This window comes from Methanosarcina siciliae T4/M, from assembly GCF_000970085.1.
Lineage (GTDB): Archaea > Halobacteriota > Methanosarcinia > Methanosarcinales > Methanosarcinaceae > Methanosarcina > Methanosarcina siciliae.
The window spans coordinates 1,498,292-1,613,634 of record NZ_CP009506.1 but is presented as its reverse complement, the minus strand read 5'-3'; the positions used below and the strand labels follow the sequence as shown (position 1 = coordinate 1,613,634).

The window sequence follows — 115,343 nt, the reverse complement described above, 5'->3', positions numbered from 1 at the left end:
GAGCTTCAGAACTTATATGCTGATGTAAGTGAGGCTTCAGCGGCTGCAGAACTGGAGGACATTTTATTTGATTACCTGCAGACCCGGACCGTTGATTCCCTTGAAACGGAAATTGAGATGCTGAACGCCAGGCTTACGGGGGATGAAAACGCAACTGATGAAAAGCTCGAATCCAGGATTGAGGAACTCACTGCCCTGATCGCAGATGTCGAAGGGGCTGAATCCCTTGATGAGCTCAGAGAAATTATGTCCTCTGAAATGAAGGATGGGAAGGGTCCGATGCAGCAGGGTGGCCCAATGCAGAGAGAAGGCAAAATGCAGGGTGGTCGCGGAAACATGCCCATGCGCCCTGAAAACCTGCCGGAGAACGGCAAGGATGACAGCACCGAGGACTGATCCTCTGAGATGATCATTAAAAATCCCTCCTTTAAAGATCCAGTTAAGAAACCAAAACCGAAAACCTAAGTAAGGAGATCCGCAAAAATCCATAACTGGGGAATAGAAGTCAAAAAATCGGAAAGGTTTCCTGAAGGAAGCCCATTATAACTGCACTATGTAATCTGTCAGAACCCTAGATAAAGGGAATGGATTGGGGGATAGAGCACACACTCTTTTCCCGTTCTTTTTCTGGCACAGGTTACCTGGATGGATTTTTATTACTAATATGTTCTCCGATTAAATGTTTAAAATTATATATTTCAGAATACGATCCGAATGCAAGATTCTTTATCTGAATGAAGATTCATTAGAGGTTATATACATGAAACTTTTTGATTTGACTAAATTCTTTACCCTGAAAAAAATTTCCATATTTTCCGTTTTGCTGATAATGTTCAGCGTAGTTCCCAGTTGCGCACTTGCTGAGGAGGAAACAACAGAGCCCTCCCTCCCGGAAGAAGATTTTGATACTATGCAGAGCCGGATGACCGAATCTGTTGACAGGATGATAGAAACTCTTGAAAACTCCACCGAAGAAATTGACGATGAGACCCTTGCATCCGCCGAAGAGTTGATAAGCGGGTTGACTTCAATCAAAGAAGAAATTTCCGAAGCCGAATCTGAATCAGACCTCCAGAAGATCCGAGAAGAGCTTGATGCCCTGCTTGAAGAGGCCCCTGAAGAATTGAAGAGCATTTCCGGTTTTGGAATGATGGGCCCTGGCCCAGAACAGGCTCAGAACGGAAGTCAGAACGGAAGTCAGGTACCTTCACAGGGCGCTGGGAACATGTCCGAAGAGCGCCCTGAGAGGCCAGAGGGGGCTAACGCAATGGGCGAAAATGCGAGTACGGAAAAACAGGGAATGTCCGGACAGGCTCCCGATGAACAGGAAGAAACAAATAATGCAGAAAATGCTGAGACCGAAAGCTCCACTGAAACCGGTTTCTTTGCAAGTCTTCTTAACAGTCTGAAATCCCTTTTCAGCTAAACCCTTTCAACTGCGTCGGAAATTAACCTGAAGTTTAGATTCTTTTAAGGCTTCAGGAGCAAAAATGGAAAGGTCTATCCAATAGAAGGATCTGTCCTTTCCTTTTTCTAACCGTTTTTACTGCCTGTTTTGAACTGTAAAATAATTATTTAATCATTCAGGAAATTGTTTTTATACATCCCTTTACACACTTGAGACTATCAAGAAGAAATTACCCTGAAAGAGGAAAACAGAAAATGAACAAATATCTTGTATCTCGAAATGTAGTCGCGCTACTGCTGGCCACCAGTATTATCACTCTCACTACGCTCGCTGGCTGCGGATGCTTATCCGACTCTGACAGTTCAGGGGAGTCTGAGTCGGACAGAACATCGGCTTCAATAACAACTAAGGCATATGCACAGAGTGGCGGGACTTCAGCCCAGGCAACCCAGGTAATTACTGCATCTAATCCCGATGAAAGCAGCATAAAAGTTACTGATGGCGGAACTTTTACTCTATCCGATTCAACAATAAGAAAGACTGGAAACACTTCTTCAATTGAAAACAGTGACTTTTACGGCCTCAATGCTGCAGTACTGGCAGATTCATGCAGTAAGGTAAAACTCACCAACTGTACGGTGAGCACGAGCGCAAATGGTTCCAATGCTGTCTTTGCGACGGGTACGGGGTCTTCAATTATCCTGTCTGATGTAGAGATCAAGACCACAGGTGATGGCTCAAGAGGCGTGGATGCAACCTTTACCGGAAACATAACCTGTACCGATGTGGATATCAGCACCGAAGGGCAGCACTGCGCAGCCATTGCAACGGACAGGGGCAGCGGAACTGTGACCGTTAAGGGAGGGACCATGAACACGGTAGGAGAAGGGTCTCCAGGAATTTATTCAACAGGTGTTATTAAGGTTTCCAAAGCCGTAATTACTTCGATCAGGTCCGAAGCTGCCGTAATAGAAGGAAGAAACTCCATTACCATTACGAATGTTACCCTCTCGGGCGCAAAAAAATGCGGAGTAATGCTGTATCAGAACTTCTCCGGGGATGCCGAAGTGGGCACCAGCATCTTTAAGATGAATGGCGGGTCCCTTATGGCTGGAGTCGGTCCCCTGTTCTATATTACGAACACAGACTCCGTAATTGAGTTAAAAGGTGCGGATTTAACTGCAACATCAGGCACGCTTCTTACAGCCAGTGCCGACAAGTGGGGAAATACGGGTTCAAACGGTGGTGTAGTGACCCTTAAGGCTGAAGAGGAAGTTCTTAACGGGGACATTACATGTGATAACCTCAGCTCGGTCACAGTCATACTGGAGAATGGAACCAGCCTTACAGGAGCTATAAATGCAAACAATACAGCCGGCTCAATTGTCCTCACCCTGGACTCGACAAGTAGCTGGGATGTGACCGGGACTTCCTACCTTACGAGCCTGATTGATAAGGGTCCCACCCTGGCCAATATTAAAGACAACGGCTACACCATTTATTATGACGCGGATGAAAGTACAAATAGCTGGCTTAAGGGCAGAACATATACCCTGACCGGTGGGGGCAAAATTACCCCCTTCACATGTTCGGTGTAAACCCGGGAAGAGTAATTGTTCTGGTACCTTATTCTGAAACCTCGAAACCTGAAGTTCCGAGGTTTTTTACCTTTTCCAGGGTATTGCCTGATTTCTCAACTCTCTCGAGAGCCTTTAATGCAGCTCTTCTTACAAAAGCGCCATGATTCTCAAGAGCTCTTGCAAGACCCGAAACTGCTTCGGGTGTACCTATTTTTTCGAGTGTAGAGATTACGGCTTTATGCGTCTTAGCCTCAGGGTCATCAAGGATTTTTAGTAGTTCAGGAACCGCATCCTTTGCCTTCAGGTCTCCAAGCGAGATCACGGCAGCTTCCTGGACGGCATTTTTCGAATCATGAAGTGCTTTCAAAAGCCCTGGCACAGCTTCTGTTTTTCCTGTCTTTCCAAGCACAAGGGCTGCAGTCTCCCGGACCGAGCTATCAAGGTCTTCAAGGGCTTTGACCAAACCTTCAACGGCTTCAACCGTCCCGATTTTTCCAAGGGCATTCACTATTATTTTCTTTACAGGACTGTCATGGATATCCATGACTTTAATAAGCCCCAGGGCAGCTTCAGGGGAAGCGATGTCTGCAAGTGCGTCAGCAGCCCGACTTCTCAAATACCAGTCCGCGTCATCAAGCTCCCTCAAAAGGGGGGGAATGGCTTCAGAGGTACCTGCTTTCCAGAGAGCTTCTATTGCAGTTTTCCTGACATTTCTGTCAGTTGCATCCAGGGCCTTTACCATAACGGGGACCGAGTCTGATGCAGCTATTATTTTGCGGAGGGCTTCGGATGCTGCTTCATGTACCGGTTGTCTTGAGTCTTTCAGCGACTCCATCAGATCCGCAAGGACATCCGGGTTACCCCTTTTTCCAAGGGTTTTCACAGCTCGCTGCCTTACCCTGTTGTCCGGATCTTCAAGAGCTTTTATAAGCCCGCAGCCCGCTTCATAAGTATTTATTTTCCCAAGGGCGATTATTGAATTTTTTTTCAGGGGGGTATCCGAACTCCCAAGAGCTTCCGTAAGCCCTGAAATAGATTCCAGAGACCCGATTCTCATCAGAGCTTTTACCGATTCTTTCTGTACGAACTTATCCGGATCACTGAACCCTTTAACAATTCCGGAAACTGCCTCCGGTGTGCCTATCTTTCCCAGAGCAATTATTGCAGTTTTCTTGACAGTATTTTCAGGTTCAGCAAGCATTTTAATCAGACCCGGGACTGCAGCAGGGTCGTTAAGTCTCCCCAGCGCATCAGACGCCGCAATTTTTACCTTCGGGCTGGAATCTTCAAGCGCCTTAATCAAAATGGGAACAGCCTCAGGGTCTCCGGTACTCCCCAGCTCTTTTGCAGCGGCTGCCCTGTTCCCCGCGAAAACAGAACGTTCGACCTTCTTTCTTAAACTCTTTTTTTTCTCATCCATTTTATTCTACCCCCATAAATATAAAGAGTGATAAATATCAAGAAGTTCTGTATCAAAAAGTTTCAGGTTATTTTTGGAAGATGCATGTTGATCTGCATATTAATCGGTGTATTAATCGGTATAATATAAATTTTTAAAAACAATTATCTATAGAAGGTTATTATTATCATTTTTTTATTTCGATTGTGTATATAGCGATATAGTTAGTTGAAACCCCATCTTCCGAACAGTTAATCCAATAACTGAAACTCTGCAAATTCCCCTTTTAACACCTTATATATCTCATCTCCTGATATAAAATATTTCTTAATGTATTCCCTCAGATATATATGAAATTTTAACATGTATGGGATGAACGATTTAAATATACAGGCTTTCAAGGCAGGCTTAAGGGCTACTCGGGAAAAATAAGTATAAAGGGTTGTAAGAAAAGAATCAAAGGAATGAAGAAAAGAATCCGGAAAATTATACTTCAGGTTCCTTATTATTCCGGTTATCCCGTCTCCATATGCCATAAAAAGCACCGGGATTACCCCAAGCAAGAAAGTTCTGTCAATACACCAGGTAAAAATCAAATTGCGGGCGGCCACCTCACCCTGAAGAGGCTGTCCGACAATTAATGTTAGTAATGAAATAAAATCATCTGTTGATGTATTGGAATTTTTTTATGAGAATCGAAGGAATAAAAAACGGACTCAACTACCGGAGAGCATTTTTTCAGGAAAAAGAAAATGGAATATTGAAAACAGAGAAATTACAAAGTGACTTAAAAGAAATCTCCGGGACCGGGTTTTATAAGCCCCGGACCTTCTCACGAATGTAAAACAAAAAGGAGAAAGATATCAAAGATTATTTTTTCTTCCTTTCCTTTGCAAGTTTCTTCTTTGCATCCTTGCTGCCCGCAGAAGCCAGTTTTTCCAGCTCCTGCATCTTTTCTCTCTTAGCGCTTTTTTTCTTCTCCAAATCTTTTTTAGACATTGCCATATTGCATACCTTCATAGAATTTAATGAAGTCAAGAATATCCGTTCAGATACCACTTCAATACAGTACCTCAACAGATATCATATTAATCCCCTATTTTCATTTTTAGAACTATTTATCAGTTTCCCATAAGAAAAATTCTCCGACCCCCGTATAATTATATAAAAGGCTTAAAAACCGGTTTTTCAGAAATTTCAGTTAGGGAATCTAATTTATAGAATATCAGTAAAGAATTGAAAAAAGCAGAAAAGAGGATTATAGAGAGCAAATTCTCCCTAATCACTCTGGTAGGGTTTATTGTCCTTCCTTTAGGATTACTGGCCTTCCTTTTCCTTTTTATATTTGCACATTGCCCTGACGAGGCCCTTGAACGGGGGAGACGGCCTGCCCGGTCTTGACCTGAACTCGGGGTGGAACTGAGAGGCAAAGAAGAAACGTTTGCCGGGAATTTCGGCGATTTCCATTCTGTTTTTGTTTTTGCCGGAAAAGATTATGCCAAAGGATTCAAGCCTGTCCACGAAATCGGGGTTCACCTCATACCTGTGGCGATGGCGCTCGACAATGTAATTAGTTTCGTAGAGTTTTGTAGCAAGGGAACCTTCTTTGAGGATAGCGTCATAGTCCCCAAGGCGCATGGTGCCGCCCATATCCGCAACTCCGGTCTGCTCCGGGAGGATGTCAATTACCGGGTAAGGAGTGTCTTCATCAAACTCCGTACTGTTTGCGTTTTCAAGATTTACGACGTTTCTGGCAAATTCGATCACAGCAAGCTGCATGCCCAGGCAGATTCCGAGGAATGGGATATCATTTTCCCTGGCGAATTTGATTGCAAGCATCTTGCCTTCAGTTCCGCGTTCTCCAAAACCTCCGGGAATCAGGATGCCGTCAAACTGTCCTAGCTTCTCAATCTCTGCAGGGTCTTCTTCCAGGGTCTCAGCCTCAACCATGTTGACTTCAACCTTACAACCATTATCAATTCCTCCATGCTTGACAGCTTCAAGGATACTGAGGTAAGAGTCTTCAAGGTTTGTGTATTTGCCCACGATTGCCAGCTTGACCTCTTCAGTTGTGGACTTCATCCTTGCAACCATTTCCCTCCATCCATTGTCCTCTACACTGGACTCCAGCTTCAGGTGCTTCATGAGCTGGGTGGTCAGGCCCTGCTCTTCAATCTCAAGAGGCACTTCATAAATATCAGCGGCATCATGAGCGCTGATAACCAGTTCCTGAGGCACATCACAGAACAAGGCGATTTTTTCCTTGGCACTTTCCTGAAGGGGAGTCCCTGATCTCGTAACTATCACTTCAGGGCTCAGACCAAGAGCCCGGAGTTCCTTCACCGAATGCTGAGAAGGTTTGGTTTTTTGCTCGCCCTGGAGGTCTTCCATAACAAGGGTGACGTGAATAAAGACAATATTTTCGGAAGGTTCTTCCCTGTGCATCTGACGGACAGCTTCAAGGAAAGGCATACTCTCAATGTCTCCAACAGTCCCTCCGATCTCGATAAGACAGATATCAGCCCCACTCCTGGCTGCAACCTTTCTTATCCTATTCTTGATCTCGTTGGTTATATGGGGGATAATCTGAACAGTCTTTCCGAGGTAGTCCCCTCTTCTCTCCTTGGCGATCACTTCCTGGTAAACCTTACCTGTGGTAAGGTTGTGGTCTCGGGTAAGTTCCGTGTCAAGGAACCTCTCGTAGTTTCCGAGATCCAGGTCAACTTCGCCACCGTCCCTGAGCACAAAAACTTCCCCGTGCTGGTAGGGGCTCATGGTGCCTGCATCAATATTGATGTAAGGGTCAATCTTGATAGCCGTAACTTTATAACCTTTATTTTTCAGATTTCTGCCGATGGACGCGATGGTAATGCCTTTCCCAAGCCCGCTCATCACCCCACCGGTAACTACGATATATTTCATGGGTAAGCTTCCTCAATAATTTTTCTAATAAAGGGTTTTAGACCAAAAGATTCCTGTGAATTTTAGACTAAAAAACAATCAGATAATATATCAAATGCTTTACTTCAATGCTTGTGTACGAACACAATACCAATATCTTCATGATATAAAAAATACTCTCTAATTCCCTAAAAGAACAAACTCAAATAGTAAACGGAAACCGAGTCCTGCTTACAACGACGCCTTAGAAAAAACTAAAAAAGAACCGGAAAAACTCAGACCTGAAAAATTTAATTAGGAAAAGATACGGGAAAGAAATTAAGCAGGAAAGAAATTAAGATAAGCGAGCTTATCGAAAAATCCTGCTAACCGGGAATATTACTTTTCTGAAAATCTTATTCTGGCTAAATAGATTTCATCCGGACTGCAAAATAGGATACAAGCCAGGTCTTTCGGCGTTACTCAACCTTCTTCCATGATGTTTAGCAGGATGTAAGTGGTACAGGTCACAAACAGGATTGAGAATAAAAGGGCCTGAATAAAACTGACATTGAACTGGAGTCCGGCTGGCAGGATGAAGTACAGGAAGAATAAGCACATGAGCAGCAAAAAACCTCCGAAAGCCAGGACCAGTGGAAATCTTTCGTTCTTCCCCGTACCTATTCGGGTCCTTTTTCCCGGAGAAGAAATCCCTCCTTTAAAGCCCCCCAGAATCCCGCCAGAACCGCCTCCTGTCCTCGGACGTGAGGTTTTCTTTACAGGCTCTGACACTGAAGGCCTTGAAGATATAAATTCTTCAGTATCTTCTTCCCATTTCCCAGGCTCGTCCTTTGAGAGATCCTGCGGCTTTGCCTCGACCTTTCCGAGCTGGACAGGAAAACCTTTCTTTTTTGAACCGTACCCTGCGGTGATGAAGATCTGACCTTTTGTAAGTACCCTGCCTTCCTGCGGGATTCTTGCAACTGCGGATACGTATTCCTTCTGGAGCACATAGGGGTTGTCCCGCAAAAAAGTGATCTGACCTTTCAGTTCTTCACTAACGGAAAGGTGAATATGGGTTGGAGATCCGTGATTTGTAATCAGGATTTCGAAAGTCTCCTCTTCACCGGGATAGAGAGGGATCTCAATGCTTTCTTTTTCAAACTCTATAGAGTTTATTTCCTGCCGGTTAATGATAACATTCTGGAATATCTGCTCCAAGTTCAACCCTCACATCAGTTCCTGAGGTCCGGAGGAAGCAAATTAGGAATCCCCTCATCTACAGGATAATGCTCTTTACATACCGGGCAGTAGAGGGTTCCGGATATGACCTCTTCTTCATTTTCTTCAACAACGTTCAAAATCAGATCGCCCTTACATATAGGGCAAGCCAGAATATCCATAAGATCTTTTTTCACAAAAATTCACCATCAAAGTCACTTTTGCGATAGGGGAGACAGAATTATATTATTTCCGGGTATTTCAAGGCACCTTGATATAAGTCTCACTTCATATTATTTTATTTCCTACTTCTTAGTTCTTCATCCTAAGATATAAAAACCTGATAATGCTATTTACCATTAATTCTCCTATATTCGCCAGGGTTGGTTACTTATACTTTTTGCAGATCTCGTATCCTTTTACAGATTCAATATTCTTTACGAATCTCGTATCCTTTTGGATACCTCTTCTTCCTTACGCCTCTTCTTCCTATCCTTTATATTCAGCGTACTGAGGCCCTTATCTTCTGGCATAAATATACCTGACGATTCAGGTGCTGATTTATTTATGCATTTCACCGGGCTTTTCTCATCTGTATACTTTGATCTACGTTATTCAGGGTATTTAATATATTCAGTTAATCTTTCTTCTACTCAACTAATCTTCTTCAATTCATCTTCCTATTTTAATGTGATCTATAGTGTACTTACATATAACCTATTATTTTACGAACTACTTCAGTACTTCGCTAATTTTCATTTCCTCGTAAAAACGGTTTTCCGATACCCTTATATATGATTAAAATGCCCCTCCTATGTCTCTTTTATCATATAAGCCCGGAAATAATCCTAAACTTGAATTAAAGGCAAAAGAATGTATTGATGCCGTATTAAGGTCTCTCACTGATCATGTGACCATCAAGATCAATGGTTCTCTTACAAGTGAAGACGTTTTTCGTACCGTTGTGAGTATGTCAGTCAACAGGAATTCTGTTCATTCTGTTGCAACACAGTATCAGAATGTTGCTTGCGAAACATCTCTACGATGCCATCTTAAAAAACTAAACATGGAAGAACTGATCAAATCGAATGAAAAGATTCTCCTTCAAGAACTCATAAAAACCCTGAAAACAGGCAAAAGTTATGAATTCGCTGTTGATTATACCAATGATCCTTATTACGGAAAAAAAGATCCATCTAATGAAAAATATGTAATATGTGGGCAGGCTAAAAAGTCAACAAACTCCTTTTACTCATATGTCTCTCTTTATATCATTAACAAGAATGAGAGGTTTACCATATCTGTTCTTCCTGTCGAAAAGGATAAAACAAAAGTTGAATACCTCTCCCATTTTATCAGCCTCATCAAAAAACTGAACTTTAACATTAAAATTCTCTGCCTGGATAGAGAGTTTTATTCTATTGACGTGTTTAAATTTTTGCAAAGTAACCAGGTTCCACATATAGTTCCAGTTGTCAAGAAAGGAAAACGGATGAAACAGATCCTGAAAGGGAATAAAGGCACGTAGCGAACAATATGTCATGAAAAACTCTAAGAAAAAGATTCTTCTAGACATTATTATTGATGTCAAGTATCTGAAAGGGAAAAGAGATAAAAAAGGATGTGAAAACCTTGGTTTTGTCGTTTTTGGAATCAAATGGTCTCCAAGAAAGGTCAGTACGGTTTACAGAAGAAGATTTGCTATTGAATCTTCATACAGGATGAGGAATGTGGTCAAACCAAAGACCTCATCTAAAAACGCAATTATCAGGTACTTTTATGCACTGATATCTTTCCTGTTAAAAAACATATGGTTATACCTTCAGAAAAAACATTTTACGATTGTTAAAAGAGGTCCTCAGGTAATAGATGAAGATAAGTTCAGATTTGAAATGTTTATACTACTCATTGAAGAATGGCTGAGACGAAAGTTGAAGGTTAGATTAGTAGTGGAGTGCCTGAGGTAAACGAATGGAGAGAAGACATGGAGAAGAGATTTTTAGCGAAGTACTGTACTTATGATTTGAGTTTTTAATGCTTCAAGCTGAGAAAACAAATAAAAATAGATATTAACAAGTTGCTTTTTTTTAAAAAGGTATATAAAATAATAACATATGATAATCCTGAATATTTTTTCCTAACTGAAGAAATTGAACTTCGGAAACCGGATAAGATTAGCTCAATATATTTCAGGATCACAAGTTTCAGAAAACCCCCTATTCAGGAAGCTGAGACTGAATTTCGGGAAGTAAATAAAAACTGAGCCTATCCCAAAAGTAATATTATGTTGAAATTATAAATTTACTTTTATGTCATTTCGTGAAATCGATGATGTTCTATGGAACTCCATAGAACCTTATCTTCCTCCACAGAAACCACTTACAGGAAGGCCGCGTGCAAATATGAGGAAGTTAATGAATGGTATTTTTTACGTTGTTATGACCGGTTGTACGTGGAAAGACGTTCCCAAGAGATATGGATCAAAGTCAACAGTTCATAGATTTCATCTATATCTGTGTGAACATGGTATCTATCAGAAGATTTTCAATGAACTTTTGAACAAAGGTTACGATTTGGATAAAATAGATCTTTCTCAATGCTTTACTGATACAAAGGATGTTCCGGCTAAAAAAGGGGGAATATCGGCTACGATGGTCACAAAAAAATAAAAGGAATAAAAATAAGCGTTTTAGTAGATTTACAAGGTCTACCTCTTTCGATTATTATTGTTCCTGCAAATAAGAATGATTCTACACTTTATATACCGACACTTAAAAATTTCAATATAAAGAGACCTATAGGAAGGCCTGTTAACAGGCCTTCCAAAGTAACAGCTGATGCAATGTATGATACAGCTAAAATTAGAAAATATAACAGGAGAAGAGGAATAAAGTCCAATATACCAGTAAATAAAAGAAATCGGAAGAAAAAGAAGATAGGAAGACCAATAAAGGTAGATCAGGAAGAATAAAAAAAGAAAAGCATAGTAGAAAGGTTCTTTAGCTGGATAGAGTCATGCAAGAAAGTATTTCCAAGATATGAAATTAAAGAGACATCATATTTAGGAGTTGTAATGGTAGCAGCAATAATTAGATTAAATGAGCTTTTGGGATAGGCTCACTCAGTAAAATTACGGCTCTGCTGACTAAAGGCCTGGACGACGTTGTTGGAGCAAGCTTTGCCGTTGAGCCTGATCCTTTCAAAGCTGCAGATCTGATGCTTGAGCATATTGAAGGAAAAAGAAAGGTACTGGGCTTGAAATAAAGAGGAGGTTAGTATGAAAGACCTGATAATCCGGCCCGAGCGCTGCATGAGCTGCCATTCCTGCGAAATTGCCTGTGTTGTTTCACATTCAAAGAGCAAAAACATCTTTTCGGCAATAAGAGAAGACCCTGCCCCGGGAAAACGCATCTCTGTGGAGTTACTTCCTGCCCTTGGAGCCTCCATGCCGGTCACCTGCCGCCACTGCAAGGACGCATCCTGTGTTTCGGTTTGCCCCACAAAAGCCCTTACCCAGGACACAGATACGGAAGCGGTAATCCTCAATCTTGAGCGCTGCGTGGACTGCTGGACATGTTCGACCGTCTGCACCCGTTTTTTATCTCTGTACCAGTTAATTCTTGCTACAGGATGCAGGAACTCTTCCATGCTCTGCAATTACAAAATAATCGATAGCCGGACAGAAAACGGAACCGTAATAAAATGCGATTTCTGCGATGGCAGAGAACTCCCTGCCTGTGTGGAAGCCTGTCCCACCCATGCCCTTGCATTTGCGGAAGTGGAAAGGCGTTAAAGAATAAATTCAGTAACGGAACCTGCCAGGGTTGTAATTTCGAGGTTAAATATCTGGGGTGTTCCTTCCACAGCTAATTGTTGATATTGCTTCGGAATCCTGAACCTTGGAATCCTTTTTTCAATTTAAAAGCAAACAGGGGCACTGCCTCCGTCGGCGGCTTTCCGCGCATTCAAACTTCCTGAGTTCAGTGAAGTATTAATTGGCCCTTTTGGATTCTTCCGAACTGATACTATATAAAGGATTATTGCCCTATTAACATAAAGAACTTGAAAAGAAAAAGGGGAGTAAGGCATGAATAGCAATATCTACAGGAAGATACTGATTGCAACCGATGGTTCGGAACCCGTCAAAAAAGCGGTTGATACGGCGATTGAGATCGCAAGACTGGGCGAGGCAAAGCTCTATGCTGTATACGTGATCGCACCCGGAGGGCTTTCCCTGACCCATCCGAGAGATGTGGGATGGGATAAAGCAATGAAAGAGCACCTCTCTACCGAAGGAAAGGAAGCAACAGCTTATGTCGAGACCAGAGGAAAAGCCGCGAATGTTGAAGTCGAACCCGTAATCCTTGAAGGGAATCCGGCGCATGAAATTGTCGAGTTTGCAGAAAAAAATGATATAGACCTTATCGTGATGGGGACACATGGCAGGACAGGAGTCAAGAGGTTTTTACTGGGAAGCGTGGCTCAGAATGTGGTAAGGCATTCCAGAAAGGCCGTACTTGTCGTAAGAGAGACTGAAACTGAATAATACAGAATGCAATACCAGATGTAAAATACCGGCCATAAATACAGAAATCAACGGTAAAACGCTACGTACAAACTCAAAATGTTAAAACATTAACCTCAAAAACAGGAAATTTTCAGGGCAGGAGTCCCGAATTTTTTCGGGATATATTGATTTACCTGCCCGCCCCAAATAAGCTTCAATGATAGAACTTTTTCTCAGTGTACTGGATTTTGCTCTCCCGATACTTGTAATGATTTTTGTGGGGCTTGTAGGTACCAGCGTACTTGTGGAACTCGGCCTTATGCAGAAAATCTCAAAACTTGTGAGCCCTATTTTTGCCTATACGAACCTGCCAGAAACCTGTGCTTCAGCCTTCGTTGTGGCAATCGGGTCTGCTGTTGCTGCAAACAGCATGCTTTTTCAGGCAAAAAAGGAAAACTGCCTTAACGACAGAGAGGTCGTGCTCTGTTCAATGATGAACGCAACCCCTGCCTACTTTCGTGAACTTTTCACCTACCAGATCCCTATAGTACTACCTGCACTCGGGCTCATTGTCGGGGGATTTTACTCTCTTGTATTTGTGGTCACCGCAGTGTTCAAGATCCTGGTAATTGCGGTTGCAAGCAAGCTTTTTCTTGAGGGTGATTCCTGCAAAGCCCCCGAAACCCGGAACACGGAAAAAGTGCCTCTGAAGACAGCGTTAAAACGAGCGTTTAAGAAAGAGTTCAGGGTCTTTCTGAAGATTGCAGGAGTTTACCTTCTGGCAACCACTATCATCTTTGTCCTTCAGGAGCACGGAGCTTTCGAGATATTCAGTGTGCTTCCCCTTGCCGAGTTATTTAAAATCCCCCCTGAGACAATAGTCCCCCTGACGAGTTACGTTGCAAGCCCCATACTAGGGATTTCACTTCTAGGACCCATGATCCATTCTGGAGAAATTACAAATGTGCAGGCAATGATCGTGCTTATGCTAGGTAGCATGTTCATGCTCCCCATCTTTGCTGTCCGCAGCCAGCTCCCGAGAAAAGTAGCTATTTTCGGGACACGCCTTGGGACCCAGATTGTTGCGTATTCTATGGCAATAAGCATGTTTGTAAGGCTCGTAGTTTTGTTATTATTGCTTGGCATGGCTTCCTGATGCCTCGAAGATCTAAGAAAAAAGCATTTCGGGAAGGAATTATTTTACTCGCTTAAAACTTTAGTCGCTTAAAACTCAAATGCCTATTAGATTTTTTTCGGCATGCCTTTTTGAGTTTTACTGACATGCCTTTTGATTTTATTTACTTTTTGGATTTGTACCTGCAATTTTTGGAATTCCTTATATCTTCAAGCCCGGAATGAAATCCGAGATAAAAGATAGGGGAAATTTGAAATCTGCAGCTTTTCAAAACAACAAAAATTTTCCCACATAGTAAAGATTCCCGACAACGGAAAAGTATTTCCTGAAAAGATTTTATTTCATAGGCTACTGTTTAAAAAAACAAGAAGAAAACATCAAAGGAAAGACAAATGGATAAAATTAAACTAAAGTTTACTTGTATAAACTTACAAAAAATGTAAAGAGCAAATTAGTGAACGGGGATTTTTGGAGGAGGTAAAAATATGTTGGATTTGATTATAATCAATATTATTTGATTTTGAGCGTTACCCGTTCACCAAACTCTTCTGACGAAGATCCAGTATATAAACGTTGTGGCATGTAGAAAAGGCAACACCCTTTTGTGCAAGAAAAGAGGGAAAAACACTGAGTTAAGAGAATTTTTATCCTGAAATGGCAGGTTAATAAAAATAGTTAGCGCATAAAACGGAGGAAAGGTGTTTCCGCCTAAAAAATAAAAAACCAGGAATAGGAACAAAAAAGGTAAAAATACCTGCCAAAGATATTTAAATTGGCTGTATTTTAGTTCCGGTGCCGGAAGATATTATAAATTGCTTAGGAATATATGAAAAACGGCATATAATAATTAGCAGGATATGTGTGGAGCAGGTGTGAACTTACATTATGTGTGCACTTACATGCATTATATGGAGATTATGCAGGATAGGCTTCAGAAAACAGAGCTTATCCCGCAATGAGAGGAAAATAACTTTACAGGGAAATAAAAAAGAGGGGGTAAGGTATGAGAGAAGGAACTTATAAGAAAATAATGGTTGCAACCGATGGTTCGGTCCTCGTCAAAAAAGCTGTTGATATGGCGATTGGAATTTCAATGCTTAGCAGAGCTAAACTTTACGCTGTATATGTGTTAGTCCCGATGACCCATCCTGTAAGGGGTTTTGGATGGGAACAGGCTGCAATAGACCATTTCAGAAAGGAAGGAGAGACAGCTACACTTTCTGTGAAGAAAGCTGCTAAAGCTTCCGGAGTGGAAGTGGAACCCGTACTGCTTGAAGGACACCCCGCAGATAAAATAATAGAATTTGCGGAACAGAACGACATTGAAATGATCGTAGTTGGGACCCTTGGGAAAACCGGAATTGACAGGTTCTTGCTCGGGAGCGTAGCTGAAAACGTTGTGAGGCATTCAAAAATACCTGTACTCGTGGTCAGAGGTGAGGTCCCGGAGGAATAAAAACCAAAATCGATAGACAAGAAAAGCAGAATATCCAGACCATAGGTTTATGATTTACATTTATTAAAAAAAGAATTTGACCTCAGGAGTTTACCCGGGGTTAAGTTCCCGGCACCTGAGGACCCTGAAGTCAAAAAAAGCCAGAGTGCAGCGATTCAGGGGATTTCCAGTCCTATTACACTCATATTTTACCCTATTACACTCATGCCGGAAACCCGGATTGAAGGTGTGATTATGCCTCCGACTTTCCTTATATCAAAGCCTGCGCCTGTGATGTTCTTCAGGAGTTCGAAGGCGTTGCCCGAAATCATGAGGGATTTTATGGGTTTGTCCAGGGCTCCGTCCTTGATTGTGAAAGCGTTTCGGGCTTCCACGGAAAAGTCCCCGGAGATTGAGTTTGCGGTATGGGCCCCGATGATCGTGGTTACGAAAATCCCGGAGGCAGTATTTGCAATAATGTCTTCCTGAGGGTAGTCGATAACGAAATTCCTGAGCCCTACTGAGGGGGGGCTTGTATAGGAGGACCTTGAGCCGTTGCCTGTGCTCTTCACACCGGCTTTTCCTGCGGTATAGCTGTCATAGAGATAGGTTTCAAGCACACCGTTTTTAATGACAGTGGTATGCTGCGAAGGAACGCCTTCATCGTCCGAAGCCGCGGTCTCTATGCCTGCTTCAACCAGCCCGTCATCGTAAAGGCACAGTTCCGGAACAGCCACTTCTTCTCCGAGTTTATCGATCAGTCCCGACCTTCCTTTCTGCACGTTGTCCGCATCAAGCGAAGGGGCAAGGGCATCATCGAGGATGTCCGAAAAGGCAAACGGATGAAAGATAACATCGGTTTTCTGCGGCTCGATTTTTATTCCTTCCCTGGACTTCAGTGCAAGGTCGGAAGCATTTTTTCCGAGAGCAAAAAAGTCAATATCAAGGGAGCGGGAAACAGCGAAGTCATAGGCTGTTGAGGTGTCCCCGTTTATGGTAATCACATCTACAAAACCGGATACTGCCGTTGATTTTTCTTCAACTTCTATTCCGTTTGTGTTCAGGATCAAACGCCTGCTCCTTGAGCGGGTAAAGCCTCCGGAAGTAGGAAGCGTACCGGGTATCGCTTTTGTCCCGTCAACGAGTTCTACGGCATAGCCAATACACTCTTCAAGTTCAAGAGCCTCGACCTTTTTGTCGAAGATGCCTGAGACTTCAGGGTACTTCCCGTTGGAAGGGAGCGATACCCAGTCCGGATCATTTTCCCGGACCCGAGCTTCTGCAACCGCAATCTTTACGGCGTTCTCGAGTTCCCTTGCAGAGTTGGTGCTGGCAAAACCCACCGCACCGTTTACAATGGCACGGATTCCCAGTCCTTCCGAAAAACGGTCTTTAGCGTTCTCAAGGGAATCCTTTTTGAAATTGACACCAGTGGAGTGGTTTGAGAAATAATAAATTTCAGCTTCTTCAGCCCCCGCTTCTTCTGCCAGTTTCAGGGCTTTTTTTGCAAGCTCGTACACTTTCAGGCACCTCCTACAAGGGCTTTTGAGATTGCAATATGAGGAGAACCGTCCGATACGGGGACAAGCTGCCCGGCTTTTCCGCATCTTCCGGCGGTCATTTTCAGGTCATTGCCCACAAGGGTTACATGGTTGAGGATCTCAAGGGTCTTGCCGGAGAGAGAAACATCCCTTACAAGCCCGGTAAGCTCTCCATTCCTTATAAGGTACCCTTTTTCGGCATTGAACTGAAAGATACCTTCTCCGGTATTTACCTGCCCGCCCCTTGACCCTACAAGGTACATACCGTCCCTGACTTCTTCCAGCATCTCTTCAAATATGGAATCCCCGTTGTCGATGAAGGTATTGCTCATCCTGACAACAGGCATGGAATAACCCTGTGCCCTGCAGTTTCCGGGAGTACCGCCGAGTTTGGCTGCAGTTTCGCGGGAGTGGAGATAGGAGTTAAAAACTCCGTCCCTGATGATCTCGGTCCTTTTCGATTCGGAACCTTCGGCATCAAAGGGATAATACCCGAACTCATGCAGAGTAGGGTCATCAATGATCGTGACAAGTGGGGATGCTATCTGTTCTCCTATTCTGTTTTCAAGAATAGAGTCCCCTTCAAGCACCAGGTCTGCTTCCGAAGCATGTCCTACGGCTTCATGAGCAAAGACTCCTGCCAGCTCCTGGTCAAGCACCACAGGCATTTCTCCGCCTTTAGGGGTCTTAGCCTTCAGGAGCTCAACTGCGGTCTTTCCTGCTTTTCCTGCAAGTTCGAGAACATTTTCTTTCTCAAAAAGCTCATAACCGTATCCGAAACGGCTCTCCCTACCTGCCTGGTAGACGCCGTTTTCCGAAGCAACCGCAGAAACTGCAAAACCGACATTCAAAAGTTCATATTCGCATTCCAGCCCTTCGGAACTCCGGTACTGGACTTTGAATTCTGATTCGAGATACATTACCTTGGTACTGTGAACGCCTGCAATCTTTGCATGTTCCTCAATACTCTTTAAAAGGTTTACTTTTTCTTCAATTGCAATATCTCTCGGGTCAATCCTTATTTCAGGAAGATCTTTTACACCGGGAGGATTTATGGCTGCAAGTTCGACTTCTTCTTTAGGGGTGCTCGCATTCATAGAAAAAGCAAGTTTTGAGGCAACATCGACCCCGTGTTTGAGGTCTATATCCCCTTCAACAGCCGTATAACCCCAGGAACCCCCGCAAAGGGCTCTTACTCCGGCCCCCTTTGTGAAGTTTCTGGATATTTCTTCGATCTTTCCGTTATCCAGAATGATAGAAGTGGAACTGCCCTCTATCACCCTGCAGTCATAAAATTTAATGTCCTGCATAATACTATTCATGCTCAGTTCCTGCACCCGAAAAGGTTCATAGCCTGTACGGAAGCGGGTGTAACTTCCGGGATATCGAAACTTAGTTTTGTAATATTTTTGAGTTTTTCGATAATTGTGTTCTTCCTGGGACCCACAAGGCTGTGTTCCATTACTTCCGCAATTGAGGAAACAGGAATGATCTGGATCTTTTCCCTGTATGCCTTTTCAACAAGAACGTCTGCCTCGTTGGCTTTTGGTATAATGACTTTTTTCAATCCGGCCTGGGCTGCAGCTTCTATCTTGTAGGTGACCCCGCCAACCGGCAGGACATCTCCCCTGACGGAAAGCGAGCCCGTCATTGCAACAGTCTGGTCCACAGGGATCCTTTCAATAGCAGAGATTACGGCAGTTGCTATTGAAACCGATGCACTGTCCCCTTCCACACCTTCATATGTCCCCACGAACTGGATGTGGACATCGTGACGGGAAATGTCAGTACCTGTCATGTTCTTTATCACTGCGGATACGTTCTGCACGGCTTCCTTTGCAATGGCCTTGAGTTTCCCGGTTGCAATGATCCGGCCTTCGGCTCCTGAGAGTGCAGGCGTAACTTCGGAGACAATGGGGAGTACGATTCCCGAATCTCCACCCATGACTGCAAGTCCGTTGACTCTGCCTACAGCCGAACCTTTCCTCAGGAAGGACTCGTATTCCTTACGCTGTTCGAGGTAGCTGTCTGCAAGCTGCTGTTCGATAGACCTTGCGATCCTCTTTGCTGAAAGCACATGCTCGGCAGTTGTGATCGGAGCCCCTTCGGAGTGAGCGATATCTCCTGCCACACGCACAAGCCCGCCAAGATCACGGAGCTTCAGGGTAAGGTGACCTTTCCTGCCCGCACGCCTTCTGGCCTCCCTGATTACTTCTTCTACTGCCCCTTCGTCAAAGTGAGGAATATGCCCGTCCCTGACGACTTCCTGGGCAACGAAGCGGACCAGTTTCTTCCGGTTTTCGGGAGAGTCTGCCATGGAATCTCGCATGTAGACTTCGTAACCGTAGCCTTTTATCCTCGACCTGAGTGCAGGGTGCATTTTCTGCACGGCATCCAGGTTCCCTGCTGAGACCATGATAAAATCACAGGGCACAGGCTCGGTCTTAACAAGAGCCCCCGAGCTTCTCTCGGACTGGCCGGTAATCGGGTATTCTTTTTCCTGAAGTGCAGTCAGGAGGCTCTGCTGTGACTCAAGTCTCAGAGTATTGATTTCGTCAATGAAAAGCACACCCTTGTGGGCTTTGTGGATATCCCCGGCTTCTACCCTATCGTGGGCAGGAGTCTCAAGTCCTCCGGACTGGAAGGGGTCGTGCCTGACATCTCCAAGCAGAGCGCCTGCATGGGCTCCGGTTGCATCGACGTACGGGGCGTGCTCCTTATCATAATTTGAAACCGCCAACTTCGGAATCATCATTTCCTCTTTGGGCAGGAACTGGCGGGTTAACATGAGAATCATAATGCCTGCAATGATACCCCAGAGCAGTTGGGCGACGAAGTAAGAATAGATGATAATACCTACAACAAAGAGCATCATAAGCATGTTCCGGGCCTGGGCTTTCTTTCTTGCCTCCATCTTGTGAGCCATGACAATTTCTCGGCCCTTCCCGGCGGGAACCTCTCTTATCTTGGGATTGTTAAGGTCTTCCAGGTTAGGATATACAAGGATATCCTTGAGCTCTTCTTTAGGAAGAAGTTCTGCCATTGCCTTTGCAAGCAGGGACTTTCCCGTACCCGGAGTCCCTATCATCATGATGTGCCGCCTCTGACTGGCGGCCTTCCTTACCACTTCCACGGCATGTTCCTGCCCCAGAACCTGGTCAATAAGGAGTTTTGGGACCTCGATGTTCGAAGTGTTTTCAAACTGGAAGCCGATGTCCATATCTTCATCTATTTCTTCACTTAACTCAGACTCGGCCATGACCTGAGTAGACTCATGAGTAGGCTCATCCTGTATCTGATGAGCAGGCTCATCCTGTATCTGATGGGCAGGCTCATCCTGTATCTGATGGGCAGGCTCATCCTGTATCTGATGAGCAGGCTCATCCTGTATCTGATGGGCAGGCTCATCCTGTATCTGATGAGCAGGCTCATCCTGTATCTGGTCGGCCGCAGACGTGTCTAACTTCGGAGCAGACTTCTCCACTACTTCATTGGCTTGCCTGTCCATATTCTCTGAAGACCCGTCTATGTTCTGATTATTGTTATACACCATGGTTAGCTCACATATTCGAACGTTATTTGATAGACGTTATCTGATCGAGATTATATACTTGACGCTTTTGAAAAAACAATAAACTTAATGGTAGAATAATGGACAAAGACGGCTGCTACAATAACAGACTCCTGATGTTACTGCAACCCCATCCATCCTTCAGCTAATTATATAAACTTACGGTATATAAAATTAACCTACCACTATATATACAATATATAGAAACCTTTTATTATATACTATTTGCTGGGGACATTAGAGTAGAAAACTTGATCAGAAAATCAATTGCAAAATTAACCTGTAAGAGGTTTTTAGATATTTTTTACATACCTATGCCGCATCTACTATATATAATTAAACATCATCTTCACAGAAATTTGTGCAGAGGAAATCAGCCTGTGCCTGTAAATCGATATCGACAGCTATTTAAAAAAACAAAGGGGATTTTTCTCATATGGCCAGAAGCAAGGTAAAAAATCTTCTCCTCCTGAAGCAGATCCACAGTGCTGTGACCCAGATCAAGAAAGGAAAACTGGATAAAGCCCTCGATACCCTGGACAAAGCCGAAAAATCTGCAAAACAGGCGAAATCCACGGACGCCCTTTACTATATTCTCTTTACCCGCGGAGGGATCCTTTACTCAGCAAAAGAGTATGACCGGGCTCTTGAAACCTATGAAAAAGCCCTCAAAGTAGGTTCCGAACTATTGGAAAACGACCCGGAAAACACCGATTACCAGCATTACATGGGCACAACCCTGAGTAATATGGGAAATCTCCTCCGGAAAAAAGGCGAAGTTGACAGGGCTGTCGAATCCTATTCCTCTGCCCGTAAAATCTATTCGGACCTCATCACAAAGGACCCCGAAAATGCCGTTTACCGCTCATACGCCGGAGAAAACCTGAACAACTACGGATACCTCCTCCTGGAAGTCGGTTCCCCGGATTCAGCCTGTGAAATTCAGACAGAAGCCGTAGAAATCTATGAAAAACTCTTTGAGGAAAAGCCCGACAACCTCGGCTACCAGGCCGAACTCTCAGTTGCGCTCAGCCAGTTAGGAAGTTGCCTCAAGCAGCAAGCCCCAGAAGATACCGAAAGCGCAAAAAAGACCCTGGAAAGAGCCCTGGAAATGCAGGAAAAACTGCTCACCCAGCAGCCTGAAAATGAAAAGCTTAGAGAAGCAACCACTCTGACAAAAGAGAGGCTGGAAGGGCTTTGAGAATGCAATTACAGGTTTTCTTACAGGTTTTTTCCGGAAAACAGCAGCATATGGACATAGAGCAGAACCATCAGTCCTACCACAAGCCCCCAGACAAACTGAAAAGTAAGATATGAATAAACGCCAAGCACAAGCACAAATAAAGCGAGGAAGATATTTGCCAGCCTGACCCTCCGCTTCATCCCGGCGTCGTGCGGAATCCCGGCTTCGTCTTCGTTCAGATCGCATTCTCTGAAATAACGCTTTTCCTGCTGCATGTAGTAGTAAAGCCTCAGGATGAGGAGATCTATAACTACGCCCCAGAGAAGCTGCCCTATATAAAGAGTGTAGAAAAAGACAGCTGCAACGAGGATAGCTACAAGTATCACGTACAGTTTTTCATATTTGCTTTTTCCAGCAGCTTTACCGTCATCCCTGTCTGAACTGTTATCCCTTTTTTCTTTCTCTGCTTCCCTGTCCATGCTGTCCCCTCTATCCGTACATTCCTTTTCTAATGTCGATAGCAGCAAGATACCCAGAAAACGTGGATTAAAGAAAGGTATAGAATTTCGAACATCTATAATTAAGCTTTTAATAATATATAAAGGAGTTGGGGAAAAGCAGGCATATGGAGGAAAAACAAAGCTGCAGCATAACCTATAAAACATTACAAGCATTTTTGTTAAAATATGTCCGAAACACCCGAGAAATTGAGAGAGGAAGCAGTAAAATATTTTAACGAAACCCTGGACCTGATGCAAAAAGGGGAAAACACTGAAGCCCTCGAATCCCTCCAGAAAGCCGAAATCTCCGCCCAGAAAGCAGAAGACGGACCCATTTTGTTCCACATCCTGAAAGTAAGAGGGCAGCTGCTCCAGTCCCTGGACATGCTTGAAGAAGCCCTCGAAACCTACGCCTTTTCCTTAATTATGAGCGAAAAACTCCTCTCCGAAGATCCGGGAAACAAACTTTACACCGACACCCTCCACCTGAACCTCAACAACCTCGGAAACCTCGGCAATACTTTCCAGAGAATGGGCAACTTTTCTTCCTCAAGACAGGCATATGAAATCGGCATCGAAATCTGCCAGAACCTCCTCGCTTCCTACCCGGAAAACGAATTTTACCGGATGTACGCCGGAAACACCCTCAACAACCTCGGAGAACTGCTTTTCACAATGGGCGAGCCCGATGAAGCAAAAGAAAAATTCGAAGAAGCCCTCAAAACCTATTCCCTCCTCCTCAAAAACTCCCCGGACAACCCCGAATACCTCTCAGACACAGCAATGACCCTCAACAACCTCGGAACCCTCTATTCCGAAAAAGGGCAAAAAGCAGAGGCAAAAGAAAACTTTGAAAAAGCGCTTGATATCCTGAAAAAACTGAGTGAAAAAGAACCGGGGAATGAAAAGCTAAGGGAAGAAGTCAGACTCACGCGGGAAAAGTTTGAAGCGGTTTGAAATTTTCCTTCTCGCAGCCTGAACAGCCTGATTTTCACGAATTTGTACACGCGCCTTCGGAATCCTTTCCTTTTATTCAAAGAAAAAAGGAGAATAATTTCTTATTCTCGAATTTTTTGTAGCAATAGATGCATAAAAAACGCAAAATTTAAGCTACCCTGAATTCATTCTTTTAACATGTCCGGGAGTTTGAGAGATTTAGCGATAGGCCACCTCAATAAGACCATATCCTTGATGCAGAAAGGACAAAACAAAGAAGCTTTAGAAGAACTTGAAAAAGCCGAAGAAGCCGCAAAGCAAGCGAAAGCAAACGACATTCTCATCCATACCATAAATATAAGGGGACAGTTGCTGCTATCCCTCGGCGCTCTCGATGAAGTCCTGAGAATCTGCGGATTTGCTTCAAACTTTTTTGCAGACATCCTTTTAAAAGACCCTGAAGACGAATTTTTCCAGCAAAGCCTTCAGATGAACCTGAACAATATCTTCACTGTCGGCTACTTTTACCAGAACGCAGGAAGATTTCCTCAAGCAAAAAATGCCTACGAAACCGGACTTGGTATCTCTCTAAAACTTCTGCAATCATCCCCTCAAGATGAATTTTTACAAAACTATACCGGAACGATGCTCAACAATTTAGGAACCTTGCTTTCTGATATGGGGCGCATTGAAGACGCGAAAAACAGGTACGAAAAAGCACTAGAGATTTACACGGAACCCATGCAATACCTGACTATAGGCAGGAAGGCAGAGTCGATAATCAGGCTTATTGAGTTAAATACAGAACAGGCGGAAAAGGAAACTAATCCCTACAATCAGATGAAGTGCCTGAGAGAAGCATTTCAAATATGCAAAGAACAGCAGGAGTTTTTTATCAAATATGAGCGAAAGCACGAAAGAAAACTGGTTACAGAAGCCGGGCTGAGTGCATATATCGATTTTTTGATGAAAAATGTGAGGCTTGAAAATAATTCAGAGAAGAGAGCGAAGGAATATGAAAAAGCCCTTCAGGCGATTGAGAAGCTGAAGGAAATGGAAGAGGATGAAACAATTTTAAAATTGTGTTCTTCTACCGCCTGCTACCTCAGAGGAAGAAAACTTGTGAATGAAGCTCTTGCTTCCAGACAGCCTGAACTGGAACTTCTCAGGCAGGCTGTGGAGCAGTTCCAGAACGCAAAAGAAACCTATGAAAAGGCAAATGTGTGCTTCTGCGTATATATCGGGCTGCTTAAGATCCTGGAAGATGTAAATGAACTTGAAGAAGTAAATGTTCCAAAACTGAAAGAACTGGTTAAGAAGGTTCTTGAAACTCTTCCTGAAGATGTTAACCCCAGCATAAGGGTTTCTTTTGAGAATATCCCTCAGATATTTGAAGAAAAAGACAAATTGACACGCAAAGAGCTCCTGAAAAAACTTGATGAAAGAGTCAGTGCAATAGAATACAAGGCACTGGAGAACTTCTTCGGGCATATTCATGAGAAGATAAAAGATTATTTTGAAGAACCTTTCAGCCTAAACTTAATTTATGAAAACTGGAAGCTGGAGGTAATATTTGATGACCCCGAGAAAGTGAAAGGGAAATTGACGATTAAAACCGTTAACAGGATTTTATTCAACAGGGCTCTCAGCAAAGAAGAAATCGAAAAACACCTGCTTGAAATTGATTACCTCAAGATTGGCTACTTCCCGAAGGGAGAAGATGAAATCACTTTCACAACTCCGGGACAGAAAAAACCTGTTTTAAGGCCAATTGACTATTTTGAAAGCGTCGGAAGAGGCAACAAAACCAGAATATTCCAGTGTGATTGCTGCAATGGAGTTTGCGTTGATAGAGATTTGAAGCTCGCAGCTGTTCAGTTAAAGTATAATGCTTATGGAGAAAACTCCGTTGTGAAACTCACAACCGACGATGCCTATCGTCAAAAGGTTATGACGATTCTGGATGCTGTGAAAGATGAAGCGGATATTGTGGTTTTCCCGGAATTCTCCATTCCTTTTGAGTACCTTGAAGAGATTCAGAAATTTGCAGATGAAAATGAGGTTATTGTTGTTGCGGGAAGCCATTATGTGACGGAAGGAAAGCTTGGAGAGTACGGAAAAATATTCAGCCGAGAGTTTGAAGAAGAAGACTTGAGGAAGAATATCTCCCCTGTTGTAATTCCTTCTTCAAAAATAGTACATAACGAAAAGTTGCTTGGAGCGCGAGAAGAGCGTGAAATCTATTTTAAGGAAGGAATGAAAGCCGGGAAAATAAATCACATTTTCAAACTTCGGGACGACCTCCGCGTAGGATTAATGATTTGTTACGAATATCTGAACGCCGATTTAAGAAATCACCTGATTCCTGCCTGTGACGTGATTGTAGTACCTCAGACAAACCCGAGTCCGAAAAGATTCTATGAAACAGCGAAAAACGACATAAACAACCCTCCATGTTCAGGAAACAGAGCATACATAATGGCAAACGGCATATTCACTCTTGAAAAGAATGAGGAAACTCTCGGAGGGTCTACAGGAATCGTTTCAACACTTGACAAGTCCACTTACGGGCAACAGAATGAAGGGATCATAGAACCTGTTGATGAGGTCATGGAACAGTTTATCCTGCTTGCATCAATCAGTAAAGACTTCAATCCTGCAAAGGATACACAGGTGGGGCAGATTCCAATAAAGACAAAACTCATTCACATATTTGAGAAAAACGAAATTTTCAGCTGTTCAGAGGATAAAGGAAAACAGTTCATTCAACTGCTTGAGACAATAGCAGAGTGTAAGGACCGAAATGAGCTAAGAGAAATATTCAACAGCGAAGAAAATAAAGCAACAATAAAGATATTCTCACCGCTCATGCACAAACACATTCAAAACTTGGAAGAGCTTACCCTCGACGAAATGAAGAAAAAATGCTGTTGTATTCTGATCCTTGCAGAATAAAATAGATTATATAATAGGCAAGTCAGGATGAAATGCATCATAACTGGCTGAAAACGCAAAAAAACGCCAAAGATTTAGAAACTGATTCTTCTTTTACTTCATTTTTACGTGCAAACCGCTCTCCTGCGTCGAGCGTGACAAGAACGACCCGATGCAGCGAATATGGTTGTAGGGGTCAGATTATAAGTAATTCAGTCCTCTTGAGCGCAGCGAAAAGGACATCGTGCTCCCGAAACGAAACTCGGGTGGGACATCGTGCTCCCGAAACGAAACTCGGGTGGGACATCGTGCTCCCGAAACGAAACTCGGGAGGGAAAAGTAAATCATCTAAAAATTAAAAAAAGGGTTGTGTAAAAAGTTCCATAGAAGAGTTCCTGATTCGCGGATTTCAGGTGAACAGGTCGAAAATGTTTCCCAGCATACCGCTGTCTGCCTGGTAGAATTCGGTGTATTTGCAGCGTTTGCAGGTGATGTGAGTGAATTTTTTGTTCTGGATGTCGAGGACTTTACTTATGAAACCGCCTGTTGTGCGGATCTCACCGAGAACGTAGGAGTTGTTTCCGCATTTTGGACAGACGAAATTAATATCTTTGCTCATATTTTTATGCCTCACTCTTGTTTTTTAGATAGTTAAAAGAATAAAATAGCTTTATTCTTGCACTATTTAATCTTATTGTATAAATTGGGATAGAAAGGACGAATCCGGGACAAATTAAAAGGGTACAAAAATAAGAGAGATGATTACGGATGAATATGGATGATTATTATATCTTCATTGGATGAGGTTATGCATCATTATAAATTTCATACCTTCATTATGAATTCAGATAAAAAGTTAGTCCGGACATGAAGAGATTAACCGTACTTTTTCCTTAGGGAACGGAATTCGGCAGGAAATAAATATATTAGAAAAGAATACCAATACAGCGTTAGACACATGAAAGTTAAAGCTATAATTACGATCGCCCTGATCATCTCGGCTGTTTTGATGGCTGTAAGAGTCACGCCCGGAATTAATACGAATCAGTTCAGGGAAGGAAAATATATTCATCTTGATAGTATGGTAATTGAATTTGATAAGACTGACGCGGATGTCCAGATAAATTACCACCTCAGTCCCTTCGCTCAAGTTTACATTTTCCTGTTCGGAAGCAAACATCTTGAACCTAAAATAGAAGAGATTTTTTTTGATTTTGACAATGTGGAGATCCAGAAAATAGGAAGGACAAATGCCCAGATATGGATAGGAAACATCTCACGGGAGAGCGATAAACACTATCTTCATGACTCCAAAGAATTAGGACTGGAACCGGATGTACTTACTCTTGTTTACCCGGACAGGACCAGAAAAAATATCGAACATGCAAAGGAAACTACAGATACTTTTTACCCCAAATGAGTTTGAGCTAAAGATTTCAATTTATTACATTTTTATTCACCTTCCGTATATTGTTTCTTCCCAGGTTCTTGCCCGCGGCTTGCAAGCTTATTTTTTGAAAATTCTCATTCCGCTGCCTTCCATTTAGTACGATCTACTGGCCGGATAAGACGATATATTTTAAATAATGACACATAAAGGAAATTAAGTCCGGAATTCAGGAACATATATGTAGCAAAAGAAACCCAATTTTCTTTGATAGCAATGGGAAGATTCATATTAAAATGTCTGAAATGCGGCAGAGAATACGGCCAGGAATACAGGCTGACCTGTGAGGATGACGACTCCTTGTTACGGGCGGAATACCTTGAAAAAAAGCTTGAGCTGAGAAAGCAGCCAGGGATAGGCAGGTTTCACTCCTGGCTCCCGGTGCAGGAAGAGCTTACTACCGAAGCCGGTCCCGTCACGTACAAAAGTGAAGCTCTTGCGAGGGAACTTGGACTTTCGAACCTGTACATAGGGTTCAGCGGGTACTGGCCTGAGAAAGGAGCTTTTATCAAGACCTGCAGTTTCAAAGAACTCGAAGCCCATCCTACGATGCAGCTTCTCAAGGAAACCGAAGGAAAAGCCATTGTTCTTGCCTCTGCAGGAAATACTGGGAGGGCTTTTGCACACGTTTCGGCGCTTACGGGAACCGATGTTTATATCGTGGTCCCCGACCCAGGCATCCCGAAGCTCTGGCTGCCTGAAGAACCGACCGATTCAATTCACCTTATCAGCATGACTCCGGGGAACGATTACACCGATGCTATCAATCTTGCAGGAAGAATTGCAAAACTTCCGGGAATGGTCCCTGAAGGAGGAGCCAGGAATGTTGCCAGAAGAGAAGGAATGGGCACTGTAATGCTTGATGCGGCCGTAACCATAGGAAGGATGCCTGACCACTACTTCCAGGCTGTCGGAAGCGGGACGGGAGGAATCTCAGCCTGGGAAGCATCTCTTCGCCTCAGGGAAGACGGAAGTTTCGGTTCCAGGCTTCCAAAGCTCCAGCTTGCCCAGAACCTTCCCTTCGTCCCCATGTATAATGCATGGCATGCAGGCAGAAGAGAGATCATTCCCGAAATTGACATGAAAGATGCAAAGAAGCAGATCGAAGAGACCTATGCCACTGTGCTTACCAACCGGGCACCGCCCTACTCCGTGACAGGCGGGCTCTATGATGCACTTGTCGATACGGACGGAATAATGTATGCAGTAACTAAAGAAGAAGCCCTTGACGCAAAAGCGCTTTTTGAGTCCCTTGAAGGAATAGACATCCTGCCTCCATCCACCGTTGCTGTTGCCTCCCTCTTAAAAGCCGTGGAAGTCGGAAATGTCGGAAAGGACGACACCATTCTCCTGAATATTGCAGGCGGAGGTTTCAAGCGGCTGAAGGAAGACTTCACACTATTCCAGATTGAACCTGAAATTACTGTCTCGAACCCGGATGTGCCGCTTGAGGAACTGAAGCTCTGAGTTCCTGCGGGCTCTTATCGAAATCCTGAATCAGTAAAGAAAAAAACAGAAGATAAACTCAACAAAGGGAAAAATAAACTCAAGATATATGCATGGTAAGAGGTATGTACGTGGTAAACCCGGAAGAAGAAGTAATAGAAATCATGAAAAAAACAGGTATTGACCTTGCTGCAACGCTTCCCTGCGACCGGATCAAGAACCTGCTCCCCCTGGTTTCGGAAAATTTTCCTGAAATCAAACTGACCAGGGAAGAAAACGGGGTAGGGATCTGCGCTGGAGCTTACCTTGCAGGAGGAAAGCCCATGATGCTCATCCAGAGCACAGGGCTTGGGAACATGATCAATGCCCTTGAGTCCCTTAACGTAATCTGCAAAATCCCCCTGCCTGTCCTTACAAGCTGGCGCGGCGTTTACAAAGAAGGTATCGAAGCCCAGGTCCCCCTGGGAGTCCACCTCCCCGGGATTCTTGAAGGAGCAGGGATCGCATATACAACCATAGACGGTCCTGAAAAAATTGGGCTCCTTGAGGAGGTCATAAGGGACGCATACGAAAACCTCCGCCCTCACGTTGCCCTGGTCTCGCCCAGGACCTGGGAAGGATCCAGCTGCTGTGCCTGGGATACCCAGAAAGCTCCGAAAACACCAGAGAAAGAAAAGGTCTGCAAATTCCGCCTGACCCAAAAGGTCCTGGAGCCCCGCATGATCCGAAACGATGCCATCTCTGCCGTGGCTACCGAACTGGACGGGGAACTCACCGTAACAAACCTGGGAGTACCCTGTAAGGAACTCTACGCTGCGAGGGATAGGGACCTTAACTTTTACATGTTCGGATCAATGGGACTGACCACCTCCATAGGACTTGGGATTGCCCTGCGCACGGACCGACAGGTTGTGGTATTTGATGGAGACGGAAGCCTCCTAATGAACCCAAACGCTCTCCTGGAAGTCGGCAGGGAAGCACCGGAAAACCTTACCATCCTCGCCCTTGACAACGGGGCCTACGGCTCTACAGGTTCCCAGGAAACCTGTGCGCTTCGCTACATTGACCTGGAAATCCTGGCAAACGCCTGCGGGATACAGAACACGCATAAGGTCAACGCGGAAGAGGAGCTCGTATACCTGTACAAAGATTCCCTGAACGCCAGGCAGACATCGTTTATTCATGTGATCCTTAAGCCGGGAAACACAAAAGCCCCAAATATCCCTCTGAGTCCCGAAGATGTAACAAAACGCTTCATGGAATCACTGAAAAAAGATCAAAACAAAAGTTAAAACCCCTGAAACTTCAACGTATTGTAAGACAAAAATATGAAGGACAATGAGGCGAGCCAAAAAAGGTGCAACAAATCTTAAAGCACCTGTTTCATCCGCCTTTAGTTCCCATAAATTCAAAGGCACCAGATTTTTTGGCACCAGATTTTTTGGCACCAGATTTTTTGATTCATCCAGAGTTTCTGGATTTATCAGGGGTTCCGAATTCTCCAAAGGTTTCGGGTTTATTCTCTCCAGCTTATTTTCTCCACCGGTTCCTTGAGCCTGAATTTTCCTGAAAGGACCTGAGCCTTAAGCTCTTCTGCGGCTTTTACCGCTCTTGCCCGGTCTGACTGGCGCAGGGTTACTTTGATATCTCTGAAGCAGCCTCCGACTGCACAGCTGACAGTCCCGAGCTTTGCGCTGAAGGCTTCTCCTTTGCACCTTGAGATACAGAGTCCGCAGTTAAAACAAAGTTCCGGGTTGTGCACTGCTCCATTTTCTCCTTTGCTGACTGCCCCCATAGGGCATGCTTCGGCCACGCAGCAGACCTTGCAGTCAATGCATTTTTCTGGCTCGTATATTACACTCAGGTCGGCGTTATCCCAGACGTCCCCGTAGGTGATCTCGCAAAGAGGGAGCCTGCCTGCAAGGTCTACCAGTTTGAGCGGAATCTGGCTGTCCAGCTGAAGGATATGTTTCAGCATTTCCCGGGAAAGGACAGGGATGGGGACCGCCCAGGTGTTGATAATTTCGGGACCTGCTGAGGTTGCAAAGCCTCCCATATACTCTGGAGTCATGTCATGAAGATCTGCAAAACCCGTAAGGTTGGGATTATCCGGAGCACTGCGGGTACCCTGACCCGTAACGAACCCTTCGGCCCCGTTAATCAGGACTCTTGTCCCGATTCCTATTGTCTCAAGTTTTGGGTCATTTTGAATCGGGTTTAACTCACCGCAGCCGCAGAAGGTCAGTTCCCTGAACTCGCCTTCAAAGGGCAGAGCATGGAAAATTGTTTTAATAGCCTCTTTTCCCGGGTTTACGAATGCCCGGTAGTTTTTGAAGGCATGTCTTGTCGCATAAAGCCGCGCAAAAGGCATCTCGAAAAGACGGGTCTCGACTGAAAAAAAGTCTCCTCCACTTGTGGTTACGTCCACAGTAATGCTCTTTCCTTCGACCAGATCCCTGAAAAGGTGCCCGCCTCCGTAGCGAGGATCTGTTTCACTGTGAGCTGTCCCGAGTACGATAAGGTCCAGGACCCCAAGCCTTTCGTTCGGGCAGGGCCCGACTACTGCCGGCACTCCGTTCAGCAGGACTTTAGAAGCTTTTACAAAAGAATCGGGTTCGGAAACTTTGAAGGAAAAGACCGCATACGTTCCGCTCATGATCCCGCGAGTTGCGGTAGTTACGACATCAATGTCTTCAAACCTGATTTTTTCCCCTGCCCTGACCTTTGAGCCGATTTCCTCAGCCGTAAGGACAACAGCTTCTCCAGCGTCGATTTTTGCCTGGATTTCCTGGATTGTCCGGGGTTTTTCTGTGTTATCCGATGCTCCGTTCATATTACCCTCAGCGGAATTATTACATTCATTCTATTTTAGAGGCGTGTTCATTCTATTTTATAGGACAGGTCTTCCGGAAGCAATCAATTGGGAGAGGACAGGGAATAGGCAGAGAATATTTTGAGACATTCATGAGGTAGAGCAGGAACTATAAGTTGATAACCCGGAAAACGGAGCTAGAACTAAAGATTCTTTGCAAAACCTGTAAAATTTTTGCTTTCCTGGGGTTGATTCGAATAGAAAAAACGCGAACCACCCAAAACTTATATAAATGATGATGCGTACTATGGTGTTGCACTTCGGTGCAAGAAACAGAAGCGATACACATGGTAAAGGGCTCGTGGTCTAGACGGTTATGACGTCGCCTTGACATGGCGGAGGTCCTGAGTTCGAATCTCAGCGGGCCCACTGAAAAATACCTAAGTATACCCAAAAACGGTTAAAATCTTTCCTGAGTTATTTCAGGAAGGAAAAAAACTAAAAATCACTGATATCTCTTTTAAAGATCAATTCCGAAAGAGCGATTCAGCAGTAGATTATCTGCCTGCCCAGGTAGCTCAGTGGGAGAGCGCTGCCCTGAAGAGGCAGTTGTCCCCGGTTCGAATCCGGGTCTGGGCACCATAAAAACGAAAAAGAAAAATAGAGAACATCAGTAGTGTAGCGGTCATCACCGGGCGTTGCCAACGCTCGAACCCGGGTTCGAATCCCGGCTGGTGTATAACTTTTTTAAGACCTTATTCCAAACACATTTTGTAATAAGGAGTGAAGACATGCATCTTGGAGGGCTCGTGGTCTAGACGGTTATGACGTCGCCTTGACATGGCGGAGGTCCTGAGTTCGAATCTCAGCGGGCCCACTGAAAAATACCTAAGTATACCCAAAAACGGTTAAAATCTTTCCTGAGTTGTTTCAGGAAGGAAAGAAACTAAAAATCACCGTATCTCTTTTAAAGATCAATTCCGAAAGAGCGATTCAGCAGTAGATTATCTGCCTGCCCAGGTAGCTCAGTGGGAGAGCGCTGCCCTGAAGAGGCAGTTGTCCCCGGTTCGAATCCGGGTCTGGGCACCATAAAAACGAAAAGAAAAATAGAGAACATCAGTAGTGTAGCGGTCATCACCGGGCGTTGCCAACGCTCGAACCCGGGTTCGAATCCCGGCTGGTGTATAACTTTTTTGATTGATTTTTCAGCCCATTTTCCTTATTATTTAACTTTTCGCTTATCTACCCGTCCATTATCAGGCCCACCTCCTCAAAAATTAAATTATTGCCGAACAGCAGATATCGAACAACAGATATAATATTGAACCGTAGGCATTAAAATGTGCATTTTTCATAAGATAGCTGATTCCCGATCAGATATTCTCAAATTTTATTTTAAAATAGAAATTCTGAACATATTATGTCAATAATTCAAACGAGATCAGCTACAATGTTAACATATACATTTTGTTAGGAATAAAGATACGTTGTACTTCTAACAACTGAAAATGAAGAAATGTTAACCAAAGTATCGTTAACCAAAAGGTTAATTAAAACAGAAAATCATTATGATATTGGATATAAATCTCTAAAATATGACAGATTCCTGAAAAACAACAGAGTCTGCTTGGAGAGATTATACCCACTATGTTGCAAACCTGAAAAATCGTAAGGAGATTTGAACATGACCGGAAAGTTCCAGAAAAGAAATGCAGAACGTAAAGGCATCAGAAAAGAATATGAACTGGAGCAGAAGTTAATCAAGGAAATTGTAGACGAAATTCAGGTAAGCGGCGGTGGAACACTAGATTGAGTAAAAGGTTACACGTAACAATTCAAGCTGGAGAAATTTCCGAGCAGATCGTAGAAGTGGCAGAAAGCGCTACCTACGAAGACCTGCTTGATAAGCTGAATATAAATCAGGAAACAGTACTTGTATTAAACGAAGGGAATGCGGTTCCCCTTGACGGGGCTGTAAATTCCGATAGGCTTACAATCCTTAAAGTTGTTACAGGTGGCTGACCTGCCCTCAAAGGGCAGGGTTCCTTCTTTATTGCAACTGATTTTCCCCCATTTTTGAAAGATTCATAAGGTTACTTTTCTATTCTGGCACCCTTCAATAACGCTTATTCTCAACTAGATATTCTTTAAGAATTTCATATTCATCGTGAATTCAAATGACTGGAAGGTTTGTAAAGAGAAAGAGCAAGAAGTAAAAAGCGGAAAAAAACCGAAAATGAAGGGAGAAACAGAAGAACAAAAAGAGGAAAAGAACCTGCAAGAGGCAAAATAAGAGAAATTAATCAAGAAGGATTTGATTTCCATAATGGTGAGTTCCGGGAAGGATTGTCAGCCATTATGGATCTAACCCTTTTGGAGAGCCTTTATTTTGTGGGTGTTAAAGGCACCTTTTTGCTCATAACCTTCAGTTTTTTAATTGCTGAGATCGTTGCCTGAGATTCCTTATAGATTTTATCCTCATAGTAGCTTATAATCTCATCAACAGGAGCTGCAAGGGAATAGATTTTTATCGGGCGCCCTTTACCGGGTTTCTTTTCCGAACGTACATTAACCCAGGACTGGTTCCGCATCAGCCTCATTGCAAGACTTACTTCGGGTTGCCTCAGTCCAGTACTAATTTCAATTTCACGGGATGAAGCTTCGTCGACATTCATAAGATATGCCATAGTTGTAGCAACATTTCTTGACATCCCGAGGTTCCTTAACGTTTCAATAAAAATGTGGTCGTTTTCGTCCAGCACTTTTACTTCATAGTCTTTCATGATAACCCCTTCATTTTCCAATTTTTATAAATTAATCTGCCAGCTAAAGAATATCACAGTAATTATGCCCAGACCTTGAAGGGTAGCTTTCATAAACACCGCGTAAAGCCGACAACAACTTCCAAAATTTAACACCGTATATATATTTATATGGTGCCCTATCCCGTTTTAAAACATTAAATTAAATAAAAAGCGTTTTTTCACAATCTAGCGAATTGTTTACGTTTTAAACCCTGCAACCGGTTATCAAAAATAAACGTAACACATTTTCATAACCAATTACCAGAGAATCGTTTTGTTAAATTGATGGGAAGAGACGCATAGGTTCATCAATTAAACCTGTATACGTATATAATTAGAAGGTTATTCATCTCCAACAATTAATAATGTACTCATACTATTTAAAGTTGTATATATTAAAAGGGAATTGAAAAACTTTCAACCACACCTGACATTAGCAGTTGTAAAAAAATAATCAAATGTAGGAGGCATAATAATCCAATTATTCGGATAAAAACCTGAAGAAATCACAACAAAAATATTATAATTGTACAGATCAAAAAAATTATAGAAAGACATCCTGCCAATAAAACGTCAAGGATAATTTAGAAATGTTTATATCCTGATTCTGACGCAGATCAAAAAATTGTCCTGAAAAAACGGAGAAATCTGTGGCAATCTTCCCAACTTATGTGAGACTTTTCCTGAAAGTATTCAAGCAGGGCAAAAATAGAAAAAGATAGGAAATCCGGAAAAAAACTAAAAAGAAGTAAAAATTCCGGGAAAAGTAAAACCCAAAAAAGGCTAAAATTTCATGCAGCCCCTGAGATTCCATGTAGCGCTTCATGTAGCGTTTTTTTCCCGGAAATATGATTTTTGTTAAACTTAGTCCTCGCTAAAATACTTTCTGGCAAGAAGAACCGCACTCGAACCTATAAGGACCACCAGAAAGAGAGCAATTATTGTCCCTTCCATTGTGAAGTCCTGCCAGGAATGCACGGATACCCAAAGCCCGCTTCTTGTGACAAAGGTCGAGAAGATAACCAGAATAAAGGATACAAGTGCTAGCATAGGGAGCAGGAAACCATACTCCCCCTGTCGGACCCTGAGCTTTGCGTGCAGATAAGCCGTTGCCGTAAGCCAGGGGATCAGGGAAGAAGTCTCTACCGGGTCCCAGGTCCAGTACCAGGCTCCCCAGCCAAGCACCTCATACGCCCAGAAGGCCCCGAAGCCTATCCCGAGGGTGAGAAAGAGCCAGGAGACACGCATCCAGCCTGTTGCAAGTTCCGACCAACGGCTATCCCTAAGGACAAGACCTCCGATTGCAGCAGAGAACGGGAGAGTGAAAGCTGCGTATCCAAGGAACAGGAGAGGAGGATGGATAGCCATCCAGGGATTCCTAAGCAGAGGGTTCATACCCTGCCCATAAGAAACAACGAAAGGTTCCGCAAAGAGGTTCCAGTTTGTAACATCAGGCACTCCCGTACCTGTGTAATAATACATGGAAAACGGATTTTTCAACGCCAGGAGCAACAGGAATACCGAGGCTACAAAGAGCGAAACCGACCTCATAAGTGAAAAAAGCTCGGTCTCCCGGAGGACTTTCCCGGTACCTGTAAAACGCGTTATTGCAAGCATTACAAAGATAAAGCCCGTCCAGATCAAAAAAGAGCCTTCCTGCCCTGCCCAGAGCGCGGAAAGCCTGTAGTGCCAGGCAAGGTCGGTGCTTGAGTGCTGAAAGACGTAACTGTATTGAGTATCCACACCAAGCAGGTGGGAAGCAAGCAGGAATATCGAGATCACCAGTCCAGCCCCTGCGAGAAGTTCCAGTTTTTCGGAAAGAACCCGAAACTTCCTGGCCTGCCCGAAGAAGTACAGCAGGGAGGTTAAAAAAGCAAGCAGTCCGGAAGCCCCCGCTATCCAGATGAGTCCCATTCCGGTATTCATACGATCACCATCTGCACACCCGTCTCATACATTTTTTTTGCTAACGCGCTTTTTTTTGCTGTCATTTTTGATTCCTTTTACCTGAGCCCCTTTTTCAGAAGTAAGGGTTCCGGAAAGGCCGCTTCCGGGGGCACCTTTTTCCCCTGCAAGAGAGTCTGAGATGAAGAGTAAGAGGATACCAAGCACCATCAAATAAAACCCTCCCCAGAGAGAAGTCATGAAGGGGACCTTCCGTACATAAAGTTCCACGGTCTGGGTTTTTGTATCCACGGATTTGGGGGCGATAAAGAGTTCTTCCAGAAGCCCTCTGTGAATATAGGTTTCGGTGTAGGACTGTTCCCATTTGAAGTCGCTTATGTACCTGACCTGTCCGCTGTCAAAAGGCTGTCCCCACCTGTACACATCGAAATATACGGTACTTACATAAGCCGAGCCAGGGTAGCTCCCGTAAGGAGCCCCTTCGATTCCCGAAGTGATGTTGGTAACCTGAATGCTGTACCCCATGTCCTGGAAAGTGCCCACCTCTCCCACAGGGACAGCAGCAGAGTCTTCAAGCTTCATGTTGGTGCTGAAGAGAATGCCAACAAGGAGCAGGACTACCCCAAGGTGAATAATATGAGAGCCTGCCCTCCGAAGAGTTCCTTTCAGGGTCTTTTCCTTCGAAGAAAGCAGCCTGTACATAACCGCAAAGAGAGCCACTGCGAGGAGTGAAAACGAGATATTGACAGGCAGACTTGAAAACGGAGAAAAAACAACCGAAAGTGCGGAACCTGCAACTCCGAGCCCGAGCGCAAGAAGGGCTTCCTTTCTCCCTGCACTCCCGAGCAGGAGGCACAGGGTCAAAAGCATTACGAGGGCAAGGGTAGGCAGGGCTGCCCGCAGATTAAAATAGGCAGAATCAAGCAGGATTTCTTCTCCTGTACTGACCCTCACGATAAATGGGGTTAAAAGCCCCATCGTTATCAGAGCGGCAAGCAGCACCAGCATGGAGACTGTAGCAAATATGGTGCTGCGAACTGTGAGAACATCGTTTAGCTTTTTCATAAAAAACCTTGAGAAAGTGAATGAAAAATAAAACTTCATAAAATAAATACAATTAAATAGGGACTAATATTTACTTAAACGCCCATTATTTAAAAGTAACTAAAAAAGTCGCAGGATAAAGGGCGAGGAGAACGGAAAATAATTATATTTCTCCCCCTGCAAGCAAGCCATACAAAAAAATAAAAAGAATAAGGATATGGAAGAAAGTTAACTTCTGCCTCAGAAAAGAATAAACCGGAAATTAGAGCGTTATTAAAAATTAGAAAGTTAAGAGTTGATACTACGATCGAGCTAATAATCAAGGCATTCTGGCTGATGCTTCCGGCCTACCTCTCCAATCCCTTCGCAGCCGTCTTCGGAGGAGGAAAGCCTATCGACGGGGGCAGGACTTATAAGGACGGGAGAAGGATTCTAGGAGACGGGAAGACCTACAGAGGACTCTTTTCAGGCATATTTTGCGGGTTTCTTGCAGGATGCATTGAGATATGGCTGAGTATGAGGGGTTTTGAGATCATGGGAATCAAAATGCCTACCTTTGGCCCGGATTATGCAACCGCTCTGATTGTTGTTCTTGCTCTTGCCTCCGGCGCCCTGTTCGGAGATATGTTCAAGAGCTTTTTCAAGCGCAGGATGGGTCTTAAAAGGGGAGCGTCCCTGCCTCTTGTAGACCAGCTGGATTTCGTTGTAGGAGCCTGGGTTTTCACATACCTTGTAGCCCCGGAATGGTTCGTGAGCAATTTCACAACCGGGATCGCGCTTACAGTCCTCATAATGACCCCTCTGCTCCATCTTACAACAAACATAATCGGATACTTTATAGGGGTCAAGAAAGAACCCTGGTAAAATTCACCGGGAAAAATTAATGAGCCCCACATGAGAAGAAGATCCTGTAGAAGGAAGACCCTGTAGAAGAGAAAAACTTGAGAAAATGGAAAAAACTACTGGTGAGAAAATGAGTCAATCAAAACCAGATACCGGAAACGAAATCGAGACACAGAAACAGGAACTGATCGCAGCCCTCAAAGCCTGCGGAGCTGTCCGCTACGGGGACTTCACGCTCGCCTCGGGAAAGAAAAGCAAATACTACATCGATATCAAGAAAGCCAGCACCGACCCCAAAACCCTGAAAATCATTGCCAGGCAGGCGGCCCTAAGGGTAAAGGAAATGGATGTTGACACCGTTTCAGGTGTGGAACTCGGGGGAGTCCCCCTGGCAACTGCAGTTTCCCTCGAAACAGGGCTTCCCCTGCTGATAGTCAGAAAATCCGTCAAGGAATATGGCACAAAAAGCAGGTTTGTAGGAGACCTCAAACCCGAAGACAGGCTGGTAATGCTCGAAGACGTAACAACCAGCGGAGGCTCGGTCCGGGACGCAATCGAGGTTGTAAGGGAAACAGGAGCCCGCGTCAAATACGTTATCACCGTAGTGGACCGGGAAGAAGGAGCAAAGGAAAAACTCAAAGAAGCAGATGCCGAATTTGTGCCTCTGGTAACTGCAAGTGACCTCCTAAAGTAAGGTAAGTGCCGGAGCACTTTCCCGAACCTCTGTTTAACGATGTAACAGACGAACCATACTGACGTCAAGAGAATGACACCAAAGAAACTGAATTCGTAATTTTCCTCACTGTTCAAAGGATATTCTCTTGACCCAGAGAACCTCATTTAAATCCACAGAGAAATCTAAGCACCCCCGCCAGCTTGTCTGGCGGCCCTTCACAAAGAGCAGAACAAAGAATTTTGATTGGAAAAGATATACAGAAGAGGGACATTTTTTGATGTAACTTGATTTGTTCTTTTTTTTGTTTGTATTTACAGCTTCTTTGATAGTTCTTACTTTACTTGTTTTTCTCCTTCTTTTCAGTCTTTTTGAGAAAGACCGCTCTCCTATGTCGAGCGGACATGAACGGTTCAGGATAGCGAATAACGTTGCACTTGTCAGATAGATCTATAATTTTAGTTCACCGGAGTGAATTTCACTATTCCAAACCATAAATTAGACCTCTTGAGCGAAACTACCTGCAAAAACCCATCAAGTAGTCCGCTTGAGCGAAGCGAAACGGACCTCGTGCTCCCGAAGCGAAACTCGGGAAGTGAAACTAACCGTAAAAACGTTAAAACTAACTGATTTTTTATATAAATTTGAGCTTAACAATGAGAAGATATTTATCAGAAGAAATAGAGAATTAGGAAATCCTTTTATCGTGTTATTGGTTAAAAATATCATCCACAGAGATAAAAATACTTTTGAAATAGAAAGAAAGGTCTTGCGAATTCCCAGAATCCATTACCTTTTCTTCACTGAATTTCCCCCTTAGATATCAAGAACAAATTTCAGGTTAAAAATAAATTTTTTTGAACAAGGAGAATGAAAATGAAGATTTTGCTCATCGGCGGCGGCGGAAGGGAACACGCAATTGCCGAAGGAATTAAGAAAAGCAAGCATAACCCCATCCTTTATGCGTTAATGGCAAAGAAAAACCCCGGAATTGCCGCCCTCTGTGAGGATTTCCTGCTTGAAAAGGAAACCGAGGTTGAAAAAATCGTTGAATATGCAAAAGCCAGGAACATTGAAATGGCTTTTGTTGGGCCTGAAGCGCCGCTCGCTGCAGGAGTCGCAGATGCCCTCTGGGAAATCGGGGTCCCTGTCGTAGGCCCGAAAAAAGCCTGTGCTGTTATTGAGTTTGATAAGGCATGGGCAAGAAATTTCATGAAGAAATACGGAATCGAAGGATGCCCTGCTTATGAGGTTTTCACGGAAGAAGCTCCTGCACGTGCCTTCATTGAAAAGCTGGGTGATGTTGCGGTCAAGCCCTCGGGGCTCACGGGCGGAAAAGGCGTAAAGGTGATGGGCGACCAGCTCCCGGACCTCAAAGCTGCCATGGAATATACAAGCGAGCTTCTGGAGAAAGGATCCGTAGTTATTGAAGAGCGTTTCATAGGGGAAGAATTCACCCTCCAGGCTTTTGTGGACGGAAAAAACCTTGCTTTTTTCCCTGCGGTGCAGGACCATAAAAGAGCTTATGAAGGGGACCTCGGCCCGAATACGGGTGGGATGGGCTCATATACCGATGCGGGAGAAATCCTGCCTTTCATGCTTGCTGACGATATCGAGCAGGCAAAAAAGATCATGCAGCATACCGTAACAGCGCTTCATGAGGAAACCGGGACAGGATACCAGGGGGTTCTTTACGGGCAGTTCATCCTTACAACCAGCGGGCCCAAAGTCGTGGAGTTCAATGCGCGGTTCGGGGACCCTGAAGCTATGAATGTTATCCCCCTTATTGAGACTGATTTTGTAGAAATTATGTCAGCTGTGGTAAACGGCACCCTAGATTCCCTGCCTGTTAAGTTCAGCAGGAAAGCGACGGTCTGCAAGTACGCAGTTCCTGCAGGCTACCCGGAGAATCCTGAAAAAGACAGTGAAGTGCTTGTAGGAGACCTGGGAGAAGCTTCAGTCTACTATGCAAGCGTGTATGAAAAAGATGGAAAAATTTACACCACCGGCTCCCGTGCCGTTGCTGTTGTAGGGCGTGCGGAAACAATAGAGGCCGCAGAAAAAATCGCCCAGAGTGCTCTTGAAAATATTCAGGGTAAACTCTTCTTCCGGAAAGATATCGGCACTGCCAGTCTTATCCGGAAAAGAATCGACCATATGAAAGAACTTAGAGGCTGACTGTCTCAAAAGCAATGAAGGAGTACAGCGCGTAAATAATGCGTTAATAAATACTGCGTTAATAAGTACTATGCAGTAGTATAAAAATTCAAATTCGGCCAGAACGAAGTCGGGGTTTGAGACGATGAAGAGAGATGTACTTTCAATAACTGACCTGTCAAAGGAGGAGATTTACGAACTCCTCGAATCGGCAGCGGACCTGAAAGCAAAGCGCAAGGCAGGAGAATCTACCGAGTACCTGAAGAACAAAAGTCTCGGGATGATTTTCGAGAAATCCTCCACAAGGACCAGGGTATCTTTCGAAGTTGCAATGGCAGACTTCGGAGGGCATGCCCTTTACCTGAACTCCAGGGATATCCAGGTCGGCAGAGGCGAGACGATTGAAGATACAGCCAGGACTCTTTCCGGTTACCTGCACGGGCTGATGGCAAGAGTCATGAGCCACGATACCGTGGAAAAGCTTGCCAAATATTCAACCATGCCCGTGATCAATGCCCTTTCAGACAGGGAACACCCCTGCCAGATCCTCGGGGATTTCATGACCATCATGGAGTTTAAGAAAAAGTTCGAAGGCCTGAAGTTCGCCTGGGTAGGAGACGGAAACAATGTCTGCAACTCAGCCCTGCTGGGCTCGGCTATTGTGGGAATGGAGTTTGCCGTTGCCTGCCCGAAAGGCTATGAACCCGAAGCCGAGTTCCTCGAACAGGCAAAAGCTCTCGGAGGCAAGTTCACAATTACGGATGACCCGAAAGCTGCAGCCAAAGATGCTGACATCATTTATACGGATGTCTGGGTCTCCATGGGTGACGAAGCAGAACAGGAGAAGCGCCTGAAAGAATTTGCTTCCTTCCAGGTCAACACCGAACTCCTCGGCGTTGCAAAGCCGGACGTAATAGTGATGCACTGCCTGCCCGCCAGACGAGGCCTTGAAATTACGGACGAGGTAATGGACGGCCCGAACTCCGTAATCTTCGAAGAGGCAGAAAACCGCCTGCACGCCCAGAAAGCCCTTATCCTGAAATTGATGAGATAAATTTTCATCAATTTCCCCCCTTATCTTCAAAGGCCCATATCCCAATGGATCCCGAGCCTGAAAGGTAACATTATTGCCTTCTGTCCTTACAAAGCAAAAGTCTTAAAAAAGTAACCCGGATTTTCATATCCCGAAAAGGATTTCAAGGAAAAAGTATAAAAACAAAGAGCACTACTATGTGCTGCTGAAACACGAGTTACATTCTGCGAGAGTTGCCCAGCCAGGTCAAAGGCGCTAGGTTCAGAGCCTAGTCTTGTAGGAGTTCGTGCGTTCGAATCGCACCTCTCGCACTCTTTCTTTTTTTAAAAGACATATTATTAGCCATTACAGCATTTATGATCTATTGGGTATTAACAGAACCTTATAAAACAAAACTTAAATCTGTGATCATTTATAATGCATTGTTACAAAACTTCGCTGTTTATCAACTATATCAATAGATAGCTAATCAAGGATATAGTGTACGATTGTATATTTTTAGCGATTTTGCGACTCAGTTCCAAAATCTAGTGATTTTTACATTTTTGGATTGAAATCTTGAATTCCCAAGAAAAATTCACTTTTCGATCAAACTCAATATTCGAACTCTTCTGGCACAGGTCAATATTTCATGTTCAAAGGATTGTAGCCATATTTAAAATCCAGTGATTTTGCCAGTGAGATTATTATATAATAGGGAGAGCAGCTTATGGGTCGATTGATAAGAAATTCTGCAAAAGCTTTGATAATTAAAAACGGTAAGATGCTTGCAATAAAATTGCAGGAGAATGGTGAAGTTTGGTATATCATGCCTGGCGGAGGGCAGGAAACAGAGGAACTGCTCCCTGATGCCGCTTGTCGTGAGGTTTCCGAAGAATTGGGAATCAGTGTTACTCCGAAAGAACTGGTTTTTGCTGTTGAAGGTGTTCATGGTGAGAGATTTCATCGGGTGGATTTAGTTTTCCTGTGTGAATATGTCGCCGAGATTCCCAACACAGCCTTACACGGTGACACAAATCAAATTGGATATGATTGGTTGGATATAAAAACGCTCAATACTCAGCCTCTGTATCCTTCAAAGCTGCGTAGGCAGATTATGAACCTTTATGAGGGAAAAACGCACAAAGTATATTTGGGAAATGAAGAAACGGGGGATCCGGAATGCTTAGAATAGATACTTATTTTAAAGAGCTGATCGACTTATTAAAGCAAAATTACAGCTCACGGTTATTATATGTCGGATTGCAGGGAAGCTATTTTAGAGGAGAGGCCGACGAAATCAGTGATATTGACGTAATGGTTATTCTTGATAGATTATCAGTTAATGATATGGAGACTTATCGGGAAATAATTGCCGAATGTGGAAATAGCGATAAATCGTGCGGTTTCATATGCGGAGAATCGGATATCAAAAATTGGAACCCATGTGAAATATGCCAGCTTGTTCATACCACAAAGGATTATTATGGGAGGTTGTCAGAGTTTGTCCCCACATATACGGTGGAAGATGAAAGAACTTATATAAAAATGAGTCTTAATAATTTGTACCACGAGTTATGTCACCGATATATTCATGATTCAAGAGCAAAAAATATAATGAAGCTTCCAGGTACATATAAATCCGTCTTTTTTATTTTGCAGAACATTCACTTTCAGAACACAGGAAATTTTATACTGACAAAACGAGAGCTGCTTTCTCAATTACCAGATGAAGATAAAAAAGTTCTGCTTAAAGCTATGGAATTGAAAAATCAAAAGGAGTATCATTTTGACGAGTATTTTAGTGCATTATTTGAATGGTGCCAAAATTCAATATTCAAATCTTAAAAAAAGGCATACTCTATGTGTTGCTAAATTTCATTTTTATAGATATAACTATGCCCCCTGCTACGTAAATCTTTTTTGCCTCATAACTCCAAATTTTGTACTCATTTTCCTGTGGTTTAAAGTTAACTTGAGCCAGATTTATCTTTTTCTATCACTGTAAATCTCATAGTGAACTCTGTGCCATTGTTCCTTTTCAGTTCAAAGTCCCCATCCAACTGGTCTACAAGAGAAGTTACAAGCTGAAATCCAAGACTATTAAGATCTTTGATATTAAGATTTTCAGGAATACCTATACCGTCATCTGAAACTGTCAGAACGAAGTCGGCACACTTACAGCCATTGATTTTGCATTTTCCTTTTCCTTCTCTATGAAGTTTGATTCGGATTTCTCCTTTATCCCTCTCAGGAAATGCATATTTGAAGGAGTTCGAAACCAGTTCGTTGACGATCATCCCTAACGGAATAGCAGTATCCATATCTAAGAAAAGGTTATCTTCCAGATCGAAATTTAAACTGACATCGGTCTTGAGGCTGTATGTTAGGAAGAGATTATTAGCTAATTCCTTTATATACTGCGAAAAGTTAAGCAGATCAATATTTTTACCTTTGTACAGTTCCTCATGTATAAGAGCAATAGAAAGAACTCTGTCAATGCTTTCTTTGAAAGCTTTCAACACTTCTGAATCTGTGATCGTCTTTCTACCTTTAAACAAATCAGCCTGAAGATCCAGAAGAGAGGAGATAACCTGAAGATTGTTCTTGATTCTGTGATGTAATTCCTTCTTACGGGCAATTTCGAAATTCCTTAAAGCTTCTTCAGCTTTTTTGCGTTCGGTTATATTTCTGGAAATGAATGAGACCGCGGACAGCTTTCCATTTGTATCAAAAACAGGAGAAAAAGTTATTGAGACATATATTTTCTTTCCATCCTTTCCTAATCGTGAAGTCTCATATTGATAGATACTTTTTCCCTGTTTAATCAGTTCAATTAATTCCAGCGTTTCTTTATTTAGATGGGATGGAGCCAGAATGGATACATGCTTTCCGAGAATTTCTTCTGGGGAATAACCATAAACCTGCTCCGCTCCTTTATTCCAGCTGGTAACAATGCCATCAAGGGATAAAGTGCCTACAGCGTCTATTGATGATTCTACAATATTCGCCAGGGTCTTAATTCGTTCTTCTGCTTTCTTACGTTCAGTTATATCCTGAGTAGTCCCTTTCACTCGAATAGGGACATCATTCTTATCAAAAATAACCTCAGGTAGTGTATGGACTGTGCGTTCTTCCCCATTAGTCAGGATAATCCTATAATCAATTCTGTGAAACTCCCCATTTATCCATTTATTAACGGCGCTATCAAAGTATTCCCGATCTTCGGGGTGTATATAATTTAAAAGTTCCCTGTAAGTTGCACCTGGTTCATTGGGATTACGTCCATAAATAAGATACATTTCATCAGACCAGTACACTTCACCAGTTACAAGATCCCAGTCCCAATTCCCAATATGAGCCATTCGTTGAGCTTCAGCAAGACTTTTTTCGCTTTCTTTCAAAGATTCATAAGCTTTCTCGAGCTCTGCTGTACGCTCTTTAACCTTTTCTTCCAAATTCTCATGTGCTATTTTAATAGCTTCTTCTGCCTTTTTATTCTCAGTAATATCTCTCGCAATAGCTGAGATAGCTACAAGTTTCCCGGATGCATCAAAAACCGGAGAAAGAGTTACTGAAACATTTATTATTGTTCCATCCTTTTTCATCCTCAAAGTTTCGTAGTGCTGGACCCTTTCTCCCTGTGTAATCTTTTCAATTAAATGCTTTGTTTCTCCTTTAGTATTGTCCGGTTCAAGTACGGATATGTTTTTTCCCAGGACTTCTTCAGCCGAATAGCCATAAATCTTCTCTGCCCCACTATTCCAGCTAGTAATAATACCATCAAGAGACTTGGTTAGAATTGCATCATTAGACGACTCCACAGCATTAGCCAGTGTCTGAATTTTCTCTTCTGCTTTTTTCCTCTGCAGCGCCTGTACCACTGCCGGCGCGATAGCTTCGAGATCCTCCTGTTGCTCATGGTTATAGCCGCCTTCACGGTTTGCTACAGCAATCGAACCTATTGTTTTTCCGTCCTGGATAAGGGGAACGCCAAGAAAAGACCTGAGTAGCGGATGTCCTTCCGGCAAGCCTCTGCTGTCCGGGTGTGACTGCGGATCGTTGGTAAAGAAGCTTTTCCCGTTGATTATGACACTGCCGTATAAACCATGAACAGGATAATCTCTCGGAAGATAAAGATGCCCTGTCCTGTCGTACATGCGGCACTGTTCCCACGCCAGCTCGCTTTTCGCAACATCGTGCAGGAGCCCGTCAGCACCCATTTCAATAATGAAACCAAACTCACTGCCGGTTACTTCAAGGGCTACGGATAGACATGCTTCCCCCAGTTCTTCTTCTGTTTTTGCCTGCACCACATTGCTGAAGATCCAGTTGATACCCTCAAGAATACGGTTGTATCTGCGAACCCGCTGCTCTTCTTGCTTACGCTCGGTGATGTCGCGATTGCTGCCCCGGCTTCCGGCGTAGCATCCCTTACCATCGTAGACGGGCTGGCACAGGTGGCGAAGCCATCTTATTTCGCCATCTTTTGTTATAATGCGAAACTCGAGAACACTATGATGACTGGGGAACTCATGCCTATGCTGGAGAAATTCCTGCCGATCGTCCGAGTGTATTATTTCCTGGAGCAGATCAGGGTTGTCCATGAATTCCCGGACAGTATATCCTGTGACCTGCTCGCAAGAAGGAGATATATACAGGAAACGACCATCAGGGCCCAGCCAAAATTCCCAGTCGAAGGTGTTATCTGCTACGATACGATACTTCTTCTCACTCTCCCTAAGTTTTTCTTCAAGCACTTTCTGGTCGCTTATATCGAATCCATAAATGTTCACACATTCTTCTTCAGGTAAGAGCTGAAACGTCACCAGGTATACTTTTTTTCCCACTTTAATTTCCATTTTTTCGGGTCTATTCCGGCAAAGTACCCCTTCCACAATATCTCCGATATGGGAAGGCAGTTTTTCTCCGGTTTCCACGCCCCATTCGATTAATAAAGGCTTAGCTGCCTCATTTGAGTAAAGAACAGTACCATCCTTTTCAACGCTAAGTACGGGATTGGGGTTTTTCGCAGGAAAGTGTTCCATTCTTGCTTTCATTTTCCCATATGGCTCCATCTCTTTAGTTGCAATATGCCTTATCGCTACTAATTGTTGAACCCCTCACAGCAAAAGACATTTTTAATTCGAGATAATTATATAATTAAATTAAATTTAAAACATGATATATAAGAATGTCGTCAACGGTAAAAAACGAATCCACGTGGACTTCAGAGTCTGGTTTCGTAGGAATTCGTGCGTTTGAATCGCATCTCTCACACTAATTTTTTATCCATTTTCCTGTAATTTTAAGCCTACTTGAGCCAGATTGTCTTTTTCTACTTTAAACTTGATAGTGAACTCTGTACCCTGTGTCCGCTTAAGTTCGAGTTCTCCGTCCAGCTGGTCAACGAGAATGCCTACTAACTGCAGCCCGAGTGACCCTGCACTTTCTAAGTCCAAATCTTCGGGCAGTCCTTTCCCGTTATCATAAATTATCAGGCTGAAAAGGGACATATGCATCTCTCTATTCTCCCTTTCCCTGAAGAGCTGAATCCGGATTTCTCCATCCTGTATTTCAGTGAATGCGTGCTTGAGGGAATTTGAAACTAACTCATTAACAATTATTCCTAACGGGACAGCAGTATCCATATCAAGGAAAGTGTCTTTTTCCAGGTCCATGCTCAGATTGATATTTTTGCTGCTAAGGTTGTAAGTCTGGAAAAGGTTTTCAGCTAACTTTTTAAGGTATGCCGAAAAATCCAGGGTATCGGTCCCTTCTCCTTTATATAGTTCCTCATGGATGAGGGACATTGAGATTACCCTGTTCTGACCTTCCCTGAAAGCCTCTATAACGTTTTCGTCCTCGAACTTCTCAGCCTGGAGGTCAAGAAGGGAAGAAATTATCTGCAAATTGTTCTTGATTCTGTGATGAATTTCTTTTATCCGGACTTTATCCATTCTTTTCAAAGCTTCTTCAGCCTTTTTACGTTTAGTAATATCAGTAATCATGCTCACTGTGCCCATAAACTTGCCATCGTTATCAAAAAGGGATTTAGCATTTATGAGTGACCATAAGGGTGAGCCATCCTTACATATTAATCTCAATTCGTAGCTCTCATTGGTGCCTTGCAGTTTCTTATCAATATTTTTTTTGATGATAATCTTACTTTCTTCATCAACAAAGTCCCATACCGATCTGCCAATGCCTTCTTCCAGAGTGTATCCGAGCATATCCGCCATTTTCTTATTAACGTAGGTAATTATGTATTCATCGTCAATTATGAGTATACCTTCGTTTGCTGTCTCTACAATGTTGCGGTACTTTTCCTCACTTTCCCGAAGTTTTTCTTCTACTCTTTTTCTTTCGGTTATATCTCTGGCAATGACTGAGACAGCAGTCAACTTTCCAGAGGCGTCAAAAACCGGAGAAAAAGTTACTGAAACATTTATTATTGTGCCGTCCTTTCTTAACCGTGAAGTCTCATAAATATGGATTCTTTCTCCCTTCATGACCTTCTCAGTTAATTTTTTTGTTTCTTCACTTAAATGGGGTGGAGCCAGGACGGATGTGGTCTTTCCAAGAATTTCTTCCGCTGAATAACCATAAACCTGCTCTGCTCCTTTGTTCCAGCTTGTAATAATGCCGTTAAGGGACACAGTGCCAATAGCATCATTTGATGATTCCACAATATTCGCTAAGTTTCGAATTTCCTTTTCTGATTTTTTACGCTCAGTAATATCCTGGACTATTCCTTTAATTTTAACAGGAGTATTTTCTTCATTAAAAAAAAACTCACCATGTGTATGGACTATACGCTCTGCTCCATCAGCTAAGACTATTCTATAATCAACGTTGTATGGCTTTCCTTTAAAAGCTTCTTTGACAGCGTTATCCACATAGTCTCTATCGTCGGGATGTATATAGTTCAAAACATCGTTGTAGGGTAAGCCGAACTTTTGAGGAGCAAGTCCAAAAATATGAAACATTTCATCAGACCAGTATACTTCACCAGTTACAAAATCCCAATCCCAATTTCCAATATGAGCCATCCTTTGAGCTTCAGCAAGACCTTTTTCACTTTCTTTCAACGATATATAAGCTTTCTCAAGCTCTGCTGTACGTTCTTTAACTTTTTCTTCCAAGGTTTCATTTGCTATTTTAAGGGCATCCTCTGTATTCTTGAGTTGTGTAATGTCTGTAAAAGTGCAAATTATAATGTTGATACTGCCATCGGGATTTAACAGCGGCTCGGAGCTAACAAGCGTCCACACCCAATCTTCGTGCGAATAACGACGTACACCAATGACCTGATTCTTTAGCGGCTTGCGACTAATCCTGGCGTACTGTATCGGATGAGACTCAAACCGCAGGGCATTACCATCCTTATCGACGACATCCCACATATCCCAGTTAAGGTCCTGAATCTTCATATGCTCGAGCTCTTGTTCAGAGATATCGAATATTTGCAGAAGTGCGGGATTATATATTGCAAATTTACCTTCGGCATCAATGAGAACAACACCGGATTCCAGATCCTGCACCAGTGCCTTAAACCGCAACTCGCTCGCCTTTAATTCTTTCTCGGCCAGTTTGCGCTCCTGTTCAACCTTTCTCCTCTGCAGAACTTGCGCCACTGCCGGCGCGATAGCTTCGAGATCCTCCTGTTGCTCATGGTTATAGCCACCTTCACGGTTTGCTACAGCAATCGAACCTATCGTTTTTCCGTCCTGAACAAGGGGAACGCCAAGAAAAGACCTGAGTAGCGGATGTCCTTCCGGCAAGCCTCTGCTGTCCGGGTGTGACTGCGGATCGTTGGTAAAGAAGCTTTTCCCGTTGATTATGACACTGCCGTATAAACCATGAACAGGATAATCTCTCGGAAGATAAAGATGCCCTGTCCCGTCGTACATGCGGCACCGTTCCCACGCCAGCTCGCTTTTTGCAACATCGTGCAGGAGCCCGTCAGCACCCATTTCAATAATGAAACCAAACTCACTGCCGGTTACTTCAAGGGCTATGGATAGACATGCTTCCCCCAGTTCTTCTTCTGTTTTTGCCTGCACTACATTGCTGAAGATCCAGTTGATACCCTCAAGAATACGGTTGTATCTGCGAACCCGCTGCTCTTCTTGCTTGCGCTCGGTGATGTCGCGATTGCTGCCCCGGCTTCCGGCGTAGCATCCCTTACCGTCGTAGATAGGATGGCACAGGTGGTGAAACCATCTTATTTCGCCATCTTTTGTTATAATGCGAAACTCGATATCACTATGATGACCCGGCGACGCATCATGCTTATACTGAAGAAATGCCTGCCGATCGTCCGAATGTATTATTTCCCGGAGCAGATCAGGGTTGTCCATGAATTCCCGGACCGCATATCCTGTGGCCGGCTCGCAAAAAGGCGATATGTACAGGAAACGGCCATCAGGGCCCTCCCAAAACTCCCAGTCGAAGGTGTTATCTGCTACGATACGATATTTCTCCTCACTCTCCCGAAGTTTTTCCTCAAGCACTTTCTGGTCACTTATATCGAATCCGTAAATGTTCACACATTCTTCTTCGAGTAAGGACTGAAACGTCACCAGGTATACTTTTTTTCCCGCTTTAATTTCCATTTTTTCGGGTCTATTCCGGCAAAGTACCCCTTCCACAATATCTCCGATATGGGAAGGCAGTTTTTCTCCGGTTTCCACGCCCCATTCGATTAATAAAGGCTTAGCTGCCTCATTTGAGTAAAGAACAGTACCATCCTTTTCAACGCTAAGTACGGGATTGGGGTTTTTCGCAGGAAAGTGTTCCATTCTTGCTTTCATTTTCCCATATGGCTCCATCTCTTTAGTTGCAATATGCCTTATCGCTACTAATTGTTGACCCGCTCACAGCAAAAGACATTTTTAATAAAAGACATTTTTAATTCGAGAGAATTATATAATTAAATTAAATTTAAAACTTTCCATTATAATAGATATCATCAAAGGCAAAAAATATTTGAAGTAAGTAATTTTCTAAAAAACTCAGAGCATGAAAATAAAGATGTTTCCAACAAAAAGTCACAAAATGAATATTAAAGTTATAATGTATTGATTTATTAAAGTAGTATAATAAATATATAAGTACATGTTCTAAAAAACCAAAGGTGAATATAAAAAAGCAAGTTTGTGTTCATTTAATTACGTTTCACATAATAAAAGGATATTAATTAATCTTTATTATCCATTTTCTTGTTTATCCATTTTCTTGTGATTTCAAGCCTACTTGAGCCAGATTATCTTTTTCTGTCACTGTAAATTTCATAGTAAATTCTGTGCCATTGTTCCTTTTCATTTCGAGCTCACCATTCATTTGATCGATAAGGGAAACTACCAGTTGCATGCCAAGACTACCGAGATCTTCAATATCAAGATTGCCAGGAATGCCTACGCCGTTATCTGAAACGGTTAGAGTGAAGTTGGTGCTCTTACAGTTTTCGCTTTCTAGTTCTGTGAATTCTTCCCTGTGAAGTTCGATTCGAATTTCCCCTTTGTCTCTACCTATAAATGCATGTTTGAGGGAATTAGAAACAAGCTCATTAACAATCATTCCTAACGGGACAGCGGTATCCATATCAAAGAAAACATTCTCTTCCAGATCAATGTTTAAGCTGATGTCAATATCTCCAAGCCTGTATGTCTGGAAAAGGTTCTCAACAAGTTCCTTAATATACGGCGAAAAGTTTAGTGTTTCAAACCCGTCACCTTTGTATAATTCTTCATGGATAAGAGCCATGGACACCACTCTATCCTGGCTTTCCCTGAAGGCTTCCAGAACTTCCGAATCCTTAATATTGTCCCGGTCTCTGAACTGTTCAGCCTGGAGGTCAAGAAGAGAAGAGATTACCTGCAGGTTGTTCTTAATTCTGTGATGGATTTCCTTTTTACGGGCAGTTTCGATGATACTGAGAGCTTCTTCAGCTTCTTTTCGTTTGGTGATGTCGGTTAGCATGCTCATAGCGCCCATGTACTTACCTTCCTTATCAAAAAGAGGTTTAGCATTTAGAAATGTCCAGAGGGATGAGCCATCTTTACGTATTAATTTTAATTCGTAACTCTCACTTATTCCCTGCACCCTCTTTTCCAGCTTCATTTTGACAACAGGTTTACATTCTTCACTGATGAAGCTCCATATCGGTCTACCAATAAATTCTTCCAAAGTATACCCGAGCATGTCTACCATTTTCTTGTTAACATAAGTGATTGCGGATTCTTTGTCAGTTATGAGTATAATTTCATTTGCTGTCTCAACGATATTTCGGTACTTTTCCTCACTATCCCGAAGTTTTTCTTCTGCCTGTTTTCTCTCGGTAATGTCAATGTCCATCTTGAGGATCATGGGAGAACCATCAACATCAGTAAAAGGGAAACTGTAGATGTCAATCACGCTTCCGTCCGGAGTGGTAACTTCCCAATTATGGGGCTGACCGGTTTCAAGCACCTGGTATGATTCACAGAACTCACAGGGAAGGGTACTCCCAAAACAATGTTCATAACAGTGCCGACCTCCTGACTCGCCGAACTTTTCACGGAAACTGCGATTAGCAAAGGCAATGTGATGGTCAGATGTTAACAGGCATATCATTACCGGCAGTGTCTCCAGCACATCAAAGAGCCGCTGTCGTTCAGACTCAACAGCTTCGGCAACCTTACAACTCAATTCAGTCTCGTGCAGCTGCTCCTCAGCCCGTTTAAGCTCAGTGACATCGGTTTGCACGCCGTCCCATATTGTTCGGCCATCAGGAAGCCGGCGAGGACGGGAGTGCAATCGCATCCACTTCACCTGGCCATCAGGCAGATGCATAGGCGTTTCCATGTTAAAGTCAGACAGTTCACTTACACTGCGAGCCTCGGCTTCGACGAGTCGTTCGAAATAATCAGGCGGAATTTGCCGATGTAGCGTGCTTGGGTCACGAAGCACATCTGATACTTTGATGCCGTTGAGTTTCTCGATACCTGCGCTGAAGTATAAGAAGCGGACACTGCCGTCGGGCTCATGGGCATACTGATATACCGCACTGTCCGGAAGGTTATCCCCCAGGAGGCGCAGCCGCTCTTCGCTTTCACGCAGCGCTGCTTCTATCTTTTTGAGCTCTGTGATATCCACATGGGTGGAGACTAGGCGGTCACCACTAACAATATACGATGTAAGGAATTGCTTGTCCACGTAAGGGCTGCGATACTGGAACGTGACCGCTTTGCTCGATTGTCGAGCCATCTCGATCATAGGGAGATAGAATGAAGCCACCTCGCAGCCGAGTACTTCTGATCCCCTTTTTCCTTTGGCCTCACCAATATCCTTCAAACCGAGAAGCTCGAATCCGGCCGGGTTGAAGTCCTCGAAAATCCAGTCGACAACATTACCCGGTTCATCGTAGATTAGCTGCTCGATGTAGAGGGCCTCCTGCACCGTCTCGAACAAATTGCGGTACTTTGCCTCACTCTCGCGTAGCGCCTCCTCAGCTTTCTTGCGCGCAGTAATATCCTTTGCGATCTCGAACCGCACATCCCGGCCGTCCGGCCATTTAATGATCCGGTCCATGATCATAAAATATCGGTTCACCGTGGGGTTGTAATACTCCCACTGGTAGGGCTTGTCCCTCTCCTTTAAAATCATCGGATTGGTGCAGAAATCACAGGGAGAGCTCCTCCTCTGAAACTCCCGGTAGCAACTCCCTCCCACGAATTCAACGCCTAACCTCTCCTTCATCGCCTTATTCGCGTACAGCACCTCGTAGGTGTACGGATCAGCCACGTACACCACATCGTCCATTCCATCGAAAATGGACAAAAGCTGCGATCGCTCGAAAGCCAACGTATCTTCGGCTCGCTTGCGCTCGGTGATATCCTGGATATGAGCGACCGTATAGATGGGGCAACCTTTAGAATCGAGTACTGGGGACGAACTCACGTCGCACCAGATCACTTGTCCATCCTTACGGATATACCGCTTCTCAATCCACAAAAAAGGCTTCTCACCAGTTATGACCGCTTTGTGAGCCAATAAGCTTGGTTCTATGTCGTCCGGATAAGTAAAATCAAGAAATGTACGGCCTTCAATTTCGGATTTTTCGAATCCAAGCATCTGGCAGAAAGCGTCATTAACCCTCGAGATACGAGCATCCGGACCAACCAATGCCATAGCGACCGCACTATCATCGAAAGCTGAACGGAACCTCTCCTCGCTCTCCTGCAATGTCTTTTCAGCTTTCTTTCGTTCAGAGATGTCCCTAATAACCATGACACCTTTTGTAAGGCCGTTTTCATCTTTGAATAATATACTCGAGATCTCACTTGGGAAGATAGTACCATCTTTCCGCCTGTGATTGAGTTCTCCCTTGAACCTGCCAGTCCTGGCTCTTTCATCCAGGACAGAATTGAGCCTTGGATCAGATGTATCCACAGTACCGTTTCTTCCGGCACTGATAAGCTCCTCTTCTGTCATCCCAAACATTTGGCAAGCGGCCGGATTGGCTGCAAGAATAATTCCATCCGGAATTGTAACAAAAATGCCATCAAGACTATTATCAAATATTGCCTTGTATCGGTTCTCGCTCTCCAGCAGTACCCCCTCAGCCTGCTTGAGATCAGTGATATCTCGGATGATAGCGACTGTTCGAGGCTCTCCGTTGCTATCCGTAAAGAAGGTCATGCTTACCTCTCCAGGGAATGTAGTTCCATCCTTGCGCCTGTAAGTAAGCTGAGCTCTTGCTGATCCAGAGTGAGTACGTTCATCTAATAAAGCCGATAGCGTCGGTTCTTGCAGATCTGAAATTGCATCGCATTCTTTGCCAACAAGCTCTTCTTCCGTCCATCCGAGCATACGGCAAGCTGCTGGATTAGCTGATAGGATTTTCCCGTAATCTCCCGGATCGGCCAGGATAATACCATCCATGCTATGGTCGAATATCATCCTGTAGAGCTCCTCGCCCCCCTGCGATTTCTGGTCTATACTACCATATCTCATATTCTTCTCTGGCATGGATAAAGAGTCAAAATCTACCTCAATATTTTTGCTTTATCTAAGCGTTCAATTATCTAAGCGTTCAAATTCTATCAGTTTTAATTTATTCACAAAAGCAACTATTATAATTTGATACTTATATACGGACTTTTTTATATAGAAATAATCGGATAAATATCTTATCTGCTAGATTTACTGGAATAAGTCCGTATTTTTTATGCCTGAGAACCTTCCTCAAAGAAAGTTCAAAAAATAAAACAATTTTTTTTGGATGAGTTAATATGCAATAGGTGGAATTTACTGCTTTCCATTTTTCATGCATTACATATACATCTTTTCCATAACTTCAATTTTAAAACAAAAAGGCTTGGCAGTGTGCCAATTTTTCTGTAAATATCTTAGGCTCAACAGTACAAATGTACATTAAAAAAAGCTCAAAATAGGTTTAATCGTATCGTAGTGGTTTAATTTGATAACTTTGTTCCACAGTCGACAGCTCTCAAAAACATATTTTGTATCCGTTTTGTTTACCTTAAATATTGATCATATTTAGGGTCGTCTACATCAGTAATGAAGGGACTAAGAACCTGACGACTTGTCAGGTTACTATCTTTAGTTACTATCTTTAAAGCCCACTTCTTTTCTCATCGTTAAAATTAAATCGCCAAGCCTTCTATTAATCATACCCGGAGGTTCACTTTTCTGTCTCAATATATCCATCATATCTGTATATGCCTCCAGCACTTCTTCTGATGCATACATTGACATTCCAAGTTGGCAGTCAAGCCAATCATCTTGATTAAAAATACTTTTTGGATCAAGTTGCTCTTTTGAATTATTAACTAATACAAATATTTTAATAAGCAGAGGTATTAATTTAGTATACTGTTCTTTACGTTGTTGATGCACTTTAAGGTCTATTTCACGGTTCTTCGTGCTTGATATTTGCTTATTTACAATTATAACTTATACCAATATTGAGATTAAGGTTACTGTTTGGTCAGTTAACGTCCAACTCATTCAAAAATACACCTTTAATTTGTGAGATTAATAAAAAAGCAACAAATCTAATACGATTTCTCTTTTTCGCTTTTATTTGCGTGTAATAGCAAAATCCTGAAAGAGCCTTGAGAGCAGGAAAGCATCTGATCAATGGTATATAGATGTATTGCTTTTCCGATTTCGGCAGTAAAAGTTGAAAAAAGATCCAAAAGAAATAGACCTATTTTTGTCAAAGGTTGAGGAACAGCCGACATTACCAGGAATAAGAACGGCTGGCAGTCAGCCTTATATTCGCTAATTTCTTGGATAAGTAGCTGTTTTTGGTGAAAAATGCCGGAATTCGGGAAGTTAGTCGTTTTTTGTTCGAAGTAAGAACGAGAAAAAGTTTTGATGTGATGAAGTCCGGAATGTTTTTGGCGAACATTGAAAAATGGAATGATTTACCGCCCCTTAGGGGAAAGAGGGGTGAAATTGTACCAGCCTCGGGGTTTAAAAAATACTATAAACCAGTACAATATTGGCCCAGTGATTTTTATTTTGTGTTAGTTTTGAATTTTATAAAAATACAAAGTACGGTCGCAGTCTAGCACTCACATATAAAGTTTCTAGCCAGACTATCTAACAATTGACCTTTACGTATGATCCCAGACTTGAAGAAATTCAGAAAAACAGATTGTTAGAGAATTTGCACAGAAAATTTATAAAGGGTTCGATAAGAGGAATTTATGGAGTTCAGAAGATTATCGCGTATATGTGAGAACTTAAAACTCCTCATTTTTTGAAGGGGTGGTGATTTGAATAAAGTCAACAAAGGAATTGTTGTTTTTGTCATTGTTTTAGTCCTTGTATTACTCTGGCTATTTATTACGGGTATGCCAGTTAACACAAACATGCAAGTTGATGCAAGGACACAAGCTAACACTAGCATGAAAAGTGATATGGAAACACCGGTAGATTCGAAAGCGTCAGTTCAAGAAGCAAGAGTATCTGGCTTATTTGTAGAATTTGAAGAAGGGACTACGGAACAGGAAGTAAAAACAACCCTTGAAAATACCAACTTACATGTAAACTATAGTGTTGAGAACTACAATTCTGACTTTTTGCCAAGTAGATACTATATAACCTTAGATAAAAATAAATTGACAGATATAGAGGATTTAATAGATGAGATAAACCTGACCATCCCTATTAAAAAAGGAAATAATTATACGTTGACGGTAACTGAAAGAGCTATCCAGGACAAAACTTTCCCCGGACTACTTGAAAAAAATAACATTCAGGTGAAAAAGTCCGTGTATTGTTTTATGCACTTTAAAGATGCATATACGGATTGGAATCCTGAAGAAGATATCCCAAAAATAGAATACAAGCTTAAAATGAATGAGAATATTTTGACTGTAGATCAAGATAATAGAATAACTGATTTATTTGTCGAATTTGAGGACGGAACTACTGAATCTGAAGTTAAAGCAATTCTTGAAAACTATAATATGACCATGAATTATAGTATAGATTATAACGTTGACTACTTTGAAGATAAATATTACATATCTGTAGATGAAGATAAAATAGTGGATATAAGAAACGAGTTAAAGAGAGAAATAGATTGGACTGCCCCTATATTTCCCGATATCAAAAAAGAAGATCATTATATAATTACAGTAACTGAACAAGCTACTCAAGATAAGAATTTCCTTGCAATGTTAGAGAAAAATGGTCTTCAAGTGAAAAAGTCTGTCTATTGTGATATTCTCCTTAGAGACGAGGCTAAGAACGCGATTTGGGAAATAGATGCGCTCAGAATAATAAATGAACTTGAAAGGAATGAAAAGATCTTGACCGTAAGTACTGGTGGTAGTACTTAAAAATCTGTTATTTTTCATAAAACAAACGTAAGATGAGAGGGTAATTTTGTAACTTATGGCACTACCCTTTCTCCCACACCTCTCCGGCAATTTATCCATGATCGATTTCTTCTTTTTATACCTGCACAATACACGCACATATTAAACGCCCGCATGATATTTGTTTCCTAAAAAGCTCCTGTAACGATATCTAATTTTGAAACAGGTTAATTAAGAGATTCAGTTTTCACATTTACACCCTATATGTTTTGTTAAGAATATCTCTTAACCCGTGGTCCAGATTTTGGAATGCAGTCCTGATAAGCCTGTAAAACTTAATCAGAATTGGAATAAAAACAAAAAGTTTTAATAAGATGTGTTATAACCGGGAGGAATCCTGTTCAGATTTTTTAAGAATATGCAGGATGACTATCTTTTCAGTCTTATACTTTCATGTATATTTTTATAAGTTGAGTCGTTTTTGGGAGAAAAGTTATATCTATGCCTTGCGTTTACGAATTCTATGAAAAAAAAGTTTTCCAATAAAATCCTCGTTATTGGTTATGGATCAGTTTCGCAATGTACCCTCCCCCTTTTGCTGGATAAACTCGATGTTCCGATGGAAAACATTACCCTGATCGATTTTGAAGACAAATCAAAGGCTCTGAAAAAGTATACTAATCAAGGATTAAGATTTGTCTGTGAAAAGATTAACCCTAAAAATTTGGATCAAGTTTTGTCACAATACATGGAAGATGAAGGTCTGATCATTGATCTTTCATGGAATATCGATGCCAATGACATCCTTACGTGGTGCCATAATCATAATGTACTGTACGTTAACACTTCGGTTGAAGTATGGGATCCTACAGAGGATTTTTTGACCAGGAGTCTATTGGAAAAATCTCTTTATTTAAGGCAAATGAAATTGCGTGAACTTTCCCGTGATTGGAAAGATTCACCGACTGCTGTTGTTGACCATGGCGCAAATCCGGGCCTGATAACTCATTTTGTGAAGCAGGGCTTGCTGGATATTGCCACCCGCACCTGTGAAGATAAGAAAGTCTCTCCCGAGGATGAACAGGAAATTACCCTCCTTGCAAAGAACAGGGATTTTGCCCGCCTGGCTCAGAAACTGGGAGTCAGGGTGATCCATTGTAGCGAGCGGGATACTCAAGTCGCAAACAGGGCAAAGGAAGTTGATGAATTTGTAGGGACATGGAGCATTGAAGGATTGAGGGAAGAAGGAACCGCTCCTGTCGAAATAGCCTGGGGAACACATGAGAACAAATCACCTCCCCTCGCGCATATGCCGCCTTACGAACCGAAAAATGTGATCTTCTTGCCCCAGATGGGCATGAATACATGGGTAAGATCGTGGATACCGGATGAAGAAATCGTAGGTATGGTGATCCGTCACGGCGAATCATACGGCCTTTCAAAACTGTTAACTGTTAGGGAAGATGGTGAGGCGGTCTACAGGCCTACCGTACATTATGCCTACATGCCATGTCATGATACCCTCTCCTCTCTTTGCGAATTGCGGGGCAGGAACTATGAGCTTCAGCCCAGACTCAGGATAATGACAAACGAGATCGTGTCCGGCGAAGATATAATGGGGGCGCTCCTGATGGGCCATTCCTATAATTCCTGGTGGACCGGAAGCGCATTGAGCATTGAAGAAACCAGAGCCCTTGCTCCAGGTCAGAATGCCACTACGCTTCAGGTAGCTGCAGGCGTTGTTGCTGCCGTACTCTGGATGCTTGAAAACCCGCGAGAAGGCATTAAAACCCCTGAGGACCTGCCTCATGATTTTGTCCTTGATATTGCCAAACCGTATCTAGGGAAATTTATTTCCACACCATCGGACTGGACCCCGCTTAAAAATCGCAAAATACATTTCAAAGAAAATCCAGCCGTGAAACACGATCCCGATCCGTGGCAATTCGAAAATTTCCAATTCGTAGGTTAAGGTCCAAAAAGTACACAACTACATATTAAAAAATTTAATTCCGGATGCATGTCCGAAGAGAAAAGAAAAATAAACTTCTGGATACCTGTAAGCCTCTATAAGAAAACTTAGAATACGGTTTCACGGGAATTCGTGCGTTCGAATCGCACCTCTTGCATCCGGAATATTTTTTAGATTAATTTGTCAATTTCAAACTTCTTTTATCAATTTTCCTGTGACCTTAAGTCGGCCTGGTCCAGCTTATCTTTTTCTGTCACTGTAAATCTCATAGTGAACTCTGTTCCATTGTCCTTTTTCAATTCAAACTCCCCATCCAATTGGTCTGCAAGGGAAGTTACAAGCTGAAATCCAAGACTATCAAGCTCTTCAATATCAAGATTTTCAGGAATGCCGACGCCATCATCTGAAACAGTAAGAGTGAAGCTGGTGCTCTTACATTCTCCGGTTATGTTTTTCATACATTCTTCGTTTTCTTCTCGACTGAGTTTAATTCGGATTTTTCCTTTCCTTCTGTCAGGAAATGCATGCTTGAGGGAATTGGAAACAAGCTCATTGACAATCATTCCCAACGGGACTGCAGTATCAATATCAAAGAAAAGATCCTCTTCCAGATCCGTACTTAGGGTGATCTCGGTATCTCCAAGGCTGTATGTCAGTAAAAGATTCTCGGCAAGTTCCTGAATGTACGGAGAAAAATTTAGTGTTTCGAAACCTCCTCCCCTATACAGTTCTTCATGTATCAAAGCCATGGATGTTACTCTGTCCTGGCTTTCCCTGAGGGCTTCCAGAACTTCCGAATCCTTAATATTCTCCCGGTTTCTGAATTGTTCTGCCTGAAGATCCAGAAGGGAGGAAATTACCTGAAGGTTATTCTTAATTCTATGATGGATTTCTTTTTTACGGGCAGTTTCAAGACTCGCCAGAGCTTCTTCAGCTTTTTTGCGCTCGGTGATGTCAGTCAGCATGCCAAGAAAACCCATAAACCTACCTTCCTTATTAAAAAGAGATTTAGCGCTTACAAGTCCCCAAATAAATGAACCATCCTTACGTACTAACTTCAATTCATAACTATCATCGACGCCCTGCCGCCTCTTTTCAAAACTCCTTCTGGCAACAGGCCTGCTTTCCTCACTAATAAAGTCCCATATGGGTCTACCGATAAGTTCTTCCAGAGTATATCCCGACGTTTCCATTATCTTATTGACGTAAATAATTTTAGCTTCGTTGTCCACCAGGTATATACCTTCGTTAGAGGTTTCGACTATGTTGCGGTACTTTTCCTCACTTTCTCGAAGTTTTTCTTCTGCTATTTTTCTTTCAGTTATGTCTCTGGCAATAGCTGAAATAGCAATCAGCTTTCCAGATAGGTCAAAAATCGGAGAAAGAGTTATTGAAACATTTATTATCGTATCGTCTTTTCTTAACCTTGAAGTCTCATAATTGTGGATCTTTTCTCCTCGTTTAATCATTTCACTTAATTTTTCGGTTTCACCGGTTAATGTGGACGGTTCAAGGACGGACATGGGCTTTCCCAGGACTTCTCCTGCTGAATAACCATAAACCTGCTCTGCTCCCTTATTCCAGCTTGTAATAACGCCATCAAGGGACTTAGTGATGATAGCATCAGTTGACGACTCCACAGCATTTGCCAGTGTCTGAATTTTCTCTTCAGCTTTCTTATGCTCTGTTATATCTTGAGTTATCCCTCTAATCCTGACAGGATTATTTTTCTCATCGAAAACAGCTTCACCTTTAGCATGGGCTATGCGCTCTTCGCCATTGGCTAGAATTATCCTGAAATCAATGTCAAAGGGCTTTCCGTTTAATGCCTCTTTAACGGCATTATTAACATAATCTTGATCATCTGGGTGTAAGTAACTTAAAAATAAGCCATAATTTACTTCAAACTCTTGAGGCTTAAGTCCGAAAATCCGATACACTTCATCAGACCAATGAAATTCATTGCTTGCAAAGTCCCGTTCCCAGTTTCCAATATGAGCCATTTCTTGAGCTTCTGCAAGACTTTTTTCGCTTTCTTTCAACGAATTATAAGCTATCTCAAGTTCTTCTGTACGCTCATGGACTTTTTCGTCTAAACTGTCGTATGCCTCTTTCAAGGCTTCTTCTGCTTTTTTGCGTTCGATTACCTGTGCAATTAAAAAAGCTACTGAACTGAGAAAGTAAGTGTCATCTGATGTAAACTTCCTTTTTTTCCTGGAATGGACACCAAGTACTCCAAATGTTTTTCCAGTACTGCCGATTGCAACACTTACTCCGCTATTAACTTCGTGCATTCTCAGTAATTCTGGTTTCTTAAAGCGGCTTTCCTCTTCAAAGTCTTCCACGACCACAGGCGTCCTCGAAAGCAAGGTGTACCCTGCCTGTGACTCCTTTTCCCCTTCAACAATAGCTCTTCCTACAAGTCCGTGTTTCCATCCGAACCCAGCCCTTAACAGGAAATTTCCGTCGGGTATAAGTTCCAAAATTTTACAGTACTCCAGTTCAAGTATACTTGCAATCAGCTTTACACTCTCATCCAGAAAGTTTTGCAGGTTCTCGTATTCAAGAGCGGCTTTTCCTATCTTGTAGAGAATGTCGTTCTGTTTTTCCTTAATACGGACCCTTTCTTCAAGCTTTTTCTGGTCAGTTATATCGAAGCCGTAAATGTTTACGTGTTTTTCTTCAGTTGAGGGATGAAACGTGACCAGGTATACTTTTTTCTCTGTTTTTACTTCCGTTTTTTCGGGTCTGTTTAGGGAAATTACCCTTTGCACAAGATCTCCGAAAGTTGAAGGTAGTTTTCCTCCTATTTCCACGCCCCACTCATGCAATAAGGGCTCACCGGCCTCATTTGAGTAAAGAACAGTACCATCCTTTCCAACACTGAGAACAGGATTAGGGTTATTTGTCGGAAATTGCTCCACTTTTGTGTTCATATTCCCCTCAGGTTCCCCCCTCTTAGACGGCAAAAATACCTAACATTTTATAATTATCGAGTAAGTTATTATCATAATTATTACATTATCCGAATAATAAGAGATCATTCACGTTTGGCTGCATTCGATAACTTTAAGGCATATACTATAATGGTAGCTGACTCGATTTGTATTATCGTATTTGAATCTTTCTTTCAGATTATTACAACAACTCAGAACTTAAATATAATTCAGAATTTATAAAAAAACGGGATGTTCTTCTGTGTTAAAATAGTACTTAATATCATGTTCAGGGACTGGATCTCCAGAATCTCCATAAATAGAATCGTATTCAAGGCCATATTTGAGAACTGAACCTGAAAAGGGTTTTCTTCTCACCCCGGGTCGTGATCGTAAGCACTACAAACAAAAGGATGGATATCACTATAACGGGCAGAAGGTTGGAAACAAGAGGGGCCTTAAAGTCCCCTTTGATTTCAACATTAAAATAAAGTTCGGGTGCATTGAAATGTGTAAAATCTCCCACCCCGAAATAAGGAGAATTCCATACACCAGATCCTTTTTTCAGGGAATTATTGTACCATGCCGCTTTTTCAATGTTATCCGTACAGTTGTACTGAATCGCAGAGTAGTTGACATAAATTTCAGCAAATGTGAGAAAAGTATATATATAATTAAATAGGAAATAGGTTACCGTGTTCCTATTGAAAGTGATGAGGAACTATAAATTGGGATAGGAGAAGTAAAAGATGGAAAATACAAGTGAAGAAAAGTCTTCAAAGCCATTTTTACATGGTTTTCTGGCAACGTTATGATTCGGACCCGTAATGAAGTGAAATATTCTTTTCAACTGCGAATTACTATGAAAGAATTTCGGACATCATAACTCTAAACGGAGGGATAAAATGGAATACGAACTTGAAGAAGTTGAGAGAGATTACGTCGAATTCAGGAAAGAAATTGGTGAGGAATAAAACTGAAAGTGTGAAATTCGGCACATTTAACGATAGGAAATCAAAAACAACATACTCAAAAGCGGATTGTAAAATGGCAAACTTGAAATAGCATTCAAAAACATTTTATTAAAAATGGCATTCAAAAAAATAGAATGTAGATCGTGTCCGTGAGTTATTAAGCAAATTTCAAAACGGTTACGTTATCTATGTTCTAACAACTCAAAACTAGCCCTTTACTTACTATTCTCAGTTATCGATCATTGAAAAGAAGAAAACTGCACCTTTGGGGAATAATACTCGTTTTTCATTGGCTGTCCAGCACCTTGTTCATAGTTTATCTATTGATAGTACTGCTTTATGTTCTAATAACAATTTTTTTACCCGTTACCACGGAAGAGGCACTTTCAGAAAAAGAGTTTGGGTCATTCAAGGTGTAGAGATGGTGGTAACGGGGTAATGTTTTTGGCACAAACATACTAAGATCGCCTCCAATATATAGTTAATCCAAATACATAGATATTGTAACAATATCCCTATATATATACATATAATATATGAAGGCTAAAGAGATATACTTTCGGATCTTCCAAAGTTGCAGCTTTGAAATGTAATGCAAAATCCAGGAATTGTCTCCGGAGCATGCCGTCCCATATTTAATCAATAAGCATTATCTTGACTGGAACCATAAGCATATATCCTCTGGGAAAAACGTGATCATCATATGCGATACTATGTAAAGGACAATACTCTTGTCATTGAAGGCGATTTTGAAGCCGTAAGCACGGGCTTAAACGGCGGCCGAGCACAGATAAACTATCTTTTCAACAAACAGGTTCCAAGAACCTTCAACCCTCCTGACCCTCAGGGGTTCGTAAAAGAAGAGGCCTTGAAACTGGGCTTAGATGCAGCTTACTTCGGCCTTCTGACAGCTGTCAAAATGAAGTACTTCCAGGTCATTGAAGACGACTATCTAACCGCCTTCATAACCGCTGGCGTAAGCAATGGCTCGGAATTCAGAGCAAAAATAGGAACCATAAACATAATATTAATCTCAAAAGCAAGACTATCAGAAACAGCTCTCTTCGGGGCGATTATCACCGCTACCGAAGCTAAAGGGCTTGTACTTCTTGAAAAAGGCTACACTTTCCTGGGTACAAACACGGATGCTGTGATTGTAGCCTATGAGAAGAACTCAGAAACTGACCCGGAAAATAAAGAAAAGCAGGAAATTCCCTATGCAGGCTCAAGTACGGAGTTCGGAAAAAAGATTACCAAGTCTGTAATGAAAGGAGTTAAGGCAGGGCTTGAGCTGAGGGGAGAATAAGCCATAAAACTCTTTTTGCAGCACCCGGTATAAATTAAGCTATTTTTCACTCCTCCGGTCCTCATAAATATACCGGAGGCGCACCCACCTCGTATATGAAACGGCAAGCGGGAATTAAAAGAACAGGAAATTGAGAAATTGTCCCGCCTGATTCGAAAGTATCAGGATACAAAATTAAAGAATTGTTGAAAGAATATTAGAGATTCACAAAAAACAACAGTAAAATACAAAAACGATTCAAAAAGCAATTTTAAAAAGCAATTCAAAAACTCAATTCTAAAATAGTAAGTAGTATAGGGTGAATTTGGCAGCGATCCAGAGTTCCCGAAGGCTCGCACACTTCAGTACAGTAAGGAACGCGGGCAGGCTTATCTGCTGTGTTCGGGATGGGTACAGGAGTTGCCCTGCCGCTGTGGCCGCCAAACTCGACCTATAAATAGGATATGGGAAAAGTCATGTATAGATGTGCTGCATACCGGATTTCGCCTGGACCTGAATTAAGTGAAAGGAACGAATGGTTAGTTAACGCGGACTGAACACCTCGTTGCCTTGGTGCTTACATCCCGTTTCTATCAAACCGGTCTTTTACCGGAATCCTTAGAGAGGTCTCTTTTTAGGTCAGAGTTCGAGCTTAGATGCATTCAGCTCTTATTCCTGAGCGCGTAGCTGCCCGGCGATGCCCTGTCGGACAACCGGTACACCAGTGGCGCCGCTGCTTGGTTCCTCTCGTACTAAAAGCAGCTTACCCGCAGACCTCTGGCACCTCTAGTAGATAGTAACCGACCTGTCTCACGACGGTCTAAACCCAGCTCACGATCTCCTTTAATAGGCGAACAACCTCACCCTTGGCCGCTGCTGCACGGCCAGGATGGAAAGAACCGACATCGAGGTAGCAAGCTGCCGGGTCGATATGTACTCTTGCCGGCAACGACTCAATTATCCCCGGGGTAACTTTTCTGTCATTTTTGGCCCCCACCAAGGAGGCTCAAAAGTTCGCTAGAGCCGACTTTCGTCTCGTCATCCACTGCTATGCTGAATAACGTCAGGCTGACTTATGCTCTTGCACTCTTCAGCGAGTTTCCGACCCGCTTGAGTCAACCATTGCGCGCCCTTGATATCTTTTCAAGGGCGTCCCGCCCCAGGCAAACTGCCCACCTATCGGGGTCCTCTTCTCAGAGTTAGGGTCGCGGTTCCAGAAGGGTAGTGTCCCAAGGACGGCTCCACGAATGCTGGCGCACCCGCTTCGATGCCTCCTACCTACACTGTACATCCAGAACCACAACCCAACGACAGGCTGCAGTAAAGCTCCACGGGGTCTTCACTTCCCCCTAGAGGTCTCTAGACTGTGCACTAGAATGTAAGCTTCACCGGACTCCAGTTAGGGACAGTAGGGCTCTCATTGATCCATTCATGCAAGTCGCCAATTAAGCGACAAGGTACTACGCTACCTTAAGAGGGTCATAGTTACCCCCGCTGTTTACAGGCCCTTCTTCCCGTTGAACCGGGGTTTCAGGTACCTGCACTGAGCAGGATTCAGAGATTGTACTAGCCCTTACGGGTTTGCAATCTCCTATGTTGGTATTAGACAGTTAGAGCCCCCTGGTCACTGCGACCTGCTGTCTTCACAGCAGGCACTCCTTATCCCGAAGTTACGGAGCTAATTTGCCGAATTCCCTTAACTGAATTACTCCGAAACGCCTTAGCCTTTTCAGCTAGGGGCACCTGTGTCAGTTCTAGGTACGGACATTTAGCTGTCCTTTTCACGGGTCCCGGGGTGCAGCCGACTTTAGCCATTACAGATTCGCCCGATTCTCGCCATTACGGCTCTCCACGGGGTTCGCTGCTTAGACGGCGCGACGACGCCGCTCGGCCTGCCCTGAGACGTCAGACTAAGCGCTAAATGGTACAGGAATATTAACCTGTTTCCCTTTCGGCGTACTCGAATTACGGTACGTCTTAGGACCGACTAACCCTCGGCTGACGAACATTGCCGAGGAAACCTGGCCCCTTCGGCGGCAGGGAGTCTCACCCTGCTATGCTGCTACTATTACCAGGATTTTCGTTTGTGAACGGTCCACAGGACTTCACAGCCCTGCTTCGGCCCGAACACAACGCCTTCCTACGAGATTACCTTGCGGTACTCCGTGGTGTCGGTGGTCGACTTGAGCCCCGTCAATTTTCGGGGCCCCAAACCTCGACTGGTGAGCTGTTACGCACTCTTTAAAGGGTAGCTGCTTCTAAGCTAACCTTCCAGCTGTCTGGGGCTTGGGACGCCCTTTAGTATTAACACTTAGTCGACACTTGGGGACCTTAACCACGGGCTGGGTTGTCTCCCTTACGGACTACAAGCTTACCCCAGCAGTCCGGACTCCGACTTTCTAAGATGACGGGGGGTTTGGAGTTTGACAAGCGAGCGAGGGGTTTCCCCCCCGGAATCGCCAATCAGTGCTCTACTCCACCGACGATCTCCAGTCAGGTCATGCTGCGACATGTTTCGGAAGGAACCAGCGGATGCCGGGTTAGATTAGCATTTCACTACGAGACGCAGGTCACACGAATGATTTGCAGATCAATACCGTTTGCGGTCCTCCACGTAGCTTTCGCCACGCTTCAACCTGCCCACGCCTAGATCACCCGGCTTCGGGTCGTACCCTGGTGACTCCACGCACTTGTATACGTCGTGCCTCGCCCGAAGGCTGCGCACATGTTGCTTTCGCTTCGGCTGCCCAGGTAAAAGGTTAGCCATCGCCACCAAGATACACTCCCTGGCCCGTTCTTCAAAACGTAAGATACGACACTGGCAGTGACATTCGTACTAAATCCTCGCGGATGATTCCTTCATGTCAGAGATCCTTTCATGCCGTATCGTTCCATCACTATCAGGTTTCAGGCACTTTGCACCTCCCTTCTCGGGGTACTTTTCAGCGTTCGGTCACCCTACTATTTCGCTATCGGTCTCAAGGAGTATTTAGTTTTGGAGGTTGGTGCCCCCCAAATTCCCGCACGATATCCAACGCACGGTACTCAGGGACATGTTCCGGTCTTTTGGCGTACATCTAAGTGACTGTCACACTCTATGGTCTGCCGTTCCAGGCAAGTTCGATTTGGCCGCCAGACGTTTGAACAGCCCTACAACACCACATGTCCCCGAAGGGATTCGGTTTGAACTGTGCCGTGTTCACTCGCCGTTACTTACGGCATCTCAATTGATTTCTTTTCCTGCTCCTACTGAGATGTTTCAATTCGGAGCGTTCCCGATCATGAATGATCACTACGGAGAGGTCCCATTCGGAAATCCCGGGTTCATTGGCTCCATGCACCTACCCCGGGCTTATCGCAGCTTGGCACGTCCTTCATCAGCTCTTGAGCCGAGCCATCCACCTGATAGCATAATTCCTAATTACCTAACCAGGTCCAGTAAGCGTCCAGTATACAGCACCTATACACGACTTCATATGCCTGCGGTTCCGCGCAGGCTATCCATCCTTCCCCGAAAAACTACTTTCCGGGTGCATAAAAATGGACTTGCTGGGACTCGAACCCAGGGCCTCTGCCTTGCAAAGGCAGCGATCTTCCAGCTGATCTACAAGCCCGAGAGAGACTAGAGATCCGTAAAGGACCTCAGGTTTGAGGATTTGTTCGGTTTATCGGCATCTGAGTGATAGTGTTTTTTCGGCTTAGGAGGTGATCCAGCCGCAGATTCCCCTACGGCTACCTTGTTACGACTTAACCCCCCTTGCAAAATTCAGGTTCGAACACGGCACTGAGTCCGTGCCCTCACCCATACCTCACTCGGGTGGTTTGACGGGCGGTGTGTGCAAGGAGCAGGGACGTATTCACCGCGCTATATTGAAACGCGATTACTACGGATTCCAGCTTCACGAGGGCGAGTTACAGCCCTCGATCCGAACTACGGATGGGTTTGTGAGATTACCAACCCCTTTCGGGGAAGGGACCCATTGTCCCATTCATTGTAGCCCGCGTGTAGCCCGGGAAATTCGGGGCATACTGACCTACCGTGGCCCGCACCTTCCTCCGATTTAACACCGGCGGTCCCCACAGAGTACCCATCGTCCCGGAGGACATGCTGGTAACAGTGGGCACGGGTCTCGCTCGTTGCCTGACTTAACAGGATGCTTCACAGTACGAACTGGCGACGGCCATGCACCTCCTCTCAGCGATTCAGGCAAGGTCTTCAGCCTGGCCTACATATTGCTGTCGTCCCCGGTGAGTTGTCCGGCGTTGAGTCCAATTAAACCGCAGGCTCCACCCGTTGTTGTGCTCCCCCGCCAATTCCTTTAAGTTTCAGCCTTGCGGCCGTACTTCCCAGGTGGCTCGCTTCACGGCTTCCCTGCGGCACCAGACACGGTCGCGCCATGCCTGACACCTAGCGAGCATCGTTTACGGCTGGGACTACCCGGGTATCTAATCCGGTTCGTGCCCCCAGCTTTCGTCCCTCACCGTCGAACCCGTTCTGGTAAGACGCCTTCGCCACAGGTGGTCCCACAGGGATTACAAGATTTCACTCCTACCCCTGTAGTACCTCTTACCTCTCCCGGTTCCAAGTCTGGCAGTATCCCCCGAAAGCCTAATAGTTGAGCTATCAGATTTCCCGGAGGACTGACCAAACCGGCTACGGACCCTTTAGACCCAATAATCACGATCACCACTCGGGCCGCCGGTGTTACCGCGGCGGCTGGCACCGGTCTTGCCCGGCCCTTGCTAACAGGTGTATTTTACACACCCGGACAGCCAGCATATGATGCTGGCACTCGGTGTCCCCTTATCACGGTTTCCCGCATTGTAAAGTTTTCGCGCCTGCTGCGCCCCGTAGGGCCTGGATTCATGTCTCAGAATCCATCTCCGGGCTCTTGCTCTCACAACCCGTACCCGTTGTCGGCTAGTAGGTACATTACACCCACTACTACCTGATAGGCCGCAGACCCATCCTTGGGCAGACGAATCCGTTTGACGCATAAAGCATTCCAGCACATATGCGTTATCCGGTATTATCCCCAGTTTCCCGGGGTTATCCCGGACCCAAGGGCAGGTTATCCACGTGTTACTGAGCAGTACGCCATGTTCACGAAGAACATATGACTCGCATGGCTTAGGCGAACACCGATAGCAGTAACCTCTGGCAGGATCAACCAGAATTGTTAATGTATCGCACACTTAAAATTAAAGGTCTTGGTCGCAGAAACTTGCACTAACAACATCAATTCAGTTAGTTCATTTCGCGATAGATATGTTTGAAAAACATCTATCACCCAGAATTAACCGAACCGACAAATCCTCGTCAGACAGGAAAGAACTCCTGACTCCATTAAAAGATGAAAGAGATTTTGTAATTAAACCCACACAACCGCATTGTGTGAGGGATACATACAAGACGGTTCTCATATATATACCTTTGTATTTTGCATCTTTGTGTTAATATTTACAAAGATCCGAAACAGAAGACCTTCTTGTTTGGATCAGGGAAAGATTTTGGCATTTCGAGTGTTGAAATCGAAACAGATGCACTCGACTCACACATTCGATTTGTGTGAGGGATACATACAAGACAGTTCTTATATATAAAGATTCTTGTCGAACAGTTTTTTTTCCATACAGACGTTTTGCAAAAGAAATTTTTGCTGTAAATCCACATGAACACTGCCATCTGATCACTTAAGATCAGGGAGATACCTTGATGCAGTACTTGAATAAATACATTTCGATAAATTATTCCAAAAAGGATCGATAAAACAATTATCAGAAAAAGTACATAAAATCAAAATAAATAAAGAAGATTAAGGAAAAATAACATTAAAATTGTTATTAAAAAGTCAACTAATAATATTAAATCTTATATTTTAGAAATTTTTTCATCATATAGTAGATTATTTTTACTACAAAATTACACCCAAAATTACAATTTTTCAGGAAAAACCCAGGTTCTTGCAATAAAAGAAGAGTACGAAAACAAGAGAAGAAACATTAATTGCAAGCAGAGAACATGCATAGAACCTTTAGATGGCTCAGTGAATTTTATATATGGCGAATCCCAATTAAATTAAGGGGAGTTAGAAGTCCCTTTAAGAAATTGGGAAGAAATTGGGAATTTATATCCAGTTAGACATTGAATAGTTGTTAATGTCTAAGAATGGAGAATAGTAGGGCATTAAAACCTTATTAAGTTCTAGGTAGCGGAGATTTTATTTTCAACTCGGCTTTGGCCCTCTAAAAATAAACAGAAATTCCTGCAAATGACGAGGGATATTTGCTCCTCAAATGCTAAATGGAGGTTAAGTATTTGATAGATATAGACCCCAGTGGTATTCTGGTTCGTTACAACGTTCAAATGGAAAAGGAAATGACACCGGAAGAGGCCGCAGAAGAGCTCTATCCAAAAGACTCTTTAATATATCCGGTTGCAAAAGCCATCTTCGAGGGAGAAGAAGATGACGTTGTAGAAGGACTGCAGAAAGCTATCGACTCTGGAAAGGACCCGATGGCCCTCATCAATGATTCCTTAATGGTAGGAATGGGCGTAGTCTCCAAGCTTTACGATGATGGAGTTATTTTCCTGCCAAATGTCATGATGTCTGCTGACGCCATGCTGGAAGGTATAGAATTCCTTAAGCAAAAAGCCGGGAAAGCTCCTGAAGTCAAGGGCAAAGTCGTCTGCCACGTGGCAGAAGGTGACGTCCACGACATAGGCAAGAACATTGTGGTTGCACTGCTAAGAGCAAACGGCTACGATGTGATTGACCTCGGAAGAGATGTCCCTGTCGACGAAGTCATAGAGTCCGTGGAAAAGGAAAGCCCACTGATGCTGACAGGTACGGCTCTCATGACCACAACCATGTATGCCTTCAAAGAGATCAATGACAAGCTAATGGAGAAAGGCTACAGGATTCCCTTCGCATGCGGCGGGGGAGCTGTAAACCAGGACTTTGTGTCCCAGTATGAGCTCGGCGTGTATGGTGAAGAAGCATCGGATGCCCCGAAAATGGCTGATTTCATCAAGGAACATGGGGACAATATTGTAAAGCTGAGGGAGAAATTCCACAAACACTGAGGAGGTTGAGTAAATGGCAGTAACAAGATGTACTAAGATGGCTTATTCTTCAGCAGACGAGATGGTCTTCGGAAAAGCTACAAAACCTGTCAAAGCAGGACTCGGGCTTGAAATCGGTGCTGGCTACACAACCCCTGAAGTGAACTATGCTCCAAGGCCTGAAGCAGGCGCATCCAAGGAAAAACTCATAAAAGAATACGAAAGGATCACCACTGACATTATGGCAAGGATGGTCCAGATCGGAGCCCCCTCTGTCGTGCTCGAAACCGAACACGTCCAGCAGATGTCAAACAACCCAGACTGGGGAGCAGCCGTTGCCCATGCCCAGAAAACCATCATGGAAGATTACCATGACGAGTATGGCATAAAGTGCGCCCTTCGCCACACAATCGGTGATATCCGTGAAAGCAGAGACTTCCTCCAGCTCAGGGGAGATAAGTACAACACCTTTATAGAAGCCTTTGAACAATGTGCCCAGAACGGCGCAGACTTGCTTTCTGTAGAATCAATGGGTGGCAAAGAAGTCTTTGACTATGCGATTCTCAGAAACGATATGGCAGGAGTCCTTTACGGTATCGGTATGCTCGGCAGCATGGACATGGAAATGATCTGGTCCGACATTGCCGACATTGCAAAGAAGACCGGCACTGTTGCAGCCGGTGACACAGACTGTGCCCAGGCAAACACCGCGATGTTCATCGCAGGAGGCCTGCTTGACAAGAACCTTGCCCACAGCATCGCAATTATTGCAAGAGCAATCTCTGCCCCCAGGACCCTGGTTGCGTATGAAGCCGGCGCAATTGGTCCTGGAAAGGACTGCGGATACGAAAACACCATTGTCAAGTCCATTGCAGGTGTCCCGATGGCTCAGGAAGGTAAGACCTCAACCTGTGCCCACTCTGACCTGATGGGTAACCTGACCATGCAGTGCTGTGACCTCTGGTCCAACGAGTCCGTTGAATACCACGGTGAATTCGGCGGTACCACGGTTCAGTGCTGGTCCGAGACTCTTGCATACGACTGTGCTCTGATGAATGTAGCTCTTGATTCAGGTAATGAAAAAATTCTGAGAGATATGTTCGCAGCTTCGGATATGTACAGAGACCCCCAGGGATATGTTCTCGCCTATCAGAACGCTTACAGAGTAGGAGAAGCGATAGCTAAGGATGGAAACGATATTTACCTCCGTGCCAAGAACGCAGCACTCGAGTCTATCGCGATCGTCGAAGAAGGTGCAAACGGCAAACTTGAACTCTCCAGGTTCGAAGCCAAAGCCCTTGCAGATGCAAAAGCTGCTTTTGAGGGCCTCACAGACGACAAGGACAAGTTCATGAGCGACTGCCTGGACAAATATAAGAAGGAAGTCAAAGTCTTCCTGCCGGAGAACTACGGCCTCTAAATGGGCCTGTTCTTCCTTTTTTTATTTTTTAGCAATCTTCAACATTCAGGCTTTTTTAAATATTCGGATTTTTGAGAATTTTCCGAGAGCTGAAAGAATACTATCCTTAAGCCCGAAAACCACATTTAGCTTCACAGGTAAACACAAACTCTCCACTATTTTGTCTAACTAAACTTAAAAATTAAAAAGTAGATAGTAAAATTGGAAAGTAAAAATTTAAAAAATATATTTCTATTTTTCGGGCTCTTCAAGCGTAATACTCGTCTCTTGCTTCGACCATTGCTTTGATGTTGGCAACCGGAGTCATAGGAGCAATCCCGCATCCCGGGGCAAGTACATCGACGCCGTCTTCAAGAGCCTGCCTGGATTCGGCCTTGATCTTCTCAACAGGGCCGGGGAGCAGAGTGAAGGGGCTTGAGATATTCCCTACCAGCCTTGACCGGGTTCCGAGGACTTCCTTTGCCTTCTTTACACTGCCAATCTTTTCCTCGACACTGAGCCCTTCAAAGCCGCAATCTGCCATATAGTCGAGGATAGGGTTCACATTTCCGCAGACGTGAAGGACAGTTACGCTGCTCACGCCGGAGGAAAACTTCTGCAGTCGCGGTTCCAGTTCGGTTTTGAAAGTATCAGGACTCATGAGGTCAGGAGACGCAACCGGGTCTGCAACAGAAATTATGTCAGCTCCCGCTTCAACCATGGCATTTGCATAGACTACCGTGGCCTCGGCTGCGAAATCCAGAATCTGTTCGAAAAGGTCAGGTTTTTTAATGGACCATTTCATAAAGGATTTTACACTTGAGAGATCCGAGGCAAGGGTTACCGGCCCTTCCATACCCCCGATCACCGGGACATCGGGACCTACTTTTTCTTTGATAATCTTTATGGCTTCAAGCACAACAGGAATTCTGCCCGTTCCCAGCAAATTATCGGGCATTTTCAGGCCCCCCAGATCCTTGGGATAAGGATGCGCAGTAACCGAAGGCTGCCTGTTCTTGGTACCCATGTTGACCTCACAGCCCATGGCCTGGGCAAGCACGGTCAGGCAGTAAGGAACCCTTACAGCTTCAAGCCCGCTCAGTTCATGATTTGCAATTGCCAGCTTTGCCATAAGCCCGGCGTCAGAGTGAGCTTCAGGCCAGGGAGCCCCGACTTCATCCATCAGTTCCACGATCCCGGTCTGGGTCACCGAACAAACAGGCACTTTGTCAACTGTCTTTCCCTCGAGGGCATTTATTAGCCTCTCCTTAAGTGTCATATCACTCATCTTCGATTTTCCCCAAATATTCAATTACAAAATTAAAAATTCTATACGAGCCGTTTTATTCATTAAAATGCTTAAGATTTGAGTTCCTGGAATTTATTTGAACTCTCGAATCAGACTCTTATCAGAATCGCCTCAGTGACCCTTTGAGGCACAAAAAGTTTTTAGAGCTGTCCGGGCAGGAGACATCACTACCAGGACAATGGAATCCCCAGGTCAGAATTGACCAGTATAATCTCTGTTTTATGCTATATCATTGTTTGGGCAACGAAATAAAGAAACATAGACCCGCAGAAACCATGTAAAAAGAAACTCGAAAGAAAAAGCCGAAAAAGGAGCCTTAAAATGCCAGAAATTTCAGAAAGAATCGGGATAATTGAAAGTGATATTACAGAACTGAAAGTTGATGCAATTGTAAACGCTGCAAACAATACACTTCTCGGAGGAGGAGGTGTGGACGGAGCTATCCACATGGCTGCAGGGCCCAGCTTACTGGCAGAGTGCAGGACTCTGAACGGCTGCCCCACAGGAGAAGCAAAGATTACAAAAGGATACCTCCTACCTGCAAAATACGTTATCCATACCGTTGGTCCAATGTGGCATGAAGGCGTAAGAGGAGAGGACGAACTTCTGGCTTCCTGCTACAGGAAGAGCCTCGAACTCGCCAGGAAATACGGGATAAAAACAATAGCTTTCCCGGCCATCAGCACAGGAGCATACGGCTTTCCTTCCGAAAGAGCAGCAGGGATTGCAGTTGCACAGGTAAAGGCGTTTCTACAGGAGAATGAACTGCCTGAAACCGTTTTACTTGTCTGTTACAATAAAGAAGCCTGCAAAAACATCAAAAAAGCCCTTGAAGAGAATTTTTAAAAGAAATTCTGATCCAGAATATCCTTTTAGAGTTTATTTCAGGCTTAGAGGTTATTTTAGGCATTAGAAGTTATTTCAGGCATTATTTCACAATATTCTGGATATTATTTCGTAACATAAAACTGTCTTCAAAGAGACAACTTAAATTCTCAGCAAACAACTCGTAAAAAGCAATTGGAAAAGTTTTCTCCCACTCTCACTTCTGACAGATTATTTATATAGTATGTTACAAAAATATGTTCTAAATAAAAATTACAATGACAGCAAATTTCGGATATCCATTAACAGCTTGCCCGAATGAAGAAGATACGATTAACAATACAGATAAAATATAAAAATATAAGATATAATGAAAAATTATCATTTAGCACTTATCAGTAGTATCAGTAAATACTTATCAGTAAGTTAACACTTATCAGTAAGTTAACACTTATCAGTAATATTTATCGGTAACACAGCTCAGTAGACTATATCAGTAACTATTATCAGTGGGTTCACTGATAATAGCACTTACCCCAATACAAATCAGTGACATTTACAGCAAAAACATATCAGTAACACTTCATCGGTGCAAGTATATTGGCGCACATCACAGTACAGCTTCATGGTGTAGTATGCCGAAAAATGCTACGCGTTAAAAGAAAAACATTAACATAACACTCAAATGAGCCTGCAGGATTATACCACGAAAAAAGGGATCGGAGGAATTATTATCACTAACGATGAAGCCTTTCAAAGAGGCCTTGACCTGGTTAAACGCAAAAAGTACGAAAAAGCCATAAACACATTCAATAAAATTCTGGATAAAGATCCGGGCCATAAGGAAGCCCTTTTCTACAGGGGACTTGCCCTTCTTGAAACCGAAAAAACCCAGGAAGCCCTCGATTCCTTTAATAAAGTCCTGCAGCTTCAACCTGGAAACTCCGACGCCCTCTACAGAAAGGGAACCTGTCTTGCCGCTCTCGGAAGATTTGAAGAAGCCCTGGAAACATATGAAAATGTCCTTGAAAGTGCCCCGGATGCCCCTGAAATCTGGTATATGATGGGGCTTGCTTTTGCCGAGATAGATAGAGCTGAAGCTTCAATCCTCTGTTTTGAAAAAGCCCTGGAACTCAAGCCCGCGTATACAGACGCCTGGTGTGCAATGGGAACAGTAGCAGGAAAAACCGAAAGATACGAAGAAGCCCTGGAAGATTTTGAGCGGGCACTTGAAATAAGCCCCGGAAATACGGAAGCCTGGTATGCAAAGGGCCTGATTCTTTCCAGGCTTGAAAAATACGAAAATGCACTCGAATGTTTTGATTTTCTTATCCGGGAAAGCCCGAAAGATACTGCGGCCCTTGAACAGAAATGCCTCCTCCTTGCAAACCTCGGGAAGAAAGAAGAGGCTCTGGAAGCCCTCGAGGACTTTTTAAAGAAATTTCCTGCAAATGAAGCTTCCCTCTACCATAAAGGCATCCTTTTAAGCGAACTTTCAAGATATGAGGAAGCTGAAAAAACCTTTTCAAAAGTATTGAAGCTAAACCCCGGACACAGCGAAGCCTGGTTCAGGAAAGGGTTCGCCCTTGTACAGCTGCTCAGGCTTAATGAAGCGATAGAAGCTTTTGACGAAGCCATCAGGCTCGACCCTGCCTATTTTGAAGCCTGGAATTACAAGTGCTTTGCCCTGATGAAACTTGAGGTCTATGAAGAAGCCCTGGAAACCTTCGATGCCATGCTCGAAACCTATCCCGACATGGAGGAGATCTGGTACAACCGGGCACTTGCTCTTCTGAAACTTCAGGACCTTCTGGAAGCTGCCCGGTCCTTTGCCCGCGTCACGGAACTTGACCCCGGAAATACGGACGCCCGGTTCCAGCAGGGCTGCCTGCTTGCCCGAGCCGGGAAATATGAAGAAGCCCTGGAAACCTTTGACCGGCTGCTTGAATCCCACCCTGACTTTACCGAAGCCCAGAAATTCAGGGGCACCGTGCTTACAGGGCTCGGCCGGTTTGAAGAGGCCCTTGAATCCCTTACGAAAAGCCTGGAAAAGGAACCGGAAGACTATAACATGTGGCTCCAGAAAGGACTCCTGCTCCTGGACAGCAGGAAATTCGAAACTGCCCTGGAAGCTTTTGAAAATGCCACGGACCTGAAACCCGATGACGAAATCTGCTGGATGAACAGAGGTTTTGCCCTTTATTCCCTGGAGCGTTATGAAGAAGCCCTGGAAGCTTTCAGGGAAGGCCTGCGCCTGAACCCTTATCTGGAGAAAGGCTGGAACAAGAAAGGAATAGTGCTCGGAAAGCTTGGAAAAACCGAAGAAGCCCTGGAAGCTTTCGAAGAAGCAGTAAAACTCAGGCCGGATTTCGAAGACGCCTGGAAAAACATGGGCCTCCTGCTTTTTGCCTCCGAAGAATACGAAAAAGCCGAAAAAGCCTTTGCCGAAGTTCTCAAAACAAACCCCGAAAACCTTGACTCCCTTTACAACAGGGGCATCTCCCTGCTCAGGCTGGGAAGAAATGAAGAAGCCCTCGAATACCTTGAAAAAGTCGTATCCCTAAGTCCCGATTATCCGGACCTTGCCTACAGCCTCGGAGTTGCCCTTATGGAACTCGGAGAACTGGAAAAAGCCCTGGAGACCTTTGAAAAGCTTGCTGCAAAAAATCCGGAGGAACTGGAGATCCAGTGCAGGAAAGGGAAGCTTGCAATGGAGCTCGGGAAGCATGAAACTGCCCTACAGGCATTCGAAAAGGTATTGCTCAAAAAGCCCGGATCAAAAGAAGCCTGGTACAGGAAAGGGCTTGCCCTGCTGAACCTGGAACGTTTCGAGGCTGCAGTAAAAGCTTTCGATGAAGTAATAGTAAGGAACACTACAAATGATCCCTCTTATGAAGATGCCGGAACCCTCAAGGGTTTTTCCCAGATGAAGCTCGGAAACTTCCTCCCTGCCCTGGAAACCTTTGAAAGCGTACTTGAGAAAAACCCGGATTCCGGGATTACCTGGTATTATAAGGGCCTGACCCTGCAGAACCTGCAGAGACAGGAAGAAGCAGCCAGAGCCTTTGAGTCAGCGCTTCGCCTGAACCCGGAACTTTCCGATGCCCTTGAATACAGAGCCATCTGCCTCTTTGAAACCGGACAGTACGAAACTGCTCTTAACGCCTTTGAGGCTTTGCTTGAGAAGGACCCGGAAAACCTTTCAGCCCTGAACAGCAGGGCGATTTGTTTCCTTGAACTCGAAAGGCATAAGGAAGCAGTTGATGCCCTCTCCAAACTGCTTGAAATTAACCCTGATATGGAAGAAACAAAGTCCAGGCTCGATGAAGCAAAGTTCAAACTCGGAATCGAATATTTCAAGCTTGGACAGTATGATGAGGCTCTTGCCCTTTTTGACGGAATAAAGGAGGAAACAAGAGCTATAAGTGGAAAAGCAAGTAGAGAAGCTAATGGAGAAGCAAGTGAAGATTCTCAAAAAGACTCTCCCCTTTACTGGAAAGGGCTTGTGTTTATCCGGCAGGAAGCTTATGAAAAGGCCCTTGAAGTCTTTTCAAAGCTCACAGGGAAAGACCCGAAGTTTGCGGATGGCTGGTACTTTATCGGGCTGTCCTGTTCAAAACTTGGGAAACATGAAGAAGCTTCAAAAGCCCTCAAGAAAGTCCTTGAAATCGACCCGGCATTCCGGAACCTTCAAGATACATATTACCTGCTGGGAATCTCCTGTTTTGAACTCGAAAACTTTGAAGAAGCCCTTCAAACTTTTGAAGAAGCTCTTTCAACAGCTCCTGAAAATTCGGAGAGGAACCCCGACGAAGCCCAGGACATTATGTATAAAAAGAGCCTTTCCCTGCTAAGGCTAGGGAGATATGCGGAAGCTGAATCCGGTTTTAAGGAAGTGCTTGCCCTTGACCCGGCAAATAGTGAGGGCCTTGCCCACCTGAGCACTGCCTGTTTCAAGCAGGGGAATTACAAAGAAGCCCTCGAAATCTTTGAGAGGGTGCTCAGTCAGAACCCGGCAAGAAAAACTATCCTTTTCAGGAAGGGACTCGCTTTAAAAATATTTGGGAAAAAACATGAGGCTCTGGAAGCTTTTGATCTTGTCCTTAAACTGAAACCTGACTGTACATACGCCCTTGACCAGAGAGGATACACACTTTTCGAACTTGAAAAGTATGAAGAGGCAGTTGAAGCCTTTGAAGCAGCCCTGGAATACTCCCCGAAAAAGGCAGATATGCAATACCTGAGGGCTCTTGCCCTTTTCAGGATCGGAAACTTCAAAGAAGCCCTGCAGGAGTTTGAAAAAGCCTTTGACCTCGGGTGCCGGAAGTCTGAGATTCATTATTACACGGGACTTTCCTGCTTCGAAAACGGAGATTATGAAGGAGCCATAAAAGCCTTTGATATCGTCCTCGGAGCAGGTTTGAAGGAGCCGGAAATCCTGCAAAAGAGAGCTCTTGCCCTTTTCGAACTGGGAAAGGCAGAAGAAGCCGTATCCGCAGTAAATTCCCTTCTTGAATTCTCCGCAGAAAACCTGAACGGAGAAATATCAAAGGACTTGCCTGAAGGGACCGGAGAAGAAAATAGAGATACTGGAGATACGGAAGAAGCTCCCCAGGTAGTAGAAGCTCAACAAACAGCAGGAACTCCCCAGGTTAACCCTGAACTCCTTGAGAAATTCGCGTCCGCTCAGATAGAACTCGGGAACTATGAAGAAGCCCTGCTCCCACTTGAAAAGCTTATAAGAGAAAGCTTAGCTTCAAAGAAGACCTTTTACAGCGCGGGGATAGCACTTATGGGGCTTGGAAGGCAGGAAGAAGCCTTTGAGGTCTTTTCCGAAATCCTTGAGGTTTACCCGGACTTTAAGAAAGCATGGTACGGGAAAGGCCTTGTGTTATTTTCACAGGAGCGATATGAAGAAGCCCTTGAAGCCTTCGAACAGGCAGTGATGGAAAGTCCGTACGAAGTGGCAAAAATTGAAGAATCGGAAATTGAAGAATCGGAAATTGAAGAATCGGAAATTGAAGAATCGGAAATTGAAGAATCGGAAATTGGGGAGTCAAAAATAAGTGACCCGGAACTGGAAGATGCCTGGACCAAAATAGGGCTTGTCCAGCTCAAAACCCGGAGATATGAGGATGCTTTTGAGACCTTTGAAAGGATCCTTGAGAAAAATCAGACGGATGCAAATGTGTGGTACCTGTGCGGGCTTGTTGTGCGCGGGCTTGACCAGAACGAAGAAGCAGTGGAAGTTTTCGAAAAGGCTCTTGAACTCAACCCTGCCCTGACCGCTGCCCTTGAACAAAAAGGACTGGCCCTTCTTTCCCTTTGCAGGTATGAAGAAGCCAGGGATGCCTTCGGCTCAGCCCTCGCCCGAAACCCTGAAAACACTGATATCCTGTACAACCGGGCAGTAGCCAGTTACAAGCTCCTTGACTTCGAAGAAGCCTCAAAAGACTTTGAAAAGCTGCTCCTCTTTGCCCCGGACTTCCCTGACTACACCAGAGCCTGTTACATGCTCGGGATTGCCAGCATAGAACTCCAGGATTATGAAAGAGCCCTGCAGGCCCTTGCCCTTGTCCTTGAACGCGAGCCCGCGCACAGGGACGCCCTCTATAATATGGCCCTCGTGCTCTTCAATCTTGAGGAGTATGAAGAAGCCGCCAGGACCTTTGAACAGCTGCTTGAAGCCTCTCCCGAAGATCCCGAAAGCCTGAATTACCTCGGGCTCTGCCTCCTTGAACTTGAAGACCTGAACGAAGCCCTGAAAGCCTTCGAAAAAGCCGCCCTTTTTAACTCCAAAAACGAAGAAGCCCTTTACAATGCAGCCACGACCCTCATCAAGTTAAACAGGGTCCAGGAGTCCCTCGGGTACTTTGACCGCATCCTTGAGATCGCCCCCGAAAACTACGACGCCATGAACTACAAAGGGGTTGCCTTCTGTATGCTTGAACAGTACAGGGAAGCCCTCAGGGCCTTTGACAATGTACTTAAAAAGGACCCGAAAAACATCAAAGCGGTCTACAATGTAGGAGTGGTCTGTTTCAAACAGAAACTCTACGAAACCGCAGCCAGAGCCTTCAAAGAAGCCCTTACAATCAACCCCTGGCATGAACCTTCCCTCAGATATCTCGGCCTCTCCCTTGCAAAGACCGGGGATTACGAAGATGCCCTGAAAGCCTTCGAAAAGATCCTCAGGATAAACCCGCAGGACCCCCAGTCCATGAACTACAGAGGAGTCCTCCTCGGAAAGCTGGAAAGATACGGAGAAGCAATAAAAGCTTTTGACGAAATCCTGAGCATCTACCCGGACATGGCGGACGCGAAGGAAAAACTCGAGGTCTTAAAGTCCCTTGAGAATGAAGAAGAGTCCTATTAAGGATTTTGCAATGGCTGATATTATTCAGATATCCGAAGCCGGGATCTTTTGTATTTTGATTCTACTCCTTGCAGGGCCAAACTATTCTCTTCTGCAACACAAAAAAGTAACAGGCTAATTTATGTCATGACCTGGGGACCCTGTTAAAACTCATAGGTAATTATAAACGCCTCCGTCAGCTTGTCTGGCGGCCCTTCACAAAACAAAGAAGAGCAAAATAAATGAAAGAGAGATAAAGGCCGAAAATTATGCCACTTTGATCAATTCGGTTCTCGTTTTTGTTTACGAGCTCACACATCATCTTTTACTTTTTTGCTTTTTTCTTCATTTTTACGGGAAAGACCGTTCTCCTGCGTCTAGCAGGACAGGAACGGTTCAGGACAGCGAGTAATATTGTACTGATAAGATAACTCTATAACTAGCCTGCCTAAAGACAGAGAAAAGTAGCATTATTTATCCATAGAAAGGACTCAGTCCCAAAATCTAGTGATAAAAGTAAGTGTAACATCACTACACAAAATTATAATCCTATAATTATGTAATGATGTTACGGCAAAAACAATGGTAACTATAAACCTTACACTTAATAACTTTTCTGAGCTCCCTGCTCTCTTAGACATTTTTGGTTGTTTTGGAAACGATTATGAATATACTACACGAGGAATTTTTCGTAGAAAAATTCCTCCCGTCTGTTCAATTTGTAATACTCCAATGGTTCATAATGGCTATAATCCCCATACCAAAAACGGTCTTGGGAAAATCAACATTGGTCGGTATAAATGTTCAAACTGTGGTAGTACACACGAAGAAGATTATAGTTTTTGGGAAGATATGAAGACTTTACTTTTTGATACATTCAATGATTTTTTCCAGTTACTCAGATACCATAACGTTTCATATGATGGAATTTCTGATCTAATGGATTTCATCTTTCCAAAATCAAGAAGCACAATTTTTAGAGCATTCTACAAAGAAATGGAATAGGAAACTATTCCATGTTCAGAAAATATACATATGGTGCATTATGACGAACAACATCCAAAAGAAGGGAGATGTCAGAAATACCGTTTAACATTACTGGATGCAAAATCTCAAAGAACGATAGCAGATGAGCTTTTTAAAGATAAGAGTCCAGAAACCATCAAGAAATTTCTACAGAAAAATCTTGATGCATCAGAGCCTGTGTTTATCGTTACGGATTTTGATAAAAGATACCCTGATATATTAAAGGAAATTTTTAGGGATAAGTTAGTCCATCAATATTGTTTGATGCATTTAAATAAGCTTATCGTTAATGATTTTCCAAAGAACACAACGATAGGACAGGAACTTTTGAAGTACAGGTTATTAAATATATTTTACAATAGAGAGAATGAGATTAAATTTCTGGAAGAACTTCAATCTGAAGAACTCAACGTGATTAATAACAAAGAAAAACATCAAGAATGGAGTAAAAAAGCAAAAAAGGAATTTAACCAGTATAGACATAAATTAAAGCTTGAAATCAGACGAAAAAAGAAAAATCTTCCACTTAATAGTCTTGAAAAAGCAAAATATAACTTTGATAGATTGATGGAAAATATAAGAACATATGATGAAAAGGTTCAAAAACGATTGTGGATGATCAACAAACACTGGTTAAATCTTACTTTGTTCCATTATCTTCCAGGAGCGCCAGCGACAAATAACCCTATCGAAAGCTATTATTCAAAAAGTCTAAAAACGGATAACAAGAAGCAGTTTAGAACTGAGAAAGGGATTGAAAATCAGATTAAACTTACTCAGATGAGAAGATTAAATTTACTTAAGAAACCACAAAAGTCATTTATGGAATTGTTCAGATTATTTTCTCCATTTAAGCTTTAGTAAAATCTATTTTTGAGAGAGTAGTTCAGAATGACATAGCGGAGAGTGTAGATTTTAGTCAATATATTCAGTGAAAAAATACAGAAGTAAAAGAATTCTTTGGCAGAAATGCCAAAAAAATTGTTTCTCAAGGGTAATATTACAGTTTATTTAGGCAGTTAGCAGAGAAATTGAAGTTTAAGGGCAGGAAAAAAATGAGAAATCACTAAATTATGGAATTGTGTCATAGAAAGTAAAAACTAAGACCTTAACTCCCATTTTTTGTAGGGAATATGTTGAATTTGAGAGTTTTATCTAATTCTCTTACTTTCTTAGGAACTTCAGTAATGATACTTTTTTCACCAAAGTTTATACTTTTCACTTTTCTAAACTTCAATAGGATATCAATGGGTGAGACCTTGTCATTTATCTCTGCTTTTTTAATTGCCTTCAACAATTTACAGTACGCATATAATGAAAGAAATGCCACAAACACATGCCCATAAACGCTCTCATCATCATGAAGATACAATTTGTCAGCGTCTAATGTTGTTTTGTATGCATCAAACAACTTTTCAATCGAGTCTCTTTTTTTGTAGAGTTCATACATCTCCTTTTTTCCTATGTCGTAATTGGAGATAATCAAGAACTTCCCTGCTCTATTTTGTTTTAAAGAGTACTCTTCATCGCTGATCTTCCCTTCCTCTCTCTTTCTGAAGATCGTCTTCTGTTCTTCAAGTCTTAGATCCAGGTCTTCATATAAATATAGGAACCTATTTCCTAACTTTCTTTTACCACATTTGATGAGTCTATCATGATAGATGAATTCTTCATTAAGGTGTATTCTTGTGTCATAATAGTGGCTGTTCCTTTTTGTTGGTAACACAAATTTGATATGTTTTTCTTCTAAGCAGTTAAGGATGTTCTCTGAGAAAAAACCACGATCAAGAAGAAGTATCTTATCGCTGATATCCAACTCTTCTATTGTTTTGTATAATGTCTTTATGTCCTTCACACTGCCTGGAACTGATTTGATCATAGTAGGCATTTCACTATCAAGACCACAAAGAAGGGCAAAGTTGATTTGGGGAACTTGAATACAGTCTTTGTTGTAGCCTTTTTCAGCCTGTAGAATATTCATAGATCGAGAGAAACAGGAACTTAAGTCATAGACGAGTTGAGTGTCTGCATTTTTGAGATGATTGAATAGCTCATTCTGCCCAAACCTATCACAGCCTACTTCCCTTAACACTTTTGAAAGATTGGATGGATTAAGATTTGGTTTTATACCTTCAAGATTATAGAGATCTTCCCAAGTATCTTTAATTCGTTTGAGGGGGACATATCCATTTACACGAACAATTGACATTGCATAGAGTTCTTCCCAATATTCCGGAAAATTTTTCATGAGAAAAGGTTTGAGCTCTCCCATCATATTATGTAAAATCATTGAATTTCCATAGTCAGTGACAGAGTGAGGCACAGGTATCACATTAGTTTTAGGTTTCTCACCTTTAGGTATAAAGCCGTAATCTTTGTCGAGTCTACCAATGTAAACTGAAACTTTACGACCCTTCTTAATTTTTTTGTCATATTTAGTGGTAGAGCGATAAACATAATGACAAGCGCCTCGAACTTTGATTTCAAGACATTTTTCTCCAGCTTTACGCTGATCTTCAAGCCAGCATCTTGCCCAGGGTTCCATAATCCCTATTATGTAGGGAATATAGGCATATATAAGTTTCGATTTGAAATCGTTCTACTGATATTAAAAATGAGAAAAAATAAGCAAATTAGATGATATAGTCCCTATAAATAGGCAGAGTTAAGGTAAGAAAATCAAAACTAAAAAAATGAGTTCCGGACTGTAAAGTATAGTCCGGATACTGATATTTAAGGCGATAAATAGCCTTCTGATTTTCCTTCGTTTACTCGATGTAAATAGCCGGCCTTAGAGGTTCTGCAAACCTGGCCTTCTTCTGGGGGTCGTACTCCGGAGAGTCGGCGCTGTAGATTTCGACCGGACAGCCGATTTCTTTTTCCAGGAAGGAAGCGGACTCTTTCAGGAGGGCCTGTTCATCAAGGCCGAGGTAAGCAAAAGTCTCGTAGCGTTCGGCACCTCCGCTCTTGAACTCGGGGACTATCTTCTGTACGAACTTCGGGATTTCCTTGCCAAAGCGCTTGAGCTCTGGATTTGCCATCAGGGTCTTGATCAGGACGCCCACTTCAAGAGGTGCTTCGATCTGCAGTTCGCAGGCACACCTTATGGCTTCGGCTTTCCAGGCAGGGGCTGTGTAGAGGTAGACCTTCTGCGGGGTCATCTTCGTAACCCTTATGATCTCTTCGATGTCGTTAAGGGTGCTCTTTACAGCTTCTTCTGCAAGTTCTGCGCCCTCATCTATGAGGTCTTCATTGTCGAGCGGGTACGGGGCAAGGGAAATCGGGTCTTCGTGTCCCATGGCTTCCCAGATTTCCTCACAGAGGTGAGGGGTAAAGGGGGCCATAAGCCTGACCCAGTTGTCCAGCACGTAATAAAGCAGGGCTTCCCCGCCTCTTCGCTGGTACCATCTGACATCGTTTATGAGCAGGAAGAAAGAGTTCTGAATGGCTTCCCTGGTCTGGATGGAGTCAAGGGCAATGTTTGTTTCCCTGATGTATTTCTGCATCCTTGAGAGCATCCAGCGGTCGATCAGCTTTAGCTCGGTGCTGAGGGTTGCTCGTTTTCCACTCTCGATTACATCTTTTGCAAAGGCATAGAACCTGTCCACCTGCCTGCGGGCAGAGTCGATTCCTGTCTTCTGCCAGTCGGCATCCTGGGTCTGTTCGGCCGTTGAAAGGATGTACATCCTTGTTATGTCTGCCCCGTAGGCGCTGACCGCGCTTTCCAGGGTCAGGATCGGGCCTTTGGACTTGCTCATCTTCTGCCCCTCAAGGGAGACAAAACCGTTTACTGCAAGGGCTCTCGGCCATTTGTCTTCTTCAAAAAGGGCTACATGGTGGAAGAGGAAGAAGAGCAGGTGGTTCGGGACAAGGTCCTTTCCGGAAGAACGCAGGTCAACCGGGTACCAGTAATTGAAGTGGCTGCGGATTTCTTCCACAAGTTCCTGTTTAAGGCCGGTTTCCGCAGAAACTGCTGCAGAATCACTTATTCCGAGCAGGACATAGTCGAAAAAAGAAAGGGTAAGCTGTTCAAGGGCAAGGTCGCCCCTTTCGATGAACCTGGCAATTATATAATAGCTCATGTAGATTGTTGAGTCCCCGAGAGACTCGATCAGCCATTCCTTGTCAAAGGGCAGGCGGGTCCCAAGGCCTTTCCTGCGGGCACATGCCTTGTCCTTGAGCCAGTCCACCTTGTTTTCGAACTCGACCCTGTACTCTTCGGGAATTACCCGCATCTGGCTGAGGCACCTGTAGACCTTTGCTTTCCATTCGGGGTTCGAATAATTAAGGAACCACTGACCTTTAACCATGTTGACGACACAGGGAGTCCCGCAGCGGCAGACTACAGGCTCGCTGAATTCGTAAAAGGTCTCACCTGCATTTGAGGCGATAAGGTCCCTGGTAAGGACATCCTTGATCTTTGAGACCGGGTATTCCTTGTATTTCCCGGTAAGCTCCTTAAGGACTCCTCCGTGGAACTCTCTCCTGTATACGATCTTTGTGGCTTCCTCGGCTTTCGGGTCTTTCTGGTTTGCAATTCCCATACTTTCCACGATTTCTTTTGCCGGGAACTCCCCGAATTCGGGCACCTGGATAAGGGAAATTAGCTTTATGTCCCTGAGGTCTTCGGTAATCCCGTACTCGCTCAGGTCCGCATCGTAGAGGTCGCGGAGGGCAAGGAAGTCAAAAGGCGCATGGGCAGGGACGCTCATTACTATTCCGCTGCCGTTTTCAGGCTTAACGAAAGATGCCGGAAGGGAGATTACTTCATCTCCTGTTATCGGATTTGTGGGCTTTATCCCTATGATGGACTTTGCAGGCACGTCCTCAACGTATTCCACGGTCCTGTCCGTAAAGGTCAGTTTCCTGAAAGCTTCCTTGCTGACAACCCAGAACTCCTCGTTTCCGTCCTTCTCAACCCTTGCCTTTACGTAATCAACGTCCGGGTTGACCCAGAGGTTGGTCACGCCGAAGGTTGTTTCCGGCCGGAGGGTGGCACAGGGGAGAACAAGGTCATTGTACCTGAACTTGATAAGGGTGTATTCCACGATTGTGGCTTCCTCCCCGTGAAGGATATCGTGGTCTTCTACGGGGTTGTTATCGTTCGGGCACCATTTGACAGGGTGAGAGCCTTTCACGATCAGTCCCTTTTCTCCAAGCCGGATATACTGCCATTCGATAAACTTCTTGTAGGTCGGGTCGGTTGTTGTGAATTTGCGTCTCCAGTCAATGGAGTACCCGATCATGCGCATGGCTTTTTCGGCTTCCCGCTTGAAATAGTCAACGATTTTTTCAGGAGTATCGAGGGCCGGCAGGATATCTCCCGGAATCCCGTGGAGGTGCTCATAGACGTCCATGGTCTGCGGGTCCCGGCTGGCGATAAGTTCGGCAAGCCCGACAATGGGGGTGCCGGTTACGTGGAAACCCATAGGGTAAAGCACGTTGTACCCTAGCATCCTTTTGTGCCTTGCTACCACGTCACCGATGGTGAAGGTCCGTGTATGCCCTGCATGCAGGTTCCCGTTAAGGTAAGGGTAGGGAATTGTTATGAAGAACTTTTCCCGCTTATCCGGCTCAGCCTGGAAAATCCGGCTCTCATTCCATTTTTTCTGCCATTTCTCTTCGATATCGTGAGGCTTATAGTCCTGCTCCATTCGTGTTCACGCCCATCGATAATTATTATGGTATAAAAGAATCTGAATACGACCGTAAAATATGGATAATAACAGTAAACGGTTCAGGGAAGCTAAGAAGCTGTCCCTGAAAACCTTAAAGGATTGAATGGTACCGGATCCCGGTTAGATCAATATTTCAACTGTTTACGGTTCCGGCATGTAAATATTTATCTTTATATTTGTCCGATAGAAACCTGAGATAGAAACCTGAAATAGAAACCTGAAATAGATATGACTCTCTAATTCAATCTCGGATTCAATCCCTGATTCACTATTTTATCGAATATATTTCTCCGGCTTTACTTTGCCTTTCCGAAGATTGCTTCCCGGATAGCTTCGATGTTTGCATCAACAACTGTCGGTTCCTCACAGACATCAATTACGGCCTGCGGGTCTTTAAGAAGGTGACCTGTAGTGATACAGACAACGGTTTCGTCCCTGCCTATAACACCCATATCAACAAGTTTCTTAAGCCCTGCAACCGAGGCTGCACTTGCGGGTTCGACTCCTATGCCTTCAAGCCTTGCAAGGTCTTTCTGGGCTGCAAGGATTTCTTCGTCGGTCACGGACTCTGCAGTGCCGCCGGATTCCCTTATGGCATTGAGAGCTTTTGTTGCGTTTACAGGGTTTCCGATCCTGATTGCCGTTGCAACGGTTTCGGGATTCTCTTCGGGAGTAATTGCCGGAGCCCCGCTCTTTATGGCTTTTACTATGGGGCAGGAACCTTCGGCCTGGATCCCGGTCATTTTCGGAAGAGAGTCAGTTACTCCAAGGAGTTTGAACTCCCTGAAACCTTTGTAGATAGCGGTGATATTTCCTGCGTTTCCCACGGGCAGGACAATCCTGTCAGGCACCTTGAAACCGAGCTGGTCTGCAATCTCAAAGCCGATAGTTTTCTGGCCTTCCAGCCTGTAAGGGTTGATTGAGTTTAAGAGATAGATTTTTTCCTGGGAGCAGAGCGTGCGTACAAGAGCAAGCGCGTCGTCAAAGTTTCCGCGGATGCTGAGAACCTTTGCTCCGTGCATAAGGGCCTGGGCAACCTTTCCGAGGGCTACCTTTCCTGCCGGGAGCAGCACTACAACAGGGATTCCTGCTTTTGCCCCGTAGATTGCAAGGGCTGCGGAAGTGTTTCCGGTTGATGCGCAGGCAACGGTGTTCATGCCGAGCTCAAGGGCTTTCGTAACCCCGACAGTCATGCCCCTGTCCTTGAATGAGCCGGTAGGGTTCATACCCTCATGCTTTACATAGAGCTCTTTAATCCCTATTTTTTCGGCAAGCCGGGCGCATTTATAAAGAGGGGTCCCGCCTTCCCGGATCGTTACAGGTTCCCTTTCCACAGGCAGAAGTTTTGCGTACTTCCAGACAGAGGGACATTCGGTCTTTAATTTCTCCATGTCGAGTTTAATTGAAGAATAGTCATAAATAACATCAAGCAGCCCGTCACATTTGCTGCAGGTATAGATCACTTCATCTTTGGAATACTCTGCACCGCATTCGATACATTTCAGATGATACATTAAATTGCTCCTGTTTCTGATAATTTTGAATTATCCGGATATCGGATTTCAACTAGCACCCGATTTCAGATTAATATTTGGTACGCAATTATTACACGGTTTCACGATTTCATGTTCACGTTTACATGATTTCACAATTTCATGTTCACATTTATATGATTTCATGTCATTGCATAACTCATGACGGTATCTGTTACTAAATTTATTACATTATTTCATATCATTTTATTGTACAATTTCATGTCAGTTTATTAAGACAACCCGGAGTTCAGGTCAGCATAATCTGGATTTCAGATTAGTATAATATTGGAGTTTAATAATATTTTGTATCCTTAACACTTTACTTGCTTTTAAATCATACTGTTTTTTTAGAGTTGTACTGTATTCCGGCTTTATAATAGCTCCGCAGAAGCAGGCATACCGTATGCATCTAAAAGCAGTTCATCTATCTTCAGGAAGAGTAGAGAAGAGAGGATTAAGAAAAACTCGAAAGTTTTTGAATTTTTTTCATGTGCCAGGCCCGGGAGAGAGAAATGGCAGTGTTAAAGGTACAGAGAACCGGGCAGATTTCGAATCCGGAATTTTTAACCCTGTTTCAATCCAGCTCGTATTCCGTAACCTCCTTGCTGAGGAAATAACCAAGAACCGTTCTTATCAATACAACCATACCAAGCAGGAGCAATTCTTCCTGCGTGGGATTCCTTACGGTTTCCAGGACATCGGCTGCAATGAAAAACTCAAGCCCGAAGACAATTTTGTTTGTCAGCTCTTTTCTCACCTGCTGGTAGCTATACGGTTTTTTCAAAACTTCAATCAGGAAAACCCCCGACATTGCCCTGAGCCCGCCGTATATTATAAGAAAAGATCCCATGATGTTGAACAGAGTAAAGAATACGTCCAGTACCAGCCCTTCGTAATATGCAAATGTCATTCTGCTCCCCCCTCAAAAGTCAGATCCCGAAACCCGGGAAAAGGTTCCCGGATAACAATTATGACATTTCATTTCCCGGGATAAATTCATAATAATTTCAATCAAACTTATACTCCTCAATTTCCTTATTCAAGAAGTAGCCGAGTACGGTCCTGATAAGCACTATTATACCCAGAATAGATAGGTCCTGCATTGAAGGATCCCTCATGGTTCCGAAAACAGCAACGACGATATAAAATTCGAGCCCGAAGAGTATTTTGTTTGTAAGTTCCTTTCTGATATCTCCCAGGTTGTAAGACCTTTTTGATATTTCCTGAAGAATGATTTGAGCTACTGCTCTCAGCCCTCCGTAAATTATAATAATTGTACCAATCGCTTCGAAGACCCATTCAAAGAATTGTAGAAATGTATTAAACAGTCCCTGGACCAATTTTATCCCTCAAGCCCCTCAAGATTCGGTTAAGACAGATTCTTCTGTTTCCTTACTCAGGAAGTAACCAAGAATAGTTCTGATAATCACGATGGCTCCAACTACCAGCAGTTCTTCAAGGAAAGGCTTTCTCAAAGTTTCGATCAAATCAGCAATTATCAGCAGTTCAAGCCCGAAAAGAATTTTGTCCGTGAATTCTTTTCTTATGCTCCTGTAGTCTTCGGGCTTCTTGTGAACCTCCATAAAAAAGATTTTAGCTGCAGCTTTTAGTCCCCCATAAGTAATCAGAACCGCACTCACAGATTCAAAAAATATTACAAATGCCTTCAGAACCACACCGGTAAGTTCAAACACCATTCTCCCTCTTCCCGAGATAGCCGAATCAGAAAATGTACTGATCTTGAAAATGAAACTTTATAGAGTAAAGAAGCGAGTTTTGAATTTCCCTGACTTTGCCCCCGAATTCTCAATTATATTTATCTATCTTAATATAATAGACTTCCCTGCCCTATCCGCAAAAGACAGACTCACCGGACCTATAAAAAAGAACGAACTCACTAAATGTAGAGAGATCTGAAAAACAGGCAGGAAATTCGAGTAAAATGTTTTGCTCCGGGAAAATACCGGAGCAAAGAAAACGGTTTTAGGTAAAGCTTACTTGTTCCAGATAATTCAGGATTGCAGAGCCGGAATTTCCCCGTGTTCTATGCCGTAGGCTTTGACAGCTTTCGGGGCTCCGAGGAGGAGTTTTCTGATCCTGTTATAAACGCTCGGGAACTTCTGCGAGTCCAGTTCTCCGAGGAGGTCTGCCAAGATCTTGACCAGTGGGATATGATACTTTGATTCCATCAGGTCTATGTTTGCAAAGGTATTGAGCATATTGACAGTACTGTACTCGTTTACGCGAGCCAGTTTTCCCAGGATTTCCGCAAAGAGAGCCCTGCCTTCTTCGGTCTGGAGGGATTTCTTGCGGTTCCTCGCAAAGCTGCCGTAAAGGGCACGCTGGTCGTTTGTCTGCTCGATCCTGAAGGCATCTGACCTTTCCATCTCCCTGACAAGTTCGACAGCATCAATACTGCTGTTGCTGCCTATTACTCCGAGGAAGGCTTCCCAGGCAATAAGGTTCTGCCTGGATTCGGCTTCAAAGGACCTGAGGACTTCAATCTTATCAGGAGCCGAACTGTTAAGATAGGAGGCAAAGGCGTTCAACCGGTCCGTTGCACAGGTTGCGGCCTCAAACTGCTGTTTTATGAGGGTATGGCTGTCCGGCGTATCGAGGGTTGCAAGGATGTTCAGGCAGATGTTTTTGGCCTGACGGGCTTTGATTACCCTTGCAGCTTCTTCGAGGCTCGAGTCCCTTGAAACCGAGGAGTTTTCAAAGAAGCGGTAGGCAGAAATTATGGAACTCCTGTACTTCCAGGCAACAGCCTTCAGAATTCTTTGTTTTACGTCGTAGAGGGCCTGGTAATTGTGGGCAAATTCTTCGTCTTCCACGGACTCAAAAATGGTGAGGAACTGCCCGCCCGCCCGTTCAAGGAGCTGCCGGTCGTTCAGGAGCTTGTAATAGAGATCTACAAATTCTTCGGAAGGCTTTGCGTCAGGATTTTTAAGCAGCCTGAACTTTTCCCGGTCCACGAGAGTATAGAAAGCCGTAAACCTGCCTGTGATGTCGCTGTCTTTCCGGACCTGCAGCAGGAGCTCTTCCTGGCTTGCCATGTAGACGAGTTTTCCGTAGAAAGAATAGCCCCTGTTCAGAGAGAGAAAAGCCGGAAGGTCCACGTTTTCAATCGTGATCGTCGAAGTTTCCTCGCTGATCCGTTCCAGGACTTCGGCAAGGTCGTTTCCGTTTTCGTCAACAAGAGCTGCCTTGAAAGGGACCTCCCAGGGCTTTCCGCCCGCAGGTACCTTCTGCTTGATGAGGAAAGTGAACTTCCTTTCATCCCTGTCGTATTCGGCAGAGACCTCGACTACCGGGAACCTGATCTGCTTCAGCCAGACCTCGGACATCTCCTTTAAGGGCTGCCCGCTTTCTTCTTCCATGACTTCTATCCAGTCATCCGTGGTCGCGTTTGAGTGGCTGAACTTTTTGAAGTAGCGGTCCAGTCCCCTGACAAAAGTCTCCCTGCCTATAAGGGTCTCGACCATACGCACGTATTCGGGAGCTTTTACGTAAGTAACGGCAGTGATCAGGTCATTGGGGTCATTGAAGCCGTCAGGGATGATGGGCATGGAAGCCGCTCCCGAGTCCAGGGCAAAAGTTCCTGAAGCCGGGGCAAGCAGGTCAAGCGCCCTGCCGAGCCTCTGGTAGTCTTCGCCAAAGAGGAAGGCGTGGTACTGCTCTTCGACATGCACGGTCACGGCTTCGTTCAGCCAGATCTCAAACGGGCTCTTTCCGGTAACCTCGGACCCGTTCTGGTTGTGGTAATATTCGTGTACCTTGACCCGGATCATGTACTCAAAAGCCGGGTCCGTGATCTGCGGGAAAGGCATTATGCGGTTTGTGGTGATCGTGGTGTTCCCGACATTTTCCATGCCTCCGAAATCCGAGTTCTGCATCCCGATTTCCCTGTAGACGGTCCCGGTATATTTGTACCCGGGAGTAATGCCTGCGACAAGCCCGGCAAGCTTTTCCCTGAGCTCCCGAAGCCCTTCCAGCCTATCCTCCTTTCCCTCAAGCTTCATGTCCTCTCGCTTGCGGACAAGCTCCCAGAGCTCTTTCCTGACAGGCAGCCTGGCTTCATCATACTGCTCTGGCCCTGTAAAAAGATAGACCCACATGACCGCGTCGTGCAGGATGTCAAGCGCTTTTTCGGCAGCCTCTTCGCTTGAGCCGGGCGGCACCAGGAGTTCGAGCATGAAAGTATCCCCGTCCGGGTACTCAAATTCCCGCTTAAAAGTCGCATAGGTCCCCACGCCCAGGAAAAAGAGATACGTAGCCATCGGGGTTACCGAGTTGTCATAGACGATTTTGTCCCTCCCCGGCTTTACGGTCTGCCGCTCGACTGCGACGTCCCCGTTTGTGATCAGGTTCGTATACCGCGAGTCCGCAATGATGGTTGTCCTGTAAGTGCATTTTGCACACATATCGTCAATACAGGGCACGATCCTCTGGAACCCCCACTGCTGGCACTGCGTGATCTGCTGCGGAGGAGCCCCTGCCGGAGTCTCGTCATAGTACAGCCCCTCAAGGATATTCTTCGTCGGCCTGCAGACCGTCTCCGTAACAATCGCAATCTCGGTCTGCGGGGGAACCACATCCATGAAATTGATTTCGAGAATTGCATCATCCTTCCTGTACCTGTAAGAGACCTCGGACTGTATACAGCTCACAGCCCGGACCTCCAGGTCCCTGCAGTTCAACTCCAGCTTCTCAAGCGGCCCGTCCCTGGTCCTTATCCTTAGCAGAGACTTCACGCTCGTCCTGTCATCATAGACATCGAAAGCCAGGTTCATATGTAAAACGTCAACATTAAGCTCCCCGAAGTCCTCGGGGTAATATTTGTACAACCTATTATTCATAAAAATGTCACCTAGTGAAAGTTATGAGAGTTATATTGTGAGATAGAAAAGGGAGAGGAGGGATTTAAAGGTGTAGTTTGGGTGAGAGAGGATAAAATTTAAAAATTTTAAAATCAGATGATCCGCATCAACATGTTAATATATTCCAATTTCATCTGATGTTAATCATTTTATAGAGAATGAGTAAAGTAAAAAAGAAAAACAGTTTCGGTGAATTTCTGGATGAAATCAAAATACACAGTTCTTGATATGTTTTCTGGCGCTGGAGGGCTTTCAGAAGGGTTCTTTCAGAATGGATTCAAATTTGTTTCTCATATAGAGAAAAATGACCATGCCAGAAATTCTCTAGAAACCAGAGCTATTTACCATGCTCTAAAAGATTCCAGTAATGAAGGGATTTATAGAGATTATATTTCTGGAAACTTAAACAGAGATGAATTTATTCAAAAATTTAATGAACTGGAAATGCCGCCGGCGGGATTGTTACAGGGAGAAATAACCGAATCAAATGAAACTGATACGATAAAAGAAATTCAGGATCATTTAAAAATCATTGATAGAGATTCGGTTGACGTCGTCATAGGAGGACCACCATGTCAGGCTTATTCTGTTGCTGGGAGAGGCAGGAAGCCAAAAGAAATGAAAAACGACCCCCGTAACTATCTATACAGGCATTACGTCTCGTTCTTAAAAAGCTTTGAGCCAAAAATTTTCGTATTCGAAAACGTTCCGGGAATCAAAAGTGCAATAAATGGGATTATCTACTCAAATTTACATGAAGAACTGGAAAAAATTGGATATAAAACAGTAGCCCACATACTAAATGCAAAAGATTTCAGTGTACTTCAGGAAAGGAAACGGATAATATTTATCGGCTGGAAAGATGAATATGATCTTTCATATCCTGACTTTTTAAAAATTCCTCCCAGCAGGTTCCATGTCTCGTCCCTTTTGAAAGACCTCCCTCCATTGCAGGCCGGTGAAGGTACTGATAGCCCTGCAAAGTATACAAGGCCATTCTCAAGGACATCTGAATATCTTCAAAGATTTATGATTCGAGAAAAAAAAGATATACTCATTCAACACAACGCAAGAATACATAACCCCAGAGATCGTATCATATACAGACTTGCAATTGAAAAATGGGATAAAGAGAGAAAACGGTTAAAATATAATGAGCTGTCTCCGGAACTCCAGACACATAGGAATAAAACGTCGTTTCTGGATAGATTTAAGGTGGTCAATCAGTATGGTTACTCCCATGCTGTACTTGCTCACATATCAAAGGATGGTCACTATTTCATTCATCCTGATATCAAACAGGCAAGATCTATGACAGTTAGAGAAGTGGCAAGGATACAGTCATTTCCTGATAATTATAAATTTGAAGGTCCAAGAATCGCGCAGTATGCACAGATTGGTAATGCTGTGCCTCCTCTTATGGCTAAAGGGATAGCAGTTGAAATAGAAAAGATGCTTAAAGAGATTTCATGAATACAATTACCAGAGATAAAGAATATTTCTCAAAAATAAAAATAATACGCACTGAACTTCTTATATGGGGAGAGGAAAATCTCAGAAAGTTTCCATGGAGAGAAACCTCTGATCCCTATAAAATTACCGTTGCTGAAGTGATGCTTCACAGAACAAAAGCTGATCAGGTAAAAGATGTTTACGAACAATTTATTTTTAAATATCCTGATTTTGAGTCAATTGTTAAGGCTGGTCGCGAAGCAGTTAGAGCCGATTTAAAATCCCTTGGACTTTTCTGGCGTGCAGATTTACTTTACGACATGGCTGTCGAAGTCATAGAAAAATATGGGGGGAAGTTGCCTCTGGACAGGAAAAAATTAATGGCAATGCCGGGAGTGGGAAATTATATCTCAGCAGCCATTCTATGTTTTGGCTATAACCTTCCTGAACCAGTACTCGATACAAATACTGTTCGTGTTCTTGGAAGAATTTTTGGGCTAAAAATTACTGATTCATCGAGGAGAAGCAAGCTTTTCTATGGAATTATGTATGATCTTGTCAATTTCTGGGACCCCAGAACCGTCTCTTTTGCTTTAATTGATTTTGCAAACGCGATTTGCATTCCCGGAGAAAAACCCAGATGTGAAATTTGTAGTCTTAGAGACATTTGTATATATAATTCAGAACTGTAAATTCTTTACAATTATGATTCTTAACACTTTTTTATTTGAATTCTTTTTTGAAGATAGTTATTCAAAAATAAATATAAAATATTTATTTAGAACAATACGAATCTGGATAAATAATTTTATCGAAAAATATTTAAACAAATTTTAGAATACTAACTTAGTATAATATTGTTGAATATTTAACAGATTACCTCTTTGATAATTATTTTTTATTGAATATTTATTGGACTTTGTGGAGTGAGAATGTGCGGGAAAAATATATTGAAGAGTTGATAAAAGAAGTTTTAGGACCCAGAAATGGATCTGAGGAAACAATAATTGAAGCAGATCCTTATACAGAATACATCACTGGAGTTATTATTCCAAAGGATTGCAAACAAAGAGAACTTGGTCCAGAGTCGGAAATTCTCAATGTTGAGGGGGATGATAAGGGGGCAGAAGATTCTGATTCACAGGAAAAAACATATTCAACACTCCCATCTGAACTTGATCCTCGTGTAAGATCTAAATCATTTGGAATATCTTTCTTAGTTAAGGGTAAAGATCCTTATTTGAAAGTCTGTGTAACTTGGGGAAGATATTTCAAAGAAGAACTTGTTTCCGAAAATTCTAATAGAATGGACGTGGCTGAAACAGAATTTTCTTGGAAACGAAAGCCTTACTGTAAAATTTTTAATCTTAATACGTCTGGAGAATCCTCTAACGAAATAACTGTTTACGAGGGAATAGACGGAAAAGTTGTATTGAATAGTAGGATAAAGGTCAAAAATTCACTCCATATTATGCTGAGTCTGATTAATGAGTTAAAGATCGGAGATTGTTATGGAGACAAAGTGATCGAATCGTCTCTTTATCAGCCTTCTATACGTGTTATTCTTGGAAATGATTGCAAATTAGAGTCCATTGATTCAGAAGAAAATGACGAGCTTAACTTTATTTACAGAGAAAATCCTGTTCTAGCAAGAGGTCACATGTGTTCCTCTATATGGAAGGATGTTGATTATCAAGACAAATTTGATATTAAAGTATTATGGCCAGAAGGTATTCATTTTGATGAATGCCGTGAATTTATAACTTGTGATGTAAGAAGTGAATTTGTTCCTCTTTATCCAAATCCAGCGCCTCTTTTTGAATGGAAAAACTTTGAAATCTTAAATTCCCCTGTTTTCTCAGCTTTAAAATTATCCGAAATGTGGGATGAAACGGAAATCAAAGGTTATTTAGATCCTATCTTAAAAAGCTATGAAAAATGGATTCTAATGAATGAAACTTCACTTGAGGGTTTTTCGGATAAGGATAAAATTATCGCAAAAAAGCTTATAGATAAACAAAAAATTTGCCTGAAAAGGATTAATGGAGGTATAGAATCTCTTCAAAAAAACAAAGATATTCTTCTGTCATTTTGCTTTGCTAATAAAGTTATATGGTTACAAAATCTCTGGAAAAAGGGCGGCAAACTGAAGGAAAGTAATATTGACTTTGTTTGGAGACCATTCCAACTTGCATTTTTCTTGATGAATCTGGAATCTCTATCCAATAAAGACTCCGAATTCAGAGACTACGTTGATTTACTATGGGTACCTACAGGAGGAGGAAAAACAGAGTCTTATCTTGCAATGATGGCCTTTGTTATGGCTTTAAGAAGAAGAAATGCACAGACAAGATTTCGGAATGGAGATAAAGATAACAAAGATATAACTGGGGCAGGAACTTCCATAATTTCCAGGTATACATTACGTCTTTTAACTGTCCAACAATTTAGAAGAACACTTATTATGATCACGGCAGCAGAATACTTGCGTGTTTTCAATAATCAAGGACTTTCTGGATGGAGGCCACAAAAGTGTTCTATATCTAACGATTGGCTATACGGAACTGTAAGATTTTCTGTAGGAATGTGGGTAGGAGGAGGAGTTTCTCCCAACCATCTTCGTGGTGAACAAGGAGCGATTAAGGCATTACAAAACAGTTCATCGTCAGAAGGTGAACCTGCTCAGATAGTAAAATGTCCAGTATGTGGTACTTGGCTTGCTGTTCCCAGTTCGGGTTTACCAGCTGGGATTAATAAAATATATCTCGTAATTAAATATGAAAAAACTCTCTCTGAATTGAAGAGTCACGTTTCAAAGATTACATCAGTTTCTAATTTGATTAAGGAAATTCAAGTTTCAGATAATAGATGCCTTAGCAACTGTTTCATAATGTATATTACACTTGACAGCTCCAGAAAAGTTGACGAAAAAGAGTTTGATGATATTATTTCAAAACTTGAAAAAGAGCTTAACGTTAAAGTTGTCTCTTTTAGACCTTCACGACCTGGTTATTTCCCTTCATACAATGAAGTTGGGAGAAAAAAAGACTCACCTGTTGATTTTGAAATTTTTTGCCCGAATCCTGAATGTGATCTTAACAGTAATGTTAATTATAAGGAAGGTGTGCCCTCAAATGTTTCAGGAAGTTCAAAAAAGAAATTACCAGACGGTCTGTTTGTGAAGGACGATTCTTCCCCATTTGCTGAAAATTCACATATTCCTATTCCAGCATACACTGTTGATGAACAGATATACCATAGGTGTCCAACTATTATTGTAAGTACAGCAGATAAAATAGCAAGGCTGGCTTTTGAGCCCAAGTCAAGTTATATATTTGGAAACGTGAAAAAATATAATGGATTTTATGGTTACTATCGTGATGATTCAGAAGAATTGTTACCAAACAATTACACCAAAAATGCAATTTCAAAGTATTCCACTAATGTAAATCCATTCCTTCCGCCTGATATGATAGTACAGGATGAACTTCATTTAATGGATGGGCCCTTGGGTAGTATGTTTGGTATTTATGAGTGTATTGTTGATGGTCTTATCCGTGAATCAGGTGGAATTCCAAAGTATATTGCATCTTCTGCAACTGTTAATGATGCAGCGATTCAAGTTAAAAGTCTTTTTAATAGACCGTTATTCCAATTTCCTGCATACGGTCTAACTTTCAAAGATAGTTTTTTTGTAAAAATGCCTGCCTGGTCATCTGGATGGAATGAAAATAGACCCGGAAGAGTTTACATGGGGATCTATGCACCAGGAAGAGGTCCGTTGACACCAATTATAAGAATATGGTCAAGGATGCTGCAGACTGGTGAAGAGAATTGCTCTGAAAAGGACATTGTAAATTTCTGGACTCTTGTAGGTTACTTTAATTCCATTAGGGAGTTAGGAGGGAATAGATCACTTTTTAGAGAAGACATTATTGAAAGATTAAATAATATTTCCAAAGGTTCAGTTCGAAATTTGGATGCAGAAAAGGTTGTTGAACTTTCAAGCAGGATAAACTCTACTGATATTCCACAGCTACTTGAAGAACTGGAACAGGGAAAGAAACGCACTATTAATGAAAACCCTGATGCTATATTCACCACATCAATGTTTGGAACTGGTGTAGATATTCCTCACTTATCATTGATGGTTGTAAACGGGCAGCCCAAAACAACATCTCAGTACATTCAGGCAACTGGTCGCGTGGGAAGAGATCATGGAGCTCTGGTTGTCACATTTTATAAAGCTGGAAGAGCAAGAGATCTTAGCCATTATGAAATCTTTACAGGGTACCATCATAGAATAAACATCGAGGTAGAACCTGCTTCTGTGTCTCCTTTTTCAGACGGATGTTTAGAGAAAGCAGCAGGTCCTGCAATTGTTTCTTTTCTAAGGAATATGCCTGATCCCAGTTCTAGATGGTTTGTTGAATCAGGTCATATTATTCAAAGTGAAGAGTCATTGAATGACTTTGAAAAGTTTTTGAGTAGATGCTTACCTCGTGATGTTTCAAAAAAAACGATCCAGTGTTTCCGTTCTCAGTATGATCGATGGCTTGGAATCTCACAAAAGCTTGGTTTCACTAAAAATTTGGTTTATAATGAGTATACTCTATATAGGCCTCCAGAAAAAAATGTAATACTTGGAGATCCAGCACATGAAAAGGTTGGTTTATGTGTTGTTTACAAAAACGCTCCACAATCTCTTCGTGAAATAGAAGAAACTACTGCGTTTGAGGTATAAATATGACAAGGGAATTTCAGCATATAAGCAGATCGCAGTTTGTTCTTACTTATGGTCCGGGTTCCGTAATTGAAACTAAAAAAGGACCCAGGATTATTCCATCTCTGGAAAAAGGACTTGGTGAAAACTTTAACCCGGATACTTTTCGGAGATTTGAAATCGCAGAGACAAGGATTTCCAAGTACATTAAAAGCAGATCGGAAGAGAAAACGAATATTCGCATATTAGCTTTGCCTACAAACGCTGGACTTGGAAAGCAAAGCAATTATCGCGTTTACTCAACATACGTTTTCCCGGTGTGGAAAGTCTGCTATGGAAGAAGAGGAAATCATGCCCCCATTTTGTATAACGGATCTAAATGTCCTCTATGTGAAACTAACGATGAATCTTCTGCAGTTAGATTTGTTGCAGCATGTCCAGATGGACACCTTGATGAAGTAAACTGGAATTATGCTGTCCATAAAAACTCATCATGTAAACCAGACTACTTCCGCTGGAAAGCAAACGGAAGTTCTCTAGAAGATATTGTCATAGAATGCCCTATTTGTAGAGCTAGAAACAATATGAAAGAAATTTACAAAATGAATTTTTTCTGTACGGGAAGAATTCCAGAAAGAGAATCCCCTTCAAGCAATTATTTCCCCATTTATACTAAGCCAGATAGGTCAAAGAATTGTGAAAAATTGATGAAAATAATGCAAAGGCAGTCAACTTCACTCAGGGTTCCTGAAACGATGACCCTTTTGACAATTCCCGAATTCGATAATCAGATCTCAAGAATTCTCCAAAGATATGATGTTTCAATAGCTCTTGATACAATGATGAAAACCCCCTCTGATATCTTACTTAGAATGGATGCTAATATTTTTGTAGACTGGATTTCAAGTACTTTAAAAGGAAGAATTCCTGATAACTCGCTTGAAACTATAAGTAAAGAGATTAGAGAAAAAGGTGTGTCAGAATTTTGCGCTCTTTATAAACGCTTAAATGATGAAAATAAATCTTTCATGAGTTTAATGTACGAAGAATTTGATTCACTACTATCAGGAGCTGGAAGTTCAACCAAAAATTTTGTTATGGGACACCCAAAAAAGATAATCTCAACTTCATCCATCATGCCCGAATTGCTTGTTCACCCAATTAGTAAGATCAGAACAATCACAGTTCAGCTTGGCTACAAACGTATGGTATCAACTGCAGATGAAAGTGAACCCCAATTGTTAGTCTCATCAGGTGTGTATTTACATTCAGATGGAAGTGTCTGGTATCCAGGATATGAAGGATTTGGTGAAGGTATATTCATTACATTTGGTGAAAGAAAAATACCTGATCTAACTTCAAAACCAGCGTACAACCTGTGGAAAGAATACTCATCTTCAGGAATGAAATCTGATTCAGGGTGGTCAGAGGTTTCTGCTGAACCCGCATTCGTCTGGCTCCATACACTTTCTCATGCAATCATCAGAGCTTTATCCTCACACACTGGTTATTCAGCAGTTTCACTGAGGGAAAGAGTTTACATATCTCGTGATGGGAAAAATGGAGGTATTCTTATTTATAATACATCTCCAGGAGAAGATGGAGGTATGGGTGGACTTGTAGGATCGGTAGATATATTCCGTGAAATTATCAATAGTGCAGTTGGGAATATTTTGCTTTGTTCTAATGATCCACTTTGTTGTGATGTAACTAAATCTGCAGAATCTGTAAACGGAGCGGCGTGTTATAGTTGTCTTTTGATTTCTGAAACTTCGTGTGAACATAGAAATCTCTGGCTTGACAGACATCTTCTCATTGGAGATTGAAGATGATTGAAGAAATTGTTCCTGTGGCCACGGGTGAAAAATGGATTGGATATGGGGTAAGATCATTTAGATCGGTAATCGATGATCTGATTTCGAATGCCACTAATGAACTTTATCTTACAGCTTATGTTCTCACAGATATGAGCATTGTGAATAAATTGAGAAAGGCATTAGAAAGAGGAGTTGAGGTTGAAATATACTTATATGGAGATGAATCTTCGATAAGAAATGAGGCTGTGAACTACATATCAAACTTACAAAGAAAATTTAATTATCTGAAAATTTATAGAGTTGAAACTGAAACACTTCATGCTAAAGTTCTTGTTGCTGATGGAAAAAAAGTTATTTCTGGATCGGCTAATTTTACATTTAGTGGCATGACAAATAATTATGAGCTTGGTTTCTTGGTAGAGGATCCAGATATAGCGCTCCAGATTTTAAAATTAATAAAAAAGCTGGGGGAGAAATGAGAACTTATTATCATTTTGCTTACACATGTCCGAATTGTCATGAACCTCACGTAACTGGGAAACCAATTGAATTTGTTGACAAGAAACATTTTAGATGTACCTCTTGCAATGCATTGTTCTATACTGAAGTAAATCTGTTTACAGAATCATTTCCAAAAACTGTAAAGTATGTTACAGAAAAGGAAGGAAAGAAATCGGAAGATTATCTTTCCCATTTGCCTCTTATATGGAAAGTAGTGCCAAATGAAATAGAGAAATCTTATCTTGACTGGATAAAAGATGATCCTAAAGGAATATTCCTTATCACCTGGCCATGGAATGACATCCGTTTCACTCCTCTTCTCGTATCAGAGTATCTTTTAACTTTCCCTAAAAGAAAAGTTGCAGTCATCGGGAATTATTCAACAAATAACGAAAATAAATCATATATACCATCATATTCTTCGTATGATGTTTTTAGTAAGACTGTTTATATAGAGGATGAAGATAATTTTCTTCCACCTAAACTAAAGCAAGAAAGCAACAATCTTAAGAGGGAAATGGTTTTTGAAAAGGAAGATGTTGTAGAGGTTAAGTATAGAAAGTATGGTGAAAATGAAATAAGGAATAAATTATGTGATGGCACTGTTAGAAAGTGCAAGAATTCTATTATTAGAGAAGCCAAAGAACTTGGCGACAATTTCTTAAGAGAAATCTCTGTTCCTAAGAATGGCGGAAGGATAATTGAAGTTATAAATGAGAATGGAGAATGGAACGTTTCTCTTGAAAAACAAACTCGCTGGACAGGGAGTCTCAATTATAAAAAAATGTGGCTTTGGCAACTCCTTGTTAATTCTAAAAAATTGAAAAATTGTGGAACGGAAATTGAGTCTTTTTTTTACGATGAAGAAATTACTGAGGAAATTCTAGATAAAAAAATCAAGTTACATTTTTTTTCAACTGAATCCGAAATTTCAGAGGTACTTAGAAGAATAAAAATAGTGTCTCCTGATGTTCTTATAATTGAAAATGTGGATGAAATAATCTCTGATTCTAGATACGCTGGTCCCAGAACGGAAAAGCTAATGGAATTTTTGAAAGAAACCGATGTTAGCACAGTTCTGATGTTTTCGACTAATCCAGATATCCGTCACTTATATAAACTTAGTGAAAATGAAACTATTTTTGGTTCTGTTAAGGTATTATTTCATACTTGGGATTCCCCAACTTTTCTTGATGAGCTTGATCATGATAGCGGTTCAAGACATCCAAATCCTCTGTCTTCAAAAATGGAACAAATGCCTAAAGAAAAGCTTAGAGAGATCAAACCAGAATACATTACGATTGATTCTTATGATGAGATTTCTGAGTTATTGGAGAAATGCTTGAAGAGTATAGAGGGGGAAACTAAAAAAGATGTCAAACTGTATTTTTCTAAAGTTTTTTCAACACTTTTAAATGTTGTTGGAGAATATGGAAAACCTGAAATCCTATCTGTAATGAAGAAGTGGAATTCCCTATTGACTTATGATATTTTATTTACTGATCTCAACCATAAAATTGAACAAGAACTCTTCTCTTCTTTAAATGATTCTTTAAGAAAAGTTTTCTATACTGATTCATGTATCCAGAGGAATCCTCTTAGAGAAAAAGTGCTGGATATTGTCAGGGACATATTCAAGAAAAATAAAGAATGCTACATTACGATAATTGTTCCTCACTTTGAAGCCAAAGGAGCTGAACGTTTACTTCGTCAAGAGGATTCAATACCAGAACAAATTTCATCTTATCTAACTGTGTGTAGTTGGGATAAATTAGGAAGTATTGAAAGGACTATTCCAGAGGGTTTCAAACATTTTGTACTATCTACAGGATATCCATCTTTAAGCTATAATTTGCATTCTTCTGATGTTGATAAATTTTTCTTTGTTGGAACTACTAAAACAATAGGAAGGATAAAAGAAATCATAGACAAGAGACTACTTGAGATAAACGCCTATCCTGTTGTCAGAGTTTATGATTACACTCCTGCACCTTGCCTGCTAAGAGATCTTTTGTCTAAAGTTAACTTTGATGAAAATGAAAAATTACAATATATTGATGATGTTGAATTGGGCGAGGAAGAGTATTCTATGCCTTATTCTGGAGTGAGTATTTATGGAAAAACTTCAGATATTTTAGATGAATATAATAATTATTATAAGTTAACTTATGGAGAGACAGCTATTCTGTGCATTGACTCTCAAAATAGAGGTTTATTTCTTCCTCTTGATAGAGATATTATGCTCAAGGATGGAAATTCTTTCAGAGAAATATCCTTTAGCCCTGACTCATCCACTTCCTCGATGAAGAGAGAATTAATTAATATGGAAGTTATTCTCAATCGTTTGGGTTTTTATCAATCTTTTAGATCTATATTTTTTAAATTCATGATGAAATGGGGAGACAAACTTCAATTCCAGAAGGGACCGTTTGAGTGGAAAGGATTTAAACAATTATTCAATGATTCAGTTCTATGGATTAATCTTCTGGAGCGAACAATTGAAATTTTTGCAGAGCAGAATAGTGTCTCTCTCCAAAAGTCAAAGGATGAAATTGCAAAGATTCTAGCAGATTCAGGAATTACCGCAAAAAATCCTGATTACATTTCTAGTTGGTGGACAAATTATGAAGAAGTTATGGTTGATTCTAGAACATATAAATTGTATAGAATAGAACACCCCTTCACCCCTCAAGATATGAGAATTATTTTTAGATCTATATCTGAAATATCCTTTTTTTTAACAGCTGACACAATGATTGCGGATAAATCATACGCAGCTGCTCTTACAATTCAAAATTTAAGGCGAAACGTGCTTAAGAGCTCTAATAAAAAGGAGAATAAGTACTCATATATATACTCAAAACTTGAAAAGCAAATGAGTCAACTTATAAGAGATGCAGAATTGTTCAAGGTTGATTTCATTGAAAAGGTTAATGTCTCAAAAGAAATTGAAGCGATGAAAGTTATCTATGGCTACAATGATTTAGCATGAAAGTCCATATGTACTTTCATTATTTGTGCCTGTTATTCGAAGAATATCATGGGTGTTTTTTTTTGAAAATTTGAATTGACTATATGTTCTATATTAAGTTATTTCATTTTTTGGTTTTTAAGTATCATTCCAATACTGGTAAAATTTGCATTTCGACCCCCCTCTTAAAAATATGATGAATTTTTCAACAACTGATTCAACTTATTTAATCCGTTGCGAACACATAATCAATAAATTTAATGAGTTTGACTTGAATTCTACATAGTTCTAAAAAACCAGGTCTAAATTTGAGGAATATACTAAAAAATAAAACAATATTTGCTAAAATTTTTCGAAATTATTATTAAATGTACGAGTATAGGTATAATTAACAATAAACTTTATGAATAAAAAAATTAAGTTGGTTTTTTTGAGGGGGGGTCGAAATGCAAAGTAAAAGTAAAAATCTTCTCTTAAAACCCCACTATATTAGAAGGCCACAGCCTCACAAATTCTCCAAATCAAAAAAGCTAAAAAAGAAATAAAATCCGAGAAACAAAAACGCCTCTCAGACAACCTCGATAGTGAGTGTAAAGTTATCCTCAGTCCCGGTTGCATTCTCCCAGGGTTGTATATATTCGCCGTTTACCTGCTGGCTGCCCTCACTCACCGCTTGAATTACCCAGGTATAAGTTCCGGGAACACCAGTAGCTTCTTCAGGAGCCGGGTCCTGGGTATAATCTTCACTGAGAATACTGAGCCCTTCGCTTACGTTGAGTTGCCAGGAATAACCTGTAGTGGGGTTTCCCCTGAGTTGAAGGGTAAAATTCTCTCCATTATTGAGACTAATGTTTGTCCCATTGTCGGCTTCGGTTACTACCTGCCCCGTTACCACGGTTTCATTAGCTTCGGTTGCGTTGTTTTCAGTTGTGATATTTTCGGTAACATTTTCGTTTGCCATGTTAGAAGTTTCCGGTGTTGCAGGCGTAACCTGTTCGGAATCTTCCGGAGTTTCATTTTCCGCAGGCTCCGCATCTTCGGCACAGCCAGCTGCAAAAACGACAGCAGCAATGGCAAGGAGCAATGCCATTAACTTTAAGATTTTCTTCATAACTATTCCCTCAAATTTCTATTCTTTAATTTCATGGCGCCTGATTTATTGTAATTTTTTACTGATTATGTACTTCATTACTGATATTACCGGTTTTTGAAAATAAAGCCTGAAGAACAATTGATCCCGTATCCTATTGAGAACCAATATTTCTTGCAAAATATTGACTACGATGGAGGTATTGTTTGTAATTTTCGGAGCCGGTTCCTGAATCACCTTATTATAAAAGGAGACACAATTTCTATCTGGTGAAAGGGATATGACTCTCACTCTTGATATAAAGGGCGATTTCACACCCCAGGAGGTAAGTGAAGTCATTCGTGCAGCGCTTGATCAGAATGAACGCGTTGCAAAATACAAAATAAAAAAGTACTCGGGTATCTGTGAGAATTTTGAGAATAAGTATGGGATGGATTCAGACCATTTTATGGAAAAATTTGATTCAGGGGATCTTGGAGACGATGACGACTTTTTTGACTGGTATGCAGCAAAAAGGGGACTTGATATCTGGAATAAGAAGTTAAAGATTCTCTCGGGGATTCAAATATGAATTTTAGAGATTACTATTTAAATATAGAATCTCTGCTCAAAGAATTTCCTCTTATAATGCATTTTTCAGTTGACTTTGACGAGATTACAGATTACGTAGGATCTGTAAAGGGTAAACTTGAATTAACGAATGGCTCGATACTTTACTTCTTTGAATTTGTTGAAATTAAAGACAATAATCCTGTACTTGTCAAGTACAAATACCAGTGGCTATCGTCTGAAGGTGAGTTATTAAAGAGGTGGGATAATGCTCCACATCATAGAGAACTCAGTACTTTTCCGGATCATGTTCATGACCAAAATGGGGTTTATCCTTCTCCTGCCATGAATCTGGAATCAATATTGGACAAAGGTCTCAATTTTGAATAACTCATCAATGTCTTTCCTTTTCGCGGCATATATCGTGGCACTCAAATAACAATATTGTATAAAAATCTCTAAATTAAAGAGAGTCTCTAAATTAGAGAGTGTTTTTCATGTAATCTTTGAAACTAGCTCCTTTTTAAAGCCGGGTTATTACTCTTTTTGGGAGGGTTGAATACTTCAAATCAAAACTTTGCTGCCACTCCCCTAAGCAAGTTAGCAAGGTCATTGAGTTGCAGTGAATAACTTAATTAATATAGTTTTACGTTGGCATTAATTAAAATTTAGAGATGCAGTTACGTTGTTCACTCGTTGAAATTCTTATACATATAGTTTGTAGCCAGATGGAAGATTATAATGAATATCACAAGCATTGAAATATCTATAAGTGGAGAAAATAGTGAATTACCCGTAAATGCGTATTCTATCATATCGTTTCCATAAGTAAGTGGGGATATCAGTGCAATCTTCTGACCTATCTGAGGCATAGAAGATATCGGAATGAAAATGCCGGAGATAAATATAAGCGGTAGCCTGACAGTATTAAGAATTGCCATGACTTCGCCCGCAGTCTCGGTGGGGTACGCAGCAAATAGCGTCCCGAGCATAGCAAAACAGAATGATGTGAGAATCATGGAAATAACAAGGATAGGTGCGTTTACTATCTGCGTATCGAATATGAAGATGCCGACAACAAGCGGTAATAACGCAATGATGAGACTGTAGAGAAACCCGCTAATGCTCTCCCCGAAAATCATTGAATTCCGGGAAATAGGTGCTGAGAGCAAGCGTTCAAAAGTCTTTACGCGCCGTTCAAGAGTTAATGAAACCGGCTCTATTTGTGAAGCAGAAAACAGTAAAGTGATTGAAATCAATCCGGGTATCAGTGTTTTTGGGGGGGCATTCTTCCCGATAGCAAAAGATAGGAACATAAAAAGAGGAAAGAGTATGCCGGAAACTATAATATTGGACCTGAAGTAGTAGATTCTCATATCCTTTTTGGCGATTGCCCATGCACCGTTCATTTCCCGAGATAGGTGCTTTGTCCATCCTTTATGCTCAATCGATGGCATGAATTCCATCACCTGCCCGTTGAAGACCGGTTAACCTTACAAATACATCCTCAAGACTCGGACCGGGAGTTGCTATACTGAGAATTTTTAAGTCATGAAAGTGGGCATAAGCAACTAAAGCATCAATAACTTCAGACGGAAGTTCAGTAAAGATCTTAAATTTGTCACCTGCTTTGTGAACTTCGTTTATCATTGGAAGGCGGCTGAGTTCTTCGATATGATCTATAGAATTATTATCAAAAGCAACTTCTATCGACTGAACACTCCGAATTGTCCTTTTCAACGATTCAGGCGTATCGACTGCAACGATATTTCCTTTATTGATAATTGCTACCCTGTCACACATAACATTTGCCTCCTCAATATTATGAGTTGTTAAGAAAACAGTGACACCTTCGCGGACCAGACTTGAGATCACTTCCCGGATGATAAGATTGCTCTGTACATCGAGCCCTGAGGTCGGCTCATCCAAAAATATCAGACGAGGACTATTGACCACGCCCATAGCAAGCGTCAGCCGCCTTTTCATCCCTTTTGAAAAACCCTGAACTTTGTCATTACGCCGTTCGTATAATTCAAACTTCCCGAGCAGTTCGTTAGCTTTTTTTTCTCGCTCTTTTCGTCCTACATGGTAGAGTTCAGCTGAAAACATCAGGTTCTGCCAGGCGGTCAGGTCATCGTACACGTTTGAATTTTCAGAAACAATGCCTACAGACTGTCTTGCAGCAATGGTGTCGTGTTCAACATCATGACCAAAAATGGTTGCAGTTCCGGAAGTAGGTCTTGATACTCCTGTCAAAATACGAATAGTAGTTGTCTTGCCGGCACCATTAGGGCCTAAAAACCCGAAAGTTTCTCCTTCACCGACTGAGAAACTGACGTCATTGAGAGCAGTAAGGGAGCCAAATTTTTTAATGAGATGAGATACTTCAATTGCTTTCATGGTTAGTCCGTGACCTCAGTGCATTCTCAGTGCATTAATATTAACTTTAACTCCGATTTTTTTAGGGAATATGTTAAATATACAATTTTTTCCAAGTAATTTAGGTCCATTTGATTACGATTTTGATGAGAAAATAGTGAAAAGTATATTCCCATTCAATAGGGAATATATTAGATATGTATTTTTTTATAATCAAATTTATCACATTTGAAAACAAATTAATTTTCAATTTATTGAATATACAGTTTTCGTAAACTTGAAGATTACACTAAGCTTAGAAGATACTAAAGGAAGTAAACAATTACTTCCCTTCAGTTTTGGTCTGCATTAAGCCTTTACTGTTCTAATTTAACCAGTGAGTTTTTGAAAGCTATGTAAAGATTTAGGAATCAATTTATAGTACTTTTGTCATTGAGGCACTTGTAGTTGAAAATTACCATCCCCTTGATAAGATCTCTATATTCTACACAAAACATTGGAGTTAAGGATTAAAATCAATTGGTACCAGGTTCTATAAGTTAAAGTTTGCTGATTTTTAGAATAAAATTTAGTTCTGTAAAATCTTCGGTTGCAAATAAGAACCTATCCGAAAAGTGGTTACCCACTGTAACTTTTACAATAATCAATATACAAAAACGGATGGAGTTAGAAGTATTAACCCTATGCTTGGAATTGTACTCCGAGAGCAGTAGTTGCAAAAGTGTGCGATTAAACCTTCAACTGCATAAGGCCTAATATAATAAAATGAAGTATAATTATTTTCACATGAAAAACATACCCCTCAAACGTGAATATAAAAGGCGATCTCACCTCAGGAAGTGAGCGAGGTCATCCATACAGCATTGGAACAGAATCGCAGTAGCAACAGAATCGCAGTAGCAACAGAATCGCAGTAGCTAAACATAACCTAAAAGTCCTCTCTTAAAAAACTCCTGCAACCTGAAAAGCCTCCGACCCCACAAGAAATTCAAATAAAGAAGTAAAAAAGAAAAAAACCTGAGAAAAAAACCTTCACTCAACCTCAACAGTGAGTGTAAAGTTATCCTCATTCCCGGTTGTGTTCTCCCAGGACCTCTTGTATATTCCATCCACCTGCTGGGTGCCCGGGTCCACGGCTTGAATTACCCATGTATAAATTCCGGAAACACCGGTATACCCTTCAGGAGCCGGATCCTGGATATAATCAACACTGAGAATACTGAGCCCCTCGCTCACGTTGAGTTCCCAGGAATAACCTGTAGTGGGGTTTCCCCCAAGCTGGAGGGTAAAATTCTCCCCGTTTTCGAGACTTATGCTTGTCCCATTGTCGGCTTCAGTAACTATCTGCCCTGTTTCCACGGTTTCATTAGCTTCAGTTGTGTTATTTTCAGTTGTGTTATTTTCAGTTGTGTTATTTTCAGTTGTGTTATTTTCAGTTGTGTTATTTTCAGTTGTGATATTTTCAGTAACAGTTTCTTCTGTCGTGCCAGAAGTATCAGGTGTTGCAGGGGGGACCTGTTCGGAATCTTCCGGAGTTTCATTTCCTGCAGGCTCTGCCCCTTCGGTACATCCGGCTGCAAAAACAACAGTGGAAATGACAAGGAGCATTGCCATTATCTTTAAAATTTTCTTCATAACTATTCCCTCAAATCTCTCTTCTTTAATTTCATAGTGCTAAATTATTGTAATTTTTTACTGATTATTGCACTTCATTATTGATATTACCGGTTTTTGAAAATAAATCCTGAAGAACAATTGATCCCGTATCCTATTGAGAACCAATATTTCTTATAAAATTTTTACTCTGAGTACAAAGTAAAAACAAATCCGGACTGATAAAGATGGAAAAATGAAGGTATTGTTTGTACTTTTCAAAGAGGACTTGATACCCTGAACGAAAGGCTAAAAATCATCCCGGCAATTGAAATATGAACCTGCCAAAAGCCGGAAAAACAGCTTAATTCTTGCTGTCAGCCCTCCTTTTCTCGCAAGTTATATATATTATCGGCCTCAAATAGTAAGATTGTATAAAAGTCTCTAAATTGGAGAGTGTTTTTTAAGGTAATGCTGCACCCAGGGATCAATATTAACGAACCTTCAGATGCATCTTTTGAAGTTTTCAGCTTTTTATCTCGTTTTAATGGCTTCATGGAAGTTACGTTATACGTTTTAAAAAGCGGAGGCATTATCCAATTTTTAAGCCGGTTGGAAACTGCAAATGAATTACCTTAACCGAATTCCAAAAAAGATACAAAAACTAAGGAAACCAGAACCAAAAAACACTCTTTAGAGCTTTTATTCGCGAGGTTAGAAACAAGATGTCAGAAGAATCCGATGATTCAGACAGTAGTGATAGTAGTGATAGTAGTCGTCAGAAAATGTTCACAGCAGCCGGAATGGTCCTGTGCGTCATACAGTTTGCCTTCTTCACGGGCATGATATTGATGTTCATGAAGATGGACTTTGCCCAGGGCTTCAAGTTCATGCTGCTTGCATACTCTTCAGCGTTCATTTATAAGAACATGGAGAATTCCGGGATAATCCGGCTTGTAACCCGGAACTGATGACGGTGTGGGTTTAACCAAATCCACACTTTCGTACATCCATATCACCTGTCCTGTATCTTATTTTACCTATTTTTTGATATTTCTTTTTTTGATCTCTTTTATAATCAACCGTAACTGCCTGCATTAAAAGAACGATTACCCGAATGATCAAAAGAATAGAATCAAAATAATAGAATAAAAATAGTAGAATAAACATAATAGAATCAAAATAATAGAATCAGCAGAACCGGTCTGTGCTTCTGTAGAATCCGGAAACAGAAGAAAAAATTCTGTCCAAGAATTTATAGAATTACATTTGCGTAATTAAAATACTTATGGTTCTGATCTCAGCCTCATGCGTCACATATCCCTTAGACTCCGGAAGGTAAATCTAATTAATAAATTGAAAAAGATATATTAATAAATAGAAAAAGAGATATAGGATAAATTTTTAGTATCAGCAACATTTTTAGTATCAGCAACAATTATTCTATGGGATAAACATGGACCTTACATTGCAGATTGATACCGACTACTCGCTGACGGAAGCAAGCGAGGTTATTCGCTCGGCTCTGGAACATGAGAAACATCTTGCGAAATACAAGGTATACCGCTATGCCATGATCTGCGATGAATTTGAAGACCAGTTCGACCTGATCTCCACGGAATTCATACAAAAATTCGAAGCCGGCGAATTTGTAATGGAGGATGAAAAATACTTCGACTGGTACGCTGCAAAAAAAGGGCTTGACCACTGGAAGAAAAGGCTTGCTGTCCTCGATGCCGTCAGGTTCTAACCGGCAGAATGCCGCTTGCCGAAAGAATCAGACCCTTTCCTGCAGCTTTTAGCCTGAATCTGTAGAATACTTTTATAATTTGTTTTAATTGACTTTCTGTCATTTTGCCTACTTTTTCGTTTTTTATATTTTACTCATCCTATTTTTTTCCGCATGTTGCAAATGTGTATAAATTTTATGATAATGTATAAATAACTGTTCCTCCATATTTCTAACATTAATAGTTTTTTAATGGTGTCATAATGGGGGAGCAAGTCAAATTAACGGATCTGGTTTTTCTGTCTGATAAAAGGAAAAAACTCCTTCTTTATCTGAAAGATAAGCCCAGGAGTATGGCTGAAATTCAGGAATACCTTTCATCAGACCCTGTTTCAATTCTTCCCCAGATCAAGAAATTAAAAGAAGGCAACCTTATCGTACAGAAAGGGCACAGCTATGAACTTTCTCTGATCGGGCTTGTGATCGCGGATCAGATGCCGCCTCTTCTGGATACTCTTGAAGTCCTGCAGGAAAATTTTGACTACTGGCCAAAAAGAACCCTTGAAGGAATCCCTCCTTTTTTGCGTAAAAGACTTTTTGAGCTGAAGAAATGCAAACTCATCCTTCCGGATGTGAGCCATATGTTCGAACTTAACCCCGAATTCGTAGAGAAACTTCATCTTTCCACGCATATTCTCGGTTTTGCTTCCTATTTCCACCCTTCTTTTACCACCCTCTACCCGGAAATCGCAAAAAAAGGGGTGAAAATTTCTTTGATATTTACGGAACCGGTGCTCCAGAGGTTTAAAAAAGATTTCAGGGAAGAAATGCACGCTTTCCTTAATTACGAAAATGTCAAGGTGTTTCTCTTCCCGCAGGACGCTAAAATCGCAGACTTTACGGTAACAGACAGGTTCTTTTTGCTCACGCTTTTCCCGAAGGAGAGGATCTTTGAACACGAAAGCCTGCTGTGTTCCGAACCTGAAGCACTTAAGTGGGGAACCGACCTTTTTTCGCACGTGTTAAAAGAAGCAATTCAGGTAAAAGAGATCTGAACTTCCTGTTCTACACGAATTTCAGATTC

At 42.5% G+C, this 115,343-nt stretch carries 75 protein-coding genes, 8 tRNA genes, 3 rRNA genes and 2 pseudogenes (1 of these 88 cut by a window edge); 50 read left to right on the top strand and 38 right to left on the bottom strand.

The window, feature by feature from the left end; all coding sequences use genetic code 11:
* From MSSIT_RS06940 to MSSIT_RS06930, 3 genes are all read left to right on the top strand, one after another.
* Positions 1-396 carry the 3' portion of a hypothetical protein gene (locus MSSIT_RS06940; RefSeq protein WP_048171116.1) on the top strand. 594 nt of this gene lie to the left of the window's left edge, so 396 of the gene's 990 nt are visible here — the last part of the coding sequence; its start codon lies beyond the left edge, outside the window; its stop codon occupies positions 394-396.
* 364 nt (positions 397-760) lie between these two features.
* Entirely contained in the window at positions 761-1,426 is a 666-nt protein-coding gene (locus tag MSSIT_RS06935; RefSeq protein WP_048171114.1) for a hypothetical protein, read from the top strand.
* A 236-nt stretch (positions 1,427-1,662) separates the two neighbouring features.
* On the top strand, positions 1,663-3,006 hold the full coding sequence (locus MSSIT_RS06930; protein ID WP_231590454.1) for a hypothetical protein: 1,344 nt from the start codon (positions 1,663-1,665) through the stop codon (positions 3,004-3,006).
* A 28-nt stretch (positions 3,007-3,034) separates the two neighbouring features.
* Here the strand turns inward: MSSIT_RS06930 and MSSIT_RS06925 are convergent, their stop codons facing one another.
* From MSSIT_RS06925 to MSSIT_RS06905, 6 genes are all read right to left on the bottom strand, one after another.
* Positions 3,035-4,408: a HEAT repeat domain-containing protein gene (locus MSSIT_RS06925; RefSeq protein ID WP_048171110.1), complete on the bottom strand. Its 1,374-nt coding sequence runs from the start codon at positions 4,406-4,408 to the stop codon at positions 3,035-3,037.
* A 230-nt stretch (positions 4,409-4,638) separates the two neighbouring features.
* Positions 4,639-4,923 carry a hypothetical protein gene (locus MSSIT_RS24615; protein ID WP_231590453.1) on the bottom strand — a complete coding sequence of 95 codons (285 nt, stop codon included), beginning with the start codon at positions 4,921-4,923 and terminating at the stop codon, positions 4,639-4,641.
* Positions 4,924-5,257: 334 nt separating this feature from the next.
* On the bottom strand, positions 5,258-5,446 hold the full coding sequence (locus MSSIT_RS22980) for a hypothetical protein (RefSeq protein WP_156158806.1): 189 nt from the start codon (positions 5,444-5,446) through the stop codon (positions 5,258-5,260).
* A 258-nt stretch (positions 5,447-5,704) separates the two neighbouring features.
* Positions 5,705-7,309, bottom strand: a complete 1,605-nt coding sequence (gene pyrG / locus MSSIT_RS06915; protein ID WP_048171106.1) for a glutamine hydrolyzing CTP synthase — start codon at positions 7,307-7,309, stop codon at positions 5,705-5,707.
* Positions 7,310-7,750: 441 nt separating this feature from the next.
* Complete coding sequence (locus tag MSSIT_RS06910) at positions 7,751-8,488, bottom strand: DUF7524 family protein (RefSeq protein WP_048171104.1); 738 nt, start codon at positions 8,486-8,488, stop codon at positions 7,751-7,753.
* A 14-nt stretch (positions 8,489-8,502) separates the two neighbouring features.
* The gene (locus MSSIT_RS06905) at positions 8,503-8,685 is read right to left on the bottom strand and encodes a methytransferase partner Trm112 (RefSeq protein ID WP_048171102.1); all 183 of its coding nucleotides are present in this window, start codon (positions 8,683-8,685) and stop codon (positions 8,503-8,505) included.
* Positions 8,686-9,302: 617 nt separating this feature from the next.
* Here MSSIT_RS06905 and MSSIT_RS06900 point away from each other — a divergent pair.
* The 7 genes and pseudogenes from MSSIT_RS06900 (at position 9,303) to MSSIT_RS06870 (ending at position 15,586) form a co-directional block, all read left to right on the top strand.
* Positions 9,303-10,455 (top strand): annotated as a pseudogene (locus tag MSSIT_RS06900) (ISH3 family transposase).
* Between the two features lie 342 nt (positions 10,456-10,797).
* A complete protein-coding gene (locus tag MSSIT_RS06890; protein WP_052721562.1) occupies positions 10,798-11,157 on the top strand; it encodes a transposase in 360 nt (119 codons plus the stop codon).
* Positions 11,130-11,459 (top strand): transposase, encoded by a 330-nt coding sequence (locus MSSIT_RS21745; RefSeq protein ID WP_082088904.1) that lies wholly within the window; start codon positions 11,130-11,132, stop codon positions 11,457-11,459. Before MSSIT_RS06890 ends, MSSIT_RS21745 begins: the two co-directional genes overlap by 28 nt.
* A 306-nt stretch (positions 11,460-11,765) precedes the next feature.
* A complete protein-coding gene (locus MSSIT_RS06885; protein ID WP_048171098.1) occupies positions 11,766-12,281 on the top strand; it encodes a 4Fe-4S dicluster domain-containing protein in 516 nt (171 codons plus the stop codon).
* A 294-nt stretch (positions 12,282-12,575) separates the two neighbouring features.
* Positions 12,576-13,034, top strand: a complete 459-nt coding sequence (locus MSSIT_RS06880) for a universal stress protein (protein ID WP_048171096.1) — start codon at positions 12,576-12,578, stop codon at positions 13,032-13,034.
* 178 nt (positions 13,035-13,212) lie between these two features.
* Positions 13,213-14,151, top strand: a complete 939-nt coding sequence (locus MSSIT_RS06875) for a nucleoside recognition domain-containing protein (RefSeq protein ID WP_048171094.1) — start codon at positions 13,213-13,215, stop codon at positions 14,149-14,151.
* A gap of 982 nt (positions 14,152-15,133) precedes the next feature.
* Positions 15,134-15,586: a universal stress protein gene (locus tag MSSIT_RS06870; RefSeq protein WP_048171092.1), complete on the top strand. Its 453-nt coding sequence runs from the start codon at positions 15,134-15,136 to the stop codon at positions 15,584-15,586.
* A gap of 188 nt (positions 15,587-15,774) precedes the next feature.
* On the opposite strand, the gene MSSIT_RS06865 is transcribed toward MSSIT_RS06870, so the two are convergent.
* Genes MSSIT_RS06865 through lonB form a run of 3 tightly spaced genes read right to left on the bottom strand, consistent with a single transcriptional unit; the run spans position 15,775 to position 20,659 of the window.
* A complete protein-coding gene (locus MSSIT_RS06865; RefSeq protein ID WP_048171091.1) occupies positions 15,775-17,085 on the bottom strand; it encodes a TldD/PmbA family protein in 1,311 nt (436 codons plus the stop codon).
* Positions 17,086-17,087: 2 nt separating this feature from the next.
* Positions 17,088-18,428: a TldD/PmbA family protein gene (locus tag MSSIT_RS06860; protein ID WP_231590452.1), complete on the bottom strand. Its 1,341-nt coding sequence runs from the start codon at positions 18,426-18,428 to the stop codon at positions 17,088-17,090.
* Between the two features lie 2 nt (positions 18,429-18,430).
* The gene (gene lonB, locus MSSIT_RS06855; RefSeq protein ID WP_394296904.1) at positions 18,431-20,659 is read right to left on the bottom strand and encodes an ATP-dependent protease LonB; all 2,229 of its coding nucleotides are present in this window, start codon (positions 20,657-20,659) and stop codon (positions 18,431-18,433) included.
* Positions 20,660-21,113: 454 nt separating this feature from the next.
* Between lonB and MSSIT_RS06850 the strand changes: the two genes are divergently transcribed.
* The gene (locus MSSIT_RS06850; RefSeq protein ID WP_048171086.1) at positions 21,114-21,878 is read left to right on the top strand and encodes a tetratricopeptide repeat protein; all 765 of its coding nucleotides are present in this window, start codon (positions 21,114-21,116) and stop codon (positions 21,876-21,878) included.
* Between the two features lie 20 nt (positions 21,879-21,898).
* Here MSSIT_RS06850 and MSSIT_RS06845 read toward each other — a convergent pair whose 3' ends face one another.
* The gene (locus MSSIT_RS06845) at positions 21,899-22,339 is read right to left on the bottom strand and encodes a hypothetical protein (RefSeq protein ID WP_048171084.1); all 441 of its coding nucleotides are present in this window, start codon (positions 22,337-22,339) and stop codon (positions 21,899-21,901) included.
* A gap of 207 nt (positions 22,340-22,546) precedes the next feature.
* On the opposite strand from MSSIT_RS06845, the gene MSSIT_RS06840 reads away from it, so the two are divergent.
* Together MSSIT_RS06840 and MSSIT_RS21135 are read left to right on the top strand one after the other, a co-directional pair.
* Positions 22,547-23,317 (top strand): DUF2225 domain-containing protein, encoded by a 771-nt coding sequence (locus tag MSSIT_RS06840; RefSeq protein ID WP_048171082.1) that lies wholly within the window; start codon positions 22,547-22,549, stop codon positions 23,315-23,317.
* A gap of 177 nt (positions 23,318-23,494) precedes the next feature.
* Positions 23,495-26,251 carry a tetratricopeptide repeat protein gene (locus tag MSSIT_RS21135; protein WP_082088903.1) on the top strand — a complete coding sequence of 919 codons (2,757 nt, stop codon included), beginning with the start codon at positions 23,495-23,497 and terminating at the stop codon, positions 26,249-26,251.
* Positions 26,252-26,639: 388 nt separating this feature from the next.
* Here the strand turns inward: MSSIT_RS21135 and MSSIT_RS06830 are convergent, their stop codons facing one another.
* A complete protein-coding gene (locus tag MSSIT_RS06830; RefSeq protein ID WP_048171080.1) occupies positions 26,640-26,849 on the bottom strand; it encodes a zinc ribbon domain-containing protein in 210 nt (69 codons plus the stop codon).
* A gap of 339 nt (positions 26,850-27,188) precedes the next feature.
* On the opposite strand from MSSIT_RS06830, the gene MSSIT_RS06825 reads away from it, so the two are divergent.
* The 3 genes from MSSIT_RS06825 to comE all read left to right on the top strand — a co-directional run bounded on the left by MSSIT_RS06825 (position 27,189) and on the right by comE (position 30,415).
* Complete coding sequence (locus MSSIT_RS06825) at positions 27,189-27,650, top strand: hypothetical protein (protein WP_048171078.1); 462 nt, start codon at positions 27,189-27,191, stop codon at positions 27,648-27,650.
* 243 nt (positions 27,651-27,893) lie between these two features.
* A complete protein-coding gene (locus tag MSSIT_RS06820) occupies positions 27,894-29,144 on the top strand; it encodes a cysteate synthase (RefSeq protein ID WP_048174574.1) in 1,251 nt (416 codons plus the stop codon).
* Positions 29,145-29,248: 104 nt separating this feature from the next.
* A complete protein-coding gene (comE, locus tag MSSIT_RS06815) occupies positions 29,249-30,415 on the top strand; it encodes a sulfopyruvate decarboxylase subunit beta (RefSeq protein WP_048171076.1) in 1,167 nt (388 codons plus the stop codon).
* On the opposite strand, the gene MSSIT_RS23985 is transcribed toward comE, so the two are convergent.
* Both MSSIT_RS23985 and MSSIT_RS06805 read right to left on the bottom strand, forming a co-directional pair.
* On the bottom strand, positions 30,386-30,628 hold the full coding sequence (locus MSSIT_RS23985) for a hypothetical protein (RefSeq protein ID WP_048171074.1): 243 nt from the start codon (positions 30,626-30,628) through the stop codon (positions 30,386-30,388). The two genes, comE and MSSIT_RS23985, sit on opposite strands and share 30 nt — an antisense overlap.
* An 11-nt stretch (positions 30,629-30,639) precedes the next feature.
* Positions 30,640-31,956 (bottom strand): methanogenesis marker 16 metalloprotein, encoded by a 1,317-nt coding sequence (locus MSSIT_RS06805; RefSeq protein WP_048171072.1) that lies wholly within the window; start codon positions 31,954-31,956, stop codon positions 30,640-30,642.
* Between the two features lie 334 nt (positions 31,957-32,290).
* On the opposite strand from MSSIT_RS06805, the gene MSSIT_RS06800 reads away from it, so the two are divergent.
* The 8 genes from MSSIT_RS06800 (at position 32,291) to MSSIT_RS06770 (ending at position 33,957) form a co-directional block, all read left to right on the top strand.
* Positions 32,291-32,364: transfer RNA gene (locus MSSIT_RS06800), tRNA-Val, on the top strand.
* A 138-nt stretch (positions 32,365-32,502) separates the two neighbouring features.
* A tRNA-Phe gene (locus MSSIT_RS06795) sits at positions 32,503-32,577 on the top strand.
* Positions 32,578-32,602: 25 nt separating this feature from the next.
* Positions 32,603-32,674: transfer RNA gene (locus tag MSSIT_RS06790), tRNA-Gly, on the top strand.
* Between the two features lie 64 nt (positions 32,675-32,738).
* Positions 32,739-32,812 (top strand) — tRNA-Val (locus MSSIT_RS06785).
* Between the two features lie 137 nt (positions 32,813-32,949).
* Positions 32,950-33,024 (top strand) — tRNA-Phe (locus MSSIT_RS06780).
* A gap of 24 nt (positions 33,025-33,048) precedes the next feature.
* Positions 33,049-33,120: transfer RNA gene (locus MSSIT_RS06775), tRNA-Gly, on the top strand.
* A gap of 499 nt (positions 33,121-33,619) precedes the next feature.
* Complete coding sequence (locus MSSIT_RS25240; RefSeq protein WP_261789059.1) at positions 33,620-33,748, top strand: hypothetical protein; 129 nt, start codon at positions 33,620-33,622, stop codon at positions 33,746-33,748.
* Positions 33,745-33,957, top strand: a complete 213-nt coding sequence (locus MSSIT_RS06770) for a MoaD/ThiS family protein (protein WP_048171069.1) — start codon at positions 33,745-33,747, stop codon at positions 33,955-33,957. The genes MSSIT_RS25240 and MSSIT_RS06770 overlap by 4 nt, the downstream gene beginning before the upstream one ends.
* A 362-nt stretch (positions 33,958-34,319) precedes the next feature.
* Here MSSIT_RS06770 and MSSIT_RS06765 read toward each other — a convergent pair whose 3' ends face one another.
* The 3 genes from MSSIT_RS06765 to MSSIT_RS06755 form a co-directional block, all read right to left on the bottom strand.
* Complete coding sequence (locus MSSIT_RS06765; protein ID WP_048065665.1) at positions 34,320-34,718, bottom strand: transcriptional regulator protein; 399 nt, start codon at positions 34,716-34,718, stop codon at positions 34,320-34,322.
* Positions 34,719-35,603: 885 nt separating this feature from the next.
* Positions 35,604-36,665, bottom strand: a complete 1,062-nt coding sequence (gene ccsA / locus MSSIT_RS06760; RefSeq protein WP_048171067.1) for a cytochrome c biogenesis protein CcsA — start codon at positions 36,663-36,665, stop codon at positions 35,604-35,606.
* Positions 36,666-36,689: 24 nt separating this feature from the next.
* Positions 36,690-37,709 (bottom strand): cytochrome c-type biogenesis CcmF C-terminal domain-containing protein, encoded by a 1,020-nt coding sequence (locus tag MSSIT_RS06755; protein WP_048171064.1) that lies wholly within the window; start codon positions 37,707-37,709, stop codon positions 36,690-36,692.
* 315 nt (positions 37,710-38,024) lie between these two features.
* Here MSSIT_RS06755 and MSSIT_RS06750 point away from each other — a divergent pair, with 315 nt between their 5' ends.
* The 7 genes from MSSIT_RS06750 to MSSIT_RS06715 all read left to right on the top strand — a co-directional run bounded on the left by MSSIT_RS06750 (position 38,025) and on the right by MSSIT_RS06715 (position 44,221).
* Positions 38,025-38,552: a CDP-2,3-bis-(O-geranylgeranyl)-sn-glycerol synthase gene (locus MSSIT_RS06750; RefSeq protein WP_048171062.1), complete on the top strand. Its 528-nt coding sequence runs from the start codon at positions 38,025-38,027 to the stop codon at positions 38,550-38,552.
* A 109-nt stretch (positions 38,553-38,661) separates the two neighbouring features.
* Positions 38,662-39,225: an orotate phosphoribosyltransferase gene (gene pyrE, locus MSSIT_RS06745; RefSeq protein WP_048174573.1), complete on the top strand. Its 564-nt coding sequence runs from the start codon at positions 38,662-38,664 to the stop codon at positions 39,223-39,225.
* Between the two features lie 855 nt (positions 39,226-40,080).
* Positions 40,081-41,382 (top strand): phosphoribosylamine--glycine ligase, encoded by a 1,302-nt coding sequence (purD, locus tag MSSIT_RS06735; protein ID WP_048171057.1) that lies wholly within the window; start codon positions 40,081-40,083, stop codon positions 41,380-41,382.
* 124 nt (positions 41,383-41,506) lie between these two features.
* A complete protein-coding gene (gene argF, locus MSSIT_RS06730) occupies positions 41,507-42,415 on the top strand; it encodes an ornithine carbamoyltransferase (RefSeq protein WP_048171055.1) in 909 nt (302 codons plus the stop codon).
* Between the two features lie 205 nt (positions 42,416-42,620).
* A tRNA-Leu gene (locus MSSIT_RS06725) sits at positions 42,621-42,705 on the top strand.
* A 398-nt stretch (positions 42,706-43,103) separates the two neighbouring features.
* On the top strand, positions 43,104-43,568 hold the full coding sequence (locus MSSIT_RS06720) for an NUDIX domain-containing protein (RefSeq protein ID WP_048171053.1): 465 nt from the start codon (positions 43,104-43,106) through the stop codon (positions 43,566-43,568).
* On the top strand, positions 43,556-44,221 hold the full coding sequence (locus MSSIT_RS06715) for a nucleotidyltransferase domain-containing protein (protein WP_048171051.1): 666 nt from the start codon (positions 43,556-43,558) through the stop codon (positions 44,219-44,221). The genes MSSIT_RS06720 and MSSIT_RS06715 overlap by 13 nt, the downstream gene beginning before the upstream one ends.
* A 122-nt stretch (positions 44,222-44,343) precedes the next feature.
* Here the strand turns inward: MSSIT_RS06715 and MSSIT_RS06710 are convergent, their stop codons facing one another.
* The 4 genes from MSSIT_RS06710 to MSSIT_RS06690 all read right to left on the bottom strand — a co-directional run bounded on the left by MSSIT_RS06710 (position 44,344) and on the right by MSSIT_RS06690 (position 56,278).
* The gene (locus tag MSSIT_RS06710) at positions 44,344-47,433 is read right to left on the bottom strand and encodes a PAS domain S-box protein (RefSeq protein ID WP_197080341.1); all 3,090 of its coding nucleotides are present in this window, start codon (positions 47,431-47,433) and stop codon (positions 44,344-44,346) included.
* 228 nt (positions 47,434-47,661) lie between these two features.
* Positions 47,662-51,189 carry a PAS domain S-box protein gene (locus tag MSSIT_RS06705; protein WP_048171046.1) on the bottom strand — a complete coding sequence of 1,176 codons (3,528 nt, stop codon included), beginning with the start codon at positions 51,187-51,189 and terminating at the stop codon, positions 47,662-47,664.
* Between the two features lie 412 nt (positions 51,190-51,601).
* Positions 51,602-55,387, bottom strand: a complete 3,786-nt coding sequence (locus MSSIT_RS25500) for a PAS domain S-box protein (protein WP_082088902.1) — start codon at positions 55,385-55,387, stop codon at positions 51,602-51,604.
* A 594-nt stretch (positions 55,388-55,981) separates the two neighbouring features.
* Entirely contained in the window at positions 55,982-56,278 is a 297-nt protein-coding gene (locus tag MSSIT_RS06690) for a hypothetical protein (RefSeq protein ID WP_048171044.1), read from the bottom strand.
* Positions 56,279-57,165: 887 nt separating this feature from the next.
* On the opposite strand from MSSIT_RS06690, the gene MSSIT_RS21125 reads away from it, so the two are divergent.
* On the top strand, positions 57,166-58,236 hold the full coding sequence (locus MSSIT_RS21125; protein WP_052721560.1) for a UPF0228 family protein: 1,071 nt from the start codon (positions 57,166-57,168) through the stop codon (positions 58,234-58,236).
* Positions 58,237-58,738: 502 nt separating this feature from the next.
* Positions 58,739-60,187: a saccharopine dehydrogenase NADP-binding domain-containing protein gene (locus MSSIT_RS06670; protein ID WP_048171040.1), complete on the top strand. Its 1,449-nt coding sequence runs from the start codon at positions 58,739-58,741 to the stop codon at positions 60,185-60,187.
* A gap of 203 nt (positions 60,188-60,390) precedes the next feature.
* Here MSSIT_RS06670 and MSSIT_RS06665 read toward each other — a convergent pair whose 3' ends face one another.
* Both MSSIT_RS06665 and MSSIT_RS06660 read right to left on the bottom strand, forming a co-directional pair.
* A complete protein-coding gene (locus MSSIT_RS06665; RefSeq protein WP_048171038.1) occupies positions 60,391-63,123 on the bottom strand; it encodes a PAS domain S-box protein in 2,733 nt (910 codons plus the stop codon).
* Between the two features lie 331 nt (positions 63,124-63,454).
* Positions 63,455-63,649 (bottom strand): hypothetical protein, encoded by a 195-nt coding sequence (locus MSSIT_RS06660; protein ID WP_048171036.1) that lies wholly within the window; start codon positions 63,647-63,649, stop codon positions 63,455-63,457.
* Positions 63,650-64,800: 1,151 nt separating this feature from the next.
* Here MSSIT_RS06660 and MSSIT_RS06655 point away from each other — a divergent pair.
* The gene (locus MSSIT_RS06655) at positions 64,801-65,403 is read left to right on the top strand and encodes an adenosylcobinamide amidohydrolase (RefSeq protein WP_048171034.1); all 603 of its coding nucleotides are present in this window, start codon (positions 64,801-64,803) and stop codon (positions 65,401-65,403) included.
* Between the two features lie 302 nt (positions 65,404-65,705).
* Here MSSIT_RS06655 and rrf read toward each other — a convergent pair.
* The 4 genes from rrf to MSSIT_RS06635 form a co-directional block, all read right to left on the bottom strand.
* Positions 65,706-65,827 (bottom strand): 5S ribosomal RNA (gene rrf / locus MSSIT_RS06650).
* A 74-nt stretch (positions 65,828-65,901) separates the two neighbouring features.
* Positions 65,902-68,805 (bottom strand): 23S ribosomal RNA (locus MSSIT_RS06645).
* A 118-nt stretch (positions 68,806-68,923) separates the two neighbouring features.
* Positions 68,924-68,996, bottom strand: a tRNA-Ala gene (locus MSSIT_RS06640).
* Positions 68,997-69,082: 86 nt separating this feature from the next.
* Positions 69,083-70,560: ribosomal RNA gene (locus MSSIT_RS06635) — 16S ribosomal RNA — on the bottom strand.
* Together the 16S, 23S and 5S rRNA genes with 1 tRNA gene alongside form the textbook arrangement of a ribosomal RNA operon.
* A 1,126-nt stretch (positions 70,561-71,686) precedes the next feature.
* On the opposite strand from MSSIT_RS06635, the gene mtaC reads away from it, so the two are divergent.
* Positions 71,687-72,469 carry a methanol--corrinoid protein MtaC gene (mtaC, locus tag MSSIT_RS06630; RefSeq protein WP_187151875.1) on the top strand — a complete coding sequence of 261 codons (783 nt, stop codon included), beginning with the start codon at positions 71,687-71,689 and terminating at the stop codon, positions 72,467-72,469.
* A gap of 13 nt (positions 72,470-72,482) precedes the next feature.
* A complete protein-coding gene (mtaB, locus tag MSSIT_RS06625; protein ID WP_048171028.1) occupies positions 72,483-73,868 on the top strand; it encodes a methanol--corrinoid protein co-methyltransferase MtaB in 1,386 nt (461 codons plus the stop codon).
* Positions 73,869-74,115: 247 nt separating this feature from the next.
* Here the strand turns inward: mtaB and mtaA are convergent, their stop codons facing one another.
* The gene (gene mtaA, locus MSSIT_RS06620) at positions 74,116-75,135 is read right to left on the bottom strand and encodes a methylcobamide:CoM methyltransferase MtaA (protein WP_048171026.1); all 1,020 of its coding nucleotides are present in this window, start codon (positions 75,133-75,135) and stop codon (positions 74,116-74,118) included.
* 342 nt (positions 75,136-75,477) lie between these two features.
* On the opposite strand from mtaA, the gene MSSIT_RS06615 reads away from it, so the two are divergent.
* The 3 genes and pseudogenes from MSSIT_RS06615 (at position 75,478) to MSSIT_RS06605 (ending at position 84,223) form a co-directional block, all read left to right on the top strand.
* Positions 75,478-76,002 carry an O-acetyl-ADP-ribose deacetylase gene (locus tag MSSIT_RS06615; protein WP_048171023.1) on the top strand — a complete coding sequence of 175 codons (525 nt, stop codon included), beginning with the start codon at positions 75,478-75,480 and terminating at the stop codon, positions 76,000-76,002.
* Positions 76,003-76,666: 664 nt separating this feature from the next.
* Positions 76,667-82,357 carry a tetratricopeptide repeat protein gene (locus MSSIT_RS06610; protein WP_231590451.1) on the top strand — a complete coding sequence of 1,897 codons (5,691 nt, stop codon included), beginning with the start codon at positions 76,667-76,669 and terminating at the stop codon, positions 82,355-82,357.
* 561 nt (positions 82,358-82,918) lie between these two features.
* Positions 82,919-84,223, top strand: a pseudogene (locus MSSIT_RS06605) (ISNCY family transposase).
* 247 nt (positions 84,224-84,470) lie between these two features.
* Here MSSIT_RS06605 and MSSIT_RS06600 read toward each other — a convergent pair.
* From MSSIT_RS06600 to MSSIT_RS06570, 7 genes are all read right to left on the bottom strand, one after another.
* Positions 84,471-85,907, bottom strand: coding sequence for a transposase (locus MSSIT_RS06600; protein ID WP_048171021.1), 1,437 nt, complete (start codon positions 85,905-85,907; stop codon positions 84,471-84,473).
* A gap of 223 nt (positions 85,908-86,130) precedes the next feature.
* Positions 86,131-89,016, bottom strand: coding sequence for a leucine--tRNA ligase (gene leuS, locus MSSIT_RS06595; RefSeq protein WP_048171019.1), 2,886 nt, complete (start codon positions 89,014-89,016; stop codon positions 86,131-86,133).
* Positions 89,017-89,336: 320 nt separating this feature from the next.
* Positions 89,337-90,554: a threonine synthase gene (thrC, locus tag MSSIT_RS06590; protein ID WP_048171016.1), complete on the bottom strand. Its 1,218-nt coding sequence runs from the start codon at positions 90,552-90,554 to the stop codon at positions 89,337-89,339.
* Positions 90,555-91,149: 595 nt separating this feature from the next.
* Entirely contained in the window at positions 91,150-91,485 is a 336-nt protein-coding gene (locus MSSIT_RS06585; protein ID WP_048171014.1) for a DUF1622 domain-containing protein, read from the bottom strand.
* 97 nt (positions 91,486-91,582) lie between these two features.
* On the bottom strand, positions 91,583-91,915 hold the full coding sequence (locus MSSIT_RS06580) for a DUF1622 domain-containing protein (RefSeq protein ID WP_048171012.1): 333 nt from the start codon (positions 91,913-91,915) through the stop codon (positions 91,583-91,585).
* An 18-nt stretch (positions 91,916-91,933) separates the two neighbouring features.
* Positions 91,934-92,272, bottom strand: a complete 339-nt coding sequence (locus MSSIT_RS06575; RefSeq protein WP_048171010.1) for a DUF1622 domain-containing protein — start codon at positions 92,270-92,272, stop codon at positions 91,934-91,936.
* Between the two features lie 315 nt (positions 92,273-92,587).
* Positions 92,588-95,434 carry a M1 family metallopeptidase gene (locus MSSIT_RS06570; protein ID WP_048171007.1) on the bottom strand — a complete coding sequence of 949 codons (2,847 nt, stop codon included), beginning with the start codon at positions 95,432-95,434 and terminating at the stop codon, positions 92,588-92,590.
* A 222-nt stretch (positions 95,435-95,656) separates the two neighbouring features.
* On the opposite strand from MSSIT_RS06570, the gene MSSIT_RS06565 reads away from it, so the two are divergent.
* The 6 genes from MSSIT_RS06565 to MSSIT_RS06540 all read left to right on the top strand — a co-directional run bounded on the left by MSSIT_RS06565 (position 95,657) and on the right by MSSIT_RS06540 (position 106,940).
* Entirely contained in the window at positions 95,657-96,928 is a 1,272-nt protein-coding gene (locus tag MSSIT_RS06565; protein ID WP_048171005.1) for a DNA cytosine methyltransferase, read from the top strand.
* The gene (locus tag MSSIT_RS06560) at positions 96,925-97,599 is read left to right on the top strand and encodes an HhH-GPD family protein (RefSeq protein WP_048171002.1); all 675 of its coding nucleotides are present in this window, start codon (positions 96,925-96,927) and stop codon (positions 97,597-97,599) included. The genes MSSIT_RS06565 and MSSIT_RS06560 overlap by 4 nt, the downstream gene beginning before the upstream one ends.
* A gap of 242 nt (positions 97,600-97,841) precedes the next feature.
* Positions 97,842-101,651 carry a DISARM system helicase DrmA gene (gene drmA / locus MSSIT_RS06555; protein ID WP_231590450.1) on the top strand — a complete coding sequence of 1,270 codons (3,810 nt, stop codon included), beginning with the start codon at positions 97,842-97,844 and terminating at the stop codon, positions 101,649-101,651.
* Between the two features lie 2 nt (positions 101,652-101,653).
* Positions 101,654-103,456: a DUF1998 domain-containing protein gene (gene drmB / locus MSSIT_RS06550; protein WP_048170999.1), complete on the top strand. Its 1,803-nt coding sequence runs from the start codon at positions 101,654-101,656 to the stop codon at positions 103,454-103,456.
* 2 nt (positions 103,457-103,458) lie between these two features.
* Positions 103,459-103,926, top strand: a complete 468-nt coding sequence (locus MSSIT_RS06545) for a phospholipase D-like domain-containing protein (protein ID WP_048170997.1) — start codon at positions 103,459-103,461, stop codon at positions 103,924-103,926.
* Positions 103,923-106,940, top strand: a complete 3,018-nt coding sequence (locus tag MSSIT_RS06540) for a hypothetical protein (RefSeq protein WP_048170994.1) — start codon at positions 103,923-103,925, stop codon at positions 106,938-106,940. Before MSSIT_RS06545 ends, MSSIT_RS06540 begins: the two co-directional genes overlap by 4 nt.
* Before the next feature lie 547 nt (positions 106,941-107,487).
* On the opposite strand, the gene MSSIT_RS06535 is transcribed toward MSSIT_RS06540, so the two are convergent.
* Positions 107,488-108,030 (bottom strand): protease inhibitor I42 family protein, encoded by a 543-nt coding sequence (locus tag MSSIT_RS06535; RefSeq protein ID WP_048170991.1) that lies wholly within the window; start codon positions 108,028-108,030, stop codon positions 107,488-107,490.
* Between the two features lie 259 nt (positions 108,031-108,289).
* On the opposite strand from MSSIT_RS06535, the gene MSSIT_RS06530 reads away from it, so the two are divergent.
* Together MSSIT_RS06530 and MSSIT_RS06525 are read left to right on the top strand one after the other, a co-directional pair.
* On the top strand, positions 108,290-108,580 hold the full coding sequence (locus MSSIT_RS06530) for a hypothetical protein (protein WP_048170989.1): 291 nt from the start codon (positions 108,290-108,292) through the stop codon (positions 108,578-108,580).
* Positions 108,577-108,948: a toxin-antitoxin system TumE family protein gene (locus tag MSSIT_RS06525; RefSeq protein WP_082088901.1), complete on the top strand. Its 372-nt coding sequence runs from the start codon at positions 108,577-108,579 to the stop codon at positions 108,946-108,948. Before MSSIT_RS06530 ends, MSSIT_RS06525 begins: the two co-directional genes overlap by 4 nt.
* Positions 108,949-109,247: 299 nt before the next feature.
* Here the strand turns inward: MSSIT_RS06525 and MSSIT_RS06520 are convergent, their stop codons facing one another.
* The 3 genes from MSSIT_RS06520 to MSSIT_RS06510 all read right to left on the bottom strand — a co-directional run bounded on the left by MSSIT_RS06520 (position 109,248) and on the right by MSSIT_RS06510 (position 112,572).
* Positions 109,248-110,015: an ABC transporter permease gene (locus MSSIT_RS06520; RefSeq protein ID WP_048170987.1), complete on the bottom strand. Its 768-nt coding sequence runs from the start codon at positions 110,013-110,015 to the stop codon at positions 109,248-109,250.
* Positions 110,002-110,958 (bottom strand): ATP-binding cassette domain-containing protein, encoded by a 957-nt coding sequence (locus tag MSSIT_RS06515; protein ID WP_048170984.1) that lies wholly within the window; start codon positions 110,956-110,958, stop codon positions 110,002-110,004. Before MSSIT_RS06515 ends, MSSIT_RS06520 begins: the two co-directional genes overlap by 14 nt.
* Before the next feature lie 1,011 nt (positions 110,959-111,969).
* Positions 111,970-112,572: a protease inhibitor I42 family protein gene (locus MSSIT_RS06510; protein ID WP_048170982.1), complete on the bottom strand. Its 603-nt coding sequence runs from the start codon at positions 112,570-112,572 to the stop codon at positions 111,970-111,972.
* A gap of 683 nt (positions 112,573-113,255) precedes the next feature.
* Between MSSIT_RS06510 and MSSIT_RS06505 the strand changes: the two genes are divergently transcribed.
* The 3 genes from MSSIT_RS06505 (at position 113,256) to MSSIT_RS06490 (ending at position 115,314) form a co-directional block, all read left to right on the top strand.
* The gene (locus MSSIT_RS06505) at positions 113,256-113,501 is read left to right on the top strand and encodes a hypothetical protein (RefSeq protein WP_048170980.1); all 246 of its coding nucleotides are present in this window, start codon (positions 113,256-113,258) and stop codon (positions 113,499-113,501) included.
* Positions 113,502-113,986: 485 nt separating this feature from the next.
* Positions 113,987-114,280 carry a hypothetical protein gene (locus MSSIT_RS06495; RefSeq protein WP_048170977.1) on the top strand — a complete coding sequence of 98 codons (294 nt, stop codon included), beginning with the start codon at positions 113,987-113,989 and terminating at the stop codon, positions 114,278-114,280.
* A 332-nt stretch (positions 114,281-114,612) separates the two neighbouring features.
* The gene (locus tag MSSIT_RS06490; RefSeq protein ID WP_231590449.1) at positions 114,613-115,314 is read left to right on the top strand and encodes a helix-turn-helix transcriptional regulator; all 702 of its coding nucleotides are present in this window, start codon (positions 114,613-114,615) and stop codon (positions 115,312-115,314) included.
* The last annotated feature ends 29 nt before the right edge of the window (positions 115,315-115,343 follow it).

What these genes read in the sequence shown, in the direction of transcription:
- MSSIT_RS06935 (WP_048171114.1), top strand. Translation starts at nt 761, where the DNA reads ATGAAACTTTTTGATTTGACTAAATTCTTTACCCTGAAAAAAATTTCC.
- MSSIT_RS06930 (WP_231590454.1), top strand. Translation starts at nt 1,663, where the DNA reads ATGAACAAATATCTTGTATCTCGAAATGTAGTCGCGCTACTGCTGGCC.
- MSSIT_RS06925 (WP_048171110.1), bottom strand. Translation starts at nt 4,408, where the DNA reads ATGGATGAGAAAAAAAAGAGTTTAAGAAAGAAGGTCGAACGTTCTGTT.
- MSSIT_RS24615 (WP_231590453.1), bottom strand. Translation starts at nt 4,923, where the DNA reads ATGGCATATGGAGACGGGATAACCGGAATAATAAGGAACCTGAAGTAT.
- pyrG (WP_048171106.1), bottom strand. Translation starts at nt 7,309, where the DNA reads ATGAAATATATCGTAGTTACCGGTGGGGTGATGAGCGGGCTTGGGAAA.
- MSSIT_RS06890 (WP_052721562.1), top strand. Translation starts at nt 10,798, where the DNA reads ATGTCATTTCGTGAAATCGATGATGTTCTATGGAACTCCATAGAACCT.
- MSSIT_RS06885 (WP_048171098.1), top strand. Translation starts at nt 11,766, where the DNA reads ATGAAAGACCTGATAATCCGGCCCGAGCGCTGCATGAGCTGCCATTCC.
- MSSIT_RS06880 (WP_048171096.1), top strand. Translation starts at nt 12,576, where the DNA reads ATGAATAGCAATATCTACAGGAAGATACTGATTGCAACCGATGGTTCG.
- MSSIT_RS06875 (WP_048171094.1), top strand. Translation starts at nt 13,213, where the DNA reads ATGATAGAACTTTTTCTCAGTGTACTGGATTTTGCTCTCCCGATACTT.
- MSSIT_RS06870 (WP_048171092.1), top strand. Translation starts at nt 15,134, where the DNA reads ATGAGAGAAGGAACTTATAAGAAAATAATGGTTGCAACCGATGGTTCG.
- MSSIT_RS06860 (WP_231590452.1), bottom strand. Translation starts at nt 18,428, where the DNA reads ATGAATAGTATTATGCAGGACATTAAATTTTATGACTGCAGGGTGATA.
- lonB (WP_394296904.1), bottom strand. Translation starts at nt 20,659, where the DNA reads ATGGTGTATAACAATAATCAGAACATAGACGGGTCTTCAGAGAATATG.
- MSSIT_RS06850 (WP_048171086.1), top strand. Translation starts at nt 21,114, where the DNA reads ATGGCCAGAAGCAAGGTAAAAAATCTTCTCCTCCTGAAGCAGATCCAC.
- MSSIT_RS06845 (WP_048171084.1), bottom strand. Translation starts at nt 22,339, where the DNA reads ATGGACAGGGAAGCAGAGAAAGAAAAAAGGGATAACAGTTCAGACAGG.
- MSSIT_RS06840 (WP_048171082.1), top strand. Translation starts at nt 22,547, where the DNA reads ATGTCCGAAACACCCGAGAAATTGAGAGAGGAAGCAGTAAAATATTTT.
- MSSIT_RS21135 (WP_082088903.1), top strand. Translation starts at nt 23,495, where the DNA reads ATGTCCGGGAGTTTGAGAGATTTAGCGATAGGCCACCTCAATAAGACC.
- MSSIT_RS06830 (WP_048171080.1), bottom strand. Translation starts at nt 26,849, where the DNA reads ATGAGCAAAGATATTAATTTCGTCTGTCCAAAATGCGGAAACAACTCC.
- MSSIT_RS06825 (WP_048171078.1), top strand. Translation starts at nt 27,189, where the DNA reads ATGAAAGTTAAAGCTATAATTACGATCGCCCTGATCATCTCGGCTGTT.
- MSSIT_RS06820 (WP_048174574.1), top strand. Translation starts at nt 27,894, where the DNA reads ATGGGAAGATTCATATTAAAATGTCTGAAATGCGGCAGAGAATACGGC.
- comE (WP_048171076.1), top strand. Translation starts at nt 29,249, where the DNA reads ATGTACGTGGTAAACCCGGAAGAAGAAGTAATAGAAATCATGAAAAAA.
- MSSIT_RS06805 (WP_048171072.1), bottom strand. Translation starts at nt 31,956, where the DNA reads ATGAACGGAGCATCGGATAACACAGAAAAACCCCGGACAATCCAGGAA.
- MSSIT_RS25240 (WP_261789059.1), top strand. Translation starts at nt 33,620, where the DNA reads ATGACCGGAAAGTTCCAGAAAAGAAATGCAGAACGTAAAGGCATCAGA.
- MSSIT_RS06765 (WP_048065665.1), bottom strand. Translation starts at nt 34,718, where the DNA reads ATGAAAGACTATGAAGTAAAAGTGCTGGACGAAAACGACCACATTTTT.
- ccsA (WP_048171067.1), bottom strand. Translation starts at nt 36,665, where the DNA reads ATGAATACCGGAATGGGACTCATCTGGATAGCGGGGGCTTCCGGACTG.
- MSSIT_RS06755 (WP_048171064.1), bottom strand. Translation starts at nt 37,709, where the DNA reads ATGAAAAAGCTAAACGATGTTCTCACAGTTCGCAGCACCATATTTGCT.
- MSSIT_RS06750 (WP_048171062.1), top strand. Translation starts at nt 38,025, where the DNA reads ATGCTTCCGGCCTACCTCTCCAATCCCTTCGCAGCCGTCTTCGGAGGA.
- pyrE (WP_048174573.1), top strand. Translation starts at nt 38,662, where the DNA reads ATGAGTCAATCAAAACCAGATACCGGAAACGAAATCGAGACACAGAAA.
- purD (WP_048171057.1), top strand. Translation starts at nt 40,081, where the DNA reads ATGAAGATTTTGCTCATCGGCGGCGGCGGAAGGGAACACGCAATTGCC.
- argF (WP_048171055.1), top strand. Translation starts at nt 41,507, where the DNA reads ATGAAGAGAGATGTACTTTCAATAACTGACCTGTCAAAGGAGGAGATT.
- MSSIT_RS06720 (WP_048171053.1), top strand. Translation starts at nt 43,104, where the DNA reads ATGGGTCGATTGATAAGAAATTCTGCAAAAGCTTTGATAATTAAAAAC.
- MSSIT_RS06715 (WP_048171051.1), top strand. Translation starts at nt 43,556, where the DNA reads ATGCTTAGAATAGATACTTATTTTAAAGAGCTGATCGACTTATTAAAG.
- MSSIT_RS06710 (WP_197080341.1), bottom strand. Translation starts at nt 47,433, where the DNA reads ATGAAAGCAAGAATGGAACACTTTCCTGCGAAAAACCCCAATCCCGTA.
- MSSIT_RS06705 (WP_048171046.1), bottom strand. Translation starts at nt 51,189, where the DNA reads ATGAAAGCAAGAATGGAACACTTTCCTGCGAAAAACCCCAATCCCGTA.
- MSSIT_RS25500 (WP_082088902.1), bottom strand. Translation starts at nt 55,387, where the DNA reads ATGCCAGAGAAGAATATGAGATATGGTAGTATAGACCAGAAATCGCAG.
- MSSIT_RS06670 (WP_048171040.1), top strand. Translation starts at nt 58,739, where the DNA reads ATGAAAAAAAAGTTTTCCAATAAAATCCTCGTTATTGGTTATGGATCA.
- MSSIT_RS06665 (WP_048171038.1), bottom strand. Translation starts at nt 63,123, where the DNA reads ATGAACACAAAAGTGGAGCAATTTCCGACAAATAACCCTAATCCTGTT.
- MSSIT_RS06655 (WP_048171034.1), top strand. Translation starts at nt 64,801, where the DNA reads ATGCGATACTATGTAAAGGACAATACTCTTGTCATTGAAGGCGATTTT.
- mtaC (WP_187151875.1), top strand. Translation starts at nt 71,687, where the DNA reads ATGGAGGTTAAGTATTTGATAGATATAGACCCCAGTGGTATTCTGGTT.
- mtaB (WP_048171028.1), top strand. Translation starts at nt 72,483, where the DNA reads ATGGCAGTAACAAGATGTACTAAGATGGCTTATTCTTCAGCAGACGAG.
- mtaA (WP_048171026.1), bottom strand. Translation starts at nt 75,135, where the DNA reads ATGAGTGATATGACACTTAAGGAGAGGCTAATAAATGCCCTCGAGGGA.
- MSSIT_RS06615 (WP_048171023.1), top strand. Translation starts at nt 75,478, where the DNA reads ATGCCAGAAATTTCAGAAAGAATCGGGATAATTGAAAGTGATATTACA.
- MSSIT_RS06610 (WP_231590451.1), top strand. Translation starts at nt 76,667, where the DNA reads ATGAGCCTGCAGGATTATACCACGAAAAAAGGGATCGGAGGAATTATT.
- MSSIT_RS06600 (WP_048171021.1), bottom strand. Translation starts at nt 85,907, where the DNA reads ATGGAACCCTGGGCAAGATGCTGGCTTGAAGATCAGCGTAAAGCTGGA.
- leuS (WP_048171019.1), bottom strand. Translation starts at nt 89,016, where the DNA reads ATGGAGCAGGACTATAAGCCTCACGATATCGAAGAGAAATGGCAGAAA.
- thrC (WP_048171016.1), bottom strand. Translation starts at nt 90,554, where the DNA reads ATGTATCATCTGAAATGTATCGAATGCGGTGCAGAGTATTCCAAAGAT.
- MSSIT_RS06585 (WP_048171014.1), bottom strand. Translation starts at nt 91,485, where the DNA reads ATGACATTTGCATATTACGAAGGGCTGGTACTGGACGTATTCTTTACT.
- MSSIT_RS06575 (WP_048171010.1), bottom strand. Translation starts at nt 92,272, where the DNA reads ATGGTGTTTGAACTTACCGGTGTGGTTCTGAAGGCATTTGTAATATTT.
- MSSIT_RS06570 (WP_048171007.1), bottom strand. Translation starts at nt 95,434, where the DNA reads ATGAATAATAGGTTGTACAAATATTACCCCGAGGACTTCGGGGAGCTT.
- MSSIT_RS06565 (WP_048171005.1), top strand. Translation starts at nt 95,657, where the DNA reads ATGAAATCAAAATACACAGTTCTTGATATGTTTTCTGGCGCTGGAGGG.
- MSSIT_RS06560 (WP_048171002.1), top strand. Translation starts at nt 96,925, where the DNA reads ATGAATACAATTACCAGAGATAAAGAATATTTCTCAAAAATAAAAATA.
- drmB (WP_048170999.1), top strand. Translation starts at nt 101,654, where the DNA reads ATGACAAGGGAATTTCAGCATATAAGCAGATCGCAGTTTGTTCTTACT.
- MSSIT_RS06545 (WP_048170997.1), top strand. Translation starts at nt 103,459, where the DNA reads ATGATTGAAGAAATTGTTCCTGTGGCCACGGGTGAAAAATGGATTGGA.
- MSSIT_RS06540 (WP_048170994.1), top strand. Translation starts at nt 103,923, where the DNA reads ATGAGAACTTATTATCATTTTGCTTACACATGTCCGAATTGTCATGAA.
- MSSIT_RS06535 (WP_048170991.1), bottom strand. Translation starts at nt 108,030, where the DNA reads ATGAAGAAAATCTTAAAGTTAATGGCATTGCTCCTTGCCATTGCTGCT.
- MSSIT_RS06530 (WP_048170989.1), top strand. Translation starts at nt 108,290, where the DNA reads ATGACTCTCACTCTTGATATAAAGGGCGATTTCACACCCCAGGAGGTA.
- MSSIT_RS06525 (WP_082088901.1), top strand. Translation starts at nt 108,577, where the DNA reads ATGAATTTTAGAGATTACTATTTAAATATAGAATCTCTGCTCAAAGAA.
- MSSIT_RS06520 (WP_048170987.1), bottom strand. Translation starts at nt 110,015, where the DNA reads ATGCCATCGATTGAGCATAAAGGATGGACAAAGCACCTATCTCGGGAA.
- MSSIT_RS06515 (WP_048170984.1), bottom strand. Translation starts at nt 110,958, where the DNA reads ATGAAAGCAATTGAAGTATCTCATCTCATTAAAAAATTTGGCTCCCTT.
- MSSIT_RS06510 (WP_048170982.1), bottom strand. Translation starts at nt 112,572, where the DNA reads ATGAAGAAAATTTTAAAGATAATGGCAATGCTCCTTGTCATTTCCACT.
- MSSIT_RS06505 (WP_048170980.1), top strand. Translation starts at nt 113,256, where the DNA reads ATGTCAGAAGAATCCGATGATTCAGACAGTAGTGATAGTAGTGATAGT.
- MSSIT_RS06495 (WP_048170977.1), top strand. Translation starts at nt 113,987, where the DNA reads ATGGACCTTACATTGCAGATTGATACCGACTACTCGCTGACGGAAGCA.
- MSSIT_RS06490 (WP_231590449.1), top strand. Translation starts at nt 114,613, where the DNA reads ATGGCTGAAATTCAGGAATACCTTTCATCAGACCCTGTTTCAATTCTT.